The sequence below is a fragment of the Micromonospora sp. CNZ295 genome (assembly GCF_004217535.1).
On sequence record NZ_SHKZ01000001.1, the window covers coordinates 4,734,367 to 4,849,709 of the forward strand.

99 protein-coding genes (1 of these 99 running past the window's edge) are annotated in these 115,343 nt (G+C 72.7%); 57 read left to right on the plus strand and 42 right to left on the minus strand.

The window, feature by feature from the left end; translation table 11 throughout:
* Positions 1–1,575 carry the 3' portion of a family 43 glycosylhydrolase gene (locus tag EV376_RS22165; protein ID WP_207228278.1) on the plus strand. It extends 234 nt beyond the left edge of the window, so the window shows 1,575 of its 1,809 coding nt (coding positions 235–1,809); its start codon lies off the left edge, out of view; it ends in the stop codon at positions 1,573–1,575.
* Positions 1,576–1,610: 35 nt separating this feature from the next.
* Here the strand turns inward: EV376_RS22165 and EV376_RS22170 are convergent, their stop codons facing one another.
* Positions 1,611–2,600 (minus strand): PaaX family transcriptional regulator C-terminal domain-containing protein, encoded by a 990-nt coding sequence (locus tag EV376_RS22170; protein ID WP_130326165.1) that lies wholly within the window; start codon positions 2,598–2,600, stop codon positions 1,611–1,613.
* A gap of 277 nt (positions 2,601–2,877) precedes the next feature.
* Between EV376_RS22170 and EV376_RS22175 the strand changes: the two genes are divergently transcribed.
* The 3 genes from EV376_RS22175 (at position 2,878) to EV376_RS22185 (ending at position 6,128) form a co-directional block, all read left to right on the plus strand.
* The gene (locus EV376_RS22175; RefSeq protein ID WP_130326167.1) at positions 2,878–4,248 is read left to right on the plus strand and encodes an extracellular catalytic domain type 1 short-chain-length polyhydroxyalkanoate depolymerase; all 1,371 of its coding nucleotides are present in this window, start codon (positions 2,878–2,880) and stop codon (positions 4,246–4,248) included.
* 340 nt (positions 4,249–4,588) lie between these two features.
* Positions 4,589–5,044 (plus strand): nitroreductase/quinone reductase family protein, encoded by a 456-nt coding sequence (locus EV376_RS22180; protein ID WP_207228284.1) that lies wholly within the window; start codon positions 4,589–4,591, stop codon positions 5,042–5,044.
* 40 nt (positions 5,045–5,084) lie between these two features.
* Positions 5,085–6,128, plus strand: a complete 1,044-nt coding sequence (locus EV376_RS22185; RefSeq protein WP_130326171.1) for a zinc-dependent alcohol dehydrogenase family protein — start codon at positions 5,085–5,087, stop codon at positions 6,126–6,128.
* Between the two features lie 166 nt (positions 6,129–6,294).
* Here the strand turns inward: EV376_RS22185 and EV376_RS22190 are convergent, their stop codons facing one another.
* Positions 6,295–7,638, minus strand: coding sequence for an APC family permease (locus EV376_RS22190; RefSeq protein WP_486482757.1), 1,344 nt, complete (start codon positions 7,636–7,638; stop codon positions 6,295–6,297).
* Positions 7,639–7,708: 70 nt separating this feature from the next.
* Here EV376_RS22190 and EV376_RS22195 point away from each other — a divergent pair, with 70 nt between their 5' ends.
* Positions 7,709–8,761, plus strand: coding sequence for a helix-turn-helix domain-containing protein (locus EV376_RS22195; RefSeq protein WP_130326173.1), 1,053 nt, complete (start codon positions 7,709–7,711; stop codon positions 8,759–8,761).
* Positions 8,762–8,864: 103 nt separating this feature from the next.
* Here EV376_RS22195 and EV376_RS22200 read toward each other — a convergent pair whose 3' ends face one another.
* From EV376_RS22200 to EV376_RS22220, 5 genes are all read right to left on the minus strand, one after another.
* Entirely contained in the window at positions 8,865–11,375 is a 2,511-nt protein-coding gene (locus tag EV376_RS22200) for a glycoside hydrolase family 3 N-terminal domain-containing protein (RefSeq protein WP_486482758.1), read from the minus strand.
* A 139-nt stretch (positions 11,376–11,514) separates the two neighbouring features.
* A complete protein-coding gene (locus tag EV376_RS22205) occupies positions 11,515–11,781 on the minus strand; it encodes a DUF1876 domain-containing protein (protein ID WP_130326177.1) in 267 nt (88 codons plus the stop codon).
* 96 nt (positions 11,782–11,877) lie between these two features.
* Complete coding sequence (locus EV376_RS22210; RefSeq protein WP_130326179.1) at positions 11,878–12,165, minus strand: hypothetical protein; 288 nt, start codon at positions 12,163–12,165, stop codon at positions 11,878–11,880.
* Positions 12,166–12,270: 105 nt separating this feature from the next.
* A complete protein-coding gene (locus EV376_RS22215) occupies positions 12,271–13,308 on the minus strand; it encodes a sensor histidine kinase (RefSeq protein ID WP_130326180.1) in 1,038 nt (345 codons plus the stop codon).
* Entirely contained in the window at positions 13,305–14,003 is a 699-nt protein-coding gene (locus EV376_RS22220) for a response regulator transcription factor (RefSeq protein WP_130326181.1), read from the minus strand. The genes EV376_RS22215 and EV376_RS22220 overlap by 4 nt, the downstream gene beginning before the upstream one ends.
* 113 nt (positions 14,004–14,116) lie before the next feature.
* Here EV376_RS22220 and EV376_RS22225 point away from each other — a divergent pair, with 113 nt between their 5' ends.
* Complete coding sequence (locus EV376_RS22225) at positions 14,117–14,656, plus strand: DM13 domain-containing protein (protein ID WP_130326183.1); 540 nt, start codon at positions 14,117–14,119, stop codon at positions 14,654–14,656.
* Between the two features lie 118 nt (positions 14,657–14,774).
* Here the strand turns inward: EV376_RS22225 and EV376_RS22230 are convergent, their stop codons facing one another.
* The 4 genes from EV376_RS22230 to EV376_RS22245 form a co-directional block, all read right to left on the minus strand.
* Positions 14,775–15,392 (minus strand): DUF892 family protein, encoded by a 618-nt coding sequence (locus EV376_RS22230; RefSeq protein ID WP_207228286.1) that lies wholly within the window; start codon positions 15,390–15,392, stop codon positions 14,775–14,777.
* 40 nt (positions 15,393–15,432) lie between these two features.
* Positions 15,433–15,603, minus strand: a complete 171-nt coding sequence (locus tag EV376_RS30520; protein ID WP_207228288.1) for a hypothetical protein — start codon at positions 15,601–15,603, stop codon at positions 15,433–15,435.
* Positions 15,597–17,189, minus strand: a complete 1,593-nt coding sequence (locus EV376_RS22240; protein WP_130328802.1) for an RICIN domain-containing protein — start codon at positions 17,187–17,189, stop codon at positions 15,597–15,599. The genes EV376_RS30520 and EV376_RS22240 overlap by 7 nt, the downstream gene beginning before the upstream one ends.
* Positions 17,190–17,283: 94 nt before the next feature.
* The gene (locus EV376_RS22245; RefSeq protein ID WP_486482759.1) at positions 17,284–18,753 is read right to left on the minus strand and encodes an RICIN domain-containing protein; all 1,470 of its coding nucleotides are present in this window, start codon (positions 18,751–18,753) and stop codon (positions 17,284–17,286) included.
* A 180-nt stretch (positions 18,754–18,933) separates the two neighbouring features.
* On the opposite strand from EV376_RS22245, the gene EV376_RS22250 reads away from it, so the two are divergent.
* The 4 genes from EV376_RS22250 to EV376_RS22265 all read left to right on the plus strand — a co-directional run bounded on the left by EV376_RS22250 (position 18,934) and on the right by EV376_RS22265 (position 23,334).
* Entirely contained in the window at positions 18,934–19,392 is a 459-nt protein-coding gene (locus EV376_RS22250) for a hypothetical protein (RefSeq protein ID WP_130326185.1), read from the plus strand.
* Complete coding sequence (locus EV376_RS22255) at positions 19,389–20,318, plus strand: hypothetical protein (protein ID WP_130326187.1); 930 nt, start codon at positions 19,389–19,391, stop codon at positions 20,316–20,318. The genes EV376_RS22250 and EV376_RS22255 overlap by 4 nt, the downstream gene beginning before the upstream one ends.
* On the plus strand, positions 20,315–21,211 hold the full coding sequence (locus EV376_RS22260) for a M48 family metalloprotease (RefSeq protein WP_130326189.1): 897 nt from the start codon (positions 20,315–20,317) through the stop codon (positions 21,209–21,211). Before EV376_RS22255 ends, EV376_RS22260 begins: the two co-directional genes overlap by 4 nt.
* A 131-nt stretch (positions 21,212–21,342) precedes the next feature.
* Complete coding sequence (locus tag EV376_RS22265) at positions 21,343–23,334, plus strand: acyl-CoA dehydrogenase family protein (RefSeq protein WP_130326191.1); 1,992 nt, start codon at positions 21,343–21,345, stop codon at positions 23,332–23,334.
* Between the two features lie 121 nt (positions 23,335–23,455).
* On the opposite strand, the gene EV376_RS22270 is transcribed toward EV376_RS22265, so the two are convergent.
* Together EV376_RS22270 and EV376_RS22275 are read right to left on the minus strand one after the other, a co-directional pair.
* Complete coding sequence (locus EV376_RS22270; RefSeq protein WP_130326193.1) at positions 23,456–24,328, minus strand: hypothetical protein; 873 nt, start codon at positions 24,326–24,328, stop codon at positions 23,456–23,458.
* Complete coding sequence (locus tag EV376_RS22275) at positions 24,328–24,834, minus strand: SigE family RNA polymerase sigma factor (protein WP_130326195.1); 507 nt, start codon at positions 24,832–24,834, stop codon at positions 24,328–24,330. Before EV376_RS22275 ends, EV376_RS22270 begins: the two co-directional genes overlap by 1 nt.
* A 410-nt stretch (positions 24,835–25,244) precedes the next feature.
* Between EV376_RS22275 and EV376_RS22280 the strand changes: the two genes are divergently transcribed.
* Positions 25,245–25,826: a hypothetical protein gene (locus tag EV376_RS22280; protein WP_130326197.1), complete on the plus strand. Its 582-nt coding sequence runs from the start codon at positions 25,245–25,247 to the stop codon at positions 25,824–25,826.
* A gap of 75 nt (positions 25,827–25,901) precedes the next feature.
* Here EV376_RS22280 and iolD read toward each other — a convergent pair whose 3' ends face one another.
* The 4 genes from iolD to iolC form a co-directional block, all read right to left on the minus strand.
* Positions 25,902–27,752, minus strand: a complete 1,851-nt coding sequence (iolD, locus tag EV376_RS22285; RefSeq protein WP_130326199.1) for a 3D-(3,5/4)-trihydroxycyclohexane-1,2-dione acylhydrolase (decyclizing) — start codon at positions 27,750–27,752, stop codon at positions 25,902–25,904.
* Positions 27,752–28,648 carry a 5-deoxy-glucuronate isomerase gene (iolB, locus tag EV376_RS22290; protein ID WP_130326201.1) on the minus strand — a complete coding sequence of 299 codons (897 nt, stop codon included), beginning with the start codon at positions 28,646–28,648 and terminating at the stop codon, positions 27,752–27,754. Before iolB ends, iolD begins: the two co-directional genes overlap by 1 nt.
* 76 nt (positions 28,649–28,724) lie before the next feature.
* On the minus strand, positions 28,725–29,612 hold the full coding sequence (locus EV376_RS22295; protein ID WP_130326203.1) for a Cgl0159 family (beta/alpha)8-fold protein: 888 nt from the start codon (positions 29,610–29,612) through the stop codon (positions 28,725–28,727).
* On the minus strand, positions 29,609–30,592 hold the full coding sequence (gene iolC / locus EV376_RS22300; protein WP_130326205.1) for a 5-dehydro-2-deoxygluconokinase: 984 nt from the start codon (positions 30,590–30,592) through the stop codon (positions 29,609–29,611). Before iolC ends, EV376_RS22295 begins: the two co-directional genes overlap by 4 nt.
* Positions 30,593–30,780: 188 nt before the next feature.
* Between iolC and EV376_RS22305 the strand changes: the two genes are divergently transcribed.
* The 10 genes from EV376_RS22305 (at position 30,781) to EV376_RS22350 (ending at position 42,701) form a co-directional block, all read left to right on the plus strand.
* Complete coding sequence (locus EV376_RS22305) at positions 30,781–31,518, plus strand: GntR family transcriptional regulator (protein WP_130326207.1); 738 nt, start codon at positions 30,781–30,783, stop codon at positions 31,516–31,518.
* A 156-nt stretch (positions 31,519–31,674) separates the two neighbouring features.
* On the plus strand, positions 31,675–33,072 hold the full coding sequence (locus EV376_RS22310; protein WP_130326209.1) for an extracellular solute-binding protein: 1,398 nt from the start codon (positions 31,675–31,677) through the stop codon (positions 33,070–33,072).
* Positions 33,047–33,994, plus strand: coding sequence for a carbohydrate ABC transporter permease (locus tag EV376_RS22315; RefSeq protein WP_207228292.1), 948 nt, complete (start codon positions 33,047–33,049; stop codon positions 33,992–33,994). The genes EV376_RS22310 and EV376_RS22315 overlap by 26 nt, the downstream gene beginning before the upstream one ends.
* Positions 33,991–34,875, plus strand: coding sequence for a carbohydrate ABC transporter permease (locus tag EV376_RS22320; protein ID WP_207228294.1), 885 nt, complete (start codon positions 33,991–33,993; stop codon positions 34,873–34,875). Before EV376_RS22315 ends, EV376_RS22320 begins: the two co-directional genes overlap by 4 nt.
* Positions 34,875–36,086, plus strand: a complete 1,212-nt coding sequence (locus EV376_RS22325) for an ABC transporter ATP-binding protein (protein WP_130326211.1) — start codon at positions 34,875–34,877, stop codon at positions 36,084–36,086. Before EV376_RS22320 ends, EV376_RS22325 begins: the two co-directional genes overlap by 1 nt.
* A gap of 3 nt (positions 36,087–36,089) precedes the next feature.
* On the plus strand, positions 36,090–37,298 hold the full coding sequence (locus EV376_RS22330) for a CehA/McbA family metallohydrolase (protein WP_130326213.1): 1,209 nt from the start codon (positions 36,090–36,092) through the stop codon (positions 37,296–37,298).
* Complete coding sequence (locus EV376_RS22335) at positions 37,289–38,200, plus strand: sugar phosphate isomerase/epimerase family protein (RefSeq protein WP_207228296.1); 912 nt, start codon at positions 37,289–37,291, stop codon at positions 38,198–38,200. Before EV376_RS22330 ends, EV376_RS22335 begins: the two co-directional genes overlap by 10 nt.
* Positions 38,197–39,345 (plus strand): Gfo/Idh/MocA family protein, encoded by a 1,149-nt coding sequence (locus EV376_RS22340; protein WP_207228297.1) that lies wholly within the window; start codon positions 38,197–38,199, stop codon positions 39,343–39,345. Before EV376_RS22335 ends, EV376_RS22340 begins: the two co-directional genes overlap by 4 nt.
* The gene (locus EV376_RS22345; protein ID WP_130326217.1) at positions 39,342–42,089 is read left to right on the plus strand and encodes a glycoside hydrolase family 38 N-terminal domain-containing protein; all 2,748 of its coding nucleotides are present in this window, start codon (positions 39,342–39,344) and stop codon (positions 42,087–42,089) included. The genes EV376_RS22340 and EV376_RS22345 overlap by 4 nt, the downstream gene beginning before the upstream one ends.
* 6 nt (positions 42,090–42,095) lie before the next feature.
* Entirely contained in the window at positions 42,096–42,701 is a 606-nt protein-coding gene (locus EV376_RS22350) for a CchlQ (protein ID WP_130326219.1), read from the plus strand.
* A gap of 32 nt (positions 42,702–42,733) precedes the next feature.
* On the opposite strand, the gene EV376_RS22355 is transcribed toward EV376_RS22350, so the two are convergent.
* Positions 42,734–43,396, minus strand: a complete 663-nt coding sequence (locus EV376_RS22355) for a response regulator transcription factor (protein ID WP_130326221.1) — start codon at positions 43,394–43,396, stop codon at positions 42,734–42,736.
* The gene (locus EV376_RS22360; protein ID WP_130326223.1) at positions 43,393–44,505 is read right to left on the minus strand and encodes a histidine kinase; all 1,113 of its coding nucleotides are present in this window, start codon (positions 44,503–44,505) and stop codon (positions 43,393–43,395) included. Before EV376_RS22360 ends, EV376_RS22355 begins: the two co-directional genes overlap by 4 nt.
* A 194-nt stretch (positions 44,506–44,699) precedes the next feature.
* Here EV376_RS22360 and EV376_RS22365 point away from each other — a divergent pair, with 194 nt between their 5' ends.
* Positions 44,700–45,041 (plus strand): DUF6223 family protein, encoded by a 342-nt coding sequence (locus EV376_RS22365; RefSeq protein ID WP_130326225.1) that lies wholly within the window; start codon positions 44,700–44,702, stop codon positions 45,039–45,041.
* 37 nt (positions 45,042–45,078) lie between these two features.
* On the opposite strand, the gene EV376_RS22370 is transcribed toward EV376_RS22365, so the two are convergent.
* On the minus strand, positions 45,079–46,269 hold the full coding sequence (locus EV376_RS22370) for an RsbRD N-terminal domain-containing protein (RefSeq protein ID WP_130326227.1): 1,191 nt from the start codon (positions 46,267–46,269) through the stop codon (positions 45,079–45,081).
* 133 nt (positions 46,270–46,402) lie between these two features.
* Between EV376_RS22370 and EV376_RS22375 the strand changes: the two genes are divergently transcribed.
* From EV376_RS22375 to EV376_RS22395, 5 genes are read left to right on the plus strand one after another with little or no spacing between them, the layout of a single operon-like run.
* Positions 46,403–47,770 (plus strand): cytosine permease, encoded by a 1,368-nt coding sequence (locus EV376_RS22375; protein ID WP_130326229.1) that lies wholly within the window; start codon positions 46,403–46,405, stop codon positions 47,768–47,770.
* Positions 47,770–48,786: an LLM class flavin-dependent oxidoreductase gene (locus EV376_RS22380; RefSeq protein ID WP_165438050.1), complete on the plus strand. Its 1,017-nt coding sequence runs from the start codon at positions 47,770–47,772 to the stop codon at positions 48,784–48,786. Before EV376_RS22375 ends, EV376_RS22380 begins: the two co-directional genes overlap by 1 nt.
* Positions 48,783–50,033, plus strand: coding sequence for a M24 family metallopeptidase (locus tag EV376_RS22385; protein ID WP_130326233.1), 1,251 nt, complete (start codon positions 48,783–48,785; stop codon positions 50,031–50,033). The genes EV376_RS22380 and EV376_RS22385 overlap by 4 nt, the downstream gene beginning before the upstream one ends.
* Positions 50,030–51,289 (plus strand): pyridoxal-phosphate dependent enzyme, encoded by a 1,260-nt coding sequence (locus tag EV376_RS22390; protein WP_207228298.1) that lies wholly within the window; start codon positions 50,030–50,032, stop codon positions 51,287–51,289. The genes EV376_RS22385 and EV376_RS22390 overlap by 4 nt, the downstream gene beginning before the upstream one ends.
* Complete coding sequence (locus EV376_RS22395) at positions 51,286–52,242, plus strand: LLM class flavin-dependent oxidoreductase (RefSeq protein ID WP_130326235.1); 957 nt, start codon at positions 51,286–51,288, stop codon at positions 52,240–52,242. Before EV376_RS22390 ends, EV376_RS22395 begins: the two co-directional genes overlap by 4 nt.
* Positions 52,243–52,323: 81 nt before the next feature.
* Here the strand turns inward: EV376_RS22395 and EV376_RS22400 are convergent, their stop codons facing one another.
* Complete coding sequence (locus EV376_RS22400) at positions 52,324–52,713, minus strand: PPOX class F420-dependent oxidoreductase (RefSeq protein WP_130326237.1); 390 nt, start codon at positions 52,711–52,713, stop codon at positions 52,324–52,326.
* Between the two features lie 155 nt (positions 52,714–52,868).
* Here EV376_RS22400 and EV376_RS22405 point away from each other — a divergent pair, with 155 nt between their 5' ends.
* The 3 genes from EV376_RS22405 to EV376_RS22415 all read left to right on the plus strand — a co-directional run bounded on the left by EV376_RS22405 (position 52,869) and on the right by EV376_RS22415 (position 55,286).
* Positions 52,869–53,213 (plus strand): metalloregulator ArsR/SmtB family transcription factor, encoded by a 345-nt coding sequence (locus EV376_RS22405; RefSeq protein ID WP_165438051.1) that lies wholly within the window; start codon positions 52,869–52,871, stop codon positions 53,211–53,213.
* Positions 53,213–53,695, plus strand: a complete 483-nt coding sequence (locus EV376_RS22410) for an SRPBCC family protein (RefSeq protein WP_130326239.1) — start codon at positions 53,213–53,215, stop codon at positions 53,693–53,695. Before EV376_RS22405 ends, EV376_RS22410 begins: the two co-directional genes overlap by 1 nt.
* A gap of 148 nt (positions 53,696–53,843) precedes the next feature.
* Positions 53,844–55,286 carry a M20/M25/M40 family metallo-hydrolase gene (locus EV376_RS22415; protein WP_130326241.1) on the plus strand — a complete coding sequence of 481 codons (1,443 nt, stop codon included), beginning with the start codon at positions 53,844–53,846 and terminating at the stop codon, positions 55,284–55,286.
* Positions 55,287–55,364: 78 nt separating this feature from the next.
* Here EV376_RS22415 and EV376_RS22420 read toward each other — a convergent pair whose 3' ends face one another.
* The 3 genes from EV376_RS22420 to EV376_RS30310 all read right to left on the minus strand — a co-directional run bounded on the left by EV376_RS22420 (position 55,365) and on the right by EV376_RS30310 (position 57,117).
* Positions 55,365–56,180, minus strand: a complete 816-nt coding sequence (locus EV376_RS22420; RefSeq protein ID WP_130326243.1) for an SAM-dependent methyltransferase — start codon at positions 56,178–56,180, stop codon at positions 55,365–55,367.
* Between the two features lie 155 nt (positions 56,181–56,335).
* Complete coding sequence (locus EV376_RS22425) at positions 56,336–56,944, minus strand: TetR/AcrR family transcriptional regulator (protein WP_130326245.1); 609 nt, start codon at positions 56,942–56,944, stop codon at positions 56,336–56,338.
* Positions 56,941–57,117 carry an SRPBCC family protein gene (locus EV376_RS30310; RefSeq protein WP_165438052.1) on the minus strand — a complete coding sequence of 59 codons (177 nt, stop codon included), beginning with the start codon at positions 57,115–57,117 and terminating at the stop codon, positions 56,941–56,943. Before EV376_RS30310 ends, EV376_RS22425 begins: the two co-directional genes overlap by 4 nt.
* Before the next feature lie 144 nt (positions 57,118–57,261).
* Here EV376_RS30310 and EV376_RS22430 point away from each other — a divergent pair, with 144 nt between their 5' ends.
* Positions 57,262–57,906 carry a dihydrofolate reductase family protein gene (locus EV376_RS22430; RefSeq protein WP_130326247.1) on the plus strand — a complete coding sequence of 215 codons (645 nt, stop codon included), beginning with the start codon at positions 57,262–57,264 and terminating at the stop codon, positions 57,904–57,906.
* 162 nt (positions 57,907–58,068) lie between these two features.
* Here the strand turns inward: EV376_RS22430 and EV376_RS22435 are convergent, their stop codons facing one another.
* Genes EV376_RS22435 through EV376_RS22465 form a run of 7 tightly spaced genes read right to left on the minus strand, consistent with a single transcriptional unit; the run spans position 58,069 to position 65,350 of the window.
* A complete protein-coding gene (locus EV376_RS22435) occupies positions 58,069–59,355 on the minus strand; it encodes an MFS transporter (protein WP_486482916.1) in 1,287 nt (428 codons plus the stop codon).
* A gap of 51 nt (positions 59,356–59,406) precedes the next feature.
* Positions 59,407–60,234, minus strand: coding sequence for an alpha/beta fold hydrolase (locus EV376_RS22440; RefSeq protein WP_165438053.1), 828 nt, complete (start codon positions 60,232–60,234; stop codon positions 59,407–59,409).
* Positions 60,231–61,187: a TIGR03560 family F420-dependent LLM class oxidoreductase gene (locus EV376_RS22445; RefSeq protein ID WP_130326254.1), complete on the minus strand. Its 957-nt coding sequence runs from the start codon at positions 61,185–61,187 to the stop codon at positions 60,231–60,233. Before EV376_RS22445 ends, EV376_RS22440 begins: the two co-directional genes overlap by 4 nt.
* Positions 61,188–61,195: 8 nt before the next feature.
* The gene (locus tag EV376_RS22450) at positions 61,196–61,480 is read right to left on the minus strand and encodes a PqqD family protein (RefSeq protein ID WP_130326256.1); all 285 of its coding nucleotides are present in this window, start codon (positions 61,478–61,480) and stop codon (positions 61,196–61,198) included.
* The gene (locus EV376_RS22455) at positions 61,477–63,834 is read right to left on the minus strand and encodes a beta-ketoacyl synthase N-terminal-like domain-containing protein (RefSeq protein WP_165438054.1); all 2,358 of its coding nucleotides are present in this window, start codon (positions 63,832–63,834) and stop codon (positions 61,477–61,479) included. Before EV376_RS22455 ends, EV376_RS22450 begins: the two co-directional genes overlap by 4 nt.
* On the minus strand, positions 63,831–64,502 hold the full coding sequence (locus EV376_RS22460; RefSeq protein WP_130326260.1) for a leucyl/phenylalanyl-tRNA--protein transferase: 672 nt from the start codon (positions 64,500–64,502) through the stop codon (positions 63,831–63,833). Before EV376_RS22460 ends, EV376_RS22455 begins: the two co-directional genes overlap by 4 nt.
* Positions 64,499–65,350, minus strand: coding sequence for a hypothetical protein (locus tag EV376_RS22465; RefSeq protein WP_130326262.1), 852 nt, complete (start codon positions 65,348–65,350; stop codon positions 64,499–64,501). The genes EV376_RS22460 and EV376_RS22465 overlap by 4 nt, the downstream gene beginning before the upstream one ends.
* A gap of 680 nt (positions 65,351–66,030) precedes the next feature.
* Here EV376_RS22465 and EV376_RS22475 point away from each other — a divergent pair.
* On the plus strand, positions 66,031–66,963 hold the full coding sequence (locus tag EV376_RS22475; protein WP_130326266.1) for a hypothetical protein: 933 nt from the start codon (positions 66,031–66,033) through the stop codon (positions 66,961–66,963).
* 56 nt (positions 66,964–67,019) lie between these two features.
* On the opposite strand, the gene EV376_RS22480 is transcribed toward EV376_RS22475, so the two are convergent.
* Both EV376_RS22480 and EV376_RS22485 read right to left on the minus strand, forming a co-directional pair.
* Positions 67,020–69,683, minus strand: coding sequence for a non-ribosomal peptide synthetase (locus EV376_RS22480; protein WP_130326268.1), 2,664 nt, complete (start codon positions 69,681–69,683; stop codon positions 67,020–67,022).
* 68 nt (positions 69,684–69,751) lie between these two features.
* Positions 69,752–70,465 (minus strand): alpha/beta fold hydrolase, encoded by a 714-nt coding sequence (locus EV376_RS22485; RefSeq protein WP_165438055.1) that lies wholly within the window; start codon positions 70,463–70,465, stop codon positions 69,752–69,754.
* Between the two features lie 279 nt (positions 70,466–70,744).
* Between EV376_RS22485 and EV376_RS22490 the strand changes: the two genes are divergently transcribed.
* From EV376_RS22490 to EV376_RS22555, 15 genes are all read left to right on the plus strand, one after another.
* The gene (locus EV376_RS22490) at positions 70,745–71,674 is read left to right on the plus strand and encodes a nucleoside-diphosphate kinase (protein WP_130326272.1); all 930 of its coding nucleotides are present in this window, start codon (positions 70,745–70,747) and stop codon (positions 71,672–71,674) included.
* A gap of 298 nt (positions 71,675–71,972) precedes the next feature.
* A complete protein-coding gene (locus EV376_RS22495; RefSeq protein WP_130326274.1) occupies positions 71,973–72,788 on the plus strand; it encodes an alpha/beta fold hydrolase in 816 nt (271 codons plus the stop codon).
* The gene (locus EV376_RS22500) at positions 72,785–74,422 is read left to right on the plus strand and encodes a non-ribosomal peptide synthetase (protein WP_130326276.1); all 1,638 of its coding nucleotides are present in this window, start codon (positions 72,785–72,787) and stop codon (positions 74,420–74,422) included. The genes EV376_RS22495 and EV376_RS22500 overlap by 4 nt, the downstream gene beginning before the upstream one ends.
* A gap of 180 nt (positions 74,423–74,602) precedes the next feature.
* Positions 74,603–77,452 (plus strand): aminopeptidase N, encoded by a 2,850-nt coding sequence (gene pepN, locus EV376_RS22505; protein ID WP_130326278.1) that lies wholly within the window; start codon positions 74,603–74,605, stop codon positions 77,450–77,452.
* On the plus strand, positions 77,449–78,387 hold the full coding sequence (locus EV376_RS22510; RefSeq protein ID WP_130326280.1) for a nucleoside-diphosphate kinase: 939 nt from the start codon (positions 77,449–77,451) through the stop codon (positions 78,385–78,387). Before pepN ends, EV376_RS22510 begins: the two co-directional genes overlap by 4 nt.
* Before the next feature lie 91 nt (positions 78,388–78,478).
* Entirely contained in the window at positions 78,479–80,314 is a 1,836-nt protein-coding gene (locus EV376_RS22515) for a non-ribosomal peptide synthetase (RefSeq protein ID WP_130326282.1), read from the plus strand.
* Between the two features lie 14 nt (positions 80,315–80,328).
* Entirely contained in the window at positions 80,329–84,780 is a 4,452-nt protein-coding gene (locus tag EV376_RS22520) for a non-ribosomal peptide synthetase (protein ID WP_165438056.1), read from the plus strand.
* Positions 84,780–85,106, plus strand: coding sequence for a phosphopantetheine-binding protein (locus EV376_RS22525; RefSeq protein ID WP_130326286.1), 327 nt, complete (start codon positions 84,780–84,782; stop codon positions 85,104–85,106). The genes EV376_RS22520 and EV376_RS22525 overlap by 1 nt, the downstream gene beginning before the upstream one ends.
* Positions 85,103–88,537: a beta-ketoacyl synthase N-terminal-like domain-containing protein gene (locus tag EV376_RS22530; protein WP_130326288.1), complete on the plus strand. Its 3,435-nt coding sequence runs from the start codon at positions 85,103–85,105 to the stop codon at positions 88,535–88,537. Before EV376_RS22525 ends, EV376_RS22530 begins: the two co-directional genes overlap by 4 nt.
* A gap of 5 nt (positions 88,538–88,542) precedes the next feature.
* On the plus strand, positions 88,543–89,385 hold the full coding sequence (locus EV376_RS22535) for a 3-hydroxyacyl-CoA dehydrogenase family protein (RefSeq protein ID WP_130326290.1): 843 nt from the start codon (positions 88,543–88,545) through the stop codon (positions 89,383–89,385).
* A 33-nt stretch (positions 89,386–89,418) separates the two neighbouring features.
* Positions 89,419–89,688: an acyl carrier protein gene (locus EV376_RS30525; RefSeq protein WP_207228301.1), complete on the plus strand. Its 270-nt coding sequence runs from the start codon at positions 89,419–89,421 to the stop codon at positions 89,686–89,688.
* Positions 89,685–90,779 carry an acyl-CoA dehydrogenase family protein gene (locus EV376_RS22540; protein ID WP_207228303.1) on the plus strand — a complete coding sequence of 365 codons (1,095 nt, stop codon included), beginning with the start codon at positions 89,685–89,687 and terminating at the stop codon, positions 90,777–90,779. The genes EV376_RS30525 and EV376_RS22540 overlap by 4 nt, the downstream gene beginning before the upstream one ends.
* On the plus strand, positions 90,776–91,744 hold the full coding sequence (locus EV376_RS22545; RefSeq protein ID WP_130326294.1) for a 3-oxoacyl-[acyl-carrier-protein] synthase III C-terminal domain-containing protein: 969 nt from the start codon (positions 90,776–90,778) through the stop codon (positions 91,742–91,744). Before EV376_RS22540 ends, EV376_RS22545 begins: the two co-directional genes overlap by 4 nt.
* 1 nt (position 91,745) lies before the next feature.
* Positions 91,746–92,834, plus strand: a complete 1,089-nt coding sequence (locus EV376_RS22550; protein ID WP_130326296.1) for an HAD-IIIC family phosphatase — start codon at positions 91,746–91,748, stop codon at positions 92,832–92,834.
* The gene (locus tag EV376_RS22555) at positions 92,831–93,778 is read left to right on the plus strand and encodes a hypothetical protein (RefSeq protein WP_130326298.1); all 948 of its coding nucleotides are present in this window, start codon (positions 92,831–92,833) and stop codon (positions 93,776–93,778) included. The genes EV376_RS22550 and EV376_RS22555 overlap by 4 nt, the downstream gene beginning before the upstream one ends.
* Here EV376_RS22555 and EV376_RS22560 read toward each other — a convergent pair.
* Positions 93,742–95,718: an FAD/NAD(P)-binding protein gene (locus tag EV376_RS22560; protein WP_486482917.1), complete on the minus strand. Its 1,977-nt coding sequence runs from the start codon at positions 95,716–95,718 to the stop codon at positions 93,742–93,744. The genes EV376_RS22555 and EV376_RS22560 overlap by 37 nt on opposite strands.
* Before the next feature lie 138 nt (positions 95,719–95,856).
* Here EV376_RS22560 and EV376_RS22565 point away from each other — a divergent pair, with 138 nt between their 5' ends.
* Positions 95,857–96,657: an inositol monophosphatase family protein gene (locus EV376_RS22565; protein WP_130326302.1), complete on the plus strand. Its 801-nt coding sequence runs from the start codon at positions 95,857–95,859 to the stop codon at positions 96,655–96,657.
* 103 nt (positions 96,658–96,760) lie between these two features.
* Here EV376_RS22565 and EV376_RS22570 read toward each other — a convergent pair whose 3' ends face one another.
* The gene (locus EV376_RS22570) at positions 96,761–97,486 is read right to left on the minus strand and encodes a helix-turn-helix domain-containing protein (RefSeq protein ID WP_130326304.1); all 726 of its coding nucleotides are present in this window, start codon (positions 97,484–97,486) and stop codon (positions 96,761–96,763) included.
* Between the two features lie 92 nt (positions 97,487–97,578).
* On the opposite strand from EV376_RS22570, the gene EV376_RS22575 reads away from it, so the two are divergent.
* Both EV376_RS22575 and EV376_RS22580 read left to right on the plus strand, forming a co-directional pair.
* Positions 97,579–98,016 carry a hypothetical protein gene (locus tag EV376_RS22575; RefSeq protein WP_130326306.1) on the plus strand — a complete coding sequence of 146 codons (438 nt, stop codon included), beginning with the start codon at positions 97,579–97,581 and terminating at the stop codon, positions 98,014–98,016.
* A gap of 305 nt (positions 98,017–98,321) precedes the next feature.
* Positions 98,322–98,693, plus strand: a complete 372-nt coding sequence (locus EV376_RS22580) for a metalloregulator ArsR/SmtB family transcription factor (RefSeq protein ID WP_130326308.1) — start codon at positions 98,322–98,324, stop codon at positions 98,691–98,693.
* A 147-nt stretch (positions 98,694–98,840) separates the two neighbouring features.
* Here the strand turns inward: EV376_RS22580 and EV376_RS22585 are convergent, their stop codons facing one another.
* Positions 98,841–99,269 (minus strand): pyridoxamine 5'-phosphate oxidase family protein, encoded by a 429-nt coding sequence (locus tag EV376_RS22585; protein ID WP_130326310.1) that lies wholly within the window; start codon positions 99,267–99,269, stop codon positions 98,841–98,843.
* A 518-nt stretch (positions 99,270–99,787) separates the two neighbouring features.
* Here EV376_RS22585 and epsC point away from each other — a divergent pair.
* Complete coding sequence (gene epsC, locus EV376_RS22590; protein ID WP_130326312.1) at positions 99,788–100,339, plus strand: serine O-acetyltransferase EpsC; 552 nt, start codon at positions 99,788–99,790, stop codon at positions 100,337–100,339.
* A complete protein-coding gene (gene cysK / locus EV376_RS22595) occupies positions 100,340–101,269 on the plus strand; it encodes a cysteine synthase A (protein WP_130326314.1) in 930 nt (309 codons plus the stop codon). It begins immediately after the preceding gene.
* Positions 101,270–101,317: 48 nt separating this feature from the next.
* On the opposite strand, the gene EV376_RS22600 is transcribed toward cysK, so the two are convergent.
* The 4 genes from EV376_RS22600 to EV376_RS22615 all read right to left on the minus strand — a co-directional run bounded on the left by EV376_RS22600 (position 101,318) and on the right by EV376_RS22615 (position 105,156).
* Entirely contained in the window at positions 101,318–101,782 is a 465-nt protein-coding gene (locus EV376_RS22600) for a hypothetical protein (RefSeq protein ID WP_130326316.1), read from the minus strand.
* Positions 101,783–101,847: 65 nt separating this feature from the next.
* Positions 101,848–102,309 carry a putative zinc-binding protein gene (locus EV376_RS22605; protein WP_130326318.1) on the minus strand — a complete coding sequence of 154 codons (462 nt, stop codon included), beginning with the start codon at positions 102,307–102,309 and terminating at the stop codon, positions 101,848–101,850.
* 9 nt (positions 102,310–102,318) lie between these two features.
* The gene (mdlC, locus tag EV376_RS22610) at positions 102,319–103,914 is read right to left on the minus strand and encodes a benzoylformate decarboxylase (protein WP_130326320.1); all 1,596 of its coding nucleotides are present in this window, start codon (positions 103,912–103,914) and stop codon (positions 102,319–102,321) included.
* 78 nt (positions 103,915–103,992) lie between these two features.
* Positions 103,993–105,156, minus strand: a complete 1,164-nt coding sequence (locus tag EV376_RS22615) for a TIGR04053 family radical SAM/SPASM domain-containing protein (protein ID WP_486482918.1) — start codon at positions 105,154–105,156, stop codon at positions 103,993–103,995.
* Positions 105,157–105,564: 408 nt separating this feature from the next.
* On the opposite strand from EV376_RS22615, the gene EV376_RS22620 reads away from it, so the two are divergent.
* The 5 genes from EV376_RS22620 to narI all read left to right on the plus strand — a co-directional run bounded on the left by EV376_RS22620 (position 105,565) and on the right by narI (position 113,763).
* On the plus strand, positions 105,565–106,827 hold the full coding sequence (locus tag EV376_RS22620) for an MFS transporter (protein WP_130326324.1): 1,263 nt from the start codon (positions 105,565–105,567) through the stop codon (positions 106,825–106,827).
* A gap of 213 nt (positions 106,828–107,040) precedes the next feature.
* Positions 107,041–110,688, plus strand: coding sequence for a nitrate reductase subunit alpha (locus tag EV376_RS22625; RefSeq protein ID WP_130328809.1), 3,648 nt, complete (start codon positions 107,041–107,043; stop codon positions 110,686–110,688).
* Positions 110,688–112,316: a nitrate reductase subunit beta gene (gene narH, locus EV376_RS22630; protein WP_130326326.1), complete on the plus strand. Its 1,629-nt coding sequence runs from the start codon at positions 110,688–110,690 to the stop codon at positions 112,314–112,316. Before EV376_RS22625 ends, narH begins: the two co-directional genes overlap by 1 nt.
* On the plus strand, positions 112,313–113,017 hold the full coding sequence (gene narJ / locus EV376_RS22635; RefSeq protein WP_130326328.1) for a nitrate reductase molybdenum cofactor assembly chaperone: 705 nt from the start codon (positions 112,313–112,315) through the stop codon (positions 113,015–113,017). Before narH ends, narJ begins: the two co-directional genes overlap by 4 nt.
* On the plus strand, positions 113,014–113,763 hold the full coding sequence (narI, locus tag EV376_RS22640; protein WP_130326330.1) for a respiratory nitrate reductase subunit gamma: 750 nt from the start codon (positions 113,014–113,016) through the stop codon (positions 113,761–113,763). The genes narJ and narI overlap by 4 nt, the downstream gene beginning before the upstream one ends.
* Here narI and EV376_RS22645 read toward each other — a convergent pair.
* Together EV376_RS22645 and EV376_RS22650 are read right to left on the minus strand one after the other, a co-directional pair.
* Positions 113,742–114,083, minus strand: coding sequence for a carboxymuconolactone decarboxylase family protein (locus EV376_RS22645; RefSeq protein WP_130326332.1), 342 nt, complete (start codon positions 114,081–114,083; stop codon positions 113,742–113,744). The genes narI and EV376_RS22645 overlap by 22 nt on opposite strands.
* Positions 114,084–114,196: 113 nt before the next feature.
* Positions 114,197–115,237, minus strand: coding sequence for an Acg family FMN-binding oxidoreductase (locus EV376_RS22650; protein WP_130326334.1), 1,041 nt, complete (start codon positions 115,235–115,237; stop codon positions 114,197–114,199).
* Positions 115,238–115,343 lie beyond the last annotated feature (106 nt).

Here is a 115,343-nt window from a genome sequence, read left to right on the forward strand (position 1 = left end):
GTCTTCTCCTCGACCGACCTGGTGAACTGGACCGACCACGGCACCCCCATGAGCCTCGCGACCTTCGCCTGGGCGGACGCCAACGCGTGGGCCGGTCACGTCGTCCCGCGCAACGGGAAGTTCTACTGGTACGTGCCGGTACGCCAGCGGTCGAACGGGCAGATGGTCATCGGCGTCGGCGTCGCGGACAGTCCGACCGGCCCGTTCCGGGACGCGCTCGGCCGGCCACTGGTCGGTAACGGCGAGATCGACCCGCACGCCTTCATCGACGACGACGGGCAGGCGTACCTGTACTGGGGCAACCCGAACCTGTGGTTCGTGCGGCTCAACCCCGACATGATCTCGTTCTCCGGTAACCCGACCCAGATTCCGCTCACCACCGCCGGGTTCGGCACCCGCACCGGCAACCCGAGCCGCCCGACCCTCTACGAGGAAGGGCCGTGGGTCTTCAAGCGCAACGGGCTGTACTACAACGTCTTCGCGGCGGAGTGCTGCTCCGAGTTCATCGGGTACTCGACCGCGCCCGGCCCGACCGGGCCGTGGACGTACCGGGGGACGATCATGCCCCGGCAGGGCGGCAGCTTCACCAACCACGCCGGCGTCATCGACTTCAACGGCGGCTCGTACTTCTTCTACCACAACGGCGCGCTGCCCGGCGGCGGTGGCTTCACCCGGTCGGTCGCGGTGGAGAGGTTCAGCTACCACAGCAACGGCACCTTCCCGACCATCAACATGACCGCCACGGGCGCCCCGCAGGTCGGCAATCTCGACCCGTACGTGCGCCAGGAGGCCGAGACGATCGCCTGGGGCTCCGGTATCGAGACGGAGCCGTCGAGCGAGGGCGGGATGAACGTCGGCTGGATCGAGAACGGCGACTACATCAAGGTCAAGGGCGTCGCCTTCGGCGCCGGCGCCACCTCCTTCTCCGCGCGGGTGGCCTCCGCGACCGGGGGCGGCCGGATCGAGGTACGGCTGGACGGCACCGGCGGTCCGATCGTCGGCACCTGCACCGTCGGCGGCACCGGTGGCTGGCAGAACTGGACGACCACCACCTGCGGGGTGAGCGGGGCCACCGGCACCCGAGACCTGTACCTGCGCTTCGTCGGCGGCGGCGGCAACCTGTTCAACGTCAACTGGTGGCAGTTCGGCGGCGGCGCCGCGGCGTCGTACCGGATCACCAACCGCAACAGCGGGCAGGTCATCGACGTTCAGCAGCCGAACCTCGACAACCTCGCCGTGATCGGCCAGTGGAGCAGCAACGGCGCCGGCTGGCAGCAGTGGCGCTTCCTGGACGCCGGCGACGGCAACGTGCGGCTCCAGAGCGTCCACAGCGGCAAGTGCGTCGACGTGCTGGACTTCTCGACCGCCGACGGCGCGCGGATCGTGCAGTACACCTGCCACGACGGCCTGAACCAGCTGTTCCGCTGGCGCTCGACCGGCGACGGCCACCACAACCTGGTCAACGTGAACAGCGGCAAGTGCCTGAACGTGGTCGGTGGCTCCACCGCCCTGGGCGCCGCCCTGGAGCAGCGGACGTGCAGCACCGCGACCAGCATGCAGTGGTCCCGCGCCTGACCGCCCAGGGACCAGGGCGGGCGGTGACGTCCACCTCACATCGCGGGGGCCGAGCACCCGGGGCCGGGGTCGTCCCGCACTCCGGAGTGGAGGTCGACGGTGGTGTGTGCCCGGACGTTCGGGGGCGGGCCGCTGGTGAACCGCGCGACCAGCGCCCGGACGTGCTGTTCGGCGGGCTCGGCGAGGCCGTCGTAGACCGCCGCGAACAGCTCCCGGGCGGGCTCCCGGAGCCAACCCGCCGGGAGCAGGTCCAGCGGCAGCTGCGGATCGAGGGTGGGAAAGCGCCGGAACGTGTCCATCACCTCGGTACGCGCCCGCACCGCCGTCGTGCCGTCGACCCGCCCCGAGCGCATCTGGCGTAGCAGCGGTGTCCAGCGCCGGAGGAACGCGGCGTAGTGCCGGGCGATCGCATGGATGTCCCAGGCATCGATCGGGGTGCGCTGGCTGAGCGCGTCGAGCTCGGTCTGCCGTGCCCGGAACACCGTGACGGCACCGAGGGTGAGCTGGGCGAGCTGCGCCCGTGCCGGCGGGGTCAGCTCGTGCGGCGAGATCCACAGTCCGTCGTACAGCGGCGCGTATCCGAGCCAGCGGAGCCGACCGCGCAGCGCCCGGCGCTGCGCACTCCGGTCCTGCGGCAGCGAGAAGGCGACGATCGTCCAGCGCCCGTCCCACCGGCCGGTCGCGGCGGTGGCGGAGAGGATCCACCGGCCGCCGGCCGAGAGGTTCGCGGCCGCGGCGCGGCTGAGCCGGTAGGAGCTGTTCCGTCCGTGCCGGCTGCCTTCCAGGACGCCACGCCGGGCCAGCCGGCTGATGGCGGTACGGGCACCGGCCGTCGTCACCCCGGACTCGGCGAGCAACGCGACGATGGCGGCGGACGGGAGCGCGGCGCGGGTCCGCAGGGTGTAGTCCGCCAGCAGGGTCACCGTGACACCCTGCGGTGAGTTTCCGACCTGTCGCCGGGGCAGCCGGAGCGCATGGTCCCCCTCGTCCGGAAACATCTCCTCGATGTCGAACGGGCTAGTCACAGGCGCTCCGGGCGGGGCTCGGGTACGGCAAGACCACTGTAGACGGAACGCCGGTCGAACCCGGCACGCCGCGACCGAGCACGAGATTAGTCGATGACTGTCGATTGACACTTGTTGGGCCTGGGGGAACACTAACTGCTACACGACGCCATCGGAGCCGGGCAGCGCGCGCCGCACGAGTGCGGCGAGCGCGATCACCGCGGGGTACCGGGCACACCCGCGACTGGATCGCGCGACCAGATCCCAACCTGCACAGGTGATCGAAGGAGTCGTCCCGGTGAAAATCAGAAGGAATCTGCTGCTCGGCCTGGCCGCAGCACTGGCCACAGCCGGCCTGATCGTCCCCACGCTCCGCCCCGCGTACGCGGCGTCGCTGGTCGAGGTGACCAGCTTCGGCGACAATCCGGGCCGGATGCGCATGCACGTCTACGTGCCCGACTCCCGCCCGGCCAGGCCGGCAACGGTGGTGGCCATGCACGGCTGCGGCGGGTCGGGCCCCGGCTTCTACTCCGGTAGCGAGTTCGCCGCCCTGGCCGACCGCCACGGGTTCATCGTGATCTATCCGACCGCGACCCAGCAGGCCGGGTTCGGCAACTGCTTCGACGTCTGGTCGGACGCCGCCAAGCGCCGCGGCGGGGGCAGCGACCCGGTGTCGATCGCCTCCATGGTCCGGTACGCCCAGCAGCAGTACGGCGCGGATCCCGACCGGGTCTACGCCACCGGCAGTTCGTCGGGCGGCATGATGACCAACCACCTGCTGGCCCTCTACCCGGACGTGTTCAAGGCCGGCGCCGCCTTCATGGGAGTTCCCTACAACTGCTTCGCCGGTGCCGCGGACTTCCCACCGGGCAGCAGCCAGTGCACCGGCGGGAACATGAACCGGACCCCGCAGCAGTGGGGTGACGCGGTCCGGCAGGCCTACCCCGGCTATTCCGGCCCCCGCCCCCGCGCACAGCTGTGGCACGGCACCAACGACACGCTCGTACCGCACCAGCTCCTACAGGAAACGATCGAGCAGTGGACCAACGTGTTCGGGCTCAGCCAGACGCCGACCTCGACCGACACACCGCAGGCCAACTGGAACCGGCGCCGGTACGCCGACGCCGGCGGCACCGTCCAGGTCGAGGCGTACAGCATCCAGGGGGCCGGGCACAGCCTGCCCGCCAGCGGCATGGCCGCGTCCGCCATCCAGTTCTTCGGCCTGTCCACTCCGTCGAACCCCACCACGCCACCGAGCCCGACCGTCCCGCCGAGCCCGACCGTCCCGCCGAGCCCGACCGTCCCGCCGAGCCCGACCGTCCCGCCGAGCCCGACCACTCCGCCGGGCTCCGCCAGCTGCCGGGTGACGGTCGCGGTCAACGCCTGGAACACCGGGCTGACCGAGAACATCACCATCACCAACACCGGCGCCAGTGCCGTCAACGGCTGGTCCCTGGCCTTCACGCTGCCCGGGGGGCAGAACATCACCTCGGGCTGGAACGCCTCCTACTCCCCCACCTCCGGACAGGTCACGGCCCGAAACCTCAGCTACAACGCAACCATCCCCGGCAACGGGTCGACCACCATCGGCTTCCAGGCCACGCACACCGGAAACACCGCCGGACCGACCTCGTTCACCCTCAACGGCGCGCCCTGCACCGTCTCCTGACACCGGCCGGCTCCGGGGACGGCACGCCCTGCTCGGCCGTCCCCGGAGCACCAGGAGCCGCGACCACAGGAGCCGCGACCAGCCGAACGTGGGGCGCACCGGCACGAGGCCGGCGGGCCCGCCGACGGCGCACGGCGGCACCAACCAGCAGTTCCGGCCAGCCGACTCCGACGGCGGCCGTTCGTTCGGCCCGGGCCGGGAGGACCTTCGACCCTGCGCACCACAGCCGATGCCGGGAACCATGGAATCGGCAGGTCCGGGCGTGCCGACTGGGGACACCCGCGGACCCGTGGAGGACGCGATGGGAAGCTGGCCCTGGTCGGACGACGATCTTCGCAGGATGTACGCGGGAGGTCACGCCGACGCCACGGCCCGCCGCCTCGCACGGATGTGGGCGGTCGTGCTCGGCGCCGGTCTGCTCCCCCGGCGCTGGGTGACCCTCGAGGTCGTCGGCCGTCGCACCGGACGGCGCACCCGCTTCCCCCTGGGCATGGCCGACTGGCACGGCGAGTGGTACCTGGTGCCGATGCTGGGCAGCGACTGCAACTGGGTCCGCAACGTGCGCGCGGCGGACGGCCGGGCCGTCATCCGGCACGGCCGCGCTCGTGCCTGCCGCCTGATCGAGGTGCCGGTCGGCGAGCGCGCGCCGATCCTCAAGCGGTACCTGCAGCAGGTGCCCGGAGCACGACCGCACCTGCCGGTCGACCGGCACGCACCCCTGAGCGAGTTCGCGGCCGTCGCGGAGCGGTACCCCGCCTTCCGCGTGGAGTACGCGGCCCGCGACGTGCCCCGATGACGACGGCCGGGATCCACCGGCGAGGAAGGGAGGAACCACGATGCGCGCAATGGTCTACCACGGGCCGGGCACCAAGGCCTGGGAGGAGGTGTCGGACCCGACCATCATCGACGACACCGACGCCATCGTCCGGGTCGACACCGTCACGATCTGCGGGACGGACCTGCACATCCTCAAGGGTGACGTGCCGGCGGTCACCGACGGGCGGATCCTCGGCCACGAGGCCGTGGGCACCGTGACCGAGGTCGGTGCGGGAGTGAAGAACGTGAAGCCCGGCGACCGGGTGCTGGTGTCCTGCGTCACCGCGTGCGGCCGGTGCCGCTACTGCCGGGACCGGGCGTACGGGCAGTGCCGGGGCGGCGGCGGCTGGATCCTGGGACACCGCATCGACGGCACCCAGGCCGAGCGGGTGCGGGTGCCGTTCGCCGACAACTCCACCTACCCGGTCCCGCCCGGAGTCAGCGACGAGCAGGTGCTCATGCTCGCCGACATCCTGCCCACCTCGTACGAGGTCGGCGTCCTCAACGGCGGTGTGCGGCCCGGCGACACGGTCGCCGTCGTCGGCGCCGGCCCGATCGGGCTGGCCGCGATCCTGGCCGCCCGGCTGTTGTCACCGGGCCACGTCGTCGCGATCGACCTGGCCGACAGCCGGCTGGACGCGGCCAAGCAGTTCGGCGCCGACGTCGTGATCAACAACGGCCGTCAGGACCCGGTCACCCAGGTGCTCGACCTCACCGACGGGCTCGGCGCCGACGTGGCCATCGAGGCCGTCGGTGTGCCCGGGACCTTCGAGTTGTGCACGCGGCTGATCCGTCCCGGGGGCCGCGTCGCCAACGTCGGTGTGCACGGCAAGCCAGCCACGCTGCACCTCGAGGATCTGTGGATCAAGAACGTCACGATCACCACCGGGCTGGTGGACACCTACTCCACACCGACCCTGCTGCGACTGGTCGCCGCCGGCCAGATCGACCCCGCCCGCTTCGTCACCCACCGCTTCGCCATGGCCGACTTCCCGGCCGCGTACGACGTGTTCGCCCGTGCCGGCGACACCGGCGCCCTGAAGGTCGTGCTCAGCCGAAGCTGACCGGGCCGCGGCTCGGCGAGCGTTCCGAACCCACCCAGGTCGAGCCGAGGAGTGGCCCTTGCATACCGGCAAGGGCCCCTTCCTCGCCGCGGCTCGGCGGCGCCACCCGCCCGACCACCGGTCGCGCTCCGGCTACCCCGGCGCCGCACGATTGCCCCGCACGTCGTCACCGAGGCCGGTGAGCGGTTCCGGCCGGTTCGCGAACTCGGTCCGGTTGCCCGCCGGGCGGGTGGTGGTCGGGCCGGCGAGTCGGCCCCGCCAGCCGGAGGTAGAGCAGGGCCGCGCCGGTCACGGCCAGGGGCCACACGAGGTAGCGGCCGGTCATGACCAGCAGGAAGACCACCGATCCCGCGGTCAGCACGGCGGCGTACCAGGTCCTGCTGCGCCGTGGCAGCAGGCGCAGCGCCGCCGCGGCGCCCACGGCGTACACCGTGACGAAGGAGCCGGTGGTCAGCAACACCAGCGGCCGAGGGCCGACGTCGGCGGCGAGCACCGCGCACAGGGCCAGGAAGGACAGGGCTGCGTTGACCGACAGGCTGCGCCGGGGCACCTCGCCCGCCACGCTGCCCCGGGTCAGCCAGACGGGCAGCGCACCGTCGCGGCCGAGAGCCGCGCCGAGCTTGGCCGCGCCGGCGTAGTAGGCGTTCATCGCCCCGAAGGTGAGCAGCAGCGCGGCTCCGGCGGCGAGCCACCGGGCGTCGCCGCCGAGCGCGACCGCGAACAGCTCGCCGAGCGGAGCGTCGGCGTCGGCGGCCGCGGAGCCGAGCACCGCGATGATGGCGAAGGCCACCGCGAGGTACAGCGCACCCACCACGACGACCGCGGCGGCGGTGGCCTTCGGCAGGTCCCGGGCCGGGCGGCGGAACTCGGCGGTCAGGTGGGTGATCGCCTCCCAGCCGACGAAGCTCCAGACCAGCAGCGCGGCGGCCGGGCCGATCGCCGTCCAGCCGTGCGGGGCGAACGGTTCGAGATTGTCGGTCGAGGCGTGCGGCAGGGACAGGATCACGGCCAGTAGCAGGAAGGTGACCAGGATGCCGGCCAATGTGAGCTGCACCCGCCCGGCGAGCTGGACGCCGAAGAAGTTGGTGGTCGTGACGACCACCATCAGCAGCACGGCCGTGACCGCCACGGTAGTACCGCCGCCGCCCACAGCGGCCTCGACGTACGCGCCGCCGAAGAGCGCCGCGGCCGCGGCGCCGGGCGGTACCGCGAAGTAGAAGCACCAGCCGACCACCGCCGCGGCCCGCGGCCCGAAGGCCATCCGGGCGTACGTGGACACGCCGCCCGCGTCGGGGTATCGGGCACCGAGCGCGGCGAAGGTCGCCGCGAGCGGCGCGGACACCACCACGAGCAACAGCCAGGCGATCAGGGAGGCGGGACCGGCGGCCTCGGCGGCCAGCGCGGGAAGTGCGATGACTCCGGTTCCCAGGACAGCGCCGACGTACAGGGCGGCGCCCTGCGCGGCGGTCAGCCGACCGCTCGCCGCCGGCACGGATGGTGTTTCAGCCATGAGACCAGCGTCGCCGGCACCGAGCGGGTGGAACAGCTGGGTTCGTGCCGGTCTTCGGTAGATTTCTGCCATGGAACAGCACGTCATCGCGGTGGCGGTCACCGACAACCTGCCGATCTTCGAGCTGGCGGTCCCGCAGGAGGTGTTCGGCACCGACCGCCGGGACATCGCCGACCCGTGGTACGAACTACGCATGTGCGCCGCCGAGCCGGGCCCGCTGCGCACCACCGGGGGCGGCTGGCTCGATCCGTCGTACGGCCTGGACGATCTCGTCGAGGCGGACACCGTGCTGGTGCCGGCGTGCGCCCGGGCCACGCAGGTCGACCCGCCCGCGGATCTCGTCGAGGCGCTACGGATGGCGTACGCGCGCGGCAGTCGTATCGTGGGCTTCTGCACGGGTGCGTACGTGATGGCGGCGGCCGGCCTGCTCGACGGCCGCCGGGCGACGACCCACTGGATGAACGCCCAGGATTTCGCGGCCCGGTACCCGCTGGTCGACCTCGACCCCCGCGTGCTCTACGTCGACGAGGGCGACATCCTCACGTCCGCCGGGACGGTGGCTGCGATCGATCTGTGCCTGCACCTGGTCAGGCGGGATCACGGCGCCGCGGTCGCCCACGAGGTCGCGCGCCGGATGGTCGTACCGCCGCATCGGTCCGGCGATCACGCCCAGTACCCGCCGCCTCCGGTGCGGGGCGTGTCCCCCGACGACCTCGGTCCCGTGCTGGAGTGGGCCCGCCACCGGCTCGACCAGCCCCTGACCGTCAACGATCTGGCCCGCGAGGCGAACATGAGCGCGCGTACCCTCGCCCGGCGGTTCCGGGAGACGCTCGGCACGACTCCCCTGCGGTGGGTGCTGGAGCAGCGGGTCCGGCTGGCGCAGGAGCTGCTGGAGACCACGGACGACGCGGTGGAGCGGATCGCCCACCGCACCGGCTTCGGCAGCGGCGCCAACCTGCGCCAGCACTTCGGTCGGGTCAGCGGGGTGACCCCGCAGACGTACCGGCACGTGTTCCGGTACCGGGCGGCCGCCGCGACCCGGCCCGCCGCCGGGTCCGGCCGGCCGGACCCGGCGGAGCAGCCGGCGATGACGGTCGCCCGGTCAAACGGCGGAGCGAGCTGAGCCCGAACGGCGCCTCGACGAGACACCGCGCGGGCCCGCCCGGGTGCGGGCGCTGGACGTCAATCCGGTACGCGACCGCCTGCTCCAAATTGCCGTAGTCCGGTCATCCCGCGGTGCACGGGGTCCCGTTCAGCGTGAACGAGGGCGGACGCGGGTTGTTGCCGCTGTGCGTGCCGTTGAAGCCGATCCCGGTCGAGGCGCCGGCCGGAAGCGAGCCGTTCCACGCGGCGTTCGTCGCGGTCACCGCCGTGCCGCTCTGCGACCAGGTCGCCGACCAGCCCTGGGTCACCCGCTGGCCCGCGTCGGGGAACGCGAAGCGCAACGTCCAGCCGGACAGCGTCGCGGTGCCGGTGTTGCGTACGGTGATGTTGGCGGTGAAGCCGGTGCCCCAGTCGTTCGTCGCGTACGTCACCTGGCAGCCGGCCGCGCCCTGGGTCGGCGTCGGTGTCGGGTCGACCCCCGCCGCGGTCACCACGACCGGCGTCGAAGCCGGTGACGCGTTGCCGGCCGCGTCGACCGCGCGCACGTAGAACTGCCGGGGCACGCCGGGGACCAGCCCGGTGACCGTGAACGAGGTGGTGGTCGTGCGGCCGTACACCGGGCTGGGTTCGGGTGCCCCGACCACCTCGTGCACGGTGTACTCCCGTACCCCGACGTCGTCGGTGGCCGGCGACCAGGTCAGCGTCGCGGACGTGCCGTCGACCACGGCCCGCAGGTCGGTCGGCGCGGTCGGCGCGGTGGTGTCCGGCGCCGGGCTCCCGTAGCTCAGCCCGTGGCCGTACGGGAACAGGGGCGGCTTGCCGTCACCGTCGTTGATCGGCTGCTGGCCGGCCGACTGCATCCAGGTCACCGGCAGCTTCCCGGTCGGCTGGCGGATCCCGAACAGCACGTCCGCCACCCCCTGCCCCTCGGTCCCGGGCAGCCAGGCGGCGACCAGGGCGTTCCAGTTCGGCAGCTGGGCGGCGACGTCCAGCGGCCGGCCGGAGACCAGCACGACCACCACCGGCACGCCGGCGGCACGCAGGGTGTTGATGGTGCTCAGGTCGGTGCTGTCCAGGCCCAGGCCGGCGGGCCGGTCGCCCTCGCCCTCCGCGTACGGGGTCTCGCCGACCACCGCCACCGCGACGTCGTACGAGGAGTCGATTCCGCTGCCGGTGCGGCTGTAGGTCACGGTGCCGGCCGAGCCGACGGTGTTGCGGATGCCCTGCAGGATCGTGGTGCCCGGCGTGATGTTCCCGCTGCGGCCCTGCCAGGTGATGGTCCAGCCCCCGCTCTGGTTGCCGATGTCGTCGGCGCTCCGGCCGGCCACGAAGATCCGGCTGCTCGTACGCAGCGGCAGCGCTCCGGCGTTCTTGAGCACCACCTGCGACTTGGCCACCGCCTCGCGGGCCAGTTCGCGGTGCGCGGCGCTGCCCAGCGTGCCGGCGTACGAGCGGTCGGCCAGCGGCCGCTCGAAGAGGCCCAGCTCGAACTTCTTGGTCAGGATCCGCCGGTTGGCGTCGTCGATGCGGGACATCGGCACCCGCCCCGCCTGCACCTCGCCGCGCAGCAGGGTGATGAACGACCGCCACTGGTCGGGCACCATCACCATGTCGATGCCGGCGTTGACCGCCTGGGTCACCTCGGCCGCGGTGAAGCCGGGCGCGCCGTCGAGCTGGTCGATGCCGTTCCAGTCGGACACCACGAAGCCGGTGAAGCCCAGTTCGCTCTTCAGCACGTCGGTCACGAGGTAGCGGTGGCCGTGCAGCTTCTGCCCGTTCCAGCTGCTGAACGAGACCATGACGGAGCCGACGCCGGCCCGGACGGCCGCGACGAACGGCGGCAGGTGGATGGCCCGCAGCTCGGCCTCGGACAGCCGGGTGTCGCCCTGGTCGGTGCCGTTCGTGGTGCCGCCGTCGCCCAGGTAGTGCTTGGCGGTGGCCAGCACGCTGGCCGGTCCGCCGAGCGTGGCGCCCTGATAGCCGGTGACGATGCTGGTCATCTGCGTCGCCAGCTCGGGCTTCTCGCCGAACGACTCGTACGTGCGACCCCAACGGTCGTTGCGTGCCACGCAGAGGCAGGGCGAGAAGGTCCAGTCCACACCGGTGCCGGTGGCCTCCTCGGCGGTGGCCCGACCGATCCGCTCGACCAGGCCCGGGTCACGGGTGGCACCCAGGCCGATGTTGTGCGGGAAGATCGTCGCGCCGACCACGTTGTTGTGCCCGTGCACGGCGTCCGATCCGTAGATCATCGGGATGCCGAGCGGTGTGGCCAGCGCGCCGCGCTGGAAGTTGTCGTACATGTCGGCCCAGCCGGCCGCGTTGTTCGGCGACGGGGCGGAGCCGCCGCCGGACAGGATGGAGCCGAGCCGGTACGTCGTCACGTCGGACGGGCTGACCTCGGCGCGCTCGGCCTGGGTCATCTGGCCGATCTTTTCGTCCAGCGACATCCGGGACAGCAGGTCCGTGACCCGCTGCGCCACGGGCAGGGACGGGTCCTGGTAGGGCAGCGGCTGAGCCGCGGCGACCGGGGCCAGGGTCATGGCGGTCGCGGACAGCACGACCGCCGTGGCAACGCCGGCGACGGCCGCACGGGTACGGAATGGGCGCGGGGAGCTGCGGAGCCTGGTGCGCACGGGCATTCCCTTTCGGGTGGATGACGGGTGGCTGCCCTGTGCCCGGAGCCGGCTCCCCCTCATGATGCCACGACCGCGCGCTCTCCGGCTTCGCGCCACCACCGCCCGCCGCTGCGCGGCGGACCCGGACTCCGCCGCCTCAGCCGGACAGCCGGGCCGGCGGGCGGGTCAGGCTCTCGATGTCGTCCGCGGCCGCGTCCAGCAGACGGTGTGCCAGGTCGGACAGTGCCCGCGCGGCGGCGAGTTCGGCACCGATTTCCGGACGGTCGGCGGGGTTACGGCAGGCCTGGCCCTCACCGCGCAGCCGGGTCCGGTCCTCGGTGCGCAGCCGCGCTTCGGCGTGCGCCCGCCGCTCGTCGTCGTGTTCGTCGATCACGATCTCGACCGTCCACTTCTTCGCGTGCATGTCTCAGTGCGCCTCCCTCGGTGGTCGGTACCCTGACCCTCCCGCTGATCCGCCCTGGTGAACAGGGCAGAACGTCCCGAACTGCCGGGTCGCCCGCTACCCGCGGCGCCGTACGGTCTCCCGCACGTCGTCACCGAGGCGGGTGAGGGAGTCGGACACCGCCGCGCCGAGCAGCCGCGCGACCTCGCGCACGTCGGCGCGGACCGCTTCGTCCTCGACCGCACGGCCGGTCGCGGCGAAGGCCTCCTCCACCTGATGCCGCAGGGTCGACAGCGCGTCGGACAACTCGTCGTCCTTCGCCTGTTCCGCGTGCAGCTTGAGCTTCAGACCCAACGCGTTGAGCCGGTTCGCCAGCTCCGTCCAGGTGCCCCGGTGGTCGCTCATGATGTCCTCCGATCGCTTCGACCGTCACCTTGACGGTAGGCCCGGGCCCGGCGGGGGCACCCGGGTCGAAGGGCCCGGGAAAGGTCCCGTTCCTGGTCGGCCGGGTCAGCTCGGCGGGGCGGCCGGCAGGCGGACGACGAAGCGGCACCCGCCGGCGACGTTGTGCGCGTGCACCCGCCCGCCGAGTGCCTCGACCAGGCCGCGCACGATCGCCAGGCCCAGTCCGCCGCCGCTGGGCCCGTCGCTTCCGACGCCGGCCGGCGCCGGGGTGCGCGCCCGCTCGCCCCGGAACGCCACGTCGAACAGCCGGGGCAGATCCGTCTCGGGGATGCCGCCGCAGGTGTCGGAGACCGCAAGCCAGGCCTCCTTCTCGTCACGGCCGGCGTCGATCCGCACCGTGCCGTCCGGCGGGGTGTACCGCACGGCGTTGACGAGCAGGTTCGCGACGACCCGGGCGAGCTCGGCCTCGGCCGCCCGGACGGTCGGCCAGCCGGTCTCCGGGGCGCGTACCCGCACCCGCCGGTCGACGGCCAGGGGCGCGGTGGCGGCGATCGCGTCCGAGACGATGTCGCCGAGCGGCACCGGCGACAGGGCGGGCCGCAATGCACCGGCGTTGATCCGCGACAGCTCGAACAGGTCGTCGACCAGGCGGGTCATCCGATCCGTCTCGACCCGGATCCGGTGGTGGTACTCGGCCACTGTCGCCGGATCGTCGACGACCTTGTCCTCCAGTGCTTCCGCCATCGCCCGCAGGCCCGCGAGCGGGGTGCGCAGGTCGTGGGAGACCCAGGCGACCAGCTCACGGCGGCCGGCCTCCAGCTGCCGCTCCCGCTGCCGCGACTGGTCGGCCCAGACCGCCGCCTGCGCCAGCCGCCGCGCGAACGCCACCCCGACGGCCAGGGTGACCGCCGCGGACGCCGCGACCGTGACCAGCACGACCTGCAGGTCGTGTGCGGACAGGAACATGGCCTGGGCGACCGCCGTGACGCCCGCCGCCACCGATGCGACCGTGACGGCCAGCAGCACCGCCACATGGGCGAGGATCGACCGGTGGCGCATCAGCCGCAGCGCGCCGACGCCGAGCGCGGCGACGGTTCCTCCGGCGGCCAGCGCGTAGAGACCGATGACCAGCAGATCCGTCACCGGTCCGGCTCCTGCGGCTCGTACCGGTAGCCGACACCCCACACGGTGACGATGCGTCGTGGTTCGGCGGGGCGTTCCTCGATCTTCTCCCGCAGCCGTCGCACGTGGACGGTGACGGTGGACTGGTCGCCGAACCGCCAGCCCCACACGCGGTCCAGCAGTTCGGCGCGGGACCAGGCCCGGCCGGGGTTTCGCAGCAGGAATGCGAGCAGGTCGAACTCCCGCAGGGTCAGCGCCAGGTGGTCGTCGCCGAGCCGGGCGACCCGGCGGCCGGTGTCCGCGGTCAGCCCACCGTCGCGCAGCACCTCCGGGGCCTCCGCGTCGCGGGGCGCCGCGCGACGCAGCACGGACCGGATGCGCAGCACCAGCTCCCGCGGCGAGAACGGCTTGGTCACGTAGTCGTCCGCGCCGACCTCGAGCCCGGCGACCCGATCGGCCTCGTCACCGAGCGCGGTCAGCATGACGACCGGCAGGTCCGGCAGCCGGCCACGCAGCCGCCGGCACACCTCGATGCCGTCGAGACCCGGCATCATCAGGTCGAGGACGACCAGGTCGGGCGGCTCGTCGGCGACCGCGGCGAGCGCGTCGGCCCCGTCGAAGGACAGCCGGACCCGGCAACCGTCCTGCTCCAGGTAGCGCCGTACGACGTCGCTGACCGTCCGGTCGTCGTCGACGACGAGCACGTGGTGCCCCATGGGGGCAACGCTACCCACGGCCGAACCGACGCGGACGCCCGCGACCGCCCGGCGGAACGGCCGTAAGCGAACGGAAAGACCTTCCCGCGCCGCGCGGGCCTACCGTCATCGCCATGCACAGAAGACGTTGGTTGTTGTCCGTCCTCGCCGTCATGGTCGTCACCGGGCTCGGGGTTGGGCTGTACCTGTTCCAGCCGTGGCGGCTGGTGACCGACCGCGAGGTGCGCGAGGCGCTGCCCACGGTGGCGGAGTCACAGCCGACGGCCTCGCCGCAGCCAGAGCCGACGGGTTCGGCGGCACCGGCGGCGGTGGTCCTCGCCGCCGGGGACTTCGTCACCCACGAGCACGACACGACCGGCCGGGTGCATCTGGTCCGCCTCGCCGACGGCCGTCGTCAACTGCTCGTGCGCGGGCTGGACACGTCCGACGGTCCCGACCTGCGGGTCTGGCTCACCGATCAGGAGGTGCTGCCCGGCCGCGCGGGCTGGCACGTGTTCGACGACGGTCGCTGGGTCGAGTTGGGCCGGCTCAAGGGCAACATCGGCGACCAGGCGTACGACATCCCGGCGTCGCTGGACCTGGACGGGCTGCGCAGCGTGTCCATCTGGTGCAAGCGGTTCGCGGTGTCCTTCGGCGCCGCGCCGCTCGCCTGAGCGGGCTCCTCGGCGAGCGCTGCCACAGCCGGATCCTCCACCGGCTGCCCGGGTCGGCGAACCGCGATGGTTGCGGGAGTCCCCGCTCCTTGCCCGGTCCACCCGTCCAGGTGGGGCTTCAGGTGGTGGCCGCGAGGAGCCGCTCACCGAGGACCTGATTGAGCTCTCTCAGCTGTTGTGAGGTTTCCCTGTTCTCGGCAAGGTTCTTGAGAAGGCACTGCGCGCAGGTCACGGCTCCGATCGTGGTAGCCCAGTCGGTGAGGTGTTCGTAGCCGGCGATGGCGAGCTTGGCGATGCGTTGGGCGGCGTTGAGAGCGAACAGGTCACGGACGGCGTCGTCGTGGGGAATGCGGAGGAAGTCCTGGAAGTCCCTTTCGACTCCGCGGATGGGACTGGATCGGGTGTGCAGGGGTGCGACGCCGAGATCTCGCAGGCAGGTGTCGATTCGAGCGGAGTGTCGGTCGCTGGCGCCGGCCATGCCCTCGATGATCTGTTTGAGCGTGCTGTCGCCGATGCGGGTGCTGATCAGGAGGCCGAGGATGGAACGCGCCTGGTGTTCCAGGTCCTGCATCGCCGCGAGTTCGTAGAAAAAGATCTCCTTAGCGGTCTTCACCTTTTGCCCTCCTTTGGCCGGGTGCCAGCCTCTGTCAGTTGCGGGAGGCACTGTCTCGATGCCGTCGGGAAGCGGGGTATCAACGACGAGATGGTCGCCGTGGGGCAGCAGGCCGAGCGACACCCGGATGAGGAGCAGCGGGGCGGCGGACCATGCCGGTGGGCTACTGCACGTGGTACTTCGCTCGGTTCCGATCGTATCCGGCGAACGCCTCCGGAAGGCGGCCTTCGACGCATCGCGCGGCGTCGAACGTCACCTGGCAGCCGTTGCCGGCTTCCTGCACCAGCCGGCCGCCGCGCTGCCGAACGCTCTGCCGCGGCGGCGAGTTCAGCACCAAATCAGCGTCGAGTTGACCCGCGTGACGTTGCTGATCGTGTTGTTCGCTCCGCCACAGGGGCTCTGCGTGATGTTGGTGTTGGTGACGGTCAGGTTCTGGAACCGGACGCCGGAGGAGAGTGGGAACTCCGTCCGCGCGGCGATCCTGATCTCGCCTCCGCCCGTCACCGTCCCGGACACTGCCGCGATCGTGACGTTGTAGCAGTTCTCCACGAGGATCGCGTTGTTCCCGGTGTTCGAGATCGTCACCCGGTCGATGACCGCGCCCCCGGACTCGGAGACGCAGAAGATCCCCCGGCCGCCGCCGGCGGCGATCACGTTGCCGACCCGGATGTTGGTCGGGTACGAGCTGCCGACCCGTCCGTTGCGGTTGGCCATCCGGAACGCGGCGTACCCGGTGCCGGTGCCGGCGCCCTGCGCGTCGACCGTGCCGACCGTGGCGTTGACGGTGTCGTTGAGCAGCAGGCCGGAGTAGCCGGTGTTCCGTGCGGTGACCGTGCCGACCGTCAGGCCGTCGACGCCGTACGTCTCGACGCCGTGTGCGCCGGTCCCGGACACGTACACGTTGTCGATGCGGACGTTGCGCACCTTCACCGCCCGGTCCCCGCCGTGGTTGTCGATGCGCACGCCCAGGCCGCCGGAGAGCCGCATGTCGATCTGTCCCAGGGTCAGGTTGTTCACGTTCCGCATGAAGATCCCGTACAACGGCGACCCGGTCAGCGTCAGGTTCTGCACCTCCACGTCGGTGGTCCCGCGCGAGTACACCGGCGCGTAGTCGCCCGAACCCAAGCCGGTCACGTTGATCGTGCCGCACACGGCGAGCGTCGTGTACGACGGCAGCGACAACCGGGAGCCGGCGCTCATCGACCCGGAGCCCCGCACCACCACCCGCTGCTTCGACGTCCGTCCCGTGGACAGCGAGTTCACCGCGGCCTGCATCGCCGACAGCATGCTCGACCCCGAGTACACCGTCGACGACCCGTTGCGGGCGGTCCAGGTGCTCCCGCTCAGCACGGCCTCGGCGTGGAACGACCCGCTTCCGCAACCGGTGCCCGGTGGTGGCGTGGTCGGGCCGCCGCCACCGGCGACGCGAATCATCTGCCACTGCTGGTTCGCGCCGTTGAGATCGGCGTACTGGCTGATCCGGGCGCCGTCGGCGGTGGACCACTGCCACACCTCGAGGGCCTTGGCCGAGTGGCGGTTGATCAGTCGGACGTAGCCGCCGTCGGAGTCGAGGACCTGGAACTGCTGGTTGGTCGCGTTGAGGTCGGGCCACTGGCGGTAGTCGGCGCCGTCCGCGGTGTTCCACTCCCACAGGTCGACGACCTTGCCGCTGTGCCGGGCCTTGAGGCGGTAGTAGCCTCCGCCGGAGGCGACGAACTGGAACTGCTGCCATTCGCCGTCGTTACGGGACCACTGTTGGATCGCCGCGCCGTCCGCCACCGAGGTGTCGCGTACGTCGAGGACCTTGCCGCTGTGCCGGTTGACCAGGACGTAGTAGGCGGCGGTGTCGATGACCGCGGCCTGTGCCGACGGCGCGGCGACCAGCGCGACACCGGCGGCGCCGGCCAGCGCGGTCACCATCGCCAGCAGCAGACCGGTGCGCCGGCGAGGGCGGGCCGTCCGGCGGCGGGGCGGTCTCCGGTTGAGGGTGGGGTTCACCGATCCTCCTGACCGATCAGTAGAGGTAGGGCCATCCGGCGGCGTCGTAACCGATCCGGTTGATGCCGAGCAGCGACGCCCCGTCGTCGGCGTAGTAGTGGTAGAAGAGGTGGTCGCCGTCGCTGTCGGCCAGGACCGCCTGGTGCCCGGGACCGTGGACGCTGCCGTGCGAGCCGAGGATCTGGGTGCCGCCGCCGGCCAGCATGTCGCGGCCGGCGCGGTCGACGAACGGCCCGGTCGGGGCGGTGGAGCGGCCGACCATCACCCGGTAGGTGCTGCTCGCGCCCTGGCAGCAGCGGTCGAACGAGACGTAGAGGTAGTACCAGCTGCCCCGCCTGACGATGACGGGGGCCTCGATGCCGGGCCCGTAGGCCGCCAGGCTGTGCATCGCCGTACCGAGCCGCCGCCCGGTGCCCGGGTCGATCGGGATCAGCTTGATGCCCGACCAGAACGAGCCGAAGCTCAGCCACCAGCGGCCCTGGTCGTCGACGATGAGGTTCGGGTCGATGGCATTGAAGTTGTCGGTGCTGCGCGACTCGATCACCAGGCCCGCGTTGGTCCAGCTGCCCGAGGCGCCGGTGGTGCTGGTGGCGAGGAAGATCGCCGACCGGTTGGAGCCGAAGGTCGACGCCGAGTAGTACAGGTGGTAGCGATCATTGTGGTACGACAGGTCCGGTGCCCAGAGGTTGCGCCCGCCGCCGGTGTAGGTGGTCGTCCACGGCGCACCGCCGGGGAAGACCGCACCGGCGTTGCGGAAGGTGATCCGGTCGGTGGAGGTCTTGAGCGCGATGTCGTTGCCGGTGTGGGCGACGAGGTACCCGCCCTCGGGCCGCCTGACCACGGTCGGGTCGTGCACCCCGATGTCGCCGGACACCCTGCCCGGCTGGGGATAGGACGCCGGCGGCGGCGTGGTGGTGGGCGGGTTGGTGCCGAGGCGGATCAGTTGCCACTGCTGGTTGGCGCCGTCGAGGTCCCGGTAGCCCGCCAGCCGGCCACCGTCGGCCGTGGACCAGTTCCACACGTCGATGACCTTGCCGCTGTGGCGGTTGACGAACCGCACGAACCCGCCCGCCGAGTCCTGCAACCGGAACTGCTGCGTCGCGGACCCGCTGTCGGTGCGCTGCACCAGCTGCGTGCCGTCCGTCGCGCTCGGCAGGTCCAGCACCTTCCCGCTGTGCCGGGAACGGATCGTGTAGTAGCCACCGCCCGCGTCCACGAACTGCCACTGCTGAACGGCGAGATCGTTACGCGCCCACTGGTTCACCGGCGCGTTCTCCGCCGTCGACCAGTTGTAGACATCCATCGCCTTACCGCTGTGCCGGTTGACGAACACATAGGCCGCCCCGACGTCGACGGCCGCCTCGGCCGAGGGTGGCGCGACGGCGACACCGGCAGCCAGCAGCATGCCCGCCGTCGCCCCGACAGCCGACCACGCCCGCGCCGCGCGCCAGCGCGAACCCCGCGAGCGCTCCGCGTCCAGCTTCACGCGCTTCCTCCTCGGGGTTGGGCGCCGGCGCCGGCGCCGGACGACGATCCCGACGCCTGGGTGACGACACCGCCGGCTGGTTCCGCCGGGCAAGAGACGTGGGCGGGCTCCCCATGAGGGCTGACGTCGCCGCCGACCGACCACCGTATGTTGTCGTTAACATCGATGACTGTCAACCCGATGGCAACCGCGACCACTTCCCCGGGTTGCCCGGTGCAGCACAATGGGCTTGTGGAACGACATCCGCCAATCAATATCGGTTCTGATTCCGCGTCGCATCCGGCCGACTCCCACGCGCTCGATGCCGTCATCACCACCGCAGTCATCACCGCAGCCGTCGTACCGTTCGTGCAAACTCTCGTGGCGAAGGCGGCCGAGGATTCCTATCAGGCCGTCCGCGCCCTGCTGCGCCGCCGGTTCGTCGCGGCCCGTGACGGCCACGAGCCGGACGCGGCTGCCCGACCGGTGGTCATCGTCAAGAGCGGCGACGTCCTCCTCTACCTGCTTCCGGACATGGACGACGAGGCGATCCGCGGTCTCGCCGACCTGCCACGGATGCTGCCGTCCGGCGGGAGCCAGGGTCGGGTGCAGGTCTTCTGGAACGAGGCGGCCCGCCGCTGGCAGGTAGACCAGCGATGAACTACTCGGCGATGTCCCTGGACTGCTTCCACTGTGTCGAGGTGCGTCCGGTGAACAGCAAGGCCGAGGCCGCGGCGTTCATCAGCGGCATCGCGGACACGCCGTGTCCGCTCTGCGGAGTCCGGTGTCAGACGTTCCTGCTGTTGCTCGACGAGCAGGAGGTCGAGAACCGGCTCGCGAACGCCGACGGCTGGGGCCGCTCTACCGGCCCGGAGCAGGGCTTCGCCCGCTTCGCCACGACGGCGGAGATGACGCGCGGCGACTCGACCGCGGCCGGGACACTGCGCGACCAGGTCTCGGCCGCGGCGGCCGAGCGGCGACGCCGGCTCTGCCAAGCCGCCACCGACGCGGCGCAGGCAACGGTCAGCTACTCGGTGGGACACCAGGCATGGCAGGAGGGCCGGCTCGACGAAGCCCGCAGGGCCTTGACGGTCTGCGCCGCGACGGACAGCCCCGAGGCAGCGCAGGCGGCCATCATCCTGGGCGGCATCGACCTGCTGGCCGGGCGCCGGGAGGCCGCCGCAGCCTGGTACCGCAAGGTGACCGCGGACACCGATCCGGAGGTCCGGGCGTCGGGGTTCTACCTGCTCGCCGGAGCACTGAAGGAGGGAGCTGACAGCGGCGCCGCCGAATCCGCCCTCCGATCCGCCCTGGACTGCGGCGAGACGACGATCGCCGGCCGGGCGGCGATCTATCTCGGCGAGCTCCTCCACGAGCGGACCGGTGACTGGGATCCGGCCGTCCGGCTCTGGGAGTACGCCTACGCCACCGGCCCGGAGGAGGCCCGGCTGGTGGCCGCGTTCCACCTGGGACGCGCGTGCGCGTTCCGGGGCCGCCGGCGGAAGGCCCGGCGGTTCTTCCGGATCGCCACCGCCTCCGCTGAGCCCGGGATCGCCGAGCGTGCGCGTGCGCTGCTGAACGGATGAGCCTCTCGGCCGCCTATCGGGCCCTGCGGCACCAGGCCGGGCTGGACCCGGACGCGGGGAACCCGTACGCCGTGTTGAACGAGGACGTGCGCCGGATCATCACGCGCAGCGGCCTCGCTGATCCCGGTCCGACACTGGTCGGAGAGATCCCGCACCGGACGTACAACGCGAAGGCCCGCGCCGTGCCCGGCGGTACGCTGATCCTGCTCAACACGGGGCTCAACACGCTGCTGCTGCGGGTCGCTCTCACGCTCGCGGTCGGCGTGCTGCCCGCTCGGCGCGACGACCAGAACCGGATCATCCTCCGGGAGCCGACGGCGGACGAGAGACGCCTGCGCAGCGAGGCGGACGGCCTTCTCGCGGAGGCGGTTCTCGACTACGTCCACCAGTCGCCGCCCGCAGCCTTGGGCCTGCCGGCCCACTCCGAGGAGCACCTGCTGCTGGCCGAGGCGATCTGGTACTCGGCGGAGCGGTTCGTGGTCGGTCACGAGTTCGGTCACCTGCTGGCGGGGCACCTGCACGAGCCGCCCGGCCAGGCCCACCTCGCCCGCGAGTTCGAGGCCGACGAGATCGCCATGCTGCTGGTCCTGCGGACGATGGCCGACGTGGAGCCGATCCTGCGCGGCTTCGCGGTGGTCGGTCCGTTCCTCTTCCTGGCCGTGGATCACCTGATCACCCGGGTCCGCACCGCACTGTTCGACCTGCCCGAGGGCCTGTTCACCCCGACCCACCCGCCCTCGGAGATCCGGGCGGCCGCGCTACGCGCGGTGGTCGAGCAGGCCGGCGATCCGACCCTGCTGCGGTTCGCCGACGCCTTCGTCGCCGCGCTGTCGATGCGCGAGGACGCGATCCTGCAGCGGGCGACCGGAACTCGGCGCCCGGACCGCGGGTAGCCGAACCGGGACGCCGGCACGCCCCCGGCGATGGTGTCCGGTCTCACCGCGATCTTCCTCAGCGGAGCACTGCGGCGGGCCGTACCCTTGATTGCAAGTGTCCCCATATGTCCGCCAGCCAAGGGGTGACCATGCTCGACCACGCGTCCGGCCGCATCGATCTCACCCGCCTGCAGGAAGTGCTCGACGGACCGTGGGCCGAGGTTCGCAACGCGCACCGGAAACACCTCGACGAGCGCTTCCTCCCGGTGTACGGCGAGACCGGTGACCAGGCACGGGAGCGGATCACCCGACTGCTCACCGAACTCCCCACCGAGCTGGGTATCACGTCGGCCTTCCCGACCCGGTACGGCGGCAGTTCCGACGTCGGCGCCTCGATCGTCGCCAGCGAGATGCTGGCCCAGGTCGACCTGTCGCTGATGGTCAAGGCCGGCGTCCAGTGGGGGCTGTTCGGCGGCGCGGTGGAGGCCCTCGGCACGCGGCGGCACCACGACGCCTGTCTGCGCGACATCATCTCGGGTGAGCTCCTCGGCTGCTTCGCCATGACCGAGACCGGCCACGGCTCCGACGTCCAGCAGCTGCGCACCACCTGCACGTACGACCCGCGGACGCAGACCTTCGATCTGCACACCCCGCACGATGCGGCGCGCAAGGACTACATCGGCAACGCGGCCCGGGACGGGCGGATGGCGGTGGTCTTCGCACAGCTGATCACCAACGGACGGCGGCACGGCGTACACGCGTGGCTGGTCCCGATCCGCGACGCGCAGGGCAACCCGCTGCCCGGTGTGACCATCGGCGACGACGGACCCAAGGCCGGCCTGCTCGGCGTCGACAACGGGCGGCTCAGCTTCGACCACGTGCGGGTGCCGCGGGACATGCTGCTGGACCGGTACGGCCAGGTCGCGGAGGACGGGACGTACTCCAGCCCCATCGAGAACGACTCCCGGCGCTTCTTCACCATGCTCGGCACCCTGGTCCGCGGCCGGGTGAGCGTCGGCGGCGCCGCGTCGGCGGCCACCAAGTCGGCGCTGACCATCGCCGTGCGCTACGGCGACATCCGCCGCCAGTTCGGCACGCCCGACGCCGACCGGGAGGTGCTGCTCAACGACTACCTGGCCCACCAGCGCAAGCTGCTGCCCGCCCTGGCCACCACGTACGCGTTGCACTTCGCCCAGGCCGAGCTGGTCGCCGCGCTCAGTGCGGTGCAGGGCGGTGACGGGCCGGTCGACGAGCGCCGGCAGCGCGAGTTGGAATCCCGGGCCGCCGGCCTCAAGGCCGCACAGACCTGGCACGCGACCCGCACCATCCAGACGTGCCGCGAGGCGTGCGGCGGCGCCGGCTACCTGGCCGAGAACCGGCTACCCGGTCTCCGGGCCGACACCGACGTCTTCACCACCTTCGAAGGCGACAACACGGTGCTGCTGCAACTGGTGGCCAAGGGGCTGCTCACCGGCTACCGGGACGAGTTCGGCTCGCTGGACGGCTGGGGGCGTGCCTCCTTCGTCGCCGAGCAGGTCCGCGAGATGGTGCTCGAGCGCACCGCCGCGCGGGCGCTCATCGAGCGGCTGATCAGCACCGTGCCCGGCCGGGACGAGGAGGTCGCCGTCACCGACCGCGGCTGGCAGCTCAAGGTCTTCGAGGACCGCGAGCGGCATCTCCTCGACGGCGCGGTCCGCCGCCTGCGCAACGGCGCGACCACGAAGAAGGACCGCCCCTTCGACATCTTCAACGACGTTCAGGACCACGTCCTCGCCGTCGCCGCCGCACACGTCGACCGGATCACCCTGGAGGCGTTCGTCGCCGGCATCGAGGCAACCGCGGACCCGGCGGTCCAGGCGCTGCTGTCCCGGGTCTGCGACCTGTACGCGCTCACCGTCATCGAGGCCAACAAGGGTTGGTTCCTGGAGCACGGACGGCTCACGCCGGCCCGCGCCAAGGCGATCACCGGCGTGGTGAACGCTCTGCTCAAGGAGCTGCGCCCGCACCTGCGGACGCTCGTGGACGGTTTCGCCATCCCGGACCCGTGGCTGCACTGCGCCATCCTGCGCGAGGAGCCCGGCCGGCAGGAGACCATGGCCGCCCACGACGCCGGCGGTGATCCGCAGGCGGTCCCGGCATAGGACGCCACGCCCCTCGGAACTCCGCCGGACGCGCTCCTCGCCGGGCACCACCAGAGCTGGAGCTCCTGGCGGCCGCCCGACGAGGAGACCCGCACGACGGACTGGGACGGCTACCACCCGGTCACTCGAGGTGGAACCGTTCGTCCATGGCGAGGGCCGCCAGTTGCGGCACGGTGAACGGCAGTTCCTCCAGCCCCTGCTTGGGGCTGCCGTGGAACAGGCTCTGCGCGACGAAGGTGACCGTTCCGTCCGGGTGCCGGTACGCCGACCACTGCTCGAAGCGCCGGTCGACGGTGGGACGGACCACCACACCGACCTCCGCGTTCCCGACGGTCACGAGCTGGCACTCGCCCTGCATCTCCCAGAACCGCCGGGTCAGCTCGCACGGCTCGGTCGGGAGCTTGTTCCCCCGGGTGTGCACCTCGACGAGTACCCGCCCGGTCCGGTCCCCCTTGGCGACGGTGGCCGCGGCCAGGTAGCTCCACACGTCGACGCCCTGCACCTTCTCCTCGAACTGGGCCTGGCTGCTGCGCGGCGGATCGTCGTCGGACTGGTCGGCCGCGTTGTCCGGCACGACGTACCCGGCCGGCACCACGGCGATGAGTTCGTTGAGCAGCCGGGCCGCCTGGTCGTTCCGGTTGCCCGCGTGCGCCGTCCGGTCCTCCTGCGGGCGACCGTCCGGTCCCGTCGGCCACGGCTCGGCGCTTGCCTCGTCCGACGGGCCTGGCCTGGGTTTCGTGCCGGAGGCCGCCGGCCTCCCGCCACCCGGCGCCAGGGGACCGCTGTCCGGGGCGCCCGCCCCCGCGGTGCCGACCGCCGTGACGCCGGCGACCGCCAGCACCACCGCCGCGCACCCGGCGCAGGCCCAGCCGGTACGCCGGCGTGTCTGGGCGCGCCGTGCGGCGCCGAGCGCGACGGCCGTGTCCAGCGGCGGCGGAGACAGGACGGCCGCCATCTCGTGACGCAGCGCCTCGCGCAACTCTTCCCCGTTCATCATTCCCCCTTCGTGTTCGTGCCGTACGCGGGCAGCAGCAGGCCGCGCAGATTCTCAAGGCCACGGGCCGCCTGGCTCTTCACCGTTCCGGGCGAGCAGTCCAGCAGCGCCGCGGTCTCCTCGATCGACAGGTCCTCCCAGTACCGGAGCACCAGGACCGCCCGCTGGCGCGGCGCCAGGCCCGCGAGCGCCTGGAGCAGCACCAAGCGGTTCTCCGGCGATTCGGGCGGTGCGGGTCGTTGCGCGGGCTCGCCGCCCACCCGTTCGCGCCGCCACCAGCCCCGCCGCCGCTCGTCGAGAAAGGCGCGGACGACGATCTGTCGTACGTAGGCGTCGAGCACCTCGTGCCGCGAGACCCGATTCCAGCGCAGGTAGAGCCGCGTGAACGCGGTCTGGACCAGGTCCTCCGCCCGGTGCCAGTCGCCGCAGAGCAGGTACGCGGTGCCACGCATCGCGTCCGACCTCGCGGCGAAATATTCCGCGAACGCCGTGTCGCGATCGCTCATTCAAGCCTCCAATCCCCGATCCGGGATAGTCACGTCAGTTGGGACTCCGCGGGTTGCCTGTGGGAACGAAATCGCCAGCGGCTGGTCACCCGGGTGGACGGGACGGATGTTGCCGGGCCGGGTCCGGACGTGCTGGAATGGTCCACATCGCCGCAGCGCGGGGGCAACCGCGCTGGGAACGGCCAGCACGGGAGCATCGCAGCACCGGCAGCGCGCCACTGTGGCAGACGCTCGCGCGCCGCATCGCCGGGCCATCGCCACGACGACGGGCCCGCATCTCCGGGCAGATGTCCCCGCCGCACGCACTCCTCCGGCAGGTGTCCTCGCAACGGCCGACGCGCTCGCCGTCGGCCATGCCGGAGGCGTCCCATGCGGTCTGCCAGCTACCGGCGACGAGGTGAGAAACAACGATGATTTCCCGGGAGAGTTTCACGGGGTGGTACCGGAACCGCTTCGTGTGGGTGGCGGTGATCCTGGCGATGACCGCCGGCGCGGTCGTCGTAGCCACCTCGGCCGGCTCGAAGACGGAGCCGGCCGATCTGCACGCGCAGCTCATGAGCCGGATGCGGACCACCCTCGAACAGGCGGACCCGGGGCAGCACAACCACGCCGGACACGATGTCCAGCAGGCGGCGGCCACCGGGGACGCGAAGCCGGCGGTGATCTGCGGAGTCCGCGTCTACGGCTACGAGCCGACCGGGGCCACCGCGCTCGCGGAGGTGCGGACCGTCTACGGCTTCCACCTCTGCGGAGTCGCCGAGCAGAAGCGCCCCTGGGACTGGGCGGTCAAACTGGCTGGCCCGGTCATCATGGACATGTCCACCGACCCCCCGGGCATCCAGGTGGTCGAGGCGACCGCCGACGTCCGGTTCGTCGACCGGCTGCGGGAGATGTTCCCGGCCGAGTTCGCGGAACCGGCGCTCAAGGAAGCCCTGGCCCCCGCGGAGATGGCCGACCTGCGCCGCCGGTACGACGCCGCGGCCGGCCGCTGACCCGGCGACCGGCAGCGAACCGCCCGGCGCGCGACCGCCCGGTGCCGCGCCGCCACGATCCGCCGCCCGAGGACCTCACCCGGAAGCGGGGCGCAGGTGGGGCCGCCGGCTCTCGCGCCCCGCCTCGTACGCGGCCCGGGCGGCCTGCCCCTCGGTGGTGGTGGAGACCTCGGCGACCGGGACGTCCCACCAGGCTCCGGCGTCCGGACCGGCCTGGAACCGGTCGGTCCGGACGTGCACCACGCTGGTCCGGGTCGCCGCCTTCGCCGCCGCCAGGGCGGCCCGCAGCTCGTCCATTGTCGACGCTCGGATCAGGTCGGCGCCGAGACTGGCCGCGTTGGCGCCGAGGTCGACCGGCAGCGGCGCCCCGCTCCGGTCGACGTAGGCGGTGCCGAGCCGGTGCGCGCCGACGCTCTCCGACAGCCGGCCGATCGAGGCGAAGCCGGAGTTGTCGACCAGCACCACGACCAGTTTGACGCCCTCGGCGACGGCGGTGGCCAGCTCGCTGGGCAGCATCAGGTAGGACCCGTCGCCGACCAGCACGAACACCTCGCGGTCCGGCGCGGCCAGCTTCACCCCGATCCCGCCGGCGATCTCGTAGCCCATGCAGGAGTAGCCGTACTCGACGTGGTAGCTCTTCGGGTCGCGGCCGCGCCACAGCCGGTGCAGGTCTCCGGGCATCGAGCCGGCCGCGCACACCACCACATCGCGGTCGCCGGCGGCGTCGTTGACCGCGCCGATCACCGCGGTCTGGCTGGGTACCGCGTCCGGGGCGGCGCGCCGGGCAGCGTCGGCCGCGGTCGCCCACCGCTCGCGCAGCCGGGTCACCGACGCCCGGTACTCCGGCGGGGTCTCCCAGCCGGCACAGGCCGCGTCCAGGGCGGCGAGGCTCTCCCGGGCGTCGCCGACCACCTGCGTGCCGGACAGCTTCGCGGCGTCGAAACCGGTGATGTTCAGGTTGACGAAGCGCACGCCGTCGCCGAACAGCGTGCCGGAGGCGGTGGTGAAGTCGCTGTAGCGGGTGCCCACGCCGATCACCACGTCCGCACCGGCGGCGATCTCGTTGGCCGCGGTGGTCCCGGTGACACCGACCGCGCCGAGGGCGAGCGGGTGGTCGTACGGCAGCGCGCCGGTGCCGGCCTGCGTTTCGGCCACCGGCACCCCGTGGTCCTCGGCGAACCAGCGCAGCGCGTCGGTGGCCCCGCTGTAGATCACCCCGCCGCCGGCCACCACCAGCGGCCGGCGCGCCGCCCGGACGATCCCGGCGGCCCGGGCCAGCGCGGCGATGTCCGGCAGCGGCCGGGGCACGTGCCAGACCCGCTCGGCGAACAGCTCGTCCGGCCAGTCGTACGCCTCGGCCTGCACGTCCTGTGGCAGGGCGAGGGTGACCGCGCCGGTCTCCGCCGGATCGGTGAGCACCCGCATCGCGGCCAGCAACGCCGCCGGCAGCTGTTCGGGCCGGTTGATCCGGTCCCAGTAACGGGAGACCGGCCGCAGCGCGTCGGTGACGCTGAGGTCGTAGGAGCGCGGGTCCTCCAGCTCCTGGAGCACCGGGTTGGCGACCCGGGTGGCGAAGATGTCGCCGGGCAGCAGCAGCACCGGCAGCCGGTTGATGGTGGCGCCCGCCGCGCCGGTGACGAGGTTCGTCGCGCCCGGGCCGATCGACGTGGTGCAGGCCAGGGTGCTGAGCCGGTCGGTCATCCGGGCGTACGCCGCTGCGGTGTGCACCATGCCCTGCTCGGTGCGGCACAGGTGGTACGGCAGGTCCGCCTTGGCCGAGGCCAGGGCCTCGCCGATGCCGGCGACGTTGCCGTGGCCGAAGATGCCGAAGCAGGCCGGGATGAGGCGTTGCCGCCGTCCGTCGCGTTCGGAGAACTGCCGGGCGAGGAACGTCACGATCGCCTGCGCCACCGTCAACCTGGGCATCACGCCTCTTTCGTTCCGGGCCGGGTCAGCGGCAGCCGCGGGTCGACCGGCTGGTCGGCCCAGCTGCCCCGGATCCAGCCGTGCCGGGGATCGTCCACACAGGCCATGGTCCGGGTCGCGGCCGGCCCGGCCAGTACGTTGAGGTAGTACAGGTGGTAGCCGGGCGCGGCCATCGACGGCCCGTGGTAGCCGTACGGGACGAGCACCACGTCGCCGGTGCGCACCTCGGCCAGCACGTCGATCGGCCGGTCGACGGTGCCGTAGACCCGCTGGTAGCCCACCGGCCCGTCGCCGGGCACGCCGCCGGCCACCTCGAAGTAGTAGATCTCCTCCAGCGCCGCCTCGACCCGCCCGTCGTCGTAGGTGCGCTCCTCCTCGTGCTTGTGCGGCGGGTATGACGACCAGTTCCCGCCGGGGGTGAGCACCTCGACGGCGACCAGCCGGTCGCAGTCGAAGGCGTCCGGCGCGCAGAAGTTGTTGACCTGCCGGCTGGCCGGTCCGGCGCCGCGCAGTTCCACCGGCACGTCCCGGGCCGCACCGTAGCGCGGCGACAGCCGGCGGGTGGCCCGCGCCGAGGGCAGGGCGAAGCGGCCCGCGCCGCGGATGGTCGCGGTGGCGTCCCGGGGTAGGTAGGCGAAGTCGGTGACCGCCGTGAACACGGACTCGCGGCCGGCCAGGTTGAGCCGGAGCCCGTCGCAGTGCACGGTGGCCGCGCCGGCCAGCGGCACGACCAGCATCTCCTCGTCGCCGGTGGTGAAGGTCAGCTCGCCACCGGCGGGCAGGGTGAGCACCCGCAGTCCGGCGTACCGCCAGCCGGCCCGCTCCGGGGTGACGTCCAGGGCCCAGGGTCCTCGAGCGGTGCCGCCCCAGGGCAGGTGGGCGTCGGCGGTCCTCATGCCCGTCCTCGCTTCGCTGCCGGCGGGCAGGTGGCGTCACACCGGCTGTAACGGTGACCCGCCCGCTGCCGCTCGCTCATGCTTCCTGCCCGGCGGGCAGCAGCGAGCTGGCCAGGTCCACGGCGGCGGCCACGTCGTCATCCGGCGGGTAGAGCAGTGCCCGGCCGACCACCAGGCCGCGCACGCCCGGCAGTCGTAGGGCCCGCTGCCACCGCGCGTACACCACGTCCGGCGCCTCCACCGGGTCGCCGCCGAGCAGCAGGACCGGCAGCGTGGTCGCGGCCAGCACCCGCTCCATCTCGTCGATCGCCGGCAGCTTCAACCAGGTGTACGCGCTGGTCGCGCCGAGCGCCTGCCCGACGCTGACGCCCTTGACGACGGCCTCCGGGCGCAGGTCGACGCTGACCCGGCCGTCGTCGCGCGTCACCCAGAGCGGCTCGACCAGGGCGATGGTGCGACGGGCCGCCAGGGCCGTGACCGCCTGGGCGCAGGCTTGCAGGGTGGAGGCGGTGCCCGGGTCGTCCGGGTCGATGCGGCAGAGCATCTTGCCGCCGTCGTAACGCATCGCGGCGATGGTATCGGCGTCGTACGCGGTGAACCGGTCGTCGAGTTCGAACCTGGCGCCGGAGAGGCCGCCGCGGTTCATCGAGCCGATGGCCAGCCGGTTCTCCAGCGCCCCGAGCAGCAGCAGGTCCTCCAGGATGTCCGGGGTGCCGAGCACGCCGTCGACGCCCGGCCGGGACAGTGCCAGCCGCAGCCGGTCGAGCAGGTCGGCCCGGCCGGCCATGGCCATCGGCCGGTCCCGTACCCCGAGGGTGCCGCGGGCGGGGTGGTCGGCGGCGACGACGAACAGCGGCCGGCCGGGCTCGGGCCAGGGCCGGCGGGTACGGCGGGCGGCGGCTTCGGCGATCGCCTGCGGCCGGTGCGCGCGGGTGCGGGTCAGCGCGTCGTACTCGGTGCTCACCGGTCTTCTCCTGTCAGGACGGCGGTCGACGGCGTCGGCGGCGGCACGGCATCCCCGGCCAGCCCCGCGGTCTCGGCGTAGTCGGGCATCGCGGCGGAGCAGGCCAGCCGGGAGGCGACGATGGCGCCGGCGGCGTTGGCGAAGCGCAGGGTGCGCTCCAGCGGCCAGTCGCGCAGCAGCCCGAGGCAGAGCGCGCCGCCGAACGCGTCGCCGGCGCCGAGCCCGTTGACCACGTCCACCGGCACCGGCGGCACCCGTACGCTCTGCTGACCGGTGCGGGCGAGCACCCCGGCCGGCCCGAGCTTGACCACGGCGAGCCCGAGCCCGCTGGCGAGCAGCAGGTCCGCGGCCCGGTCCGGGTCCCGGGTGCCGACGGCGACCTCGACCTCGTCCAGGTTGCCGACGGCGACGGTGACCTGTGGCAGTGCCGCCGCGATCGCCGCCGTGGCCGCCGCCGGGTCCGGCCAGAACATCGGGCGGTAGTCCAGGTCCAGCACGGTGTGTGGGCGCCGGTCGCGGGCGGCCAGCGCGGCGGCGTGCGCGTCGCGGCTGGGCTGCTGGCACAGCCCGGTGCCGGTGAGCCAGAAGACGCGGGCGGCACGGATCGCGTCGAGGTCGAGTTCCGCGGGCCGGATCTGCAGGTCCGGCGCGGTCGGGGTGCGGTAGAACCAGAGCGGGAAGTCGTCGGGCGGGAAGATCTCGCAGAAGGTGACCGGGGTGGGCAGCCCGTCGACCGGGTGTACCTGGCTGTCGTCCACCCCGAACTCGCGAAGCGCCCGGTGCACGTAGCCACCGAAGGCGTCCGCGCCGGTGCGGGTGATCACGCCGGCGCGCAGCCCCTGACGGCTGGCCGCGACGGCGACGTTGGTGGGGCTGCCGCCCAGGAACTTGCCGAACGTCTCGACCTCGGCCAGTGGTGTGGCGATCTGCAGCGGATAGATGTCCACCCCGACCCGGCCGATGGTGAGCACATCGAGCATGCGGCGCCCTTCGTCCCGGCCGGCGACGGCGCGCCCCGCCAGCCCGCTTCCGTCCCTGACAGGTAACAGTGCTCTGCGAGTTGTGTCAATGTGTTGTCATGACATCCGCCCTCTGCGCCCGGTAACCACTTCGGTACAGTGACGCCCAGCCCCGAGATCCCCCGCGCGTCGTGAAGCGAGGAGGCGCCGTGACCGGCCCCGAGATCGCGGTCGACCGGAGCAGCCCGGTCCCGCTCTACTTCCAGGTCGCCGAGCAGTTCGCCGCGGCGATCCAACGCGGCGACCTGGCGCCCGGTGACCGCCTGGACAGCGAGTTGCAGCTGGCCGACCGGCTCGGGCTGTCCCGCCCGACCGTCCGCCAGGCCATCCAGCACCTCGTCGACAAAGGACTGATCGTGCGTCGCCGCGGGGTGGGCACCCAGGTGGTGCGGGGTACGGTACGGCGCTCGGTCGAGTTGACCAGCCTGCACGACGACCTGTTGCGCGCCGGCCAGGCGCCGTCCACCTCGGTGCTGGAGCTGGCCACCGTGCCGTGCCCGGCCGAGGTCGCCGCCGCGCTCGGCGTGCCGGTCGACGCCGAGGTGCAGCACCTGCGCCGGCTGCGGTTCGCCGACGGCGAGCCCCTCGCCGTGATGGAGAACTGGCTCCCGCTCGACCGGGTGCGGCTGACCATCGACGCGCTGCAGGCCAACGGACTGTACGGGATCCTGCGCGCGGGTGGCATCCGGATCCGGGGCGCCCAGCAGCGCATCGGCGCCCGGGCGGCGACCGGGTCCGAGGCGCAGATGCTCGGCGAGCGGCGTGGCTCGCCCCTGCTCACCATGACCCGCACCGCCTACGACGATCAGGGGCACTACGTCGAACACGGTTCGCACATCTACCGGGCCAGCCGGTACTCCCTCGAGGTGACCGTCGCCGAGCGGTGACGGTTGATGTTTCGCGCCCATTTCAGTGACAGGTATTTACGTCGTCAGGCTGTCATGACATTGTGTCCGCAAGCACCGCCGGCGTCGGGGGGACCTGCGGCCGGCGGGCGACCCGCGAGTCTCTTCGAAGTCTCTCCTTGCGAAGGGAAACAGCCCATGTCAGCCAAGCCGAGACACGCAGCGGGCGTGCTCGCCGCGTTCACCGCCGTCGCCCTCGCCGCCACGGCGTGCGGCGACTCGTCCGAGCCCGCCGGCAAGGACGCCAAGAACATCACCCTCACCATCTCCGCAAACGCGATCGCCGGCGGCAAGAACGCCGCGGGTGCCGAGTGGATCGAGCAGTGGGTCATCCCGAGGTTCGTCGAGGCGCAGAAGGCCAAGGGCGTCACCGCCAAGGTGACGTTCGTGCCCAGCGGCGTCGACGACGAGCAGTACAAGACCAAGCTGGCCCTGGACCTGCGGTCCAAGGGCGGCGCGGACGTCATCGCCGTGGACGGCATCTGGGTGGGCGAGTTCGTCCAGGCCGGATACCTCAAGCCGCTGTCGGAGGTGGCCGGCGACCAGGTCGACTCCTGGGAGGGCTGGTCACAGATCCCGGAGAGCGTGCAGGGCCTCGGCAGCTTCGAGGACAAGCGCTACGCCATCCCGCTCGGCACCGACGGCCGCGTCCTCTACTACAACAAGAAGCTGTTCGCCCAGGCCGGGCTGCCCGCCGACTGGCAACCCACGAGTTGGCAGGAGATCCTCGACGCCGGCGCCAAGTTGAAGGCGCTTCCCGGGGTGACCCCGATCCAGATCAACGCCGGCACGGCGATGGGTGAGGCCACCTCGATGCAGGGCGCGCTGCCGCTGCTGGTCGGCGCCGGCGGCGAGATCTACAAGGACGGCAAGTGGGCCGGCGCCAGCCAGCCCGTCAAGGACATGCTCGACTTCTACACCAAGGTCTACGGCGGCGGGCTGGGCGATCCGAAGCTCCAGCAGGAGGCGAAGGGCCGGGACAAGTCCTTCGCGGAGTTCGCCGCCGGCAAGATCGGGATCCTCGCCGAGGGCGACTATTTCTGGCGCAGCGTCGTGAACCCGAAGGACGGCATCGCCAAGATGGCGGACCGGGACACCACCGTCGGCTACGCGCTGATCCCCGCCAAGCAGCCCGGCGCCGGGCTCCGTGGCCAGGACTTCGTCAGCATGTCCGGCGGCGGCGTGCGGGTGCTCAACCCCAACTCGAAGTTCCCGTCGCAGGCCTGGGAGCTGCTGTCCTTCATGCACTCGGCGGAGGCGGTCAAGGCCGAGTTGGCCGGCGCCACCCGGATCACCGCCCGCACCGACGTGAACAAGGAGGTGCTCGCCGCCGACCCGATGCTCAACTTCGTCGCCGAGAAGGTCCTGCCGATCACCGCGTACCGGCCGCCGCTGGCGGTCTACCCGCAGGTGTCGGTGGCACTGCAGGAGGCCACCGCCGAGGTGACCGCCGGCAAGAGCGTGGACGAGGCGGCCGAGGCGTACCGGAAGAAGGTCGAAGGGATCGTCGGTGGTGCCGGCAACGTCACCTCCTGACGAACTGGTCGAGGGAGCGCGCCCGGTCACGGGCGCCTCCCCCGCCCCCGACGCCGCCGGGCTCGGCCGCGGCCGGGCCACCGGGTTCCTCGTCCCCGCCATGGTGCTGATCCTGGTCTTCCTGGTGGTGCCGGCCGTCTGGACGATCTACCTGGGCCTCACCAACTACCGGCTGACCGGCCTGGCCGCGGCCAACCCGGAGATCGTCGGCCTGGACAACTACACCAAGGCCCTGGGCGACGAGCGGTTCCGCACCTCGCTGCTGCTGACCCTGCAGTTCGTCCTCGGCTCGGCGGTCATCGGCCAGGCCGGTCTCGGCTTCGCCATCGCCTTCGCCCTGCGCGACCGCCGCGGCCCGCTGCGCCGGGTGGTCGAGGGGTTCGTCCTGCTCTCCTGGATCCTGCCCAGCTCGGTGGTCGCCTTCCTGTGGATCGCGCTGCTCGACCGGGACGCCGGCACGCTCAACGCGCTGCTCGGCATCCCCGGGATGGCCTGGCTGCTCGACTACCCGATGTTGTCGATCATCATCTTCAACACCTGGCGTGGCACCGCGTTCTCGATGATGCTCTACGCCGCCGCGCTGGAGAACGTCCCCCGCTCGCACCTGGAGACCGCCCGGCTGGCCGGCGCGTCGACCTGGCAGCAACTGCGCGACGTCGTGTTCCCCCGCATCCGCGGGCACGTGCTGACCAACCTGCTGCTGATCAGCCTCTGGACGTTCAACGACTTCGCGCCGTTCCTGATCACCGCCGGCGGTCCCGAGCAGCGTTCGGAGATCCTGCCGGTGTACGTCTACAAGGTGGCGCTCTCCGGCGGTGAGCTCGGCTTCGGCGCCGCGATCTCGTTCATCATGCTGCTGATCAACCTGGCCATCGCGCTGGTCTACCTGCGCCTGCTGGGCCGGCGGAAGGAGCGGGCGTGACCACCACCACCGCCGCGAGGTCCGCTTCCGCACCCGGTCCGACCGGCGATCGGCCCGCCGTCGCGGTTCGTCACGTGCTCGCCCAGATCGGCCGCTACACGTTCCTCTGCGCCGTTCTCGGCTTCTTCGCGCTGCCGCTGCTCTGGCTGGCCACCGCCCCGTTCGACGACACCCCGACCGTCACCGCCTCGCTGCCGCAGTTCACCCTGGACAACTTCCGCACCCTGCTGGACAACCCGTACGCGCTCAGCTCGCTGCTCAACTCCGTCTACCTGGCCGGCGGCACCGCGGTCCTGGTGGTGGCGTTCGCCGCGCTCGCCGCGTACGCGCTGAGCCGGGTCCGGGTGCCCGGCCGCGACGCGCTGCTCTACGGGCTGCTGCTGTTGTCGTCGATCGTCACCGGCACCGCCACCATGGTGCCGTTGTTCGAGCTGGCCTTCCGGCTCAACCTGATCGACTCCCGGCTCGGCGTGATCCTGATCCTCAGCGGTGGGCTGCTGCCGGCGGCCATCTTCATCCTCAAGGACTTCATGGACTCGACCCCGACGTCCTACGAGGAGTCGGCCCGGGTCTTCGGCGCCAGCCCGTTGCAGATCATGCGGCACATCGTGGTGCCGGTGGTCCGCCCCGGTCTGGCCACCGTGGGGGTGTGGGCGGTCGCCAACGTCTGGGGCAACTTCCTGGTGCCGTTCCTGCTGCTGCGCGGCCCGGACAAGGCGCCCGCCGCGGTGATCATGTACACCCTCTACACCGAGGGCGGTCAGGCCGACCTGCGCCTGCTCTCCACCTTCTCGCTGCTCTACTCGCTGCCGGTGGCGCTCATGTTCGTCTTCGTCAGCAGCCGGTACGGATTCCGCTTCCACGGAGGGATCAAGCGCTGATGGCCGCCATCACCATGCGCGAGCTGACCAAGGTCTACCCCGGCGGGGTACGCGCGCTGGACGCCCTCGATCTGGAGATCGCCGACGGCGAGTTCTTCGCCCTGCTCGGCCCCTCCGGCTGCGGCAAGACCACGCTGCTGCGTACCATCGCCGGGCTGGAGGTCGCCTCCGGCGGCAGCGTGCGGATCGGCGACCGCGACGTCACCAACCTGCCCCCCGGCAAGCGGGACGTGGCCATGGTCTTCCAGGACTACGCCCTCTTCCCGCACATGACCGTCCAGGACAACATCGCGTACCCGCTGCGGATCAAGAAGGTCGACCGGCGCGAGCGCGCCGGCAAGGCCGCCGAGACCGCCGACGAGCTCGGCCTGTCCGGGCTGCTGCACCGCCGCCCGGGGCAGCTCTCCGGCGGCCAGCAGCAACGCGTGGCGCTCGCCCGGGCGATGGCCTGCCACCCGCAGGTGTTCCTGCTCGACGAGCCGCTGTCCAACCTCGACGCCCGCCTGCGGTTGGAGGCGCGCACCTTCCTCAAGCGGCTGCAGCGGGAACTTGGGGTCACCACCGTCTTCGTCACCCACGACCAGGCCGAGGCGCTCGCCCTGGCCGACCGGATCGCGGTGATGGAGGGCGGCCGGATCCGCCAGGTCGGCACCCCGACCGAGGTCTTCCGCCGCCCGGCCAACACCTTCGTCGCGGGGTTCATCGGCTCCACCCCGATGAACCTCGTCGACGCCCGGGTGCGCGGCGACGAACTGGTCGTGGGCCCGGCCCGGCTGCCACTGCCCGCCGACGCCCAGGGCCGGGTCACCGACGGCGAGCGACTGGTCTACGGGGTGCGCCCGGAGTACCTCGACTACTCCCCCACCCCCGTCCCGGGCGCGCTGACCGGGCAGGTGGTGGTCGTGGAGAACCTGGGCAGCGTCTCCCTGGTCTCGCTGGACGTACCGGACGGCACCGCCGGCGACGACACCGCCGGCGACGACGATGGCGGCCCGGCCGGCGCGGACGGCGGTGCGGGCCACACCGGCGCCGCCGGCCACACCAGCGTGCAGGTCGTCGTCGCGGAGGGCCGCGAACCCGAACCGGGTGACACCGGGTGGGTGGTGCCCCGCCCCGGCCGGTCCCTGCTCTACCGCGACGGAAACCTGGTCACCGTCGCCGAGACGGCGAGCGTTCCGGCCCCTCGCGCCGGCGCCGGCGTGCAGGGCTGACCGATGGTCGTGCACCGGGGCAGCTGGACCCTGCAGGACCGCGCCGAGGACGTGATGCGGGCCCTGCCGGTCGCCGTCGCACCGGGCACCGCCGCCCTCACCGTCCGGCTGGCCTACCCGCGTGCGGCCGGGGTGCTCGACCTCGGCTGCGTCGGCCCGGCCGGCTTCCGCGGCTGGTCGGGGGGCGCCCGGGACGGCTACACGATCGCCGCCGACTGGGCCACCCCCGGCTACCTGCCCGGCGAGCTGGAACCCGGCGAGTGGCAGGTGCTGCTGCGGCTGCACCGCATCCCGCCGGACGGGCTGGACTACGAGGTCACCGCCACCACCAGCGACACCGCGCCGCCGGCGCCCGAGCCGCCGGCGGCGCCACCGCGACCGGCCCGGCCGCCCCGCCGGGACCTGCCCGACGTCGACGGCCGGCGCTGGCTCGCCGGTGACCTGCACGCGCACACCGTGCACAGCGACGGCGCGCACACCATCGACGAACTCGCCGCGCTCGCCGCCTCCCGCGGCCTGGACTTCCTCGCCGTCACCGACCACAACACCGTCAGCCACCACCCGTGGCTGCCGGCCGCTTCCGCGCGCTACGGCATCACGCTGCTGCCCGGCCAGGAGGTGACCACCGACCGGGGGCATGCCAACGTCTTCGGCCCGGTGGGCTGGGTCGACTTCCGGCGGCCACCCGACGAGTGGCTCGCCGCCGCGCGCCGCGACGGCGGCCTGATGTCGGTGAACCACCCGCTCGGCGGCGACTGCGCCTGGCGCCAGCCGCTGGCCGACCGCACCCCGCTGGTCGAGGTGTGGCACTCCGGCTGGTGGGACCGCACCTGGGGGGCCCCGCTGGCCTGGGCGCGGGCGTGGCGGGCCGACGTCGTACCGGTCGGCGGCAGCGACTTCCACCGCTCCGGCGCCGACGCGCTGCCCGGCTCCCCCACCACCTGGCTGCTCGCCGACCGCGACGCCCCGCCCGGGGACGCGGCGCTGGACGCGTTGCGGGGCGGCCGTACCGCCATCTCCGCCGATCCGGACGGGCCGCTGCTGCTGCGGCTGGGCGACGAACTGCTCGCGCTCGACGCCGACGGCGCGTTGCTGGCCTATCCGGACGGGCGACACCGGCTGGTCCGCGGCGACCGGTGCCGGCTACCGGCCGGCGACGGACTGCACGTCCTGGAGTCCCACCGCATGGAGGTGATCGCGCTGTGCAGCTGACCGGACGCACACGGGTGGCCGGTGCCCCCGTCAACTACGGCATCTACCAGGCCACCGGGGCCCCGGTCGGCCCGGACGACCTGCTCGCGGCGTTGGCCGACGACGGCTACACCGGAGTGGACTCCGGCCCGATCGGCTACCTCGGCACCGGCGAGACCCTCGCGCGCCGGCTGGACGCGGCCGGCATCGGGCTCGCCGGCGGCTGGGTGGACCTGCGCTTCGCCGACCCGGCCGGCTTCGCCGAGGACCTCGTCCAGCTCGACGCCGCGCTCGACGTGTTCGCCGCCGCGCCGGCCGCCGACCCCCGGTTCGCACCCCGGCCGACGCTGGCCTGCCCCGGCAGTCCGGCCCGGATGGCCCGGCCGGGCACCCCGACCGACCTCGCGTCGGCGCTGCCCGGCGCGGCCTGGCCGGACTTCGCCGCCCGGGTCCAGCAGGCCGCCGACCGGTGCCGCGACCGCGGGCTGGAACCGGTGTTCCACTACCACCTCGGCACCGATGTGGAGACCGAGGCCGAGGCCGACCGGCTGCTCGAACTCACCGACATCGCGATCTGCCTGGACACCGGGCACCTGGCGCTGGCCGGCGGCGACCCGGTGGCCGCGGTACGCCGCTGGGCCGGCCGGATCGGCCAGGTGCACCTGAAGGACGCCGACCTCGCCGCCCACGCCCGGGTCCGGGCGGCCGGTGGCGGCCTGATGGACGTGGTCGCCGCCGGCGGCTTCTGCGCCCTGGGCCGCGGCGACGTCGACCTCGCCGGGGTGCTCGCCGGCCTCGACGACATCGGCTACACCGGCTGGTTGGTGATCGAGCAGGACAGCCCCGCGGACGGCCGGGACCTGGACCGGATCCGCGCCGACCAGCACGCCAACCGCCGATGGCTCGAGGAGGCGCTGCGGTGATCGAGCCAGGCAAGCGGATCCGGATCGCGGTGGCCGGGTTGGGCATCATCGCCCGCACCGTGCACCTGCCGCTGCTGCAACGCCGTGCTGACCTGTTCGAGATCGTGGCGCTGGCCGACCTGTCCCCGTCGCGGCTGACCGAGCTGGGCGAGCGGTACGGCGTCGAACCGGCCCGCCGCTACCCCGACGCGGCCCGGATGGTGACCGACGGGGGCTGCGACGGCGTGCTGCTGGCCACCTCCGGCTCGCACGGCGAGCTGGCCGCGGCGGCGCTGCGCGCGGGCCTGCCGGTGCTGTGCGAGAAGCCACTGGCCTACACGCTCGCCGAGACGTCCCGGCTGGCCGGGCTGGGCACGGGCGCCGCGGCGCTGATGGTCGGCTACATGAAGCAGTACGACCCGGCGGTGACCGAGGCCGCCCGGCTGCTCGCCGAGCTCGGCGGCGCGGAGGCGGTGCACGCGGTGGAGGTGACCGTGCTGCACGCCGGCGGCGACCGGCAGCTGCGCTTCGCCAACCTGCCCCCGGCCGCCGGCGACGTGCCGGCCGAGGAGGCAGCCCGGCTCGCCGCCGCCGACCGGGCACTGCTGGACGCCGCCGTCGGCACCGACCCCGCCGCCCGCGCCCTCTACCGGATCCTGATCAACAGCCTCTCGCACGACCTGTCCCTGCTGCGGTTGCTCACCGGCGCGCCGGCCACCGTCGAACACGTGGCCACCTGGCCGCTCACCCCCGACGGCCCGACCGAGCCGTCGGTGGAGATCAGCGGGCGGCTGCCCGGCGCCGCCCGCTACGGCATCCGGTGGCTCAACCTGCCGGCCTACCCCGCCTACCGGGAGACGGTCACCCTGCACCACGCCCGCGGGTCGCTGGAGCTGGTCTTCCCGTCGCCGTACCTGCTCAACGCGCCCACCACGCTGACCGTGGTCGACGACCACGGCGGCGGCGAGCGGCGGGCCGCGTTCCGGTCGGTGACCGAGGCGTTCGAGCAGGAACTGGTCGCGTTCCACGCCATGGTCACGGCGGCCGCCGCGCCGTTGACGGGCATCGCCGAGGGCGCGGCCGATGTACGGACCAGCCAGCAGGTGGTACGCCGCTTCGGTGAGCTGACCGGGGCGGCGATCGGTGGAGAGGCGGCGAGCCGGTGAACCGACCAACCGAGATCATCGTGGTGCCACACACCCACTGGGACCGGGAGTGGTACGAGCCGTTCCAGCGGTTCCGGCTGCGGCTGGTGGCGCTGCTCGACGAGGTGTTCGACCGGATGGAGCGTGACCCGCGGCAGCGGTTCACCCTCGACGGGCAACTCGCCGCGGTCGACGACTACCTGGAGGTCCGCCCGGAACGGCGGGAGCAGGTGATCGCCCTGGTGCGCGCCGGTCGGCTGGCGGTGGGCCCGTGGCAGATCCTGCTCGACGAATTCCTCTGCTCCGGCGAGAACGTCGTCCGCAACCTGGAACGCGGCCTGCGCCGGAGCGCGGAGCTGGGCGGGGCGATGCCGGTCGGCTACCTGCCGGACATGTTCGGCCACATCGCCCAGATGCCGCAGATCCTGGCCGGCGCCGGGCTGGCCCACGCCTGCGTGTTCCGCGGCGTACCCGAGCGGATGCGCCGGCACGCCTTCGCCTGGCAGGCCCCGGACGGCACCACCGTCCGCACCGAGTACCTGCCTGGCGGCTACGGCAACGCCGCCGGGCTGATGGAGGACGCCGCGCAGGTCACGCGCCGGGCCGACGACCTCGCCAGGACGCTGGCCGGGTGGCGGTTCGACGGTGTGGACAGCCCGGCGCTGGCCATGTACGGCACCGATCACGCCGCGCCGGCGCCGGACGCCCCCGACCTGCTCGCCGCCGCCGACGTCGCCGGCACGCAGCTGCGGCTGGGCACCCTCGCCGAGTACTTCGCCACCCAACCGGCCACCGTCGACGGCCTGCCGGTCGTCCGCGGGGAGCTGCGCTCGCACGCCCGGGCCAACATCCTGCCCGGGGTGATCTCCGTCCGTGCTCACCTCAAGCAGGCGATGAACCGCGCCGAGCGGCGCGTCGAGCGGTACGCCGAGCCGCTCGCGGCGCTGACCCACGACGGGTCCGTGCAGCGCTTCCTCGACATGGCCTGGACCCGGCTGATCGACGCCAGCTGCCACGACTCGGTGACCGGCTGCGGCTGCGACGAGACCGCCGAGCAGGTGGCCGCCCGGCTCGCCGAGGCCGACCAGCTCGGCCGGGCGGTCTGCGACCTGGTCGGCTCGCGGCTTGCCGCGGCCGTGCCCCGGGACGGCTACCTGCTGTTCAATCCCACCCCGGCGGCCCGCACCGCGTTGGCGTTCCTGGACGTGGCGGCGCCGGCCGACAGCACGGTGGCCCTGGCCGACGCCACCGGCCGCAGCGTCGCCGCGCAGGTCCTCGGTCGCCGCCGCACCCTGCTCGCCGACGACGTGGTGCCGGCCGCCGACCTGCCGACCGTGCTCACCCGGGTGCACGGCCGGGAACTCTACGGCCAGGAGGTCACCGCCTGGTCCGTGTCACCGGACGACGCCACCCTCACCTTCCAGGTGGCCCGGCACGGCGACCCCGCCTTCGACGTGGCGGACGTCCGGCTGGCGCTCGCCGCCGCCGGGCACGCCGACCAGTGGCGGGTACGGATTCTCGCCGCCCCCCGGGCCACCGTCGCCGCCCTGGTCGAGGTGCCGCCGCTCGGGCGTGCCGCGGTGCGGCCGGCGCCCCTGCCGGCGACCGCGGAAGCGGAGCTCGCCCCGGTCACGGTGACCGGCCGCCGCCTGGCCAACGGCCTGCTGCGCGTCGACGTCGCCGAGGACGGCACGCTGGCGCTGACCACCCCGGACGGTGTCACGGTGGACGGGGTGGGTCGCGTCGTCGACGGCGGCGACGTCGGTGACAGCTACAACTACGCTCCGCCGGCGGCCGACGAACTCGTCGACAAGCCGCGGGCGGTGCGTACGGTGGTGCGCCACGACGGGCCCCTGCTCGGCGTGGTGGAGGTGGTACGCGAGTACCGCTGGCCGGTCGGGGCGGACGTGGACACGGGTTCCCGCGCGGTGGACCACGAGCCGATCACTCTCACCACCCGGGTCGAGCTGCGCTGCGGCGAGCGGTTCGCGCGGCTTCGCGTCGAGTTCGACAACCGCTGCGACGACCACCGCGTCCGGCTGCACCTGCCGCTGCCGTCGCCGGCGGACCGGTCGTACGCGGAGGGCCAGTTCGCCGTCGTCGAGCGGGGCCTGACCGCGGAGGGCGGCGGCGGTGAGGTGCCGCTGCCCACCTTCCCCGCCAACGGGTTCGTCGCCGCCGGCGGGCCGGACGGCGCGCTGGCGGTGTTGCTGACGCAACCCACCGAGTACGAGCTGACCGACTCCGGCCGCGAACTGGCCGTCACCCTGCTGCGCGCGATCGGGATGCTGTCCCGCAACCGGCACGCCCTCCGCGACGAACCCGCCGGTCCGCAGCTGCCCACGCCGCAGGCGCAGTGCCGCGGCACCCGCACGGTCGAGTTGGCGGTGCTGCCGTACCGGGGCACCTGGCACGAGGCCGGGGTGTTGGCCGCGGCCGAGGCGTACCGGCACGAGCTGCTGGCCTTCGCCGGCGCGGCCGACCCGGCCGTCGCGCTGCCGGCACCGGCTGCCGGGATCTCCGTCGACGGCCACGGAGTCGCGCTGACCAGCGTCCGGGACCGCGCCGGGCGCGTCGAGGTACGCCTGGTGGCGCAGACGCCGACGGACACCATCGCCGTGCTCGGCGGCGCCCCGATCCGCGGGGCGTGGCGGAGCGACCTGCTCGGTCGGACCGGCGAGCCGCTGGCCGTCGACGGCGCGGGGTTGGTCCGACTGCCGCTGCGGGCCTGGGAGATCGCCACGGTGCAGCTCGACCTGACCTGACCGTGGTTGCGTATCCTCGCGTCCACGGCATCCCGTCGCCGGCCGAGGGAGGCAACCATCGCCGAGACCACGTGGATACCGGTCGCCGCCACCGGGGTCGGTGCGGTCATCGCCCTGGCCGGCACCGTGATCGCGGGCAGGCGGAACGATCGCGACCAACGCAGCCGGGACCGGGAGGCCGAGCGCCTGCGCACGTACGTCGACTTCGCCCTGGCCCTCGACCAGGCGCACGCGGGGCTGCGCGAGGTGGCCCGGCCGGCCACGCGGGAGCCGGACCGCCTGGTCGCCGCCGCCCGGGCGGTCCACGACTCCGGTCTGTACGGAGTGCGCGAACGGCTGCTGATGTACGGCAGCGCCGAGCTGGTGGTGGCGGGCGAGGCGGCGTTCGTCCGGCTCATCGGTATCCGTGACGCCGTCCGCGCCGGCGCGGCCCTCTCGAGCGCGGAGTACCACGAGGCGTACCACGGGTTCGCCGACGCGATCTGGAGCTTCCGCATCGCCGCGCGCACCGAACTGGGGCAGCGCGTCCTCGCGCCGGCGACGTTGGGACGGGTGAGCTGGTCCGAGCGGGAGCAGTGCCCGCGCTGCCAGCGGACCGCCGCAGCGGAGTGAGCCGGACCGCCGAAGCTCCGTCCACCTGGACCTCAGCGATCGCGTGGAATCACCAGCCCGGACTCGTAGGCGAGCACCACGAGTTGCGCACGGTCGCGGGCGTGCAGCTTGGTCATGGCACGGTTGACGTGGGTCTTGGCGGTCACCGGGCTGATCACCATGCGCTCGGCGATCTCGTCGTTGGTCAGCCCCCGCGCGACCAGGGCCACGGCCTCCCGTTCCCGGGTGGTCAGCTGCGCCAGCGCGGCCGGGGCGTCGGTGGGCGGCGGCTGCGTGACGTACCGGTCGATCAGTTTGCGGGTGATCGACGGTGCGAGCAACGCGTCGCCGCGGGCGGCGACGCGGACGGCGTGCAGGAAGTCCTCCGGCAGGATGTCCTTGACGAGGAAGCCGGCCGCGCCGGCCCGCAGCGCGTTGAACACGTGTTCGTCCAGCCCGTAGTTGGTCAGGATGACGACGTGCACCCCGGCCAGGGCCGGGTCGGCCGCGATGCGCCGGGTCGCCTCGATGCCGTCGACGACCGGCATCTGGATGTCGATGAGCGCGATGTCGGGCCGGTGCTGCCTCGCCAGCGCCACCCCCGTGCCGCCGTCGGCGGCCTCGGCCACGACCGCGATGTCGTCCTCCGCGTCGAGCAGGGCGCGGAATCCGCTGCGGATGAGCGGCTGGTCGTCGACCAGCAGGACACGGATCATGACGGCTCCAGGGGAAGTTCGGCCCGGACGGTGAAACCGCCCTCGCTGCGCGCTCCGGCGTGCAGCCGCCCGCCGACGGCGGTCACCCGTTCGCGCATTCCGAGGAGCCCGACGCCGGGCACCGGCGCCGACCCCGGCCTGGCCGTGCCGTCGTCATCGACCTGGATGAGCACCGCTGCGGGACGGTGGACGATCCGGACCGACGCGGTGGCGGCAGCGGCGTGCCGGGCGATGTTGGTCAGCGCCTCCTGCACGATCCGGTACGCGGTCCGGTCCACCGCCGCCGGCACGGCGGTGCGGTCTCCCTCGATCGTCAGGGTCGCGTCCAGGCCGGTCGTCCGGGCGCGCCGCACCAGGTCCGGGACCTGGTCGAGCCCGTACGCCGGCCTGCTGCCGTCGTCACGGAGCGCTTCCAGGGTCGCGCGCAGCTCACGGGCCGCCTCGCGACCGGCGTCCCGGATCGCCAGCAGCGCCTCCGGCACCTGCTCACCCCGCTTCTGGGCCAGGTGCACGGCGGCTTCGGCCTGCACCTTGATCACCGAGATCTGGTGGGTGAGCGAGTCGTGCAACTCCCGCGCGATGTGCAGCCGCTCCTCGTCGGCGCGGCGCAGCGCGATCTCCTCGCGGGTGCGCTCGGCCTCGTCCGCCCGCCGCTCCGCCTGGCGCAACGCTTCGCCCGCCGCGCCGGCGGCGATCAGCCAGGCCAGCTCGAGGACGCCTCGGGCCTGCATGAACGCCTCGCCCACGTCGCGCGGGCCCGAGGCCATCGCCGCCACGGGGAGAGCGACCAGCACGATCGCGCTCACCGCCACGGTGGCGCGTCGGTGCCCGGCCCGCATCGCCGCGTACACGGCGACCAGATACGCCACCGCGAACACGGTGAACCCGATGGCCTGGTAGCCCACCGCGCACACCCCGGTGACGACCAGGACGGCCACCGGGGCGCGTCGGCGCGCGGCCAGCGCCAGCCCGCCGGCCGCCAGCAGCGCGAAACCGAGCGCGTCGAGGCGGTCGGCGGACCGGTCTGCGGACAGTCCGCTGATCAGCAGGATCACCGCGACTCCGGCGGCGATCAGCCAGTCCCGGACCCGGAATGGTGGGCTGCTCATGGGCGCACCCTAGCCGGAGGGCGGTCCGGGCGACTCGTGCCCGCGGAGGAGCCGCCGCTACCGCGTACGCAGTAGCTCCACGCCACCCGCCCGCGCCCGCAGCAGTCCGAAGTGCCCACGTCGGCACGACGCGCGGCGGTGCGTCCAGCGGACAGGATCGGGTGACAGGCGCACCGCCGACGAAGGAGAACCCCATGCCGATCAGTGACCTGCTCGCCGCGTCCACCGTCGACGCGTACACCCTCACCGGTGATCGCATCGTGGCGACCGTCGCCGCGGTGGCGACGCTGGGCGCCGCGATCGTCGGTGGGCTGGCGCTGGCCAGAGCCACCGGCCGCAGCGGGAGGCGCAACTCGGTTGTGGCGCTGGCGGCGGGAGCGACCGGCACCGTCGTCGGCGGGCTGGTGGTGGCCACCGCCGACGGTGGACCCGGTACCGGCAACGGCATCGTCGGCGGTTACGCGGCAGTGGTGCTCGGGCTGATCGCCACGCTCCTCGGCGGGCTGGCGCTCGTCCGGACCCGCCGTACCGCCTGACGGGCCGAACCAGCCGGGCCTGGGCGCGCCTCTCCCGTCAGGGGAGAGGCGCGAACGCTCCGAGTTCCCGGGCACGTAGCGCCATCAGGACATCGGCACGCACGAGCTCCGACGGGCCGGACACCCGCAGCGCCGCGGTGACCTGCCGCATGCGGTAGGTCACCGTGTTCTCGTGCACCTCGAGCGCCGCGGCGGTGGCCCGGGTGGACAGGCCGCACCGCAGGTAGGTCGCCAACGTCTCGACCAGCTGTGGGCGGGCGAGGATCGGGCCCAGCGCGCTGCGGATCACCTGTAGTGAGTCGAGGGGGTTCTCCAGGAGGAGCACGTCGGCCGCGACGGTGGCGAACTCGACGACGGCCGGGCCGGACGGGCGCCGGCACCGGACGTCGAGAGCGGCCACGGCCTCGCGGCAGGAGCCCGCGACCTCCCCGAACCGGGGTCGAGGTAGGCCGACGCCCACGACGAAGGTGTCGTGCTTCGCGCGGTGCGTGACGCGCGTCAGGATGCCCGTCAGCCCGGGTACCTCCGGCGTGACGATGACGACCGCGTCGCCGCGCGATCCGACGACGGTCCGGCTGTGCAGTTTCGGTCGGATGGCGTCGAGCACCAGGCGCTGAGCCTGCGCGCGGCGCTGCGGGTCGTCGTCACGGACCACTCGTATGGCCAGGGCGCGGTGCTCCTCCTGGACCGCCACCCCGATCAGCCGTGCCCGGTCCTCGATGGCTACCGGGTCCAGGGGTTCCGCCCCGGTGAGCCGGGACACGAGGTCGGTGGCGATCTGCTCCAGGTGCGCCGCGACCTCGGTGCGGGTGCGCCGGTAGGCCTCCGTCGACGCCGCGGTCAGCGCGTCGATCGCCGTCGCGAGTTGGCGTGCCACGTGTCGGTGTTGTTCGGCCGGCAGCGGTGGACCGAGGGTCGCTATCCGGAAGAGCACCTCCCGCTCGGCCTTGTGCCAGGAGGTGACCACGGCCTCGATCGGCACGCCCTGGATCGCACGCCGCTCCCCCAGTTCCGCGGCAGTGGTCAGTTCCTCCCGCTGCGGGGCTCGCCGCTCGGCGACGGCGAGCAGCAGCGCGGTGATGTTCGGAATGATGACGCCCGCCAGGTCCTCCAGGTCCATCCGGTCCTCGTCGTAGCCGGGCAACTGGCGCCAGACGTCGCCGACCAGAGCGCGGGCCATGTCGTCGACCTGGCCGAACAGCGCCCGCGCCCGTTGTGCCACATCCACAAAAGCTCACCGCCGTTCTTCCGGCTAACCCATGTAGCGCTGGTCACCACCTTCCGAGAGTATGTGCGGAATCCCCAACGACGACCAGCCTCGTCTAGGGCGATCCCCCGTCGCCTGATTCCCGGAGAGTGCGATGTCCGTCAAGGAACCGATCCGCACGAACGAACCACAGGCCCGTACGACCGAGGGCAACATCACCGAGGCCATGGAAGACCATGCGCTGGAACCGGTCCCCCAGTCGCGGCGTAAGCCCCTCCTCCAGCTGATCATGGTGCAGGTGGGTTGGAACATCAGCGTCAGCAGTTTCCTCGTCGGCGGCGTCATCGGCGCGGGCACCACGTTCGGTGAGGGCATGGCCGCCATCGCTGTCGGCAACCTGGTCCTCGCCGTCGTGGCCTCGCTGATCGGCATCATCGGCTTCCGCACCGGGCTGACCAGCTACCTCTCGTCGCGTGCGGTATTCGGCACCGCCGGCTCGGTGCTGGTCTCCATCGTGCTCGGCGTCGTGGCCATGGGCTTCATCGGCGTGCTCATGGACACCTGGGGCGGGGCGGTGAACCACCTGATCCCGGCCATCCCGTCGTCGGTGTTCGTCGTCGCGTTCGCGCTCGCCATCCTCACGACGGCGATCTTCGGCTTCAAGGGACTGCACCGGTTCTCCGCGATCGCGGTTCCGGTGCAGGTGGCGATCGGAATCTTCGCGCTCGTGCGCATCGGAAACCTCGATGGGGGCTTCGGCGAGGTGTTCACCGCGCAGCCGGCCGCCGCGATCGGATTCCCGGCGGCGGTGAGTTTCGTCGTCGCGACCTGGATCACCGGAGCGGCCCTCGTGTCGGACGTGCAGCGCTACGCGTTGCGCGCGCGTGACGTGGTCATCTCCTGCTTCCTGAGCTTCGTCGTCGGCGTGGGCCTGTTCGAGACGATCGCGACCGTCTCGGCGATGAAGGTCGGCCAGAGCAACTTCGTCGTCGTCATGCAGGGCCTCGGCCTGCTGGCGCCCGCCGCGGTCCTGCTGTTCCTCGCCCTGTGGAACACCGCGGACAACAACATCTACTCGGCGTCGCTCGCCTTCACGTCGGCCTCGAACCTGCTGAAGCTGCGGCTCGCCAAGCCGGTCTGGACCGTCGTGGCGGTCGTGATCGCCGTCGGGATCGCGTTCCTCGGCCTCGCCGACCAGTTCGGCAGGTTCCTCAGCGTGATCGGAGTCGTCGTGCCTCCGTTCGCGGGCCTGCTCATCGCCCACTTCTGGGTCCTGCACCGCCGCAGCGACGACGCCCGGGTCCTCAAGGACATGCCGGCCATCCGCTGGGAGGCGGTGGCCTGCTGGATCGCCGCCGCGCTGATCGCCTGGTACGGCGACTTCCTCCTGGCGAACGCTATCGAGGGCCTGGTCGCCGGGTTCGTCCTGTACGCGCTGGTCGGCTTGGTGGTTCGACGCGTGGGGGGCGCTGGTGGCGGCGCTCCCGCTGACAACCGTGACGTGGACGCTGTGGAGGCATGATGCGGTTCGGGTTGGGAGTGCCGACCGGCACCGAGGGACTGATGTACACGGTGCCGTACGCCGACATCGACCAGGCTGTGGAACTGGCCCGCGCGGCGGAGCGCCTGGGATTCGACTCCGTCTGGGGCAACGACCACGTGACCACTCAGCGATACGTGCGCGCCGACTTCGACCAGCCGCCCCGCTATTACGACGTGTTCGCGTACCTCAGCTATGTCGCGGCGGTGACCACCCGCATCCGGTTGGGTACCGCGATCATGGTGCTGCCCTTCCGGCACCCCGCCGTGGCCGCCAAGCAGGCGGCGACGCTGGACCAGCTGTCACACGGCCGGGCGGTGCTCGGCGTCGGCATCGGCGCCTACCGTGAGGAGTTCGAGGCGATGCATCCCGGGACGCGGCTGCACCGCGGGCAGCACGCGGAGGAAGCCATCTCGGCGCTGCGGCTGCTGTTCACCGAACGCAGCGCCAGCTACCACGGCAAGTGGGTCGCGTTCGAGGACGTGGAGAGCTACCCGAAGCCGTTCCGGGGACGACTGCCCCTGCTGTCGGGCGGCAATTCGGCGGGATCCCGCTCCCGGGCGGCGCGGTTGGCCGATGGCTGGTTGCCCGCCTGCCTGTCGGACGGTGAGGTGCGGGCCGGCGCGCGGCTGATCCGCGACGAGGCCGAGCAGCACGGTCGCCGGCTTCCGGGCGACTTCGAGATCGCGTTGCAGGTGGGTGTCAGTGTCGCCCCGACGCGGGAGCAGGCCCGCCGCCGGTTCGAGTCCTCGCAGATATTCCGCCACCTGCTGTCCCTGTCCAGGACCACCCTCAAGGATCAGGGCGTCGACGACCTCTTCTCCCGCAACCTCATCGGCACGCCGCAGGACGTCGCGGAACAGGTCGAGGCGTATCGGGAGGCCGGGGTGACCACCATGGCGGCACTGTTGTTCGCGGCCGACTCCGTCGAGGAGACCATCGATGCGATGACACAGTTCAGCGAGGACGTCATCGCGCCGGTCGGGGTGTCGTCATGACAACGGTGTCGAGCGGACGGCCGGTGGCTGACGCGCTCACCCGCGCGCTTCCGGACGTCGAGCTGCCGCCGTGGCCGGACGTCGACCACCGGGTGCTCGCCCGGGAGCGGCTGGCACGGCTGCGCGCCGTTCTGGCCGGCGCGCCCTACGACGCGCTCGTGTTGACCCAGCCCGAGAGCGTGCACTACGTCACCGGGTACCGCAGTGTGCCGGGCCAGGTGTTCCGCTCCCACCGGATCGCCGCCGTCGTCACCGGGGACGACCTGTGGGTGGTGTGCGCCGCCGCGGACGCGCCGGCGGCGGCGGACTGGGGTGTCGCCGTGGACCGGCTGATGCCGTTCGGGCGGTTCTACGTGGAAGCCGGCCAGGCTGTCACCGACGACCTCGTCGAGATCTCCCGGATGGCCGACCGGCACCCCGACCTTCCCGCGGCGCTGCGGTCGGTGATCGGGCGTCTCGCCGGCGGCAGCCGGTTCGGCCTCGAGGCCGCGCCCGGTCACCCCGAACTCGCCGAGGTGCTCACCGGCGCCGGCGACGCCACGGCGGTGGTGATGGCGGCCCGTTCCGGCAAGCTTCCCGGGGAGGTCGCGATGCTGCGCTACGCCGCCCGGCTGTCGGAGTCGGCGGTGCGCGCGGCGCTGGCGACGGCGGTACCGGGCGTCACCGAGCGGGAGCTGGCGGCGGTGATCGCCGGCACGATGGTGGCCGGCGGAGGGGACCCCCGTTTCGTGGTCGCCACCACGGGCGAGCGGGGCGCCCTCGCCGACGCCCTGCCCACCGACCGGCGGTGGCAGCCGGGCGAGGCGGCCCGCTTCGACGTCGGTTGCGTGGTCGAGGGCTACTGGTCGGACATCGGACGCACAGCCGTGCTCGGTGAACCCGACGAGCGCCAGCGGCGGGTGTACGCCGCCGTGCACGCGGGCGAGCAGGCGCAGCTCGAGCTGGCGCGCCCAGGGGTGACCGCCGCGGAGCTGTTCCGGGCGGGATTCGAGGCGACCGGAGCGCACGTGCCGAGCTACCGTCGGCAGCACTGCGGCCACGGCATCGGCCTGTCCATCTACGAGCCGCCGGTGATCGCCCCGGACATCGACGTGCCACTTGAGGCCGGGATGACGTTCTGCTTCGAGACGCCGTACTACGAGCTGGGTTGGGGCGGCATGATGGTGGAGGACACCGTGGCGGTGACCCGGACCGGGATCGAGATGCTCTGCTCCGGCGACCGCGAGCTGGCGGTGGTGCCCGCGTGAGCCGCTACGACGGACAACTGGCCTGCGTACGCTGCGACCGCCGCTATCGCGACCCCGCAATCGCCCTGGTCGGCTCCGGCTGCCCGCACTGCGCCGATACCGGCGTACCCGCGAACGTCCTGCCGGTGCTCGACCTCACCGGGCTGGATCACCTGCCGGTCGATCCGGCGCAGCCGGGCCTGTTCCGGTACCGCGCGATGCTGCCGCTCGCCCCGGACACCCGGCCGGTGAGCCTCGGCGAGGGCGGCACGCCGGTTGTCGACCTTCCCCACCTGGCCGAGCGCTGCGGGGTGCGGGCGGTGTTCGTGAAGGACGAGAGCCGCAACCCCACCTGGTCCTACAAGGACCGGCTGGCGGCGGTCGCGGTGAGCAAGGCCGTCGAGGTCGGCACCGGCACCGTGGTGGTGGCCAGCACCGGCAACCACGGCGCGGCCGTCGCCGCCTACGCGGCCCGCGCGGGGCTCCGCTGCGTCGTGCTCACGCTGGCCTCGGTTCCGTCGACGATGAAGACCCTGATGCAGTCGTACGGCGCCGACGTGGTCGCGCTGCGGCGGCCGGCTGACCGGTGGTCACTCATGCGGGAGCTCGTTGCCGCCCGCGGGTGGATGGCCATGTCGGGGTTCGCGAACCCCCCGGCGGGGTCCAACCCGTACGGCGTCGACGGCTACAAGACCATCGCGTACGAGCTGGTGGAACAGCTTCCTCAGGCGCCGGACGTGGTGGTCGTGCCGGTCGCCTACGGCGACGGGCTCGCCGGCATCGGTCGGGGGTTCGCCGACCTGGCCGCCATCGGAGTGATCGACCGGGTCCCCCGCCTCATCGCGGCCGAACCGTTCGGGCCCCTGGCCGCCGCGCTCGCGTCGGGAGCGGCCGTCGCCGGCCCGGTGCCCGTGCAGCCGTCCGTGGCGTTCTCCACCGCCTCCCCGTTCGGAACCCAGCAGAGCCTCGCGGCGCTCAGGGCGAGCGGCGGCGCGGCATTCGCGACCCCCGACGACGAGGAGATCATCGCGACCCAGCTGCAGCTCGCCCGGGAGGCCGGCGTGTACCTGGAGGCCTCGAGTGTGACGGCGGCCGTCGCGCTGAGCCGGGCGGCCGCGGCCGGCGTGGTGGGCCACCGGGACACGGTCGTGCTCATCGGCACGTCCACCGGGCTGAAGGACGTGGGCGCGACGTCCGCCCGGCTGCCGGACGTCACGGTGATCCCACCGTCGGTCGAGGCGCTGGACGACGCGCTCGCGGCGAGGACCACGACATGAGGTTGGCCTTCTCCATCTCCGGGCACCGCGACTCCGCCGGCGCGGTGCGGGCCGCCATCGCGGCGGAGGCAGCCGGATTCGACGACGTGTGGTTGACCGAGGACTACCTGGAGCGGGGCGCGTTCGCGCTCGCCGGGGCGGTCGCGGCGGCCACCTCACGGGTCCGCGTCGGCATCGGAGTGGTGAACCCGTGGACGAGGCATCCCGCGCTGACCGCGATGGAGTTCGCCACGCTGGACGAGATCAGCGGTGGACGCGCCGTGCTCGGACTGGGCGCGAGCAACGAGCACTGGATGTCCGACCAGCTCGGGATCCCGTTCGACCGGCCGCTCGCCCGCACCCTTGAGGCGGTGACCGTGCTACGGCAACTCCTCACCGGCGCACCGGTGCGCTTCAATGGCGAGTTCTTCCGGGTGGACGCCCGGCTGTCCTTCACACCGGTGCGCCCCGACCCGCCGGTCGTGCTCGGCGTCAAGGGCCCGCGGGCGATCGCGCGGGGCGGCAAGCTGGCAGACGGCCTGCTGCTGTCCATCCTCGCCGGCCCGGAGTACGTGCGGTGGGTACGGGAGCAGGTCGGTCCGGATCTGGAGCTGTCGGCCTACGTGGGAATCGCGGTCGACGAGGATCCGGCGGCCGCGCGGGACCGGATCCGGCCCATGGTGGCGCGCTTCCTCGGCGTGCACGGCGATCACATGATCACGCGCCTGGCGGGCGTGAGCCCTGAGGCGGCGGCCAGCCTGCGCGACGGTTGGCGGCGCGGGGTGCCCCGTACCGATCTCGTCACCGACGAGCTGTTGGACGCCCTGGTGGCCGCCGGGACCGTGGTCGACGCGGCCCGGGCTTTCGACCGTTTCGAGGAGGCCGGGCTGGACGTCGCGGTGGTGCGGGACGACCCGGCCACCGAGGCGGAGGAGACCCTGCGCGTGGCGGAGGCGGTGGTGCGGGCCCGGTAGCCGCGTCGCGCCGGGTCGCTCGGCCTGGCCTGCGCCGTCGTCACCGCAACGAGAGGCTCCGATCGGTCTCTCGGGAGGGCCTCAGCGTGCTGCCGAGCGGTCGGCGTCGAGTCCGAAGCTGATGATGCGACGGGGATGTATGCGGATGATCGGCCCGTCCACGTGCGAGGCGGAGTCGGTCGGGTCGGTCACCGCCTCGGCGTCGCCCCGGATCTCGAGGCAGCGGACCCGCCACGGATCGAGGGAGGCGATGTCGTCGACCACGAACGACACCTTGGATCCGGCGGCGACGTTACGGAACTTCCGGCTCGCGGCCATGTTGCGGCCGCCGATGTCGATCGTCTGGAGCCGCTCGTTGTAGCCGAACCCGACCGGGTTGTTCTGCACGGTCCCGTCCGCACGGACCGTGGCCAGCCGGCCCAGGCGCTGTCCCCGCAGGTAGGCGAGCTCGTCGTCGGTGAAGACCGCCATGGTTTACCTCCTCGACAGTTGACGCCACCAGCATGAAGCGTGAACCCCACTTGAGGTCAAGGCGACCCGCCCTCCCGGCGGACGGGCCCACCCCGGTCGGCCGCCGGCGGGCCGGGACTCCGGCACCGCCAGCCGGTCGGCCTTGACTTCCAGCTTTGGTAAGTCGTAGCTTACCGTTCGTGGCTACTTACCGGACTGGTGCCGGCTGGGACGCCCTGGGCGACCCCACCCGGCGCGCCATCGTCGCGTTCCTGGCCGAGCGACCCCGGGCCGTCGGCGAGATCGCCGAGGAACTGCCGATCAGCCGTCCCGCGGTGTCCCAGCACCTGAAGGTGCTCAAGCAGGCCGGCCTGGTCACCGACCGCACCGCCGGCACCCGCCGGGTCTACCGGCTCAACCCGGCGGGGGTCGCCGCCCTGCGAGACCAACTGGACACGTTCTGGAAGCGCGCGCTCGACGGCTACCAGGACGTCATCGAACGACCGACCGAGGAGAAATGATGACCCAGGCAGCAGATGTCGTGGTGCGGCGACAGATCGTCGTCGACGCACCACTCGAAAGCGCGTTCTCCGTTTTCATCGAGCGGTTCGGCGACTTCAAGCCCAAGGAGCACAACCTGCTCGGCGCGGCGATCGCCGAGACCGTCTTCGAGCCCAGGGTCGGCGGCCACATCTACGACCGCGGTGTCGACGGCACCGAGTGCCGCTGGGCCCGCGTGCTCGCCTACGACCCGCCGGACCGGGTCGTCTTCAGCTGGGACATCAGCCCCCGGTGGCAGGTCGAGACCGAACTCGACAACACCAGCGAGGTCGAGGTGCGATTCGTCGCCGAAACCCCGCAGCGCACCCGGGTGGAACTGGAACACCGCCGCCTCGACCGGCACGGCCCCGGCTGGGAGTCGGTCCGCGACGGCGTCGCCGACGACGAGGGATGGCCGCTCTACCTGAACCGCTACGCCGCCCTTTTCGGTACGGCAGGCTGATGGCACCATCCGCACCGCCGCCCCGGGCCGGTCGGCGGTGCGGATGGCGGCGCTCCATGCCCGCCACCGCCGCCGGGCGGACGCCCGGGCACACGATCCAGGTCGATCGATGTAGACAGCCATGGGCATCGATGGCGAGGATGCGGTCATGGGAACTGACGACAGCGGCGCCCGGCCCACGAGGCCCACCCGCCGCACCTTCCTGACCGCCGCCACCACAGCCACCGCCGCCACCGTTGCCGTACCCGCGCTCGCCGGACCGGCCACGGCCGCCGGCGCCAGTCCGCCCGGCCCCGGCCATCCCGTACGTCCCCAGCCGCCGGACCGCGAACTGCGTGACCTGCTCCGGTCCGTCGACCAGCACCGGATCGAGGCGATCGTCCGCCGGCTGGCCGCGTTCGGCACCCGGCACACCCTCTCCAGCCAGGACGACCCCGACCGTGGCATCGGCGCGGCCCGGGACTGGATCTACGACCGGATGCGGGAGTACGCCGCCGCCTCCGGCGGCCGGATGACCGTCGAACTCCAGTCGTACGTCCAGCAGCCGGCATCGCGGATCCCGGTGCCGACCGTGATCACCAACGTGGTGGCGACCCTGCGCGGGGAGACGTCGCCGAACCGCACCTACGTGGTGACCGGCCACTACGACTCCCGGGCCACGGACGTCATGGACGCCACCAGCGACGCGCCCGGGGCGGACGACGACGCGTCCGGCGTGGCGGTGGTGATGGAACTGGCCCGGGTCATGGCCACGCGGCGCACCGCGGCGACGATCGTGTTCGCCGCCGTGGCCGGCGAGGAGCAGGGTCTCTACGGCTCCGGCCACCTCGCCCGCCAGCTCAAGGCGGCCGGCGCCGACGTGCAGAGCATGTTCAGCAACGACATTGTGGGCAGCAGCACGGCCGACGACGGCACCCGTGACCCGCGTACCGTACGGCTGTTCGCCGAAGGCGTGCCCACGGCGGAGACCCCGGCCGAGGCGAACATCCGCCGGTCGGTCGGCGGCGAGAACGATTCCCCGTCCCGGCAACTCGCCCGCTTCGTCAAGGACGTGGCCGACAACGGCGCGACCGGCATGGACGTCCGGGTGATCTACCGCCGGGACCGCTACCTGCGCGGCAGCGACCACATCTCCTTCCTGGAGCAGGGCTGGCCGGCGGCCCGGTTCACCGAGCCGAACGAGGACTTCGCCCACCAGCACCAGGACGTGCGCGTGGTCGACGGCAAGCAGTACGGCGACCTGCCGGAGTTCTGCGACTTCGGCTACATCACCCGGGTGGCCCGGGTCAACGGCGCGGCGCTCTGGTCGCTCGCTCAGGCGCCCGGCACGCCGCAGGGCACCATCATCGTCACGACGGACCTCACCAACAACACCACCCTGCGCTGGCAGCGCGGCGACGAGCCCGACCTGGCCGGCTACGAGGTGCTCTGGCGGGAGACCACGGCCGCCGAGTGGCAGAAGGTCATCCCGGTGGGTGACGTGACACAGGTGACCATCGACCTGTCGAAGGACAACGTGTTCTTCGGCGTCCGGGCGGTGGGGCGGGACGGACTGCGCAGCCCGGTGGCATTCCCCCGGCCCGGTAGCTGACCACCGTCGACCGGGCCCGGCCGCCACGGCCGGGCCCGGTCGTGGGCTGCGCGAACTCGTCGGTCCGGTTCGGTGCGACTAGCGGACCCGCCCGACTCCCCCGAGGCCGGCGCTGAGTTTCGGGTCGTCGGTGAAGTACTTCGGGTCGTCCGGGGCCGGTCGCCACTGCGGTAGCCACACCACGCCCGGCTCGACCAGGTCGAGCCCGGTGAAGAAGCGCTCGATCTGGGACCTGGTGCGCAGGCCGAGCGGCGTGGTGGTCTGGCGCCGGTAGATGTCACGGGCAACGTCGAGCTCGTCCTGGTCGTGTGGCGCTTCGTCCGCCGTCGCGTGGGACACCAGCAGGTGACTTCCGGGCACCAGCGCACCCCGTAGCTGCGCGACCGCGTCGTACGCGAGCTCGTCATCGGCCACGAAGTGCAGGACCGCGCCCAGCAGCAGACCGATCGGCCGATCGAAGTCGAGCATCGCCGCGACCTGCGGATGCGCGAGGATCGACTGGGGGTCGCGCAGGTCACCGTTGACCGCGGTCGCCTGCTGGTTGCCCTCGAGCAGCTCCAGGCTCTCCGCGACCGCCACCGGGTCGATGTCCACGTAGACGACGCGCGCGTCGGGCTGGACCTGCTGGACGACCTCGTGGACGTTGCCCACGGTGGGGATGCCCGAGCCGACATCGAGGAACTGACGCACCCCGGACTCGGCGAGGTACCGCACGGCACGCCGCAGGAACGCCCGGTTCGTCCTGGCCAGTTGCGGCCCCAACGGCAGCACCTGCAGCATCGCCTGCGCGGCCTCCTGGTCGGCCGGGAAGTTGTGGGTACCGCCGAGGTAGTAGTCGTAGATCCGGGCCGCGGTCGCCGGCTTCGCCTCGCCGCCGCCACTCGCACCAGTCATGCCGCCCCTTCCCTCCCGTTGCGTCCACTTGCGACGATCCGAGACCTTACCGGCTCTGGCGCCACGTCGGGATCCCGGCGCTCGCCCGCTCGGGCGTCAGCAGCGGCCCGCCGGCAGCGCCGGATGGCATCGCCGGTGCCACGGGCAGGACGGGTTCAGCGCAGCCGCGGTGGCGGTCGTCCCGCGCCCGGTCCGACGCCGGCGGTGCCGGTTGCCGGCTGAACCAGCAGGTCCGACAGCAGGTCGCTGGCGGCGTCGAGGATCTCCCGCTCGCCGGTGACCAGCAGGTCCAGGATCAGCCCGCGGGTGGCGGCCAGGCCCAGTCTGGCCCGCCGCCGCGCCTCGGCCGGCGGGAAACCTCGCTGGACGAGCAGGTCGGCCAGCGGCTCGGCCCAGGCCGCGACGACCGTGGTCCGGAACGAGTCCGTCCACGGGCGCCGGTAGATGGTGTGCGAGTAGATCTCGAAGAACAGGCGGGTCGCCGGCGCCAGCGCCGGATCGGTCATCCGGCGCCAGAACTGCCGGCCCACCTCGGCCAGGTCGCCGTCGAGCGAGACCAGGTCCGCCAGCGCCTCCCGCTGAGCCGCCTCGACCCGCTCGACGATTGCGACGAGCAACTGCTCCCGGGTGCCGAAGTGATAGATGAGCATGCGGTGGCTGGTGCCGACCCCCGCGGCGATCTCCCGGAGGCTCAGGTCACTGAAGCCCTTCTCCTGCAGGTAGGCCACACACCGGGCCAGGAGTGCCTCGCGGGCGGCGCTCATTCCTCGCTGGCAGCCTTCAGCCCGGCGGCCTCCAGCGCCAGGAACCGGCGGGTCCTGGCGCCCATCAGCAGGTCGAGGAGTCCAGCGAGCGGGCCGGTCTGGTCGACGCCGACGGTGATCTGCGTGCTGCCGTCCGGGTTGGTGGCCAGCCGGTGGAAGCCGGAGGTCCGCACGCCGGGGGAACGGGTCTCCCATGCTGACCATGCTGTAGGCGAGGCGGTCGACGAGTACGAAGCCGGGTGCCGTCGCAGCGATGAGTCCGCCGGCGGCCGCCGGTCTACCTCGCGACCGAGACAACCGACCATCGGGAGTAAGGCATGGGCCTCATTCACATCGAGCTGTTCGCGACCCTGGACCTCGTCGGGCAGGCGCCCGGCGGGCCCGACGAGGACCCGGTGGGCTTCCCGTTCGGTGGCTGGCAGGCGCCCCTGCTGGACGAGGTCTCCGGGGCCCAGGTCGCTGCCGCGTACGAGGGCACCGACGCTCTCCTGCTCGGCCGGCGCACGTATGACATCTTCGCCGCCTACTGGCCGCACCAGGAGGGCGGCCAGGACAACCAGATCGCCACGCTGTTCAACAGCATCCCGAAGTACGTGGCCTCCCGCGGCAGGCCCGACCTCTCGTGGGCCGGGTCCACCCAGCTCGGCCCAGATCTGGCCGGCGCGGTGCGCGAGATCCGTGACCGGCACGAGAACGTGAAGGTCGTCGGGAGCCTGAATCTTGTGCAGACCCTCCTGCGCGAGAAGCTCTTCGACCGGCTGGATCTCTGGGTGCACCCGATCGTGCTCGGCGTCGGCAAGAAGGTCTTCGACGGTGGCGCGGTGCCCACCAACCTGGCGCTCCTCGAACCTCCGGCAGCCGGTCCGAAGGGCACCGTGTACCTGCGCTACGGGCTCGCCGATGGCACGCCCGGGACAGGGGACATGAGCGCACCCGATCGGGGCGCCGGGCGAGACGGCTGAAGCCGGCCCTACCGGGGCCACGACGCGGCCACCGACCCGGCACCTCGGCGGGAAGGTCGTCCAGAGCGCCGAGGCCTACGAAGGCGACGCCGGCCGAAGGCCCGCCCGGGTGATCCAGGGGCGGGCCTCGGCCTCCGGCCGAACGCGCGGACGGACGCCGGCTCAGCCCTGCAGGGAGGCCTCCGGCACCGCCTCGGCCGGCCGCCCGCGGACCACCCACGCCGGACCTCGCTCCGCCGCCCGCACCGCCGGCGGCACCAGCAGTGCGGTCACCAGGAACAACCCACCGAGAATCAACCAACCGACCAGACCGTTGTTGATCGCGACGATCGTCACCACGGAGGAGCCAACCATCAGACCGGCGGAGGTGCTGGTGCTGAACATCCCCTGGTACTGCCCCTGGGCATGGTGCGGAGCCAACTCGAACGCCAACGTCCACGACGCGGCCGTCTGAAGCATCTCGCCCAGCACGTGGAGCAGCCCGGCGGCCAGCAGCAGCGCCACGGCCGCGACGGCGACCACCTCACCGGCGACGCCGAAGACCACACAGCACACCGCCAGCACGCCACCGGACACGACGGTGGCCCGCTTCGCGGTGGTGATGGTGTCCGCCTTCGTACCCACCACGACCTGGAACGCCACGACGCACGACGTGTTGATCAGGAAGAGAACGGTCACCATCCAGGGCGGCGCGTCGGTGTGCAGCGTGACCCAGAGCGGCATTCCGACCTCGAGCACCGAGTAGTGGAAGCTGAGCACGGCGTTCAGCGCGAGGAAGGACAGGTACGGCCAGTCCCGCAGCGCCTTCCGGGAGGGGATCCGCATCTCCTTCTCGACCGCTGCCACGCTGGGCGCCCAACGCACGGCGAGCGCGGCCAGCAGGTAACCGACCGCGGCGACCACGATGGTCGTCCGGAACGCCGCGCGGCTGTCGAAGGTGAGCGCCACGCCGGCCAGCAGAGCGCCGAGGCCGAACCCGATGTTGGCGACGGCGCGCAGGTATCCGCGTACCCGGACCTGGTCCTCCGCCGGCACCGCCTTCGCGATGAACCCGCCGCGCACCGCGCTCTCGGCCCGGTCCGCCATCTGGTAGGCGCCGTTGACCACGACGAAGACCAGGAAGCTGTCCACCACCAGGTAGCCCAGCACCGCCACCCCCTGCAGCGCCAGGAAGACGGCGAGCAGGAAGCGCGGTCGGACGCGGTCGGTCAGGTACCCCGCCGGAATTCCCGTGGCGAGGCCGAGACCGGCCGCGATGCTCAGGGCCAGACCGACCTGCGTCGCCGACAGGCCGACGAACTTGGTGACATAGACCACGCTGAGGACGGTCAGCAGGCCGAACCCGGTGGTCTGCGTGAGCACCAGCACGGTGAGTGGGCGGGCGGCGCCGCGCGGCGGCAGGAGTTTCCTCGGGTGCCAACGATCAGCTTCTGGTGCGGGCGTCTCCACCAACGCTGTTACCTCTCCGTTCGGTCGCGGACATCGAACACGCGGGGCGGCTCACGTCGCCGCCCGTTCCCGGTGCGCGGGGGCCGGCACCCCGCTGGCCGACGCCGGGCGTTGCGGTGCCGGCGGCCCGAGCAGCGCCTGGGACAGGTGGTGCTGCGCCACCTCCCGGTTGCGCGGCTCCAGGATGGCGAAGTGCCCGCCCGGGATGGTCACCGTGACGCAGTCACCGCTGGTGTACCGGCCCCAGCGAGCCACTTCCGTCAGGTCGACGAAGGGGTCCTCCCGACCGACGACGGCGGTCACCGGCGCGGTCAGGTACACCTCGTCCAGGCCTTCGACGGCCTGCGCGGCGAGCCGGAAGTCGGCGCGGAGATTGGCCAACAGACGACGCCGCCAGCCCTCGTCGCTGAGGACCTGCGGGAGCGTGACCCCGCCGCGCTCGACGACGCCCAGCAGATCCTGGTCGGTGGCTGACCGGACCGGCCACCGCCCTCGTTCGGCGGGCGTCTGCCCCGACACGACGATCCCGGTGCAGAGCGCGCCGATCCGGTCGGCCACGTGTGGCGCGAGCAGCGCGCCGAGGCTGTTCCCCAGCACTGCGGTGGGCAGGGCGGGGCCGACCGCGGTCAGGCTGTCCAGCACCTGGGCCAGGGAGGCGTCCGGCGCCTCCGCGGCCCGTCGTTCCCGGCCGGGCAGGTTGAGGCCGAGCACCTCCACGTCCGTGGCGAGGTGGGTGAGCAGCGGGCGGTACTGGTTGGGCCCGGCTCCCGAGTGCGGCAGGACGAGGAGACGGGCGCGCGGCGCGGGCCACGTCGGACCGGGCAGACGCAGCGGCACCCACCACCGCCCGGCCGGTCGCGTTCCGTCCGCGGCCGTCACCCCATCACCTCGGACAGGGCTGCGCCGACCTGTCTGACGCGATCCAGGTCGTAGGCGTCGTCCATGTTGACGATGACCCCCTGGATCCCGCTGTCGCGGTACCGTTGCGCCTGCTCCGCGATCTGGTCCGGGGTACCGCACAGGGCCAGCCCCGGCACCGCGGAGGGGCGCACGCCCATCAGGCGTCCGAGCCGCTCGAGACCACGCTCGAGCTCTCGGTCGCTGTAGGCCACCACGGCCGTTCCGAGCCAGGTGGTCGTGATCGTGCCGGGATCGCGGCCGACGGCCTCGCAGGCACGCCGCAGCACTGCGATCTTGCGGCGAACGGTGGCGGGGCCCCCGAAGAAGTTGCACCCGTCCGCGAGCCGGGCAACCATCGGGATCAGCACCTTCTCGCCGCTGCCCCCCACCAGGATGGGCGGGCCGCCCGGCGTGATCGGCGGCGGAACGTTGATGGCGTCCTCGATCTGGGTGTGCGTCCCGCGCCGCGTCGCTTGCTTGTCGGTGAACATCGCCCGGCAGATCTGAACGGCTTCCGCCAGCTGCCGCATCCGAACGCCCAGCGAGGGGAACGGCAGCCCGTACGCGAGGAACTCCTCGCCGTGCCAACCGGCACCCAGACCGAGGATGGCTCGGCCTCGGCTCATCACGTCGAGAGTGGTGACCATCTTCGCGAGGACAGCCGGGTTGCGGAAGCCGCAGGGTGAGACAAGGGCCCCGAGCCGGGCCGTGGACGTCACCCCCGCGATGCCGGCGAGGGTCAGGTACGCCTCGAGGATGGGTTCGGTGCGCTCGCCGACGGTCCCGATCTGGTGCAGATGGTCCATCACCCAGATGCTGTCGAACCCCGACTGCTCCGCGGTGCGGGCGATGCTCGTGACCGTCTCGAACAACTCGGAGTCGTCGACCCCCGGAAACGAGAAGCTCGCGAACTGGAATCCGGTGCGGAGCATGGGCGGACTCATCGCTCTTCCAGGACCCGCAGGTCGAGCAGCTGCTGGATGAGACCGCCGACCTGATCGCGGACCTGGTCGACCGGGAGCCCGCGCTCGGCGGCCACGTCGTCGCAGACAGCCTCCACCGTCCGCTGTCCGTCGAGCCGCAGCCAGACGTCCCGGGCGTCGGCGTTGAGCACGTACCGGCCGATCAGGGTTTCGAGGAGCAGGCCGTCCGGGCGTCCCACCTCGTCGCCGACCCGGGCAGTTACGTCGAGTGTGCGGATGAACACGCCGTCGCGCGCGATCATGTGCCTGCTCCAATCCCCTGACGTTTCTCGATGTAGGTCGTCATGTCGTCGATGGTGGAAGCCTCGAAGGCGAGATCCAGTGGAAGGTCGAGCCCCAGCGCCTCGTTCAGCCGCGCCCCGATCTCCACGGCCGCGATCGAGTCGCCGCCCAGGTCGAGGAAGTCGATGTCCCGCTGTGCCTCGGACAGGCCCAAGACATCCCGCCAGGTTGCCTCGACCAGTTCGGCGACGCCTCGCGACCCGGCGGTCGACTCGGCGGTGCCGTCGGCCGCCGGTACCGGCTCGGGCCGGTCCAGCCAATGGCGCCGGCGGGTGAGCGGGTAGGCGGGCAGCGAGACCCGGCGGCGCTGCTCGCCGGCGTAGAAACGGCGCCAGTCCACATCCGCCCCGGCCGCCCACAGCCGGGCGAGCGTGTCGCTGACGTCCAGCTCCGGCCCGACGGTCACCGTGGCCGGTGCCGCGCCCTCCGGTGTCGTCCCCGCCCGGTCAACCTCATCGGCGCACGCCGCCAGGACCCGGGACAGCTCGCCGTCGGGCGTGCCGCCACGCAGCCATGACTGGGCCGGGGCCGCCCAGCGGGGCAACGCGACCTGCTCGGGCCGGATCCCGACCGCCGTGAGAGAGCGGACGAAGGCGATCAGGGCCAGGGCCCCCCGGGCACCGACCGAGGCGAGCTGGTCGGCCTCGACGTCGTGCCGTTCGGCGAGACCGGCCAGGGCGTCGCGCAGCAGTGGCTCCGCCTCCGCGTCGCGGGCACCCGAGCGGGCCAGTGTCGCGGGGTCGCCCTGGACGGCCAGCGACGGCGGACCGGCCGGCGGACCGGGCGGAGCGCCCGCCGACAGTTCCCGCGCCGCGTCCGCGGGCGTCGCCACCGCGGCCGCCCAGCGGTGGGCGAGCACGGGTCGGGTGACGGCGCTGGTGAAGGCGACATCGGCCAGCTCGTCCGCGGGGGCGGCCGCCAGCCGGGCGGCGAGCAGGTCCCGCGCCGCCCTCAGCTCGGCGTCGGTGTGGGCGGAGAGCGTGAGGACCTGCCGCGCCCGGGGCGACGGCGAGGAAACGACCGGCGCCGGGTCCGACAGGACGACGTGGGCGTTGGTGCCGCCGAGACCGAAGGAACTCACTCCGGCCAGGCGGGCTCCGGTCGTGCCCGGCCACGGCCGGGTGCCGGACGAGACGAAGAAGGGCGACCCCGCGAAGTCGATCGCCGGGTTCGGGCTGTCGAAGTGCAGGCTCGCGGGGATGGTGCCGGTCCGGACGGTGAGCACCGCTTTGATCAGGCCGGCGATCCCGGCCGCCGCGTCGGTGTGGCCGATGTTCGTCTTGACCGAGCCGACGGCACACGACTCCGGCGCGCAGTCGTCGTCGGCGAACACCCGGCGGAGCGCCTCGATTTCGATCGGGTCGCCCAACGGGGTGCCGGTTCCGTGCGCCTCGACGTAACCGACCTGCCGCGGACGTACCCCCGCGCGGCGAAGCGCGGTGCGGATGACCCGCTCCTGGCCCACCACGCTCGGGACGGTGAAGCCCGCGCGCGCGGCACCGTCGTTGTTGATCGCCCAGCCCCTGATCACCGCGTAGCAGTTGTCGCGGTCGGCGCGGGCGGCGTCATCCCGCTTGAGGACGACGGCCCCAACGCCGGAACTGGGCACCGTCCCGGTCGCGCCGCTGTCGAAGGCCCGGCAGTAGCCGTCGGCCGAGTTCACCCCGCCCTCGGCGTAGACGTACCCGTCCACCGACGGCATCAGCAGGCTGACACCACCGGCCACGGCGATGTCGCAGTCACCGGACGCCAGCGCCTGGCAGGCCAGGGCGACCGCGGTCAGCCCGGTGGCGCAGCTGGCCTGGACGGTGATGCTCGGCCCGGTCAGACCGAGCTTGAACGCGATCCGGGGCGCGAGGAAGTCCTTCTCGTTGGTGAGCGCAAGGCGCATCTCACCGAGGTTCTCGCAGAACTCGGCGTTGGGCGCCAGGTGCTCGCGGAGGTAGGTGTTCTCGCCGGAACCCGCGAACACCCCGACGACCTCGTCGGTCGTCACCCGGTAGCCGGCGTCGTCGAGCGCCGCCGCGGCGATTTCGAGCAACACCCGGGCCTGCGGGTCCATCGCGGTCGCCTCGACGGCCGAGATGCGGAAGTGTTCGGCCGCGAAATCCTCGATCCCCGACAGCCTGCCGACGGCGGGCACGAACCTGTCGCTGCGGACGGCGCCAAAGCGGGAGATCGAGTCGACGCCGTCGACCAGGTTCGACCAGAAGGCGCCGACGTCGTCCGCTCCGGGGAAGCGGCAGGCCATCCCGATCACCGCGATCCGCGGCACCTCGACGGACCGGGTCGTACCAGCTGCGTCCTCGGTCATTGCCATCCCTCCGTTCCCGGCAGCACTGGCCTGGACAACGTGGACATTCCGGTGGCGGTCAGCCGACGGAACCGGTCGCCCGAACTCCTCAGCAGCAGATCGACGAACTGGTCCTTGTCGGCCTGCTCGATCCCCCGCGTGGAGAACCGGCGATGGTAGGTGGAGGCGTGCTGGATGTCGTAGACGACCGCTCCGGCGTCGGCCAGGGTGAGGACCGCGACGCCGGTGCAGAAGTTGCCCGCGCCGCTCGCCCGGTGGAACTTGCTCTCACAGAAGTAGCTGCCCCCGACGAGCAGGCCGAACTCACCGCCGATCAGTTCGTCACCGCTCCACACCTCGATCGAGTGCGCCAGCCCCACCGAGTGCAGGCGGAAGTACATCTGCATGATCGCCGCGGTCATCCACTGCGCGCTGTCGTCCTTGCGCGGCATGGCCGCGCAGCTGCGCACCACCTGCTCGAAGTCGGAGTTGACGCGGGCGGTCCATCCCTGGCGGGAACTGTGTCGCCACACCTTCTCCGGGAAACGGGCGTGCCGCAGGTCGAGGAAGTACCGCGGGTCGGGTCGGCGCCAGACGATCTCGTCTCCGATGCCGTAGGGCACGTGCCCGCTCAGGTACGCGGCCACCGCCGCGTCCACCGAGGGTTGCCCGGCGGCGTCGAGGATCACCGGACGACCTTGGGCTCTACCAGAATGATCTTCTTACGCACCCAGTCGGCGACCCGCCGCGCATAGCTGCCGTCGTCCTCGCCGGGCCGCGGGCCGTCGAGCACCTCCGAGCGGAACTCGTCGGGGGTGACACCACACGAGGGCGTCGACTCCAGGCGGCGGAACAACCACTTCTCGCTGCGGCACAGCTCGCCCGCGGTGATCAGGCAGACGTCGGTGATCCAGGTGGCCGAGGTGACGGCGGACAGCCGGGCGCTCGCCACGTCGCCCGCCAGCAACTGGCCCGCGACGTCCATCAACCGGTTCTCCGCGTCGATCTTGACCGAGCGGGCCAGTGCGCGCGCGTACGACGAGGAGGCGATTTTCGCGCGGATCTCGGCGAAGAAGTCGTCGCCCTTCACCGGCAGCGCCTTGGACAGCCGGTAGATGAAGTCCTGGACCTTGGCGTCGACCTCGCAGAACTCCGGCTCCTCGGCGCCGAGGAACGGGGCCAACGCCCGCTCCGGCGCATCCAGCGGGAACAGCTTCAGGTCGATGCGGTTGTCGCCGTAACGCCCCATCCACGTGGTCCAGCGCAGGCCGTCGGGAGTCTTGGTCTCCCACGTCTCGGTCGACTCGTCCACCGGGAGGTCACACGCCTGGTCGGTGAACGCGTAGGCGTCGATGTCGCTGTACGGGTTGGCCCAACCGGCCGCCAGCGAACCGGTGAAGCAGAGGCCGCGGACGTCGGCGAGGCCCGGGAACCGGTCCAGGAGGCCGACCAGCGAGAGGTCCGGCGGGGTGAGCGTCTTCGGTTGCTCCATCAGAACTGAGACCTCCGGAGCGAAGCCGGTCATCTCCTGCACCATGTGAATGCCCTTCCTAGCGAGTTCCGAGGATCGTCAGCTCGAGCGGCAACCATCCGCTGCGCGCGGAGCAAGGAGCGCGGCACCCAGCCGATCCCGGCGGACCGGCACGACTGCGCCCGCGGACGGGTCACCTAGGACGGCGGCGGGACGGGCGGCTCGGCGCACGGCCGGCGGCACCGGCGCTCATCGGGGCCCGCGCCGGGTCCACAGACGCGAGCAGCCGCGACAACCAGCACGATCTGCGCCGCCACCCGGGCGACAGCAGGTCACCAGCGCATTTCCCCGTAGCATCACCCCGTTAACCACCGCGCGCCTCGACCGCCGGAATCGCACGCCAGCGCCGTATCGCCACTGACCGCTGTCGATCTCCGGCGCGATCGGCAAAGTGTCCGTGTCGATCCATCCGGGTGTCAACACCCGGGACCTCACCTAGCGGCTCGGCCACCGGTACGGCCCTCCGCGGGCGACGATGACGGCTGGGAAATCCTAGCACCGATCAACGTGAGCCGATGTCCCGTGACAGTGGCAGTCCCGGCTACCGGGCCACCGTCCGAAGCTGCCGGAGCGCCTGAACCATCGACAGAGGACAGTGTCCTGGCGGTCGATGGGCTAGGCTCCCCGGGCGGCCCCGCCCGCCGGCCGCGTGAGAATCGAGCCGTCCCGAGGGAGTGATCCGGGAGATGCCCGAGACCATCCGCGAGTGCTACGGATACACCGTCGTGTGCCGGCCGGATCCGAAAGCGACCGAGGTGGTGGAGCGCTTCTTCGGGCCGCCACAGGGCACTCCGGCGACCACGTCGGTGGTCCGGCTCGACCTCGTCGTCGCCGATGCCGAGGAGATCGGCCCGCTGCCGCCACCCTACTTCCCCGCCGGCTGGGAGAGCAGCGACGAGATCGTCATCCGGGTGGGTGAATCGGAGGCGGTGGTGCGCCCGGACGAACGGTCCATCGGGGTACGGCTCGCCGCGGCGGCGGTGGACGACTCCGTCGTCTGGGGCCGGTGGCTGCTCGAGAAGGCCTTCCTGCTCCTGACCCTGCGCTCCAGCGCGCACTACGGCCTGCACGCCGGTGGCGTCACCATCGCGGGGCGGGCCGCCCTGTTCACCGCGGACAGCGGTGTCGGCAAGTCGACCTTCGGCGCCTGGGCGATGCGACGCGGGGCGCTCTTCGCCGGCGAAGACGCCATGATCCGCCACCTCGACGACCCGAGCGGCACGTTCTTCGGCTATCCACGCGCCGCCTATCTCGGCCCCGATCTGCTGGACCGCTGGCCACAGCTCGCGCATGCCGACCGGGATCCGGTGCCCGGGCGCGACAAGGCACGCGTGCAGTGGCCCCCGCCGATGCTCGGTGGCCTACGGTCCCGGGTCGACTCGGCGGCGCTGCTGTTTCTCACCCGCGACCACCGGGACATCCGCTCGGTGCCGGTCGCCGAGGCGGTGGAGCGGTGCTGGCCGGACGTCGCGGCAGGCAAGTCGGATCCGGAGATTCTCGCGGCCGTCAGGGCCGACCTGACCGCGTGGCTCTCGGTGTCGCCGGTGCTGGAGTTCGGACTCGACCCCGACCTGGACGTGAACTTCGACCGCCTGGCAGCCCTCCTGCACGGCGCATAGCTGACCGCCGCCGGCCCGGCGACACCCGGACCGGCGCCCGCGGGGCGGGTCGGACGTCATCCGCTCTCGATACGCGCGACCAGGTCCTCGACGCTGGGGTTCAGGTAGATGTCCCGAGGGTCGACGGTCGTGAAGCCGAGCTCGTTGAGCTCGTCGCTGATCTTCAGCGCCTGCAGCGAGTTTCCACCGAGGTCGAAGAAGGTCTCGGCGGTGCAGCCGGCGCCGAAGTGCCGCTCCCACAGTTGGGTCACCAGCGTGCGGACGTCCGCGACCGGGTGCCCGCCCGGAGCGGCCTGCTCGACCAGCTCGTCCGCCGACGGCGCGACCAGCCGGGCCAGTGCCGCCAGGTCGACCTTGCCGTTGGCGGTCAGCGGCAGGGCCGTCACGACGTGCAGTCGTTCCGGCACCATGTAGTCGGGCAGCCTGGCGGCCAGGCGACGGCGCAGCTCAGCGGCGGAGACCGGCTGCTCGGCGACCACGTAGGCGCTCAGCGTTCCGCCTGAGTCCTCCTCGTCGAAGGCGACGACCGCATCGCGCACCGCCGGGATGCCCAGCAGCCCGACCCGGATCTCCCCCAGCTCGACGCGGTAGCCACGGATCTGGACCTGGTCGTCCATCCGGCCCAGGTAGTCCACGGTCCCGTCGGGGCGTAGCCGGCCCAGGTCGCCGCTGCGGTAGTAACGCGCGCCGGTGCCGCTGTCGGTCCGGAACCGCTCGGCCGTCAGCTCGGGCCGGGCGTGGTAGCCCGAGGCGAGGCCGGCGCCGCTGACGCAAATCTCCCCCGCCACATGAAACGGCAGCACGTCCCCGTGCGGGGAACGCACCGTGATCGCCCAGCCGGGCAGCGCGGCACCGACGGTCTGGGAGTTGGTGACGATGTCCTCGAGCGTGACGTCGTGCCAGGTGACATGCACCGTCGTCTCGGTGATGCCGTACATGTTGACCAACCGGCACCGCTCCAGCGGATGCCGGCGTACCCAGTCCAGCAGTGCCGACGGACGCAGCGCCTCACCGGCGAAGATCACCAGACGCAGGTCGGACGTGGCGCCGGCGAGCATCGCCGGCATCCGCATCGTGAAGGCCGACGGCGTCTGGTTCAGCACGGTGACCCGTTGCCGTTGCAGCAACTCCGCGAAGTCCGCCGGGGAGCGGGCCGTCCAGTGGGGAACGACCACCAGACGACCACCGGTCAGCAGGCAGCCCCAGATCTCCCAGACGGAGAAGTCGAAGGCCAGCGAGTGGGAGACCGCCCACACGTCCGACGGTGACAACGCGAACCCGTCCCGGGTGGCCGCGCACAGGGCGACCACGTTGCGGTGCGGGATGACGACACCCTTGGGGTGCCCCGTGGTGCCGGAGGTGTAGATGACGTAGGCGGGCGTGTCCGGGTCGCCGGGCGGCAGCGGACGCGGGACCGAGGATCGCGTCAGCTCGTCCAACGAGAGCGCCATGCCGTCTGGCAGGCCGTCGGCCGGGTCCTCGTCGGCGACGATCAGTCGCAGGTCGGCGTCGCGGGCCACGTAGGCGCGGCGCTCCGCGGGGTGGGCCGTGTCGAACGGTACGTAGCAGGCGCCGGCCCGCAGAACCGCGAGCAGCGCCACGATCGCCCGCGCGGTGCGTGCCATGCACACGCCGACGCGGTCACCCGGCGCCACGCCGTTGTCGATCAGACCGGACGCGGCCGCCGCGCTCCAGGCGTCCAGCTCGCCATAGGTGATCTCGGTGTTTCCGTCACTGATCGCCACCCGCTCGGGCTGGGTGCGGGCCACCGCGAGGAAGGCCTCGTGCACCGCCGCCCCGGATTGGGCGGGCAGGCGCCCGCCGTCACCGGCGCGCCGGATCTCGGTGACCTCGGCTCCGTCCAGCAGGAAGGGACCGCGTTCGGTCGCCGGTGCGGTCGCGGCGTCGCGCCACCGGCGGGCGAACTGGTCGACCAGCACCTGCGCGAGGCCCGCGTCGACGACCTCGGTGTCCACCGCGGTCGCCACGCGCAGCGCCCCGTCGACGCCGCGGTGGCCGGTGATGGTGATCGGGTAGGGCGGCGCCAGCGCCGGCAGGTACCGCTCGGGCGGCGCGTCGGTGAGCAGCACCCCCACCATCGGCGCGGTCGGTGGCACGGGGACGGCCTCGACTCGAGCGCCGAGCGCCACCAGCAGGTACGTCGGCGGTGCCCCCGGTTCCTCGACGGCGACGGCGATCTCGTCCTGCCCACCGGCCGCCACGCACACGTCGGCGATGGCGGCGACCAGGTCGGCCGGCGTCGTCAGTGCGGTCCCGCACGGTGCGGCGGTCAGCGCCGGCCCGGGTCCGCCGGGACGCGGCGCGCCGGCACCGGGGTGCGGCGTGGCGAGGTGGTCGCGCCACGCCGCGCCGGCGTCCTCCGCCCCGTCGGCCGCCCAGTGGGCCAGTGCCGACAGGCAGCACCACGGCACCAGGTCGCGGTCGGCCACGAGCACCAGCTCCGCGCCGTCCCGATGGACGAGCAGCACACATCGCAGACCGGCGCCGGCGGCCAGCGGGCGGCGGCGTTCGGTCTCCCGAAGCCGCGCCGCCCGGGGTCCGTCGCCGGTGTCGCCGCTGGTCCTGACCCACGCCTGCCTCAGCCCGGCGGTGGGCAACGGCGCTAGCACCGCGGGAAGTCCCGCGCGCACCGCCTCCGCGTTCGACACCGGCAGCACGAGGCTGTGACAGGCGCGGGCGCGGGGGGCGATAGCACTCATCGTGCCGTCGTACATTTTTTCTGGTCCTTTGTGTTCAGGCGCGGTGCGGCCGGCATCGACCGGCCGCGTCACCCACGTGAGCCGGAGGCGGCCACGCCAGCGGCTGCCACCACCAGGGCCAGCAGTTCCGCCCGCCGGTCGACGAGGTACATGTGGCCACCGGGGATCTCGGCGTAGCCGAAGTCGGCCGTGGTGGCTGTCGCCCACTCCGCCGCCTCGGCCGCGGAGACCAGTTCGTCGTCGGCGCCGCGAACCGCGGTGAGTGGGATGGCGACCGACGTCCCCGGCGGGGTGTCGTACCCCTCTGCCATCTGGACGTCGGCCCGCAGTGGCGGAAGCAGCAGGCCACGCAACCTCGGCTCGGCCAGCGCCGCGTGGCTCGCACCGGCGATGTCCTGCACGGCGGCGATGAATTCGTCGTCGGGCAGGCCGGTGACCCGGACCGGGCGGGCGAGCCACGGCGCCGCCGAGCCGCTGACGAACAGCCGGGACAGCCGGCCCGGAGCCACGACGTCGAGCCGGCGGGCCAACTCGAAGGCGATCAACGCGCCGCTGCTGTGACCGAACAGACACACCTCGCCCGGCTCGGCCAGCTCCGCCTCCACCGTGGGGAGCACCGCCGCCACCGCGTCCGCCACCGTGGTGACCGGTGGCTGCCGAATGAGGTTCTCTCGACCCGGCAACTGCACGCCGACCACGTCCACCGGCGCCGGGCTGCTCCGGCGCCAGGCCTGGTAGAAGCCGGCGCCGCCGCCGGCGAAGGGCAGACACAGCAGCCGCATCGTGCCCGATGACGATCGTTGCTCCGGTGCCCGCAACACGTCCCCCTTCATGTCCGAGCAGGACGGGCCCACTGGGGTCCAGTGGTTGGTGAACCTACTACACGAGACCGTTGCCGATCGTCACGCAGGCACAAATCGCATCGAAACGTGTTAACGTCCCGAAGCCGTCCGCGCAGGTCGTCGCACCGGACCGGCGCCGGGGCGTCGCCGGCGCGGTCCCGGGCCGGGAAACGGGCGATCGATGTCGGCGAGTGGGCGGACGAGAGCGAGGAGGATGAGATGGAGACCGTCTCCTGGTCGAGCCTGACCCGCCTGCCGGCGAAGGCGGAGTACTACCGCCACGAGGTGTACTTCCGGGAGACGCTGGACGAGCTCAGCGAGCTGTACGGTCGACGGCTGGCCGAGGTACTGCACCGCTCCGCTCTCATGATCATCCGGCCGGAAGGGCTGCGCTCCGGGCGGTTGCCCGCGGTGCTCGACCTCCTGGGGCGGCACGGTTTCGTGCCGCTCGCCGCGGAACCCCTGCGGTTCGATCGGTTCCAGACCCGCGAGATGTGGCGCTACCAGCACACGCTGGCCTCGATCGACCGCCTCGCCGCCACCGACCAGGTGCTGTTCGCCGGTCCGGCGCTGGTGTTGCTGCTGCGGCGGGACAGCGCCGGCGGCCCACCGGCGACCGTCGAACTGTGCGCGCTCAAGGGGCCCGCGGATCCCGTGGGCCGGTCCGCGGACACCCTGCGCAGCCTGCTCGACCAGCCGAACCGCATGTTGTCCCTGGTGCACTGCGCCGATGAACCGGCCGACCTCGTCCGCGAGATCGGCATCGCGTTCGACGGCGGGCACCGCGGGCGGGTGCTGGCCGCGCTCGACCGCACCGCGCTCGACGAGGCCGGCCACCGTGCGCTCGCCGACGCGCAGGACCTTCCCGAAGTGACCTTCGACCCGGACGCCGCCGTGGAACGGCTGCGGCACGCGCTGCGCCTCAGCGTGGACGACCCGGCGGCCGACCGCGCGCTGGCCCTGCTGGACCGGCTGGTCGCCGGCGAGCCGGGCACCTGGCGGCCGCTGATGCGGACGGTGCCGCGCTCGTCCGCCCGGGTCGACCCGATGGACCTCGCCGTCGTCGGCAGCTGCTTCATCGACTACGACGAGCCCGGCGCAGTGAAGTTGCTCATTGGCCCGGATCGTGCGTCCTGGTCCACGGACTGACCAGGGTCGATCCAGCGGGACCGCTCTGCCGCCGGCGGTGAATCGGCCGGAACTCGATTGACGAATTGACGGCACCCGATAAAGTGAGTGGGGTTCCAGCGAGGACCGACGCATCCGTCCGGTCAGGACGATGCGCGTCACGGCATCGATGATCGTTGCCGACATCCGCGGAAAGAAGCGGATCACGGGGGGAGGGTCAGGTCGTGCCTTCGCGTGTCCTGATGGGCATAGCCATACCAGCGTGTGAGCACGGTTCGTTGATTCCCGGTACGCGACGGCCCGGCTCGGCGGGGAGCGCGTGAACGCCGCGGCCAAGGGACGCCGGGCTGCCCCGGGGCTGGTCGAGTGGACGTCCGGCCGGCTCGGCGGCCCTGCCCTGATCTGCGTGCCCTGGGCGGGCGCCGGCGCGGCGCCGTTCCGGTTCTGGGCCTCGGCGTGCGCCGACGACATCAACCTCTACGGGGTCCGCCTGCCCGGTCGGGAAAGCCGGGCCGCCGAGACTCCGTTGAGCGACATGACCCGGATCGTGGACCAACTCGCCGACGACGTCGCGGAGTTGTCCCATCCGCACGTCGCGCTCTTCGGCCACTGCTCGGGCGCGCTGGTCGCCTACGAACTGGCCCACCGGCTCGGCCCGCTGGTCGTTCAGTTGTCGGTGGCCTCACAGCTGCCGCCGGCCGCCGCGGCCGAGGCGGCCGGCGAGGAGCTCAGTTCCCGCGACGGCCTGGCCGCCCGGTACCTCAACCGTGAACTGCTCGACGACCGGGACATCGTCGAGCTGCTGCTGCCGGTTCTCGAGGCGGACATGCGCGCCGTCTCCGGTTACCGCCACCGGGCGGGCCGCCTGCACGAGGTGCCGATCACGGTGTTCCGCGGCTCCGCGGACACGGAAATCGGGCCCGAGCAGGTGACCGGCTGGTGGGAGGCGACCTCCGGTCCCCTCCGCGTACGGGAGATGCCCGGAGCCGATCACCTCTTCACCGGCGCCGCCTGGCGGCGCCTCGGCGACCAGGTGGCGGAGGAGGTCCGCCGGGCGGCCCGACACCACGACGGCCGCCCGACCGAGATCCACGCGTCGCCCGGGCGCGGCGTCCTAGCGGAGGAGCGAGGGTGAGCGCGAGCTACGAGTGGCGGCGGGCCGACATCTCCGCGAGTGCCGCCGGGCTGGCGGAGCGGATCCGCGAGGCCGTGCCGGCGCGACGCCGGGTGCTGGCGCTGGAGTGCGACCGCGGAGTCCCCTCGCTCATCGCCTTCACGGCGGCCCTCGACGCCGGGTGCGTGCCGTTGCTGGGCTCGGCGGCCGACCCGGTCGACCGACGTACCCGGCTGCGCACCCTGTCCGGCGCCGCGCTGACGCTCTCCTCTCCCCCGGGCGGCGATTTCGCCCTCGAGCCGACCGGGGTGCCCGACGCCGGCCCGGCACCGGACGCGGTGTACCTGGCGGCCACCTCCGGCAGCACGGGACAGCCCAAGGTCGCCGCCATCAGCCGGACCGTGTTCGACGCCTACCTCACGGACGTCACCGAGGCGTACGGCCTGACCGCCGACGACCGGGTGTTGCAGTTCGCTCCCCCGGGGTTCGACGTGTTCGTCGAGGAGACCCTGCCGGCCTTCCACGTCGACGCGACCGTCGTCGTGCCGCCGTGGAGTCACGCTCCGGCCGCCGCCGCGTTCCTCTCCTTTCTCGACGAGACCGGCACCACCGTCGTCAATCTGCCCAGCTCGTACTGGATGGGAGTGGCCGACCACCTGCGATCGACCGGCGACGCCATGCCCGCATCCGTACGGCTGGTCGTGGTGGGCAGCGAGCCGGTGAGCCGAGAGCTGGTCGAGTGGGCGCAGGAGCGGATGCCGGAGGTGCGGATCGTCAACGCGTACGGCACCTCGGAGGTGGCCCCGACGTGCTTCGTGTTCGACTGCGCGGAGCTGCCCAAGGCCACCGCGGACCCGACCGCGGTGCCGGTCGGAGGACCCCTGCCGTTCCTGCGGTACCACATCGACGACCCCGCGGACTCCCCGTACGGGCGGCTGCACCTGGCACCCACCGGCGCCGGGCCGCAGCTGCCCGCCTTCGACACCGGTGACCTGGCCTCCGTCGGCGACGACGGCTACGTCTACCTGCACGGGCGCGCCGACCTGACCCGACTCAAGCGCGGCGGGGTGACGGTGAACGCCGAATCGCTGGCGGCGTGTGCCCGAGAGTGCCCCGGCGTGCTCGGCGCGACAGCACAGCTGGACCACCGGACCGACTCGCTGGTGCTCACCGTCCAGTCGGCGGCCGCCCCGGAGGACACCGCCGAGCTGGTCCGCAGTCACCTGCGCGCCGTCCTGCCCCCCGCCTGGCTACCGGACCGCATCCAGGTCGCCACGGGCTACGGCGGGGTGGCCGGCAGCAAGTTGAGCGTGTCGAACGGCAGCTCCCCGCGGCCGGACGGCGCGACGGCCTCCGTGGAGTCCACGGTCCGGAACGCGTGGCGGGACTGCATCGGGGCCGCCGACATCGACGCCGACTACGACTTCTTCGACGGCGGCGGCGATTCGATCACCGCGGTCCGGGTCAGCGCCCGGCTGTCCGACCTGCTCGCTCATCGCGTTCCGGTGCAGCTCCTGTTCGCCCATCCGCGCTTCGGCGACTTCGTCGACGCCGTCACCACACTGCTCGGCGACCGGCTCAAGGTGGCCGGGCCGCGATCCACACCTGCCGCCGGTGCCCCGCTGTCCCAGCGGGGCACCGCCCGACCCGACTGACAACCCGACCGACCGGTGCCAACCGGCCGGCGCGCCGCTTCTCCCGGCCCTGCCGGGAAGCCGCGCGGGCCCCGCGGACCAGGAGGAGACGACCGACATGCCGCCCGCACCCCTCACCCGTGACACCGGCGAGCCCGACGTGGGTACGCGGGTTGCCGGCACCGACCCGGTGGCGGTGCGATGACGGCCGCCACGACCGGACCCGCCGACGCGGTCGCCGCCGTCTTCGCCGACGTCCTCGCCCTGACCGACGTCGATCACCACGTCGGCTTCTTCGACCTCGGCGCCGATTCGGCGAGTGTCGTCCGCGCCGTGAACCGGCTGCGGGAACGCTGGCCGCATCTGCGCTCGGTCGACGTGTTCACCCATCCCACGGTGGCCGATCTGGCCACCTATCTCGCCGCGTCCACCCCGGCACCCGACAGCCCGCCCGGCACCGCGGGGGCCGAGCGCGGCGGGGCGCCGGCGGGCACCGCGGTCAACCTCACCGAGGCGCAGGCACGGCGACGCGCCGAGCTGATCGACGTCCACAGCTACGACATCTCCGTCGACCTCACCGGTGCGCCCGAGGGCGACCACACCTTCCCGGTCACCACGACGGTGCGTTTCCACAGCCGGCGGCCCGGTGCGAGCACCGTCATCGAATGCGCCGCGGAGCGCATCGAGGCGGCGACGCTCAACGGCGCCCCGATCACCACCTCCGGGTGGTCGCCGGCGGCCGGCCTGCCGCTTGACGACCTTGTCGCCGGCGAGAACGTGCTGGTGGTGAGGGCGGTGTTCCGGTACGCGGCGGGTCAGCGCGGCATGTTCCGGGCGGTCGACCCCGCCGACGGCGCCAGCTACGTGTACAGCTCGTTCGAGCCGTCCGCCGCGCAGCGCGTCTTCGCCTGCTTCGACCAGCCCGATCTCAAGGCGCGCTTCACCTGGCACGCCCGGGTGCCGGCGGGGTGGCGGGCGATCTCCAACATGCCCGCGGCGGAGACCACGGTCGAGGTCGCCGGCGGATCGACCGTCCACTTCAGCCCGTCGCCGCCGATGAGCCCGTACGTCGCGGTGCTCTGCGCCGGCCCGTTCGTCGAGGTCCGGCACCGCAGCGGCGGGCGCGACCTGGGCATCTTCTGCCGATCGGCGATGCGGGACCGGTTGGACACCGACCCGCTGTTCGCGATGACGAGCCGCGGCATGTCGTTCTACGAGGAGCAGTTCGGTCACGCGTACCCGCTGCCGAAGCTCGACTACGTGGTGGCGCCGGAGTACCGCGGTGCGATGGAGAACTTCGGCTGCGTGGTGTTCAGCGAGCGGGACTTCGTGTTCCGGTCCCGGGTCACCGGTGCCGAACGCCTGCGCCGGGGCGCCATGCTGATGCACGAGTTGGCGCACATGTGGTTCGGCAACCTGGTCACCATGCGCTGGTGGGACGACCTGTGGCTGAACGAGGCGTTCGCCACGTGGGCGTCGTACTGGTGCCTGGCGGCGGTCGGCGACCTGCCGGAGCCGTGGGCCGACTTCGCCACCCAGCACAAGGCGCGCGGTCTCAAGGCCGACCAGCAGGATGACTCCCATCCCGTCTACGCGCCGGTGCCGGACGTGGACACGGCCGAGGTGTCCTTCGACGACATCACGTACCGCAAGGGCGCGTCGGTCATCAAGCAGCTCGCCGCGCACGTGGGCATCGGTACCTTCACCGCCGCGCTGCGCCGGTACTTCGCCGCCCACGCCTGGGGCAATGCGACGTTCGACGACCTGGTGCGCTGCCTGGAGACCGAGTCGGGGCGGTCGCTCCGCACGTACGTCGACGAGTGGCTGCGTACCACCCGGACCAACACGCTGCGGCTCGAGGTCGACGTCACCGACGACGGCCGGTACGCGGCCGCGGCGGTGCTCCAGGAGGCACCCGCCGCCTCGCCCACGCTGCGGACGCACAGCGTGCGGATCGGTGTCTACGACCGGGCCGGCACCGGCCTCACCTGCCGTGGCGCCGTCCAGGTCGACGTGACGGGTCCGCGTACCGCCGTGCCGGAACTCGCCGGGCGGCCCGTCGCGGACGCGCTGCTGCTCGACGACACCGATCTGACCTTCGCGCGGCTGCGCTTCGACGAGCGGACCACGTCCACGGTGCGCGACCTGCTGGCGGAGATCCCCGAGCCGCTGTCCCGCGCGGTGGCCTGGGCGTCCTGCATCGACCGGCTGCACTCCGCCGAGCTGGCCACCCGGGAGTTCGTGGACATGGTGGCCCGGTGCCTGCCGAGGGAGACCCACAGCGCGCTCGCCGGCAACGTCCTCAAGGAGGCCCAGTTCGCGCTGGACTTCTTCGCCGATCCGGGGTGGGCCGGGCGGGGACGGGCGTTGCTCGCCAAGGCGAGCCTGGCCGCCGCGGAGACGAGCGGCCCGGGTAGTGACCTGCAGCTGATGTGGGGGCGCGCGTTCTGCTCGGCGGCCCGCGGCGAGGCCGACCTGGCGCGGGTCCGCGCCTGGTACGAGGGCGACGCCCTCCCGCCCGGGTTACCGATGGACGAGGAGATGCGGTGGACCGCCCTGCAGGCGCTGGTCGCCGCCGGCGCCGCCGACCCCGAGGAGGTGGAGCGACGGTTCGCCGCCGACACCTCGGTCGGGGGCCGGTACGCGGTCAGCACGACGCGCGCGATGGTGCCGACCGCGGCGGCCAAGGAGCAGGCGTGGCGCGTCGCGCTCGCCCCGCACACGTCGGTCACCATCCGCCGGGCGATTCTCACCGGCTTCTGGCATCCCGCGCAGACCGCGCTGACCGCCGGGTACGTCACGCGCTACTTCGACGAGCTCGCCGAGGTCTGGCACACGCAGGACCACGAGGCCGGCCGGTACATCGCCCAGTTCGGTTTTCCGGCCGTGCACGTCTGCGCCGAGACGATCGAGCAGGCCACGGCCTGGTGCGCGACGCCGGGCCAGCCGGCGCCGCTGACCCAGATCGTCGGCGCGGCCACCGCGCGGATGCGCCGGGCGGTGGCGGCGCGCCAGTGCGACGCGGGACATGGCGAGGGGGGACGGCGATGACGACGGTCGACTGGTGGCCGCTCACCCGCAGCCCGGAGAAGGCGGAGTATTACCAGCACGACGTGTACTTCCGGGAGGCCCTCGCCGAGGTACGCGAGCTGGCGGGTGAGGCGAGCACGCAGGTGCTGCGCGAGTCGGCGCTGATGATGGTGCGCCCGGAGGGGCTCGCCGCCGGCAGGCTCACCCCGGTGCACCGCTTTCTCGGCGAGCACGGCTACCAGATCGTGGCGGTCGAGAGCGTCCGGTTGAGCCGGATGCTGCTGCGTGAGCTCTGGCGGTACCAGCACACGATGGCGAGCCTCGACCGGTTGGCGGTCGTCGACCAGATGCTCTCGGTGGGCCCGGCGCTGCTGTTGTTGCTGCGCCGCACCGATGCCACGGACCTGCCGGCGAGCGTCGGCCTGTCCGTCCTCAAGGGCGCCTCGAACCCCGCCAACCGGCCCCCCGGCACGCTGCGGGAACGGCTGGCGCAGCCCAACCGGTTGTTCGCGATGGTGCACTGTGCCGACGAGCCCGCCGATCTCGTCCGCGAGCTGGGCATCCTGCTCGACGTCCCGGCCCGGCGGGCCGGAATCCGGGCGTTGGTGTCCGGGCAGCTCTCCGACGAGGGCGCGCGGACGCTGGCCGCGGCGCTGCGACGGGATGAGCGCGAGGCGCGTGCGCTGGATCCGGAGGCGGCGCTGCGCCGCCTGCTCACGCAGGTCAACACGGCGGGCCCGGCCGGGAGGCACGCCGCGGCGATGCTCGACTCGACCCGGTTGGGCCGGCGCATCCCGTGGCGGGCCTTCCTCCGTGAGCTGGCCGCCCTACCGGTGACGACGGACCAGTGGGATCTCGCTCTGGTGGGAAGCACCTGGATCGACTACGACGAGCCAGGAACGACCAAGCTACTCGGCGGACCCGATGTGGACTGTTGGCGCCAGGACACCGGTTGACGCGTCCGCGATCACCCGCAGTCGACCTTCCCATCGACGGGTGATCGTTTCGGGGCACTCGCTGGGATACTCAGGGGAACGGGGGTTGTCGATGGAACGGTTCGATCTGGACGCGCACGTCCAGGGCGCCGGGCCGGCACGCCGCGGGGCCGCCGGGCCGGCCGGTCAGCACGGCGTACCGGGTGACGAGGGTGTGCACCGGCTGGTGCGACAGTGGGTCCGCGACACGCCCGACGCCATCGCGGTGCACGAAACGACCACCGGGCGGCGACTCAGCTACGCGCAGCTGTGGGAGGCCTCCGGCGCGGTGGCGCTGGCACTGACCCGGCGTGGCGTCGACGCCCGCAGCGTCGTCGCGGTCGCGCTGCCGCGCGGCCTGGATCTCGTCGTCGCCGTCCTGGGGATCGTCCGGACGGGAGCGTCCTACCTGCCGCTGGATCCGGCCGGCCCGGTGGCGCGCTGGACCGACGCCACCCGGGTGGCGGGCGCGGCACAGGTGATCGTCCCCACGCCCGCGGCGCCCGCTCCGGACGGCCCGGAGCCCGTCGTGCTGGCCGACTGCGCCGCCGCGCGGGGAACGGCGCCGGACGAACCCGCCGTCGCGCAGCAGCCCCTGTGCGTGTACTTCACCTCCGGCACCACCGGGCGGCCCAAGGGGGTGGTGGTCCCGCACCGTGCGGTGCGGCGTCTGGTGACCGGAACCGCCTACTGCCCGCTCGGGCCCGGCGACGTGGTCGCCAGCCTGGCCAATCCCGGCTTCGACGCGACCACCTTCGAGATCTGGAGCACGCTGGCGGCCGGCGCGACGGTCGCCGTGCTGGCCGATCCGGTGGAGGCCGGGCTCGACTCCTGGCTCGACAGCCTGACGGCCCACGGCGTCACCACGATGTTCCTGACCACCTCCCTGTTCCACATGATCGCCCGGGAACGCGCGGAGGCCCTGCGGTCGCTGCACACCCTGCTCGTCGGTGGCGAGCAGCTCGAGCTGGCACTGGTCCGCCGGGTGCTGGCGGGCACGCCGCCGTCCCGGCTGGTCAACGTGTACGGCCCGACCGAGACGACGACGTTCGCCACCTTCTACGAGTGCACCCCGGCGACCCTCGCCGGCCGCACCCGGGTTCCGATCGGCAGACCGATCCAGGAGACGTGGATCCAGGTCGTCGACGACGACCTGCGCCCCGTGCCGCCGGGGACGGAGGGCGAACTGGTCATCGGGGGCCCCGGGGTGGCGCTGGGCTACCTCGATCAGCCGGAGTTGACCGCCGCCCGGTTCGTCACCGCCTCGGACGGCCTGGGGCGGCGCTACCGGACCGGCGACCGGGCCCGGCAGCTCGAGTGCGGCGCGGTCGAGGTGCTGGGCCGGCACGACCGGCAGGTCAAGATCCGCGGATTCCGCATCGAGTTGCCGGAGATCGAGGGGGCGTTGGTCGCCACCGGTCTCGTCGACGTGGCCGTGGTGGAGAAGATCGGCGAGGGGCCGGCGGCGTACCTGGCCGCGTTCGTGCTGCCCGCGCCGGGGCGCGTCCCCTCCGTCGAGGACCTGCGCGCGGCCCTCGCCCCTCGACTTCCCGGTTACATGGTCCCGCACCGCTGGCAGGTCCGCGACGCGCTGCCGCTTGGGCCCACGGGCAAGGTCGACCGTGCGGCGTTGCTGGGCGAACTGGACGGGCCGGCCCGGCCGGCGGGCGGGACGGACGACGCCGACACCTCCCTGACCGACCGGATCACCGCGATCTGGCGGGACGTGCTGGGCGTCGACACCGTCACCGCCGACAGCGACTTCATCGGCCTGGGCGGCAACTCGATCCTCGCGGTGCAGGTGTCGGTGCGCATCCGGGAGACGGTCGCGCTCCCCTGCGAGCCGATGGACGTCCTACTGGCCGATGACGTCGCCGGCCTGGCCGCGCGGCTGGGCGGGCCGGCATGAAAGGGGCGGCGGTGATGCCCGACCCGCGCCCGCCGCGGCGACGGCAGGCGACCACCGCGCCGCTGTCCTTCGCCCAGGAACGGCTGTGGTTCGTCGATGTCGCCGAGACGCCCGGCGGCTCCAGCTACAACGTGCCGCTGCTGCTGCCGTGGCGGGGCCGCGCCGACGTGTCGGCGCTGGCTGCCGCGCTCGGCGCGGTCGTGGCCCGGCACGAGGCGCTGCGTACCGTCTACCGGGTCGTCGAGGGCGCGCCGACGCAGGTGGTGACGCCTCCCCGCCCGGTCGAGGTGACCGTGCTCGCCGCCTCGGCGCCGCCCACCGCAGCGGAGGTCGCCACCAGCGCCCGGATTCCCTTCGACCTCACCGTCGACCAGCCGGTGCGGTGCGTGCTGTGGCGGGCGCCCGAGGGCGACACGGTGCTGTTGACCTTCCACCACATCGCGGTGGACGGGTGGTCGCTCGCTCCGCTCTTCGACGACCTGACCGCCGCGTACGGCGATGCGGTGGCCGGGCGGGAGCCAGCGCTCGCCGACGCGCCGCTGCAGTACCCCGATTTCGCCCATTGGGAGCGCGAGAGCGGAGTGGCCCTGCGGGGGATCGCCGAACGGGCGGCGCAGCTGGCCGGGGCGGACGCCGAGCTGCGCCTGGCCGGTGTCCGGCCCGGCGGGGACGTCCCCGACGGGGCCCGGCCCGGCGGCGAGCACCGGTTCGTGGTCCCGGCACCGTTGTGGACGGCCCTGACCCGGCTCGCCACCCGGCTTCGGGCCACGCCGTTCGTGGTGCTGTTCGCGGCCTACCAGGAGGTGCTCCGCCGCTGGTCCGGCTCGGCCGACTTCCTGGTCGGGTCGATCATGGCGAACCGCGTGCACTCGGCGTACGAGGGTGTCGTCGGCTTCTTCGCCAACACCGTTCCGCTGCGCTGCCAGCCTCAGGCGGCGCTCTCCTTCGAGCAGCTGTGCCGACAGAGCCGGGTGGAGGTCTACCGGGCGCTCAGCGCCCAGAGCATCCCGCTGCACCACCTGGCGGCCCAGGTCGCGACGATCCGCGGCACCGGGCGGGCGCCGCTGGTCACCGTCGGGTTCACTATGCAGAACATGCCGGCGGCCGACCCCGCCTCGACCCCCTGGCACCGGCCGCGGCTGCTGCCCGCCGGCACCGCCCGCTTCGACCTGATGATGATCACGGAAGAGGTCGACGGAGAGCTGGCCGGCTCGGTGGAATTCGATCTCGAGCGATACCCGTCGTCCCTGGTCGCCGCCTTCGTCGAAGGTTTCCTGACCCTGCTCGAGGCCGCGGTGCGCGACCCGGCCGCGCAGCTGGCCGCGCTGCCGCTGACCGCTTGCGGTGCGGCGGAAACGGTGCCGAACGTCCTGGTCGGCCGGTCGGATCCGGTCGACGTGCCCGCGCTGCTGGAGCCGGTGGCGGCCCGACTCGCCGAGGCGCCCGCGGCGCCCGCGGTCACGGCGGGCGCGACGACCCTGTCCCGCGGCGCCCTGGACCGCTGGGCGTGGACCGTCGCGCGCCGCCTCGCCCCGGCCGACCCCGGCTCACCGGTGCCGGTCCTCGCCGCCCGCGGCGGTGGCCTCGTCGCCGGTTGGCTGGGGGTGCTCCGTTCCGGCGCCGCGTACGTGGCCCTGGGCCTGGAGACACCGCCGCGACGCCTCCGCGCGATCCTCGCCGACGCCGGGGCACGGGTCGTGGTCGCCGACGCCGAGGGCGCCGCCGTGCTGAGCGAGGTCGACCTGCCGCTGACGGTGGTGCGGCTGGACGGCCCCGCCGAGGACGATTCCTCCGGCGCGAAGCCCAGCCCGGCCGCCGCGGTCGAGGCCGACCAGCCGGCGGTGCTGTTCTACACCTCCGGCACCACCGGCACCCCCAAGGGCGTCCTGGTGCCGCACCGGGGACTGGCCAACTCAGCCCTCTGGTGGGCGCGGGACGCGGACCTCCGCCCCACCGACCGGGTGCTGTGCGCGGTCGGCAGCGCGTTCGACCCATGCTCGTTCGAGACGTTCCGGTGCCTGACCGCCGGCGCGGAACTCGTCTTCGCCGACGACCTGGAGCGCCGGGACGGTCGGGCGCTGCTGCGCCTGATCTCGGGCTGCACGGTCGCCGCCATGACGCCCAGCCTGCTGACCGCGGTGCTCGACGCGGCGGATGATGCCACCGGTCCCCCGCCGCCGCCCGCGCTGCGCCTGCTGTACCTCGGCGGCGAGGTGCTGACCCGGTCGCTGGTCACCCGGATCGCGCGGCGCTGGCCCGCGGTCGAGGTGCGCAACGTGTACGGGCCGACGGAGGCGTCGTGCAACGCCACCTGCGCCCCGGTCGATCCGGACGACGGTGACGAGCCGGCGATCGGTCGTCCGATCGCCAACACCCGGGCGTACGTGACCGGGCCGGCCGGCGAGGAGCTACCCCGCGGCGCGGTCGGCGAACTGCGCCTGGCCGGGCCCGGTGTGGCCCTCGGGTACCTCGGCCGGCCGGCGGAGACGGAGGCGGCGTTCCCACCCGACCCGGTCGTGCCGGGCGGGCGGATGTACCGCACCGGCGATCTGGTCTCCGTCCGCGCCGACGGGCAACTCGCCTTCCACGGGCGAGTCGACGATCAGGTCAAGGTGCTGGGCAACCGGATCGAGCTCGGCGAGGTCCGCCGGCGGCTGGAGCAGCACCCGCAGATCGTGGCCGCCGCCGTCGAGGCGGCCGGGCAGCCGGCGCGGCTGACCGCGTACGTGGTCCTCGCCGCCGGCGCCGCCCCGACCCGTGAGGCCGTGGTCCGGCCGCTGGCGCAGTGGCTTCCACCAGCAGCGCTGCCGGTCGAGGTCCGGGCGGTCGAGTCCCTGCCGTTGACCGCCAACGGCAAGGTGGACTTCGGGGCGCTCCGGGCCGGGCCGGGCGGGTCGCTCGCGGGGCGTCCGACACGCCCGCTGTCACCCGCGCAGGCGTGGGCGGCGGACCGGTTCAGCGAGACCCTCGGACTGTCGTCGGCGGCGCGCGCACAGCTCGGCCCCGACTCCGACTTCTTCGGGCTGGGCGGCCACTCCCTGCTCGCGGTCCAGATGCTCAGCCGCGTCGACGTCTCCCTGCGCCAGTTCCTCGCCGATCCCACCGTCGCCGGATTGGCGCGGGCCCGGGCGTACGACGGGGCTCGGGCCGTCCCCGCCCTGGCGGCGTCCGACGCGGCGCACCCGGCCACGCCGGTGCAGGAGGCCTTCTACCTGCTCGACCGGATCCCCACGCTCCGACCGGCCTACCTGGCGCCGAGCGTGCTGGAACTGCGCGACGACGTCGACGTCGCGGCGTTGCGGCTGGCGGTGGACACGGTTCTCGCCCGCCATCCCGCGCTGCGCTCGCGCTTCACGCTCGATCCGGGCTCGCGCCGGGTCGTGTACCACACCGACGCGGCCGCGGCGACCTGCACGGTGCTGGACGGGGCCGGCTGGAACGCCGGCGACCGCCAGCGTTTCCTCACCGAACAGTGCTGGTCCCCCGTCGACCTACGCGGCGGTCCGCCCGCCCGAGCCGTGATCGTCACGGCGGGAGGCGGCCCACCGCTGTTGGTGTTGACCCTGCACCACATCGCCGCCGACGGCTGGTCGCACGGTGTCCTGCTACGCGAGATCTCCGAGTGCTACCGGGCGGAGCGCGCCGGCGTCGCACCGCGACTCCGGCCCGCGGTACACCCGGCGGAGCTGGTGGACGACTGGGCGGCCCGTACCCCGCACCAGCGGGCCGCCGACCTGGCGCAGGTCGTCGACCGGCTGGCCGGGATGCCGACCGACATCGCGTTGCCCCACGACCGCCCCCGGGCGGGCCTCCAGCGCACCGAGGGTGCCGTCTGCGCCGTGACGGTCCCGGTGGAGACCTCGCGTGCGCTGAAGGAGGCGCTCGCGGCCTCCGGTTGCACGCTGCCCATGGCCGCCGCGGCGCTCGTCGCCGTCGCCCTCGCCCGTCGGAGCGACCAGCGCCGGTTCCTCTTCGCCTACCCGTGGGCCGGTCGCGACGGCGCTCAACACGCCGCAGCGGTGGCGATGCTGGTCAACACGGGTGTGCTCGGCGTCGACGTGGGCCGGGCCGGGACCTGGCGGCAGCTGCTCGAACAGGTTCGCACCGAGTGCCTGGCCAGCTACCAGGCGACGCACGTGCCGTTCGAGACCGTCGCCGCGGCGCTGGCCCCCGAGCGGGACCTGAGCCGGCCCCGGCTCACGCCGGTTCTGTTGGCTGCCCCGGGCACGGTGGACGAGCACCTCGACGATCCGTTCCGGGGAGAGCTCGACGTGCCGTCCCCGCGGGTGAAGTACGAGCTGGAGTTCACCTTCGCCGAGCGCGGCGGCCAGGTGTCGGTGCGGTTGGCCTACGCGTGCGCCCGGTTCGACCGGGACACCGTGGAGAGCCTGCTGGCCTCGGTGGTCGCCGCCGCGGCGGACCTTGCCCACTCATTCGACGGATCGACGCTGGAGGCGTTGCAGTGATGGACGAACGTGCGGCGATCGAGGCGGTCACCGGCGTCTGGTGTGCCGTGCTCGACGTGGACAGCGTCGCCCCCGACACGAACTTCTTCGAGGCCGGCGGTCAGTCCATTCTCGTGCTCGCCGTGCACGAGCAACTCGAGCGGCTGGCCGCCCGACCCATCCCGGTGGAGGACCTGTTCCACCACAGCACCGTCCGCTCGCAGGCCGAGTACCTGTTCGGCGCCGCGACCGTGGACGTCCGGTCGCGTACCGCGCAGCGCGGCCGGCTGCTCGACCGGGGGCAGCGGAGCGGTACGGTGCCGCAGCAGGGCAGCGACCAGCGATGAGCGCCAGTACGGACATCGCCGTCATCGGCGCGGCGTGCCGGTTCCCGGACGCCACGAACGTCGACGAGTTCTGGGCGAACCTGGACGCTGGCGTCGTCTCGACGCGGGAACTGCCCGGTGACCGCGACCTGCTGGGCGCCGGCACCCACCCGGGCGACGACGCCGGTCTGGTGCGGGTCGCCGCAAGGGTCCCCGGCGTCGACATGTTCGCCGCCGAGTTCTTCGGGTACGCCCCGGCCCAGGCGGAGCTGATCGACCCGGCCCATCGCCTGCTGCTCGAGGTGTGCTGGGAGGCGCTGGAGTCGGCGGCGCACCCGCCGGACCCGCACGGCCCACTGGTCGGTGTCTTCGTCGGCGGCGGAGTGAGCCCGTACTCGTCACTGCTGCAGGCATCCATGATCCAGCGCGGCGGCCGGGCCGCGATCGAGGACATGGACTTCAACCTCGGCTCCGCGGTCGACTACGTCGCCTCGCGGGTGGCGTACAAGCTCGGCCTCCGCGGCCCGTCGATCACCGTGTCGACCGCGTGCTCGTCGTCCCTGACCGCGGTGCACTACGCGGTGCTGAGCCTGTTGTCCGGCGAGTGCGACATCGCTCTCGCCGGCGGCACCTCGTCGGCGGAGCCGCTGCTCGGCTACCGGTACGTGGCCGGCGGGATCATGTCGCACGACGGCGTGTGCCGCCCCTTCGACGCGAGATCGACCGGCACCGGCGCGGGTGCCGGGACCGGTGTCGTGGTGCTGCGCCGGCTGGAGGACGCGCTACGCGACGGTGACCACGTCCTCGCCGTGGTACGCGGCAGCGCGGTCGGCAACGACGGGGACGCCCGCCCCGGTTTCACCGCCCCCAGCCCGGCCGGCGTGGCCGACGTCGTCGCCACCGCGCTGCGGACCGCCGGGGTCCGCGGCGGCGATCTCGACTACGTCGAGGCGCACGGCTCGGGCACGGCGCTCGGGGACCGGATCGAGCTACGCGGCCTCATCGAGGGCGTCCGGGCCGCTGGCGGCGCGGACTCGACCAACTACTGCGGGCTCGGCTCCGTCAAGGCGAACATCGGACACGCCGGCTGGGCGGCCGGTGTCGCGGGTCTGCTGAAGGCGGTCCACATCGCGCACACCGGGCGGTTGGCTCCGCACCCCACGTTCCACCACCCACGTGACCCCGGCGTGCTCGACGAGAGTCCGTTCGTCATCTCCGCCGAGCTGTCCGAAGCCCCGGCCCGGCCGGACGGGTGCCACGTCCTGGTCAACTCGATGGGCCTGGGCGGGGTGAACGCGGCGGTCGTCGTGGGACCGCCACCGGCCGCCACCGGCGTACCGGACGAGCCGGTGAGCCCCGGCCCCGCCCGGCTGCTGCTGTCCGCTCGTACCCGAGCGGAGCTGGACGAGATGTCCCGCCGGCTGGCCGCCGTCCTGGAGGCGGGCGCCGTCCGGTTGGCGGACGTGGTTCACACCCTGCGGGTCGGCCGTGCGACCTTCGCCGAGCGGCGGGTGGTGTCCGCGCCGGCCGACCGCCTCGCCGCCGCCCTGCGGCTGCCTCGGCCGCCGGCGGTGCAGACGCGCCGACCACAGCGGTGCCGGCTGGTGCTCGCCGGCCGTGCCCCCGCCGCACCTTTGGCGGAGCTGCTCACCAGCGTGGCGGGCGGGCGTCTCGAGTCGCTGCCGGATGTGCCCGACACCCCGCCACCCGGCACCTTCCTCCTGATCCTGGCCGGCGCGGAGGACCCGCCCGTAGGGCGCGACGCCGCGCACGCGGTGCTCGCCGTGGACGAAAACGGTGCGGCGACGCCGGACGCGCTCGAAGCCGCGCTCGTCTGCGCCTGGCTCAACGGCGTCGACGTGCGGTTCGACGCCCTGCCGGCCGTGGGGCGCCGGGTTCCCCTCCCGACGTACCCGTTCCGGCGGTCCCGGCACTGGGCGCTGGACCGCCTGCCGCCCCCGCAGCACGGCACCCCGGCGGCGGTCGCGCCGCCGCCGAACGGCGCGGCGCCCGGGGCCGACCCGGTCCTGGCCGCCCTGCGAGGGATCTGGGCAGACCTCTTCGGCGCGGACGACATCGGTTTCGACGACGAGTTCGGCCAACTCGGCGGCAACTCCCTGCTGTCGGTCCGGATGGCGCTGGAGGTCCAGCAACGCCTGGGTGTCCTGGTCAACCTGCACCGCGCGGGAGGCAGCCGGACCACCATCCGGCGTCTCGCGGAGGTGGTCTCGTCGAGCATCGCAGCCGAGGAGACGGCCGACGGCGACGGCTCCCTCGTCGACCGGGATGTCGCCGTCGACCTGGGCGAGTTCGCTCCCGTCGCGGCGTGCGGGACGGAGGTGCTGCTGACCGGTGCGACCGGTTACGTCGGTGCGTTCCTGCTGCATTTCCTCCTCCGCGCCACCGACGGGCCGGTCCACTGCCTGGTCCGCGGCGGTCAGGCGGACTCCTGGGCGCGGCTGCGCGAGGCGGCATGGCGCTTCGGCCTGCCGCAGCCCGATCCGGACCGGGTCCACGTCGTCACCGGCGACCTGCGCGACATCGGCCGGACGCTGGACGCGAACGGGCTGGGCACCCGCGTCGGGCACGTCGTGCACTGCGCGGCGCGGGTCGTGTTCACCGAGCCGTACCGCGTGCTGCGGGAGGAGAACGTGTTGGCCTCGGTGGAGCTCGTCCGGTGGATGCGGCGCCACGGCATCGCCGACCTGTCGTTCGTCTCGTCGCTGGCGGCCACCGGGGTGTCCCACGACGGCAAGGTCACCGAGGACTGGAGCCAGCCGCTGGACCCCGAGCAGGGTGGTTACGGGGTCGGCAAGTGGGTGATGGAGCGGGTGCTCGAGCGCGCCGCGCTCGACGGCATGCGGGTGCGGGTCTTCCGGCCCGGCCTGCTGCTCGGGTCCACCCAGACCGGCGGCTGCAACGCCAAGGACATGGTGTGGAAGTTGCTGGCCAGCGCCGTCGGGATCGGGGCCCATCCGCTCGACGACCGCCCGCTCCCGCTGGCACCGGTCGACGTGGTGGCGCGGGCGATCGTGGAGCTGGGCCTGAGCCCGGCGTCGGCCGGCCGCGCGTACAACCTGGTCGGCGCCGAGCCGGTCAGCGTACGTCGCCTCTTCGCACTGCTCGGCGAGGCGGGCCTGACGACCGAAGGGTTGCCGCCCGACGTGTGGCAGCAACGGGTGTTGTCCCGTGCCCGGGCAACCGGTGACGAGATCCTCGCCAGCATGACCCTCTTCGAGCAGAGCGGCCACGACTACGGCGGCGGCCGCATCGACGCGGCCGGGTGGCGGCGGTGGCTGAGCAGCGCCGGGCTGGACGTCGGCCCCACGGGCGACGGGCTCCGGCGGTCCCTGGACCACCTGGCCGCCACGGACGCGTCGTTCGGCCGCCTCCTCGCGCCCATGCTGGCGCCGGCGAGCGACCGTGCAGCCGTGAATTCCGGAGAAAGGTGACCGATATGCAGTGGGACGGCAGGCTGGCAGTCATCGGTGCGGGGGTGATGGGCACCGGCATCACCACGCTGGCGGTCAGCCACGGCATTCCGGTGACCCTGATCGACGTGGACGCCGGGGCGGCGCAGCGGGCCGCCGCGGCCGTGGCGACGCAGCGCCGGGCGGCGCAGCTGTTCGGCAAGCTGCCCCGCGATGTGGAGCCGGCGTCGCTGCACGTCGGCACGTCACTCGGCGACGCGGCGGACGCGGATGTGATCATCGAGGCCATCGTCGAGGTGGCGGAGGCGAAGGCGGCGCTGCTGAGCGAGCTGTCCACCGTGGCACGCCCGACGGCGCTGATCGTCTCCAACACCTCCGCCATCCCGATCGACGAGCTGGCCAACTCCGTCAAGAACGCCGAGCGCGTCGTCGGAGCGCACTTCATGAACCCGCCGTACATGATCCGGACCATCGAGGTGATCCGTGGGCCGCGCACCGGTGACGAGGCGCTCGGACGGCTCACCGAGCTGCTCGAGGCCCTGGGCGGTGAGGTGCTCGTGGTCAACGACGGGCCCGGCTTCGTCATCAACCGCGTCCTCCAGCGGATGATCAACGAGTCGGCCCGGATCGTGGCGGACGGGACTGCCACCGCCGAGACCGTCGACCGGCTGTTCCAGGGCTGCCTCGGGCACTCGACCGGCCCGCTGGCCACCGGCGACCTCATCGGGCTCGACAACGTCGTCGACAGCCTCCGGGTGTTGCACGAGCGCACCGGTGATGCCGGCTACGAGCCCTGTGACCTGCTCGTCGAGATGGTCGCTCGAGGTGACTTCGGCCGTAAGACGGGCCGTGGCTTCTATACGTACTGATCCATCGACCCTTCGATACCCGGGAGGTGGCGCGTGAGCGCCTCGGCGGTAGGTGCCCACGGCACCGCGGTGACCAGTAAGACCATTCTCGACTTCCTCCACGAACGGACCAGGCTCGAATGGGACCCGGACCGGGACCTGTTCGAGTCCGGCGCGGTGACGTCGCTGTTCGCCCTGGAGCTGGTGGTGTTCCTGGAGGAGAGCTTCGGTGTCTCGATCACCGGCGACGAACTGCGGCTGGACAACTTCCGGACGGTGACCGCGATGACCGCGCTGGTGCACCGGCTGCGGGAGGCGGCGTGAGCCGACCCGCCGTGCTGACCGGACTGACGCTGTCCGACGCCGCCGGCTGGGACGTCGACGGCGAACTCCCGGACGGACTGGTGCGGGAACTCGGCGAGGCGGGAATCCTCTGCGCGGAGGTGCCGACCCGCTTCGGCGGCCTCGGCCGATCCAGCCTGGACAACGGGGCGTTGACCGCCGACATCGGCGCGGTCTGCGGCTCGGTGCGCAGCATCATGACCTCACAGGGCATCGCCGCCGCCACCGTTGGCCGCTTCGGTACCGCCGCCCAGCAGGAGACCTTCCTGCCGGCGCTGACCTCCGGCTCGACGGCCGGCGTGGCGTTCAGCGAACCGGGCGCCGGCAGCGACCTCTCGGCGATCGCCACGACGATCACCCGCGACGGCGACACCGTTGAGGTGGACGGCTCGAAGATCTGGGTGACCGGCGCCTGCTACGCCCGGTGGATCGTGGTGTTCGGCCGCTACCAGTCGGGCGCCGCGTTCGTGCTGGTGCCCACCGACGCCCCGGGCGTGCACCTCACGCGGATCGCCCAGCCGCTCGGCTGCCGAGCCGCCGGCCACGCCGACGTGCGCTTCGACCGCGTTCGCGTACCGGCCTCGCACCTGCTCGGGGGAGCCGGCATGCCGATCTCGCTGCTGACCGCCTCGGCGCTGACCTACGGCCGCGTCTCGGTCGCGTGGGGCTGCCTGGGCATGATCCGCGCTTGTCTGGACGCGGTCGCCCACCATGCCCGCACCCGCACGGTCGGCGACGCTCCGTTGGCCGAACGGCAGCTGATCCAGGCCCACCTGGCCGAGCTGTGGGTCGCCGAGCGTACGGCGGCCCTGGCCTGCGCGGAGGCCAGCAGGCAGTGCGACGAGCGGTCGGTGGAACAGGTGATGTCGGCGGTCTTCGCCAAGTACGTCGCCTCCACCCGGGCGAGCGCGGCGGCGAGCGTCGCGGTCCAGGTCCTCGCGTCCGCCGGCGCCCGCGACGGCCACGTGGTGGCCCGGGCCTACCGCGACGCCAAGCTCATGGAGATCATCGAGGGCAGTTCCGAGGTGTGCCAGGTGCTGCTGGCGACGCAGGCCGTGGGACGGCGGGCATGAGCACGGACATCGGAATCGGCGACATCCACTGCCTGCTGCCGGACAGGACCGTCAAGGTCACCGACCTGCCCGAGTTCGAGCTGCTGACCCCGGAGGCGGCGGAGTTCGTCCGGCAGTCCGGCATCGACACCGTCGGCGAGTTCGTCGACGCGCCCGCCGCCGAGTTGGCGGCACGGGCCGTTCACGGGCTGCGCCAGGCCCGGCCAGCCGAGCCGGACGTGCTGCTGGTGGTCGGCTCCCGGGCACCGGACGTGCTGATCGGTTCGGACGCGAGCCGAATCCAGGCCGACGCGCGGCTCCCGTCGACGTTCGCCTTCTCGATCGACGGCCTGGGCTGCACCGGCTCCAGTGCGGGCTGGGCGCTCGCCCGTGAACTGCTGCTGTCCGATCCGGGCCGGGACAGCGTCATGGTGACCCACGCCAGCCGGCCGGCCGGCGTGGACCGGGTCCGGTTCCCGGTGACCGTGATCGGCGACGGCGCGTACGCCATGACGATGGTCCGCGGTGGACGGCCGGCGCTGCGCGGGCACCGGATGGAGACCGACGGTGCCTTCCACGACCTCTTCGTGATCGACTACAAGCAGTCGCCCTGGTACGAGTGGCGCGAGGAGTGCCGCCAGCCGGACCGGTACCGGATGGAGTTGGCGCTGCACAGCCGGCTGCGCCTGAGCCGCATGCTGGACGCCGTGCTCGCGGAGGCGGGACTGCGGCGCGACCAGGTGGCCGCGACGTTGATGCAGAACGTGACAGCCAGCGCCTTCGTGTTCTACGAGACGCTGCTCGGTGTGCCGATCCACCCGGTCTGCCGCACGCACCTGGCCGCGTACGGCCACCTCGGCGCCATGGATGTCGTACTCAACCTGCAACGGCTCATCGAGAGCGGCGACGTCCGCACGGGCGATCACGTCGTCGTCCTCAACAACAGCCCGACCGCCGCCTGGTCGGTGACGCTCTGGGAGATGTGAGATGACCACGAGCAAGGACCAACTGGTGAAGTGTCTGGTCTGGGACCTGGACAACACCCTGTGGCGCGGGACCCTTCTGGAGGGTGACGAGCTGCGGGTCGACGACGAGATCCGGCAGGTGATCCACACGCTGGACGCGCGGGGCATTCTCCAGTCGGTGGCCAGCCGAAATTCGCCGGACGAGGCGTGGCCGCAGCTGGAGGCGCTCGGCCTCGCCGAGTACCTCGTGGCACCCAAGATCGGCTGGGGCCGCAAGTCCGACGCCATCAAGGCGATCGCCGACGAGTTGCAGTTCGCGCTGCACACGATCGCCTTCATCGACGATCAGCCCGCCGAGCGGGCCGAGGTCGAGTTGCGGCTGCCCGAGGTGCGCTGCTTCGACGCCACGCTGGCGCCCAGGCTGACCTCGCTGCGGGAGTTCACCCCCACCGTGGTCACCGAGGACGCGCGACGGCGCCGCGTGATGTACCAGACCTCGGTGCGGCGCGACCAGGCCCGCCAGGAGTACTCCGGCCCCGACGAGGAGTTCGTACGTACCCTGCAGGTCAGGCTGGACCTGGTCCGGGCCGACGCGGAGTCGGTGGCCCGGGTCGAGGAGCTGACCCGGCGAACCAGCCAGATGAACGCCACCGGCATCCACTACTCCGAGCAGGCGTTGCGGGACCTGCTCGCCGATCCGGACCATGAGGTCCTGGTCGCGACCCTGACGGATCGCTTCGGCCCGCACGGCGCGATCGGCGTGCTCCTGCTGCGCCGGGGCGGGCCTGCGTGGCATCTGAAGCTGCTGGCCACCTCGTGCCGGGTGGTGTCGTTCGGCGTCGGCAACGCGATCCTGCGCTGGCTGATGACCGAGGCCGCCCGGGCCGGCGTGCACCTGGTCGCCGATTTCCGACCCACCCCACGAAACCGGATCATGGAAGTGACCTACGGCTTCGCGGGCTTCGCCCCGCTGGCCTGTGCGGCCTGCGCCGAGATCGCTCCCCGCGACGGCGAGATCCGCCGGCTCCACCTGGTGCCCGCACCCGCGGAGGTCACCACCATGACCATCACCGCACCGGACCTTTCGACCGCCATCGAGGAGAGCGTATGAGCAGGCAGCGGGACGCCGTGGTGCACGAGTGTTACGGCTTCCGGGTGGAGTGCAGCGTGGATCCGGAAGCGATGCCGGCGGTGCGCGCCTTCTTCGGTCCACCGGTCGGGTCCCCGGGGCGGTCGGCCACCGCGGCGGCCAGCCTGCGGCTCACCGTCGAGGTCTCCGACACCCTTCCGGCGGAGACCGTGCCGCCGCCGCACAACCCGACGGTGATGATGGCCGATCCGGTGGTCATCGACGCCGGCAGCTCCCGGGGTGTGCTGGACCCCGCGGCCGGCACCGCCACCGTGGTGCTGGGGCGGGGGGACGTGGACAACCAGGTGGTGTGGGGCCGGTGGATCCTGGAACGGATGTTCCTCTATCTGGTGGGCAGATCCCCCCGCCACTACCCCTTGCACGCGGGAGCCGTGGAGATCGACGGCAACTCCGTCGTGCTCGCCGCCGACGGCGGAGTCGGAAAGTCCACCTTCACCTTCTGGGCGCTGCATCGCGGAGCGCGGCTCGTCGGTGAGGACATCATGGTCCGCCACCTCGATGACGACGAGCCCACCCTCTGGGGCTACCCGCGCGCGCTGTACGTCACGCCGGCGATGATCGCGCGCGCTCCCGAACTGGCCGGCGCCGCCGTGACTCCGATCGACACCGGCGAGAAGGCACGCCTGGTCGTGCCGGACGCCGTGGACACCGTTTCCGTGACCCGCCCGACGTGGTTGGCGTTCCTCACCCGCGGCGGCGACGGGGTGCGCCCGGTCGGTGTCGACGACGCGATCGAGCGTTGCCGGGCGGACTTCACCGTGGGCAAGGAGGGCACCCCGCTCGCCGACGAGGCGGAGGCGGACCTGCGGCGCCTCCTCGGCGGCGTGCGGATCATCGAGTTCGCGCTCGGCGACGACCTCGACGAGAGCTACGACCGGATGCGCAAGGCGCTGCTGGCGGGTTGAGGGCCGGCGGTGGGCGCCGGGGCGGGTACGGCGTCCACCGCCGCCCAGAGGTCGTTCACCCAGGAGATGATGTTGCGCATCGCATGGTGGTTCGCGTGCGGCTTCATCGCTCCACCCTGGAAGAACTTGCGCCCTTCGATGCACGGGCCGAGGAAGGTGAGCCGGCGGTCCACCCGCCCGCCCGCCACGACGGGGTGGAAGTCATCGGTCAGGTCGAGACCGCCCGGGGTGTAGTCCGCACCGTCGACGCCCGGGTTCCGCCACTGCCGGACCAGTCCCCGCCGGAGCAGGTTCGGGTACAGCGGAGGGGCGTCCGCCGCCGCGTCGAAATGGTGCACCCGGGCGTCGACGAGCACGTCGATGGCGGCCCGGAAACCGGTCGTCGGGCCCACCACGGTGAGCCGCCCGTCGGCCGCCTCGAGCCGGGCGCCCGGCCCGGCGCCGACCTCGACCACACCCTGTCGGATCACCGCGGCGATCTTCTCCATCACCTCCGGTGCCGCGCCGTAGGCCAGGCGGTTGTGGTGGCGCAGCCACGTCTGCAGGAACCGGCGGTGCGAGTCGGCCGTCAGCCCAGCGTCGTTCACCGCGTACACGATCACCGGGCGGAGGCCGCGCCACACCCCGTCGGCGGCCGTCTTGGCCGGATCCACCGGGATGCCCCGCCGGGCAGCGGCGATGTCCGAGCTGATGAACCGGAGCAGGGCCGCCCGGTACGTCTCGGCCGAAACCTGGTCGCCGGCCGGGATCGGCTGGATGGTCGACTCCCAGGAGAAGCGCGCCTCGGCCGGCACCCGGGCGGCCACCGCCTGCTCCACCGCGGCCAGGAGCATCGGGACCGACTCGTCGGGCAGCAGCCGGGAGGCGCCGTCGGCCAGGAACGACTCGTACGCGGGTCGGGCGGCCGCGGCCAGCCGGGCGCCCCACTCCGGTCCGAGCGCGGTGGCGTAGTAGAGCACCGCCATCTCCAGCACGACCAGGGGGAACAGGTGGCGCTGGTAGTCGAGTTGGTTGCGCTCGCCCACCGGAAGACCGTGCTTGCGCAGCCGGTCGACGGCCTCCATGGTCAGGAAGACACCCTGGTGCTTGGTCTTCGTCATCGAGTCGGCGCGGGTGAAGCAGAACAGCCCCGACCCGCTGAATGCGACGATCCGACCGGGCTCGCGGCCGGAGGGCAGGTAGTCGAGCACGCCGTCCCTGGTCTCGAAGCGACCACCGCGCCCCTCGGTCAGGTGCAGGATGACGTCGATGCCGGTGAGCATGGTGCCGGCCACTCCGACCACCCGATCCGGGCCGGTGACGCTCGCCGGAAGCTGGGTCGGCAGCGGGTACGGACTGGGTCGGTAGAGCGTCCCCGTCGCGCGGGTCATCTCCACCCAGGCGCGTCGCGCCGGGTACCGGTCGGCGGCGTTGTAGGAGTGCCCGGTCACGAACAGCACGTGGTCGACCAGCACGCCGTCCCCGTCACCGGACGTGCGGATGCGCAGCATGCCGTCGACGTCGCTGATGTCGACGACCTCGCTCGCGTGCAGGTGGACGGAGGTGCCCGGCATCGCGCGCAGCGCCGCCAGGTAGCGGTCGAAGGCGTCGCGCAGCGCCAAGCCGTGCAGGTAACGACGTGGGTAGGCGCCGGGCTCGATGGCGAACCGCTCGTCCCCGGTGGCGGCGTAGCGCTGCCGGCACCAGTCGTGGAGGGTGCCACGGGCGGCGGCGTCGAGGAGAGGGTCGGCGCCTTCGACCGTCTCGTCCGCCGCGAAGGACAGCTCACCCGCGGTGCGGTTCAGGTAGCTGGTGGGGGCCTGGGTGGGGCTGTGCACCTGTCCGGCGCCGAACTCGCCGGTGCGCTCGTAGACGTGGATCGCGAGAGGGCGTCCGGCGTGGCTCATCCGGGTGGCGACAAGGCGCTCCATCGCGTACGTCCCATAGGGGCCCGCGCCCACGATTGCCAACCGAAAAATCCTCATACCGGTCCCCCGTCCGGCAGCGAACGACCACTCGATGGTGATCGATGGACCGCGTCACGCTATCACGTCACGGGTGCGCGCCGGGGCGGCGACTGAGCGGGCTAATCTGCATTCATGGTGATCACTGACGAGGAACTGGCGATCAGCGCCGCGGAAGCCGGGTCCGCGGTGGTGCGGGCCCGGTTCGGCGCCCGACTCGAACGGGTGCAGAAGTCTCCGCGGGACTTCGCCACCGCGGCCGACATCGAGGCCGAGCGGGCGATCGTCGAGCGGTTGCGCGCCGCCCGGCCGCGGGACGCGGTGCTCGGTGAGGAAAGCGGCCGCACGGGGGCTGACCACACCGCCCGGGTCTGGCTGGTCGACCCGCTGTGCGGAACGCTGAACTACGCCGTCCGCAGCACGCTCGTCGCGGTCAACGTGGCACTGTGGAGCGCGGCCGGCGTCGTCGTGGGGGCCTCCGCAGACCCGTTCGCCGACGAGGTCTTCTGGACCGCCGGGGAGAAGGCGTACGTTCGTCGCGGCGGGGTGGACGAGGAGCTGACGCCGTCGGCGGAGTCCGGCCTGGTCGACGTGAACCTGGACCCGCCGTTCCCCGGCGACCCGCCGTTCCGGGCGGTCCGGCTGTTGGCCGAGCCGGGCTTCGCCGCCCGGTTCCACCCCCGGGTGGTTTCGACCTCCCTCGCCATGACCTGGGTGGCCGCCGGTCGTCGAGCGGGGTACGTCTCGGACGGCCACGCCCGCGACAGCGTCCACTTCGCCAGTGCGGTGGCCCTGTGCCAGGCGGCCGGGTGCGTGGTCAGCGGTCTGCGCGGTGAGCCGCTGCGCGACGGCGTACCCGGGCTCGTCGCGGCGGCGGACCACGAGACGCACGCCGCGCTGCTGGCCCTCATCGCCAAGCAGTTCTCCGCCCATTGACGCGCGCGTCAGTACCAGACCGCCCACTCCCCGCACCGCTGGTCGTCCCGTCGCGGGACGGTCAGACGGCCCGCCGGCCGGGTGTCCCCACCCGGCCGGCGGCTCAGCCGCAGATCTTGACGCAACAGAAGCCCGGTAGCGGCGCGAGTTCCACCATCAGCCCGGTCAGGTCGAGTCCGTCGACGACGCCGCCGATGAGGGCGAGGTTCATGCCGCAGACCAGGTCGATGTGCTTGGCTGCCAACTTGTCGAACGGGCAGTTCGCAAGGCGGATCTCCCGGTCGGAGACGCGCGGCTCGTAGCCGTGCCGAGCCAGCACTCGCGCCGCGCGTACCAGATTGTCATCGCGGTCGCCGTCGCGGACCACGGTCGAATCGGCGCCCGGGGCGGCCTCGCTCTCGGCCGCGGCCGCCGCGGCGATGCGCCGGCCCTCCTCCGCCGCGGCGTCCCGCACGGCGTCCGCGATCGGCACCGCGTCGTTCCACGACCGGTCGATGGCCGTCGCCAGCACGTCGCCGGCCAGGTCGTAGCGACGTTCGGGCAGGGACACCGAGAGCTGCCGGGATGAGCGCCGGTACAGCTTCGACGGGCGGCCCGCGCCCGGGCCGGTCCGCCCCGACAGCCGGCGGAACTCGACATCGAGGAGGCCCTCGTCGACCAGCCGGTCGAGGTGGAACTTCACCGAATGCACCGGCAGGTCGACGGCGGCCGCCGCCTGCTCGCGGCTGACCGCGTCGGGCTGCGCCGCCACGTACAGGTAGAGCGCGCGACGGGCGGGCTCCAACAACGCACCGACCCCGGCGACCTGCTCGGCAAGCTCGTCCGACACGACCAGTCCTTTCTAAAAGAGAATCCTATTGACGAAATCTTCGCAGCGGCTCTAAAGTCAAGACTACTCTCCTTTAGAGCCGGGAGGTCGTCATGACCCACACGCGTTCCGCTGCTTCATCACCAACCGCCCCACCAGTCGGCGCGAACGACCACGCCCATCAGGCATTCCTCCTGCTCCGCACGGTCTTCACCGTCGCTCCGATCCTCTTCGGCCTGGACAAGTTCTTCGGGCTGCTCACCGACTGGGAGGGGTACCTCGCTCCCTGGATCAACGACATCGTCCCCGGTGACGCGCACCAGGCCATGCTCGCGGTGGGAGTCGTGGAGATCCTCGCCGGCATCCTCGTCGCGATCAGGCCCTCGATCGGCGGCTACGTGGTCGCCGCCTGGCTGCTCGGCATCATCGTCAACCTCGTCAGCATGGGCGAATACTTCGACATCGCGCTCCGCGACTTCGGACTGCTCGTCGGCGCGCTGGCGTTGGCGAGACTGGCCTCGCTCCCCTCTCTCCGCGGCGAGCGGCACTAGGCCGCGCGGTGCTGTGGTCGAACTGCTCCTGACGGCCAGGATCGGTCGTCCACGGCGGGGTGCCGGCCGTGCCCGGGATCGAGCACGGTCGACACCTGTCCCCCCGCCGGATCAGCATTCCGCGGTGCGGGGCCTCCTGCCGAAGCCGGCTCGGCGCGGCGCAACCGCGCGCCGAGCCGAGGCCCGACACCCGCCCATCCGGCGGCGCGGGGCACGGCCCAGGACCGGCCGACCGGCTCGCCACCCGCAATCTGACGGTGATCTGGTCCGGGTTCCACCGACCTATCGATGGTGTTGGTGTAACCATGGACGACGTGCCAACTGCCAAAACAGCCACACCTGCCGTCTCTCCACTCGCTGGCGAGCCGATCAAGCGCGCGGACGCCGAGCGGCTCGCGGGAGTCCTGAAGGCCTTCGCCGACCCGGCCCGGCTGCGACTGCTCAGTCTGATCCAGTCCTCCCCCGAGGGCGAGGCGTCCGTCAGTGACCTCACCGCGCCGCTCGGCCTGTCCCAACCGACCGTCAGTCACCACCTTCGGATCCTCACCGAGGCCGGACTGCTCGAACGCGAGAAGCGCGGCGTCTGGGCGTACTACCGCCTGGTGCCGTCCGCGATCGCGGCGATCGCCGACCTGCTGACGCCGCCCCGCAAACGGGCGACGAAGCGGGCCCGCTGAGCCGCCCTGCCGAGGACCGCCGGCAGGGCTGAGGTTGCGATCATCCGCCGGGCTACGCCAGGTCCAGACGACGCGAGGCGATGGCGGAGATTCGTCCGGATACGAAACCGGTACCGGACGAACCTCCGCCCTGCCGGACCGCCGCGGTCAACCGCCGGCCGTCTCGCCCGCGTCGACCAGCCGGTAGCCGGCCACGATGTGCGGCTCGATGCGGATCACGCAGTCCATGGCCATGGAGATCCAGGGCCGCAGCACCCGCGCGTACCGGGCCACCTCGCGCGAGTCGGCGACCAGGTGTGCGACGCCGGTGACGACGACGCTCCAGCCCAGCCGGTCGACGGGGTCTATCATGTCGGCCTCGTACGCCACCACCATGCCTTGCCCGGAGCCCACAGCCGAGGCCAGCCCTCCGCTCAGGTGGCTGCGGATGATGACGGACCCCTCGTCGAGGATGTGGTTGACCGGCCGGATCGCCGGCAGCGCCTTGTCCGTGAAGACGATCCGGCCCAGGGAGACGCTGCCGAGCAGCGTGAGGCACTCCTCGGCCGACAGTTCCCGCAGGTTCCGCGACGTCACCGGACCATCATCGAGACGCCGTTGAGCTGCCGGGCAGAGCCGAAGGTCCCGACCCGTGCCATCGGCCGGAGCCCGACCTCCAGGCGGGCTCTTCGTCCCGGGGGACGGCGCGAGCACCCGGTTACCCCGACGCCGGCGGGCCGTGCGGCCCTGCGCAGGGGGGTTTTCGCGCAGCAGGATGAGCGGAGATCCGTGGTGAGGAGATGACCTCGTGCGACGACTGCTGCTACCGGAGTTCCCGGTGACCGGTCGGCTCCCGGCCCGGCGCGAGGCGACAGCGCAGGCCGTCGGGCACCCGGGGCCGCTGTCCGGTCCGCCACGGCTGGCCGGGTGCCGGTTCGCCGTTCCGATGAGCGGCGCACATGTTCGACGGGTCTTCGACGAACGGTGTCGGGCGGCCTGACCCGCCGCCTCCTCGCCGCCCGTTGGTGCGGGCAGGTGCCACGAGGTGTGCCGGTCCGCCGGCCCCCGCCTGCTGGCTGGACGCGTCCGCGCCGGCCCCCGTCCCGGGACACCGCATGTTCGACGACATCCGCGCGGCCTACCGCCGAGATCCCGCCCTGCACGGCCTCCGCGCCGTGGAGGTGCTGCTCTATCCAGGGCTGTGGGCGGTGTGGGTTCACCGCGTCAGCCACTTTCTGTACCGAGGCAGGGTTCCGCTGCTGCCGCGAATTCTCAGCCAGGTCACCCGACTGTTGACCGGCATCGAGATCCACCCGGGCGCGCGCATCGGGCGACGGCTGTTCATCGACCACGGTAACGGCGTCGTCATCGGCGAGACCGCGCGTGTCGGTGACGACGTCACCCTGTACCACGGCGTGACCCTCGGCGGTGCCGGCTGGTGGGCGGACGCCAAGGGTGCCCGTCGCCACCCGACGATCGGTGACCGCGCGGTCATCGGCGTTGGAGCCTCGGTCCTCGGCCGGATCCGGGTCGGCGACGACGCCCGCATCGGTGCCCACTGTCTCGTCCTGCACGACGTGCCGCCCGGCGCCCGGCTACGCAGCCCGGCCGCGCGAGCCTTCTTCGATACGGGCGGCAGCACCCCGACCAGCTTCAAGGAGAAGTAGATGATCTATTCCGACGTGACCGCGCTGATCGGTCGTACGCCGCTGGTGCGGCTGGACCGCGTCGCCGCGGACCTGCCGGTCACGCTGCTGGCCAAGCTGGAGTCGGCCAATCCTGGCGGCAGCGTCAAGGACCGGATCGCGCTCGCCCTCGTCGAGGCCGCCGAAGCCAGTGGCGAACTGCGCCCGGGCGGGCTGATCGTCGAGGCGACGAGTGGCAACACCGGGATCGGGCTGGCCATGGTCGCGGCCGCCCGAGGTTACCGGCTCATCCTGACGATGCCGGCGAGCATGAGCCTGGAGCGGCGGGCACTGCTGTCCGCGTACGGGGCGGCGATCGTCCTCACCCCGCCCGAGGCGGGCATGTCCGGCGCGGTGCGTCGGGCCTGCGAGATCGCGGACGCCGAGGGTGCCTGGCTGCCCCTGCAGTTCGACAACCCGGCCAACCCCGAGATCCACCGGCGCACGACCGCCGAGGAGATCTGGGCGGACACCGACGGCGAGGTGGACGTGATCGTCAGCGGGGTCGGCACGGGCGGAACCCTCACCGGCGTCGGGCAGGTGCTCCGGTCCCGCAAACCCGACGTGTGGGTGGTCGCGGTGGAGCCGGCCGAGTCGCCGGTTCTCTCCGGCGGCAGCGCCGGCCCGCACGGCATCCAGGGGATCGGTGCCGGTTTCGTGCCGGAGGTGCTCGACCCCACCGTGTACGACGAGGTCGTCCAGGTCAACGTCGAACAGGGACAGGCCGCCGCCCGTCACCTCGCGCGCACGGAGGGCGTCCTCGCGGGCGTCTCCAGCGGTGCGGCGCTGCACGCCGCCCGCACTCTGGCGGCCCGTCCCGCATACGCCGGGGCGACGATCGTGGTGGTGCTGCCTGACACCGGCGAGCGGTACCTCAGCACGGACCTGTTCTCGCCACCCGACGTGACCTGACCCGCACCGGTGCCGGACGCCCGCCGTCCGTCACCGGTCGTCGCCCGGTCAGGACAGCTGCGTCGCCAGGGCGACGAACACCGCGCCCAGCAGCACCACGACGCCGCCAAGCCCGATCACCAGCAGGCTCACCTGCCATGCCTGGTATGCCCCGAGCAGGGCCCCACGCAGGGTCTCCCCCATGAATGCGGTCTGCCGGAGCTGCTTGAGCCGCTCGTCGTCGCGCCCACTCGTCATGCACTCCTGCGCGATCTCCGAGTACGTGCGGCCACCGGTCGCCTGTGCCACATGCTCAGCGATCAGGTCGGAGTAGGCCCGGGCCTGCGTCCCGGTACGCACCGCGGCGTCGGCGTACCGGGTGAGCGGAGCGGGCAGGCCTCGCGGCGGGAACGATATCCGCTGCTTGGCCAGCTCGTGGGAGACGGTGAGCCGGCCCCGGACGCCCTGGACGATCATGACGGGGCCGGCGGCGAGCAGCAGCGTTCCGGCGACGAAGAGCACGAGGGTGGTCATGTCGACCACCCTGCCCGCCGGTGCCGGAGCAGCGCAGAGGCCCAGGTCCCGAAGCGGCCCGGGACTCAGGTCCTCGGATCGCCGGTTTTCGCGGCCCGGCCGGGGGTCGGCTCCGTCGCGGCCCGGGTACCGACGGCGCGAGCGGCCTCCGTCACCACCGGCACCAGCCGGGCCAGGTCCGCCTCGTCCGGATCCACGTGCCGCCGTTTGCGCACACCGTGCTCGCTGAGCACGACGTGCGCGTCCGGACGTAGATCGTGCCGGCGCAGGGTGGCGCTCACGCAGACCAAGGCGCAGCCGTCCAGTGCCACGATCGGGCGTCCGGAACGGGCCAGCCGCAGCAGGGGCGCCACGTCGCCACCCAGGCCGGCGATGCACGACATCTCCGCCACACCCAGCCGGTCCAGTCGAAGGGCCAGGGCGTTGGCGAGCTGGGCCGCGCTGGAGCAGCCGGAACACGAGTAGACGACGGGTCGGTCGGCGCGCCGGGCCCCGCCCGTCGGACGCGGCTGAGCGCCGGAATCCACCACGGCCCCTCACCAGTGGGTCTCGGCGGGACCGCTCACCCGCGCCTCGACGAGGGTCGGAGCGGGACGGGCGAGCGCCTCCCGCACGACGGCGGCCAACTCCCCCGCCCCCTCGGCCCGGACCGCCGTCACGCCGTAACCGCTGGCCAGCGACACCGCGTCGATGCCGGGCACCTGCAGGCCGGGAACGCCGGTCACCCCCAGGAACTCGCAGTAGTCCTCGAGCACGGCGTAGCGGTCGTTGCGCAGCACCACCACCGTCAGCGGCGCCGCATGCCGGGCGGCGCTCCACAGCGCCGGGACGGCGTACTGCAACGCGCCGTCACCGACCACCGCCACGACGCGCCGGCCGGGATCAGCCAGCTGCACTCCGACCGCCGCGGGAACCCCGAAACCGAGGCTGGCACCGGCGGGGCTGTAGTAGCTGCCCGGCCGGGAGAAGCGGACCTGATCCTGGCAGTCGCGCATGTTCGACACCGATTCACAGACCAGCACCCCGTCCGCGGGCAACACCCGGGCGATCGCCGCGTACGCCCCGGCGGCGGTCAGCGGGCCGGTCGAGCGCACCGGTTCCGGCCCCGGGCCCGGCGGGGGCGCCGGCCGATGGCCGCGGGGAACCTCGCGGGCGAGCATCGCCAACGCGGCCACCGGATCGGTCACGACGGCCTCCCCGTATCCGGCCCGGGCCGCCTCGGCGGGGTCGTCGGTGAGCAGGACCAGTTCCGCGTCGGCGCTCAGGAGCTGACCGGGGACGTGCGGGTAGTACCGGAACGCCGCCGCGCCGGCCACCAGGATCAGGTCGTGTCCGCGCAGCGCCTTGCCCAGCCCGGCCTCGGTCGGCGGCAGCACGCCCTGGAAGGCCGGATGCCTCGTGGGGAAGCCGCAGCGCGGCTCCAGCGGTGCCCAGTGCACCGGGAGCCGGCGACGTTCGGCGAGCGCCACCGCTGCCGCCCAGCCCGCCGGGCTGTCCAGTCCCGCACCGACGAGCAGCACCGGCGAACGGGCCGCGTTGAGCCGGGCGGCGAGCCGGTGGACGAGGTCGGGGCTGGGCACGGACGCCACGGTGACGCGCCGGTCGGCGAGCACCCGTACGGTCGCCTCGTCGACCTGAGCGGACCAGTCGTCCATGGGCAGGGAGACCAGGACCGGTCCGCGCGGCGGCAGGGTGGCCAGGTGGACCGCCCGGGCGAGGACGGCCGGTATGTCCTGCGGTCGGGACGGCTCGGCACTCCACTTCACCAACGGTCGGGGCAGCAGGGTCGGCTCGGGGTTGGCCAGCATGGCCGGCCCGGCAAGGAGGGCCCGGACCTGCTGCCCCGCGGTCAACACCAGCGGGCTGCCGGCCGCGGCGGCGTTGACCAGTGCGCCCATCGCGTTCGCCACGCCGGGAGCACTGTGCAGGTTGACCAGGACGGGCCGTCCGGTGGCCTGGGCGTAGCCGTCGGCCATCCCGACCACCACGCCCTCCTGCAGCCCGAGGACGTAGCGGAAGTCGCTGGGGAAGTCGGCCAGCATCGGCAGCTCCGTCGAACCCGGGTTGCCGAACACAGTGGTCAGGTCATGGGAGCGGAAGATGTCGAAGGCAGCCTGTCGCACTGAGATCATGGTTGAGCCTGACCCGGCGAATCGGGCGGTGGCAGCGCCGTAGGTCCCGGGCCGTGGGAGACCAACGGCCGTGGCCGGTCACGGTTTTCCGGGGAGAGACAGCTCCTCCTGGTGGGGGAAGGACCTGGGCCGGTAACCGCAGGCCGGCTCCTCGGCCCAGATGTCGCCGGTGACGGCGTACGCCCGGGCGCGGGATCCGCCGCAGGCGGCGCGGAACTCGCAGGCACCGCAGCGACCGCCGAGCCGGGCCGGGTCGCGCAGCGCCGTGAACAGCTCCGAGTGGCGGTAGATGTCCACGAGCGATCGCTGCCGCACGTTGCCGGCCGGCACCGGCAGGAAGCCGCTGGGGTGCACGTCGCCGCGGTGGGACACGAAGACGAACCCGTTGCCGGCGCTCACCTGCAGCGGCGCGCGCCGCACCCGGTCGGCGCGACCGGTCAGTCCGCGCGACTCGATGTCGTCGCGCAGTTGCCGGTACAGCTTCCCGAGGCCGAGGACGCGGACGTGGTCGTCGCCGCGCCGGGCCAGCACCTCACGTTGCAGGCAGACTCGGCGGAAGTGATGTGCCTCGGTGGTCTTGACCGCGATGGTCTCACCAAGGTCGTACAGCACGTTGAGCACGTCTTCGGTCTGGGCGGCGTCCAGGCTCTGCAGCGCCTGCCCTCGACCGGTCGGGACCAGGAAGAAGACGCTCCAGAGCAGAGCGCCGCGGTCGCGGACCTGCGCGGCGATCTCTGCTAGGTCGTGGACGTTACGCCTGGTCACGGTGCTGTTGATCTGGACCTTGAGGCCCAGGTCGGCGGCGTCGCGCCAGGCCCGCATGGTCAGGTCCCACACCCCGGGTACGCCCCGGAAGCCGTCGTGCCCGGCGGCGGTGGCCGCGTCGAGGCTCAATGAGACCGCGCGGGCGCCGGCGGCGTGCAGGGTGGCCAGCGCCGGGCGGGTCAGGGTGGGTGTGCCCGAAGGCGAGACCGACACGGGCAGGCCGAGCTCGGTTCCCCGCCGGACCAGGATCTCCAGATCGGGACGCTGGAACGGATCCCCGCCGGTGATCACGAACAGCGGCGCCGGCCGCCCGAACGCGGCGATCTGTGCCATCAGGGCGGTGGCCTCGTCGGTGTCCAGCTCCGCCCGGTCCCGGTCGGGGCGGGCGGAGGCCCGGCAGTGCAGGCAGGCGAGCGGGCACGCCTGGGTGGCCTCCCAGATCACGATGAAGGGGCGGTCCCCGACATCCTGTCTCAGCGTCCGGACCGGCCTGCCTGGCGTCCTGCGCGGTGCCTCCTGCTGACTCGTCGTCGGGCTCTGCGTCACGACCACGACGCTGGCCCACGGCAACTGCCCGGACCAGGGACCGTCGGCACCGGGGTCGTGGGCCGGAAGACCCACGACGATCGCTGACCCTGGCCGACCCCCTGCTGGCCGCGCTCACCGGGGCGGCCCCGACAGCTTCGCCGTCGTCGCCCCGGGCCGGCGGACGTGCGGCCCCGGTGGGCCTGCTGCGGCCGGCCTGGCTCGAGCACCGGAGGCCCCCCGCCTCCGGGACTTCCGACCCTGACCGCTGCGGTTCGGGTGGATCACGCTCGTGACGAGCTTGGCGAAGGCCGCCGACGCTCGTACCGATCCACACCGCTGTTGCCGATGGAGACTGCGATGAGCACGAACCGCGACCGTGAGCCGACGCCGATCCGGCCGGCCCAACCCCCGGCCCGCGCCGCCGACGCCGCCCTTCAACTCACGGTCGCGACCTTGGGATTCCTGGTCAACTTCTGGGCGTGGGCACTGCTCGGACCGCTCGGCCCGGGCATCAAGGAACGGCTGGGACTCAGCTTCACCGCTCAGTCACTGCTCGTCGCGGTGCCGGTGGTGGTGGGATCCCTGGGCCGGATCCCGGTGGGCGCCCTCACCGACCGCTACGGGGCTCGCGCGGTGTTCCCACTCGTGACCGTGGCCACCATCGTGCCGGTGCTGACGCTCACCGTGGTCTCGTCGTACCCGGCCCTGATCGTCGCCGGGTTCTTCCTCGGCATCGGCGGCACCGCCTTCGCCGTCGGGGTTCCGCACGTCTCCACCTGGTATCCGCCGGCCCGACGCGGTTTCGCCATCGGCGTGTTCGGCGTCGGCATGGCAGGCACGGCGATCGCGAACTTCACCACCGTCCCGCTCGCCGAGGCCTTCGGCGAGTCGGCACCGTTCCTGCTCGTCGCCGCGGTCCTCGCCGCGTACGCGGTGCTGTCGGTCCTGCTGCTGCGGGACGCGCCCGGGCGGATCCGTCCCGCCGTCTCGCCGTGGCGCCGGCTGGTGCAGGTCAGTCGGCTCACCGTCACGTGGCAGCTGTGCTTCCTCTACGCCGTCGGCTTCGGCGGCTTCGTGGCCTTCAGCGTCTACCTGCCCGCGTACCTGCGCACCACCTACGGCCTGAGCCCGACCGACGCGGCCCTGCGCACCGCCGGTTTCGTGGTGCTCGCCGTCGCCGCCCGGCCGGTCGGCGGCTGGCTGTCCGACCGGCTGCACCCGGTGCCGGTGCTGGTCTGGTGCTTCTCCCTGGTGGCCGTACTCGCCGTGGTGCAGGCGTTCGAGGCGGCCCTCCTGCCGGTGGCCACCGTCGCCCTGCTCGGCATGGCGGCCCTGCTCGGCGCCGCCAGCGGCGCCGTGTTCGCCCTGGTCGGCAAGGTCGCCCCCGCCGAGCAGGTCGGCTCGGTCACCGGGCTGGTCGGGGCGGCCGGCGGCCTCGGCGGGTTCGTTCCGCCGCTGATCATGGGGTGGGTCTACGGCGTGCAGGGCACCTACACGGTGGGCCTGATGCTGCTCTCCGACGTCGCACTGGCCGCCGCCGTGTTCACCGCGGTCAAGATGGCCGGGCTCGCCAAGCGCACCGCCCTGGCGGGCGCACGGCCGGCCGCGGCCGGCCGGTGACCCCGGCGCCGTGACCGGATCGGGACGTTGGTCCCGGCGGCCCGGGACGGCCGGCACCTGAACCATCCGAATCTTCCGCGAAGGCTGGAAGCCGCCGGAGGTACGGCCCCGACGTGACAACCACGCGGGTGCCGGGCCACTCATGAAGGAGCGACAGTGTCACCACGCCCACGGCAGGACCCGACCACCCCCTCGACGGACGCGGTGCCCGGCATGGCGCCCCTGCTGGCGGCGCGCCGCTTCCTGACCCGGGAGACCGTCGGGGACCACGGGCGCACCCTGCACCAGGTCGACGCGAACGGGTGGGACTCCTTCTACCGCGACCGGTGGCGCTACGACCGGGTCGTCCGTTCCACGCACGGCGTCAACTGCACCGGCTCGTGCTCCTGGAACGTGTTCGTGAAGGACGGGCTCATCACCTGGGAGCACCAGGCCACCGACTACCCGACAACCGGGCCGGACGCGCCCGACTACGAACCTCGCGGCTGCCCGCGCGGCGCCTCGTTCTCCTGGTACGAGTACTCCCCCTCACGGGTGCGTCATCCCTACGTCCGCGGGGTGCTCGTGAACATGTTCCGGGAGGGCCTGCAGCGCCTCGGTGACCCCGTCCTCGCGTGGGCCGACATCGTCGAGGACCCGGCGAAGGCGCGGGCGTACAAGAGCCAGCGCGGCCGGGGCGGCTTCGTCCGCGCCAGCTGGGACGAGGCGATCACCATGATGGCCGCCGCCCACGTCTACACCACCAAGCGGTACGGGCCCGACCGCGTCGTCGGGTTCTCACCGATCCCGGCGATGTCCATGGCGTCGTTCGCGGCCGGCACCCGCTACCACGCGCTGCTGGGCGGCACCCTGCTCAGCTTCTACGACTGGTACGCCGACCTGCCGATCGCCTCGCCGCAGATCTGGGGGGACCAGACCGACGTTCCCGAGGCGGGTGACTGGTGGAACGCCACCTACCTGATGATGTGGGGCTCCAACATCCCGGTGACCCGAACGCCGGACGCGCACTTCCTCGCCGAGGCCCGCTACCGCGGCACCAAGGTCGTCGCGGTGAGCCCGGACTACGCCGACAACGTGAAGTTCGCCGACGACTGGCTCGCGCCGCACCCCGGCACCGACGGCGCCCTCGCGATGGCGATGGGGCACGTCATCCTCACCGAGTTCTTCCGCGACCGCCAGGTGCCCTACTTCACCGACTACGTCCGCCGGTTCACCGACCTGCCCTTCCTCGTCACCCTCCGGCGAGGCGACGACGGCGGGTGGGCGGCCGACCGGTTCCTCACCGCGCAGGACCTCGGCGACGGTGACCCGACGGCGGCGCACAAGACGGTGCTGCTCGACGCGCGTACCGGACAGCCCGCCGTCCCGAACGGGTCGCTGGGGTTCCGCTACGGCGAGCCGGGCGCCGGCCGGTGGAACCTGGACCTCGGGGACGTGCTGCCCGCGCTCGGCCTGCTGGAGCACACCGACGACACGGTGGCGGTGGACCTGGCCCGGTTCGACGTCGGCGACACCGAGGGCGGGTCCACGATGCGCCGCGGCGTTCCCGTCATGCGGGTCGGGGAGCACCTCGTCACGTCCGTGTTCGACCTGGTCATGGCCCAGTACGGCGTACGCCGGGGCGATCTGCCGGGCAGCTGGCCCAGCGGCTACGACGACCCGGGCGAGCCGAACACGCCGGCCTGGCAGGAGCGGATCACCGGGGTGCCCGCCACGGTGGCCGCCCGGATCGGCCGGGAGTTCGCCCGCAACGCCGAACGCAGCCGCGGCCGCTCGCTGATCGTCCTCGGCGCCGGCGCCAACCAGTGGTTCCACTCCGACATGACCTACCGGGCGTTCATCTCGCTGGTCACCCTGACCGGCTGCCAGGGCGTCAACGGCGGCGGCTGGGCCCACTACGTCGGGCAGGAGAAGGCCCGACCGCTGACCGGCCAGCAGCACATGTCGTTCGCGTTCGACTGGCAGCGGCCGATGCGCCACCAGGCCAGCACGCCCTTCTGGTACGTGCACACCGACCAGTGGCGCTACGAGCGGGTGCCCGCCGACGAACTGTCCTCACCGCTGGGCACCGGCCGGTTCGCCGGCATGGCCTTCGCCGACACGGTCGCCGCCGCGCAGCGGATGGGCTGGAGCCCCGGTCACCCCGCGTTCAACCGCAACCCGCTGGACCTGACCGACGAGGCGGCCGCGGCCGGCCGGCCGGTGCGGGAGCACATCGTCGACGAACTCCAGGCCGGCCGGCTCAAGGGTGTGGCCGAGGACCCCGACGACCCCGCCAACTTCCCCCGGTGCCTCACCCTGTGGCGGGCCAACCTGCTCGGCTCCTCCGGCAAGGGCAACGAGTACTTCATGCGGCACCTGCTCGGCGTCGAGTCCCTGGCCAGCGCCGAGGAGTGCGACCCCGACCACCGGCCCCGGGACGTCGCCTGGCGGGAGCCGGCCCCGACCGGCAAGCTCGACCTGCTCACCGCGATCGACTTCCGCATGACCAACACCGGCCTGCACGCCGATCTGGTCCTGCCCGCCGCCACCTGGTACGAGAAGCACGACATCTCCACGACCGACATGCACCCGTTCGTGCACGCGTTCAGTCCGGCCGTCGAACCGCCGGCCGACGTGCACACCGACTACGACGCGTTCCTCGCCCTGGCCGACCGGGTCAGCGAGCTCGCCGCCACCCACCTCGGCGTACGGCGGGACGTGCTGGCCGTGCCGCTGCAGCACGACACACCCGACGAGCTGGCCATGCCGGGCGGGCGGGTCCGCGACTGGCGGGCCGGCGAGTGCGAGCCGGTGCCCGGCCGCACCATGCCGAAGCTCGTCGAGATCGAACGCGACTACACCCTGATCGGGGCCAAGATGCGGGCCGTTGGCCCGCTGCTGGACACCCTGGGCACCACCACCAAGGCACTCACCGTCGACGTCACCGCCGAGGTGGCGTACCTCAGGCACGAGAACGGTGTCGTCGCCGACGGGCCGTTCGCCGGGCGGCCGTCCCTGGCCACCGCCGACCGCATGTGCGAGGCGATCCTGGCGCTGTCCGGCACCACCAACGGCCGGGTCGCCGCGGCCGGGTTCGCCGCCCTCGAGGAGCGCACCGGCCAGCGGTTCCGGGATCTCGTCGAGGGCCACGAGAACGACCGGATCTCCTTCCCGGACACCCAGTCCGCGCCGCAGCCGGTGTTCACCAGCCCGGAGTGGTCCGGCTCCGAGAAGGACGGACGCCGCTACTCGCCGTTCACCCTCAACGTCGAACGGTCGAAGCCCTGGCACACGCTCACCGGCCGGCAGCACTTCTTCGTCGAACACGACTGGGTCGCCGAACTGGGTGAGCAGCTGCCGGCCTTCCGCCCGCCGTTGAACATGGCCCGCCACTTCGGCAAGCCGGGGGAACTCATCGACGGTGGCGTGACGGTGAGGTTCCTGACCCCGCACGCCAAGTGGTCCGTCCACTCGATGTACCACGACAACGAACTCATGCTCGCCCTGTCGCGCGGCGGTCCGGTCATCTGGATGAGCGTCGAGGACGCCGCCAAGATCGGCGTGCGGGACAACGAGTGGATCGAGGCACACAACCGCAACGGCATCGTGGTCGCGCGTGCCGTGGTCAGCCACCGCATGCCCGAGGGCACCGTGTTCCAGTACCACTCGCCGGAACGCACCGTCAATGTCCCGAAGGCCGAGAAGAAGGGGCGCCGCGGCGGCTACCACAACTCCCTGACCCGGCTGCTGGTGAAGCCGACCCACCTGGCCGGCGGGCACGCGCAACTCACCTACGCCTTCAACTACTACGGCCCGATCGGCAGCCAGCGCGACGAGATCACCGTCATCCGCCGCCGGTCGCAGGAAGTGGAGTACTGATGAGGATCCGCGCGCAGGTCGCCATGGTGATGAACCTCGACAAGTGCATCGGCTGCCACACCTGCTCCGTGACGTGCAAGCAGACCTGGACCAACCGGGAGGGCACCGAGTACGTCTGGTTCAACAACGTCGAGACGAAGCCGGGCATCGGCTATCCCAAGCACTACGAGGACCAGGAACGCTGGAAGGGCGGCTGGGTCCTCGACGGCAAGGGCCGGCTGACCCTGCGGTCCGGCGGCCGGGTCAAGCGGCTCACCAGGCTGTTCGCCAACCCCGACCTGCCCACGATCGACGACTACTACGAGCCCGCCACGTTCGACAAGGACATCCTCGTCAGCGCACCGGCCGGGCTCACCGACACCCCGGTCAAGCGGCCGTACTCCGCGCTGACGGGTGAGCCCGTGTCGGTGCAGTGGGGCGCGAACTGGGAGGACAGCCTCGGCGGCGCCCACGAACGCGCCGACCGGGACCCGAACATCGCGCGGATGCCCGTCGACGCCGCCGCGAAGGTCAAGTTCGAGTTCGAGAAGACCTTCATGTTCCACCTGCCGCGCATCTGCGAGCACTGCCTCAACCCGGCCTGCGTGTCCGCCTGCCCGTCCGGGGCCATGTACAAGCGCGAGGAGGACGGCATCGTCCTCGTCGACCAGGACCGGTGCCGCGGCTGGCGGATGTGCGTGTCGGCGTGCCCGTACAAGAAGGTGTACGTCAACCACGTGACCGGCAAGGCGGAGAAGTGCACGTTCTGCTTCCCCCGCATCGAGGCCGGCCAGCCCACCATCTGCTCGGAGACCTGTGTGGGACGGCTCCGCTACCTCGGCATCGTCCTGTACGACGAGGACGCCGTCGCCGCCGCCGCGTCGGTCCCCGACGAACACGACCTGCTCGACGCCCAGCGTGCCGTCTTCCTCGACCCGCACGACCCGGCCGTGCAGCAGGCCGCCCGCGACGCCGGCATGCCCGAGGAATGGGTTGACGCGGCACGACGCTCACCGGTGTGGCGGCTCATCAGCGAGTACCGCATCGCCCTGCCGCTGCACCCGGAGTACCGCACCCTGCCCATGGTGTGGTACGTGCCGCCGCTCTCCCCCGTCCTCGACGCGGTCGGCGCCGCCGGTCGCGACGACACCGACGCCGACGACGTCTTCCACACCATCCGCGACCTGCGCATCCCGGTCGAGTACCTGGCCGAGCTGTTCACGGCCGGCGACGCCGACGCCGTCGCCGGGGTACTGATGAAGCTCGCCGCCATGCGCTCCTACATGCGGGCCCGCACCCTGGACGGCACCGTCGCCCAGGAGCTGCTCGACAGCATCGGGATGACCGCCGACCAGGTCGAGGCCATGTACCGGCTGCTGGCGATCGCCAAGTACGACGAGCGGTACGTCATCCCCAAGGCCTACAGCACGGACGCCGCCGCGCTCGAGGCGCAGGCCGCCGCGCACGGCGACTGCTCGCTCGACTGCGCGGGCGGCCCCGGCATGGGCGGGGAGAAGGCCGCCGTCGTCGAACAGTTCCACCTCGTCGACGGCGACGCCGGTGTACGCCCCGGCCGGCCCGGCCTGCTGTCCCGTCGCCGTGACGGCCGCATCGGCCTGTCGATCAACCCACTGCGAGGTACGTCATGACCGCCGCCGCCCTCGTCGAGAGTCGTCCGGTGCCCGCCGCCGAACGCGCGAAGCTGTTCCAGCTCGCCGCGCTGCTGCTGACCTATCCGGACAGCGACCTGCTGCGGGCCGGCGACACCCTCGCGGCGGCCGCCGCGCGGATCGAGCACCCGCACCTCCGCGCGCTGCTCGACGAGTTCCTCACCTGGCTGCGTACGACCGAACCGGTCGAGGTGCAGCAGCACTACGTGCAGACGTTCGACCTGCGTCGCCGCTCCGGCCTCTACCTCACCTACTACCTGCACGGCGACACCCGCAAGCGCGGCATGGCCCTGCTGATCCTCAAGCAGCGCTACCGGGCGCACGGGCTCCGCCTGGCCGACGGCGAGCTGCCCGACCTGCTGCCGGTCGTCCTCGAGTTCGCCGCCGCCGTCGGCCCCGGCGACGGGGAGGCCCCGCTGCGCCAACACCGCCGCGGCATCGAGCTGCTCCGCGCCGCGCTGACCGACCTCGACACCCCGTACCGGCTGATCCTCGACGCGGTCACCTACGTCCTGCCCGAACTCACCGACGCCGACCGCGAAGCCATCGCCGCGTTGGCCGTCGACGGCCCGCCGGTGGAGGCAGTCGGGATGGAGCCGTACGGTGCCGGCCCGCCGGCGCCCGACGGCGCCGCTCTCGCCCCCTACCCCACCTGCCGCACGCCGGAGGCTCCGCGATGACCACCTTCCTCTGGATCGTCCTGCCCTACCTGTGCCTGGCGGTGTTCGTCGCCGGTCACGTGTGGCGGTGGCGGCACGACCAGTTCGGCTGGACCACCCACACGAGTCAGCTGCTGGAGAACCGCCTCCTGCGCCTCGGCTCGCCACTGTTCCACCTCGGGATGCTCGGCGTCCTCGGCGGACACGCGATGGGCCTGCTCGTGCCCGCCGCCGTCACCGAGGCGGTCGGGATCTCCGAGCACACCTACCACGCCGTCGCCGTCTGGGGCGGCACGGTGACCGGCACGATGCTCGTCGCCGGGCTCGCCCTGCTGATCGCTCGCCGCGTCGTCAACCGCCGGGTCCGTCGCGCCACCAGCACCATGGACAGAGTCCTCTACGCGGCGCTGGCCGCCATGGTCACCCTCGGGATGACCGCCACCGTGGCGACCAACCTGCTCGGCGGCGGGTACGACTACCGGGAGACCATCGCGGTGTGGTTCCGCGGGGTCTTCTATCTGCAGCCGGACGCTGAGCTGATGGCCGGTGCGCCGCTGGTCTACCAGCTGCACGCACTCGGCGGGTTCCTCCTGCTCGCGTTGTGGCCCTTCACCCGCCTCGTCCACGTCTGGTCGGCTCCGATCGCGTACCTGTGGCGTCCCTACGTCGTCTACCGCCGGCGCCGGGGCGCGGCGCCCACCGCCCCTCCCCCGCCCGCCGCCGTGCGGCAGGCACCGCTGCGTCGTCAGGTGGACGCGGGGTCCTGACCGGGCTGTGCCGCGGCGACGTCCTCGATCCAGGACAGGGCGGCGATGGCCGTCGGGAATCCGCAGGTCGTGATGGCGTTCAGCGCGACCCCACGGACCTGGTCGAGGGTGGCGCCGTGCGCCAACGCCTTGCGGACGTTGGAACGCACGGCGCCCTCCGCCTGCGCACCGATGGCGAGGGCGAGCGTGATGAGCCGGTCGGTGCGGTCGTCGAACGGGTTGCGGTCGCGCACCGTGCGGGCGAGGGCGCCCTGCGCGTCGGCGACCTCGGGGAAGCGTTCGAGAAACTGCCGGTAGATGGTGGGCAGGTAGTCAGCCACATGTCCTCCAGCCTGGTCTGCGGTGGGCCTGCCCGAAGCGTACGGGCGACGGCGCCGGTGGCTGGCGAGGTCGACGCACCGGTAGCCGCACGGTGCCGGTCCGACTGGCCCGATCAGCTGTCGTCGTGGCCCGGATGGTCGGCTACCCGCACCACGTCCGGGCCGGGACGGCGTGATGCGAGGGCCGTGGCCGGTGGCTCGGCCGCGGGGACGCCGATCCGCACGACGAGTGCCGGGTGGCCGTCGGTGAGCAGCTCGCGCAGCAGCGACCGGGACGCCGGGACCTCGACGAGGTCGGTCATCGGTGACGTGGACAGGCCGTGAGCGGTCGCCGTCAGGAGCAGCGCGGACAGCGCTTCCCCGGCGGTGAGCCAGTCAGCGGGTCGGTCGCCGGCGGTCGCCACCACCGCGTAGCTGGCGTGCCGATCGCCGACGGGGGGCGGGTCGGCGGTGACCGACGTCTTCGCGTGTGCGAGGAAGTCCCGCAACGGCACCGGCCGGAGCGCCGGTGGCGCCGCGGTGGCGGCGGGCACGCCGTCGCCGCTGCTCGCCGGACGGTCCACCCAGCTGGCCAGGGCGCTGCGGTAGGACGGATCCGCCAGCTCGGTCGCGGCGGCGTGCCCGGCCGCGACGGTCAACGCGAGAAGATCGTTCTCCGCCGGGATCACCAGGCTCGCTCCGGCCGCCTCGACGACGCGGCGCAGCTCGTCCAGGACGTCGGCGGCGACCGGATGATCGGCGAACGGCCGCCGGTCGGTGCGGCGCGCCGCGATGGCCCGGTACAACCGAAGTGTCTGCGGAGTCGGCGCCCCCGGCGCCGCGAGGGTCGCACCGGCCAGCAGGTCCGGTTCGGCCGCGTCCGGCAGGTACCGCACCGACGCCGTCCAGCCGGCCACCGCGAGGCTCAGGCGCAGGTGGTGCAGCGCCGCACCGCAACTGAGTACCAGCAGCCGCCCGTCCGGGTCGATGGGCCGGATCTGCCGGCTGCGGTCCGCCCACAGTTGGGCTACGCCGCGGCTGATCCGCCACCGCCACGGCTGGGAGTTGAACACCGACGGCGCCCTCGTGGCCACCAAGGCCGCCTGCGCCAAGGCGCGGTTGCCCCGGCCGATCGGTCCCGCAGGGTCCGGGTCGGCGGTCTGAACGGCGGCCATGGCGCCTCCCGATACATCGACGACGATGGGCCGGGCCTCGCCCGAGTGTGCTTCCGCTTAACCGCCCGGTGCAGGGTCGTTGGACCCGAACGGGTGAAGTCACATC

What these genes read in the sequence shown, in the direction of transcription:
- EV376_RS22180 (WP_207228284.1), top strand. Translation starts at nt 4,589, where the DNA reads ATGTACGCGGGAGGTCACGCCGACGCCACGGCCCGCCGCCTCGCACGG.
- EV376_RS22185 (WP_130326171.1), top strand. Translation starts at nt 5,085, where the DNA reads ATGCGCGCAATGGTCTACCACGGGCCGGGCACCAAGGCCTGGGAGGAG.
- EV376_RS22190 (WP_486482757.1), bottom strand. Translation starts at nt 7,638, where the DNA reads ATGGCTGAAACACCATCCGTGCCGGCGGCGAGCGGTCGGCTGACCGCC.
- EV376_RS22195 (WP_130326173.1), top strand. Translation starts at nt 7,709, where the DNA reads ATGGAACAGCACGTCATCGCGGTGGCGGTCACCGACAACCTGCCGATC.
- EV376_RS22205 (WP_130326177.1), bottom strand. Translation starts at nt 11,781, where the DNA reads ATGCACGCGAAGAAGTGGACGGTCGAGATCGTGATCGACGAACACGAC.
- EV376_RS22210 (WP_130326179.1), bottom strand. Translation starts at nt 12,165, where the DNA reads ATGAGCGACCACCGGGGCACCTGGACGGAGCTGGCGAACCGGCTCAAC.
- EV376_RS22220 (WP_130326181.1), bottom strand. Translation starts at nt 14,003, where the DNA reads ATGGGGCACCACGTGCTCGTCGTCGACGACGACCGGACGGTCAGCGAC.
- EV376_RS22225 (WP_130326183.1), top strand. Translation starts at nt 14,117, where the DNA reads ATGCACAGAAGACGTTGGTTGTTGTCCGTCCTCGCCGTCATGGTCGTC.
- EV376_RS22240 (WP_130328802.1), bottom strand. Translation starts at nt 17,189, where the DNA reads ATGGTGACCGCGCTGGCCGGCGCCGCCGGTGTCGCGCTGGTCGCCGCG.
- EV376_RS22250 (WP_130326185.1), top strand. Translation starts at nt 18,934, where the DNA reads ATGGCAACCGCGACCACTTCCCCGGGTTGCCCGGTGCAGCACAATGGG.
- EV376_RS22255 (WP_130326187.1), top strand. Translation starts at nt 19,389, where the DNA reads ATGAACTACTCGGCGATGTCCCTGGACTGCTTCCACTGTGTCGAGGTG.
- EV376_RS22260 (WP_130326189.1), top strand. Translation starts at nt 20,315, where the DNA reads ATGAGCCTCTCGGCCGCCTATCGGGCCCTGCGGCACCAGGCCGGGCTG.
- EV376_RS22265 (WP_130326191.1), top strand. Translation starts at nt 21,343, where the DNA reads ATGCTCGACCACGCGTCCGGCCGCATCGATCTCACCCGCCTGCAGGAA.
- EV376_RS22270 (WP_130326193.1), bottom strand. Translation starts at nt 24,328, where the DNA reads ATGAACGGGGAAGAGTTGCGCGAGGCGCTGCGTCACGAGATGGCGGCC.
- EV376_RS22275 (WP_130326195.1), bottom strand. Translation starts at nt 24,834, where the DNA reads ATGAGCGATCGCGACACGGCGTTCGCGGAATATTTCGCCGCGAGGTCG.
- EV376_RS22280 (WP_130326197.1), top strand. Translation starts at nt 25,245, where the DNA reads ATGATTTCCCGGGAGAGTTTCACGGGGTGGTACCGGAACCGCTTCGTG.
- iolD (WP_130326199.1), bottom strand. Translation starts at nt 27,752, where the DNA reads ATGCCCAGGTTGACGGTGGCGCAGGCGATCGTGACGTTCCTCGCCCGG.
- iolB (WP_130326201.1), bottom strand. Translation starts at nt 28,648, where the DNA reads ATGAGGACCGCCGACGCCCACCTGCCCTGGGGCGGCACCGCTCGAGGA.
- iolC (WP_130326205.1), bottom strand. Translation starts at nt 30,592, where the DNA reads ATGCTCGATGTGCTCACCATCGGCCGGGTCGGGGTGGACATCTATCCG.
- EV376_RS22310 (WP_130326209.1), top strand. Translation starts at nt 31,675, where the DNA reads ATGTCAGCCAAGCCGAGACACGCAGCGGGCGTGCTCGCCGCGTTCACC.
- EV376_RS22325 (WP_130326211.1), top strand. Translation starts at nt 34,875, where the DNA reads ATGGCCGCCATCACCATGCGCGAGCTGACCAAGGTCTACCCCGGCGGG.
- EV376_RS22330 (WP_130326213.1), top strand. Translation starts at nt 36,090, where the DNA reads ATGGTCGTGCACCGGGGCAGCTGGACCCTGCAGGACCGCGCCGAGGAC.
- EV376_RS22355 (WP_130326221.1), bottom strand. Translation starts at nt 43,396, where the DNA reads ATGATCCGTGTCCTGCTGGTCGACGACCAGCCGCTCATCCGCAGCGGA.
- EV376_RS22360 (WP_130326223.1), bottom strand. Translation starts at nt 44,505, where the DNA reads ATGAGCAGCCCACCATTCCGGGTCCGGGACTGGCTGATCGCCGCCGGA.
- EV376_RS22365 (WP_130326225.1), top strand. Translation starts at nt 44,700, where the DNA reads ATGCCGATCAGTGACCTGCTCGCCGCGTCCACCGTCGACGCGTACACC.
- EV376_RS22375 (WP_130326229.1), top strand. Translation starts at nt 46,403, where the DNA reads ATGTCCGTCAAGGAACCGATCCGCACGAACGAACCACAGGCCCGTACG.
- EV376_RS22380 (WP_165438050.1), top strand. Translation starts at nt 47,770, where the DNA reads ATGCGGTTCGGGTTGGGAGTGCCGACCGGCACCGAGGGACTGATGTAC.
- EV376_RS22385 (WP_130326233.1), top strand. Translation starts at nt 48,783, where the DNA reads ATGACAACGGTGTCGAGCGGACGGCCGGTGGCTGACGCGCTCACCCGC.
- EV376_RS22395 (WP_130326235.1), top strand. Translation starts at nt 51,286, where the DNA reads ATGAGGTTGGCCTTCTCCATCTCCGGGCACCGCGACTCCGCCGGCGCG.
- EV376_RS22400 (WP_130326237.1), bottom strand. Translation starts at nt 52,713, where the DNA reads ATGGCGGTCTTCACCGACGACGAGCTCGCCTACCTGCGGGGACAGCGC.
- EV376_RS22410 (WP_130326239.1), top strand. Translation starts at nt 53,213, where the DNA reads ATGACCCAGGCAGCAGATGTCGTGGTGCGGCGACAGATCGTCGTCGAC.
- EV376_RS22415 (WP_130326241.1), top strand. Translation starts at nt 53,844, where the DNA reads ATGGGAACTGACGACAGCGGCGCCCGGCCCACGAGGCCCACCCGCCGC.
- EV376_RS22420 (WP_130326243.1), bottom strand. Translation starts at nt 56,180, where the DNA reads ATGACTGGTGCGAGTGGCGGCGGCGAGGCGAAGCCGGCGACCGCGGCC.
- EV376_RS22425 (WP_130326245.1), bottom strand. Translation starts at nt 56,944, where the DNA reads ATGAGCGCCGCCCGCGAGGCACTCCTGGCCCGGTGTGTGGCCTACCTG.
- EV376_RS22430 (WP_130326247.1), top strand. Translation starts at nt 57,262, where the DNA reads ATGGGCCTCATTCACATCGAGCTGTTCGCGACCCTGGACCTCGTCGGG.
- EV376_RS22445 (WP_130326254.1), bottom strand. Translation starts at nt 61,187, where the DNA reads ATGCTCCGCACCGGATTCCAGTTCGCGAGCTTCTCGTTTCCGGGGGTC.
- EV376_RS22450 (WP_130326256.1), bottom strand. Translation starts at nt 61,480, where the DNA reads ATGATCGCGCGCGACGGCGTGTTCATCCGCACACTCGACGTAACTGCC.
- EV376_RS22455 (WP_165438054.1), bottom strand. Translation starts at nt 63,834, where the DNA reads ATGACCGAGGACGCAGCTGGTACGACCCGGTCCGTCGAGGTGCCGCGG.
- EV376_RS22465 (WP_130326262.1), bottom strand. Translation starts at nt 65,350, where the DNA reads ATGGTGCAGGAGATGACCGGCTTCGCTCCGGAGGTCTCAGTTCTGATG.
- EV376_RS22475 (WP_130326266.1), top strand. Translation starts at nt 66,031, where the DNA reads ATGCCCGAGACCATCCGCGAGTGCTACGGATACACCGTCGTGTGCCGG.
- EV376_RS22480 (WP_130326268.1), bottom strand. Translation starts at nt 69,683, where the DNA reads ATGAGTGCTATCGCCCCCCGCGCCCGCGCCTGTCACAGCCTCGTGCTG.
- EV376_RS22485 (WP_165438055.1), bottom strand. Translation starts at nt 70,465, where the DNA reads ATGCGGCTGCTGTGTCTGCCCTTCGCCGGCGGCGGCGCCGGCTTCTAC.
- EV376_RS22490 (WP_130326272.1), top strand. Translation starts at nt 70,745, where the DNA reads ATGGAGACCGTCTCCTGGTCGAGCCTGACCCGCCTGCCGGCGAAGGCG.
- pepN (WP_130326278.1), top strand. Translation starts at nt 74,603, where the DNA reads ATGACGGCCGCCACGACCGGACCCGCCGACGCGGTCGCCGCCGTCTTC.
- EV376_RS22510 (WP_130326280.1), top strand. Translation starts at nt 77,449, where the DNA reads ATGACGACGGTCGACTGGTGGCCGCTCACCCGCAGCCCGGAGAAGGCG.
- EV376_RS22515 (WP_130326282.1), top strand. Translation starts at nt 78,479, where the DNA reads ATGGAACGGTTCGATCTGGACGCGCACGTCCAGGGCGCCGGGCCGGCA.
- EV376_RS22520 (WP_165438056.1), top strand. Translation starts at nt 80,329, where the DNA reads ATGCCCGACCCGCGCCCGCCGCGGCGACGGCAGGCGACCACCGCGCCG.
- EV376_RS22525 (WP_130326286.1), top strand. Translation starts at nt 84,780, where the DNA reads ATGGACGAACGTGCGGCGATCGAGGCGGTCACCGGCGTCTGGTGTGCC.
- EV376_RS22530 (WP_130326288.1), top strand. Translation starts at nt 85,103, where the DNA reads ATGAGCGCCAGTACGGACATCGCCGTCATCGGCGCGGCGTGCCGGTTC.
- EV376_RS22535 (WP_130326290.1), top strand. Translation starts at nt 88,543, where the DNA reads ATGCAGTGGGACGGCAGGCTGGCAGTCATCGGTGCGGGGGTGATGGGC.
- EV376_RS22545 (WP_130326294.1), top strand. Translation starts at nt 90,776, where the DNA reads ATGAGCACGGACATCGGAATCGGCGACATCCACTGCCTGCTGCCGGAC.
- EV376_RS22550 (WP_130326296.1), top strand. Translation starts at nt 91,746, where the DNA reads ATGACCACGAGCAAGGACCAACTGGTGAAGTGTCTGGTCTGGGACCTG.
- EV376_RS22555 (WP_130326298.1), top strand. Translation starts at nt 92,831, where the DNA reads ATGAGCAGGCAGCGGGACGCCGTGGTGCACGAGTGTTACGGCTTCCGG.
- EV376_RS22565 (WP_130326302.1), top strand. Translation starts at nt 95,857, where the DNA reads ATGGTGATCACTGACGAGGAACTGGCGATCAGCGCCGCGGAAGCCGGG.
- EV376_RS22575 (WP_130326306.1), top strand. Translation starts at nt 97,579, where the DNA reads ATGACCCACACGCGTTCCGCTGCTTCATCACCAACCGCCCCACCAGTC.
- EV376_RS22580 (WP_130326308.1), top strand. Translation starts at nt 98,322, where the DNA reads ATGGACGACGTGCCAACTGCCAAAACAGCCACACCTGCCGTCTCTCCA.
- epsC (WP_130326312.1), top strand. Translation starts at nt 99,788, where the DNA reads ATGTTCGACGACATCCGCGCGGCCTACCGCCGAGATCCCGCCCTGCAC.
- cysK (WP_130326314.1), top strand. Translation starts at nt 100,340, where the DNA reads ATGATCTATTCCGACGTGACCGCGCTGATCGGTCGTACGCCGCTGGTG.
- EV376_RS22600 (WP_130326316.1), bottom strand. Translation starts at nt 101,782, where the DNA reads ATGACCACCCTCGTGCTCTTCGTCGCCGGAACGCTGCTGCTCGCCGCC.
- mdlC (WP_130326320.1), bottom strand. Translation starts at nt 103,914, where the DNA reads ATGATCTCAGTGCGACAGGCTGCCTTCGACATCTTCCGCTCCCATGAC.
- EV376_RS22620 (WP_130326324.1), top strand. Translation starts at nt 105,565, where the DNA reads ATGAGCACGAACCGCGACCGTGAGCCGACGCCGATCCGGCCGGCCCAA.
- EV376_RS22625 (WP_130328809.1), top strand. Translation starts at nt 107,041, where the DNA reads ATGGCGCCCCTGCTGGCGGCGCGCCGCTTCCTGACCCGGGAGACCGTC.
- narH (WP_130326326.1), top strand. Translation starts at nt 110,688, where the DNA reads ATGAGGATCCGCGCGCAGGTCGCCATGGTGATGAACCTCGACAAGTGC.
- narJ (WP_130326328.1), top strand. Translation starts at nt 112,313, where the DNA reads ATGACCGCCGCCGCCCTCGTCGAGAGTCGTCCGGTGCCCGCCGCCGAA.
- narI (WP_130326330.1), top strand. Translation starts at nt 113,014, where the DNA reads ATGACCACCTTCCTCTGGATCGTCCTGCCCTACCTGTGCCTGGCGGTG.
- EV376_RS22650 (WP_130326334.1), bottom strand. Translation starts at nt 115,237, where the DNA reads ATGGCCGCCGTTCAGACCGCCGACCCGGACCCTGCGGGACCGATCGGC.